The 90,777-nt window shown below is 48.3% G+C and carries 101 protein-coding genes; 62 read left to right on the plus strand and 39 right to left on the minus strand.

Going from position 1 to position 90,777, the window contains the following annotated elements:
• A partial coding sequence (locus BM334_RS11050) for an RHS repeat domain-containing protein (protein ID WP_143119034.1) occupies positions 1–856 on the plus strand: 856 nt, incomplete at its 5' end.
• 71 nt (positions 857–927) lie between these two features.
• Positions 928–1,353, plus strand: coding sequence for a hypothetical protein (locus tag BM334_RS11055; protein WP_092841713.1), 426 nt, complete (start codon positions 928–930; stop codon positions 1,351–1,353).
• Between the two features lie 44 nt (positions 1,354–1,397).
• Here the strand turns inward: BM334_RS11055 and BM334_RS11060 are convergent, their stop codons facing one another.
• Together BM334_RS11060 and BM334_RS11065 are read right to left on the minus strand one after the other, a co-directional pair.
• Positions 1,398–1,877, minus strand: a complete 480-nt coding sequence (locus BM334_RS11060; RefSeq protein WP_092841715.1) for a hypothetical protein — start codon at positions 1,875–1,877, stop codon at positions 1,398–1,400.
• Between the two features lie 28 nt (positions 1,878–1,905).
• Positions 1,906–2,835 carry a pirin family protein gene (locus BM334_RS11065; RefSeq protein WP_177215089.1) on the minus strand — a complete coding sequence of 310 codons (930 nt, stop codon included), beginning with the start codon at positions 2,833–2,835 and terminating at the stop codon, positions 1,906–1,908.
• A gap of 173 nt (positions 2,836–3,008) precedes the next feature.
• On the opposite strand from BM334_RS11065, the gene BM334_RS11070 reads away from it, so the two are divergent.
• From BM334_RS11070 to glnS, 7 genes are all read left to right on the plus strand, one after another.
• Entirely contained in the window at positions 3,009–3,191 is a 183-nt protein-coding gene (locus BM334_RS11070; protein WP_092841719.1) for a hypothetical protein, read from the plus strand.
• A complete protein-coding gene (locus BM334_RS11075) occupies positions 3,178–3,465 on the plus strand; it encodes a hypothetical protein (RefSeq protein ID WP_092841721.1) in 288 nt (95 codons plus the stop codon). The genes BM334_RS11070 and BM334_RS11075 overlap by 14 nt, the downstream gene beginning before the upstream one ends.
• A 9-nt stretch (positions 3,466–3,474) precedes the next feature.
• Entirely contained in the window at positions 3,475–3,891 is a 417-nt protein-coding gene (locus BM334_RS11080) for a hypothetical protein (protein ID WP_092841722.1), read from the plus strand.
• Positions 3,872–4,639, plus strand: a complete 768-nt coding sequence (locus BM334_RS11085; protein ID WP_092841723.1) for a 5-oxoprolinase subunit PxpA — start codon at positions 3,872–3,874, stop codon at positions 4,637–4,639. The genes BM334_RS11080 and BM334_RS11085 overlap by 20 nt, the downstream gene beginning before the upstream one ends.
• A gap of 2 nt (positions 4,640–4,641) precedes the next feature.
• Positions 4,642–5,340 carry a 5-oxoprolinase subunit PxpB gene (gene pxpB, locus BM334_RS11090; RefSeq protein ID WP_092841724.1) on the plus strand — a complete coding sequence of 233 codons (699 nt, stop codon included), beginning with the start codon at positions 4,642–4,644 and terminating at the stop codon, positions 5,338–5,340.
• Positions 5,337–6,308, plus strand: a complete 972-nt coding sequence (locus BM334_RS11095) for a 5-oxoprolinase subunit C family protein (protein ID WP_092841725.1) — start codon at positions 5,337–5,339, stop codon at positions 6,306–6,308. Before pxpB ends, BM334_RS11095 begins: the two co-directional genes overlap by 4 nt.
• An 83-nt stretch (positions 6,309–6,391) precedes the next feature.
• Entirely contained in the window at positions 6,392–8,068 is a 1,677-nt protein-coding gene (glnS, locus tag BM334_RS11100; protein WP_092841727.1) for a glutamine--tRNA ligase, read from the plus strand.
• Positions 8,069–8,169: 101 nt separating this feature from the next.
• On the opposite strand, the gene fur is transcribed toward glnS, so the two are convergent.
• The 4 genes from fur to BM334_RS11120 all read right to left on the minus strand — a co-directional run bounded on the left by fur (position 8,170) and on the right by BM334_RS11120 (position 10,285).
• Entirely contained in the window at positions 8,170–8,616 is a 447-nt protein-coding gene (gene fur / locus BM334_RS11105; RefSeq protein ID WP_092841729.1) for a ferric iron uptake transcriptional regulator, read from the minus strand.
• A gap of 25 nt (positions 8,617–8,641) precedes the next feature.
• Entirely contained in the window at positions 8,642–9,166 is a 525-nt protein-coding gene (gene fldA, locus BM334_RS11110) for a flavodoxin FldA (protein ID WP_055438767.1), read from the minus strand.
• A gap of 41 nt (positions 9,167–9,207) precedes the next feature.
• Positions 9,208–9,423 carry a DUF2788 domain-containing protein gene (locus BM334_RS11115; protein ID WP_092841731.1) on the minus strand — a complete coding sequence of 72 codons (216 nt, stop codon included), beginning with the start codon at positions 9,421–9,423 and terminating at the stop codon, positions 9,208–9,210.
• A gap of 79 nt (positions 9,424–9,502) precedes the next feature.
• Positions 9,503–10,285 carry an alpha/beta fold hydrolase gene (locus BM334_RS11120; protein ID WP_092841733.1) on the minus strand — a complete coding sequence of 261 codons (783 nt, stop codon included), beginning with the start codon at positions 10,283–10,285 and terminating at the stop codon, positions 9,503–9,505.
• Between the two features lie 76 nt (positions 10,286–10,361).
• Between BM334_RS11120 and seqA the strand changes: the two genes are divergently transcribed.
• Together seqA and pgm are read left to right on the plus strand one after the other, a co-directional pair.
• Positions 10,362–10,913 carry a replication initiation negative regulator SeqA gene (gene seqA, locus BM334_RS11125; protein WP_092841735.1) on the plus strand — a complete coding sequence of 184 codons (552 nt, stop codon included), beginning with the start codon at positions 10,362–10,364 and terminating at the stop codon, positions 10,911–10,913.
• On the plus strand, positions 10,913–12,553 hold the full coding sequence (gene pgm, locus BM334_RS11130; protein WP_092841737.1) for a phosphoglucomutase (alpha-D-glucose-1,6-bisphosphate-dependent): 1,641 nt from the start codon (positions 10,913–10,915) through the stop codon (positions 12,551–12,553). The genes seqA and pgm overlap by 1 nt, the downstream gene beginning before the upstream one ends.
• Here pgm and BM334_RS11135 read toward each other — a convergent pair.
• Entirely contained in the window at positions 12,550–13,851 is a 1,302-nt protein-coding gene (locus BM334_RS11135; RefSeq protein WP_092841739.1) for an MFS transporter, read from the minus strand. The genes pgm and BM334_RS11135 overlap by 4 nt on opposite strands.
• Positions 13,852–13,992: 141 nt before the next feature.
• Between BM334_RS11135 and BM334_RS11140 the strand changes: the two genes are divergently transcribed.
• A complete protein-coding gene (locus tag BM334_RS11140; RefSeq protein WP_157981890.1) occupies positions 13,993–15,054 on the plus strand; it encodes a DUF2066 domain-containing protein in 1,062 nt (353 codons plus the stop codon).
• Positions 15,051–15,734 carry a DnaA regulatory inactivator Hda gene (gene hda / locus BM334_RS11145; protein WP_241970988.1) on the plus strand — a complete coding sequence of 228 codons (684 nt, stop codon included), beginning with the start codon at positions 15,051–15,053 and terminating at the stop codon, positions 15,732–15,734. Before BM334_RS11140 ends, hda begins: the two co-directional genes overlap by 4 nt.
• On the opposite strand, the gene BM334_RS11150 is transcribed toward hda, so the two are convergent.
• The 3 genes from BM334_RS11150 to arsC are packed head-to-tail and all read right to left on the minus strand — an operon-like array spanning position 15,731 to position 17,073.
• Positions 15,731–16,135 carry a DUF2069 domain-containing protein gene (locus tag BM334_RS11150; RefSeq protein ID WP_092841744.1) on the minus strand — a complete coding sequence of 135 codons (405 nt, stop codon included), beginning with the start codon at positions 16,133–16,135 and terminating at the stop codon, positions 15,731–15,733. The two genes, hda and BM334_RS11150, sit on opposite strands and share 4 nt — an antisense overlap.
• On the minus strand, positions 16,132–16,719 hold the full coding sequence (locus tag BM334_RS11155) for a flavodoxin family protein (RefSeq protein WP_092841746.1): 588 nt from the start codon (positions 16,717–16,719) through the stop codon (positions 16,132–16,134). The genes BM334_RS11150 and BM334_RS11155 overlap by 4 nt, the downstream gene beginning before the upstream one ends.
• Positions 16,720–17,073: an arsenate reductase (glutaredoxin) gene (gene arsC, locus BM334_RS11160; protein ID WP_092841748.1), complete on the minus strand. Its 354-nt coding sequence runs from the start codon at positions 17,071–17,073 to the stop codon at positions 16,720–16,722.
• Positions 17,074–17,122: 49 nt separating this feature from the next.
• Here arsC and BM334_RS11165 point away from each other — a divergent pair, with 49 nt between their 5' ends.
• Positions 17,123–17,587 (plus strand): TlpA family protein disulfide reductase, encoded by a 465-nt coding sequence (locus BM334_RS11165; RefSeq protein ID WP_092841751.1) that lies wholly within the window; start codon positions 17,123–17,125, stop codon positions 17,585–17,587.
• On the opposite strand, the gene bepA is transcribed toward BM334_RS11165, so the two are convergent.
• On the minus strand, positions 17,552–19,012 hold the full coding sequence (gene bepA / locus BM334_RS11170; RefSeq protein ID WP_092841753.1) for a beta-barrel assembly-enhancing protease: 1,461 nt from the start codon (positions 19,010–19,012) through the stop codon (positions 17,552–17,554). The genes BM334_RS11165 and bepA overlap by 36 nt on opposite strands.
• Before the next feature lie 158 nt (positions 19,013–19,170).
• Here bepA and BM334_RS11175 point away from each other — a divergent pair, with 158 nt between their 5' ends.
• Positions 19,171–20,247 carry an AI-2E family transporter gene (locus BM334_RS11175; RefSeq protein WP_092841755.1) on the plus strand — a complete coding sequence of 359 codons (1,077 nt, stop codon included), beginning with the start codon at positions 19,171–19,173 and terminating at the stop codon, positions 20,245–20,247.
• Here the strand turns inward: BM334_RS11175 and bcp are convergent.
• Positions 20,244–20,714: a thioredoxin-dependent thiol peroxidase gene (gene bcp, locus BM334_RS11180; RefSeq protein WP_092841757.1), complete on the minus strand. Its 471-nt coding sequence runs from the start codon at positions 20,712–20,714 to the stop codon at positions 20,244–20,246. The two genes, BM334_RS11175 and bcp, sit on opposite strands and share 4 nt — an antisense overlap.
• Before the next feature lie 145 nt (positions 20,715–20,859).
• Here bcp and dapA point away from each other — a divergent pair, with 145 nt between their 5' ends.
• Genes dapA through purC form a run of 3 tightly spaced genes read left to right on the plus strand, consistent with a single transcriptional unit; the run spans position 20,860 to position 23,576 of the window.
• Positions 20,860–21,735: a 4-hydroxy-tetrahydrodipicolinate synthase gene (gene dapA / locus BM334_RS11185; protein ID WP_092841888.1), complete on the plus strand. Its 876-nt coding sequence runs from the start codon at positions 20,860–20,862 to the stop codon at positions 21,733–21,735.
• Positions 21,736–21,746: 11 nt separating this feature from the next.
• On the plus strand, positions 21,747–22,817 hold the full coding sequence (bamC, locus tag BM334_RS11190) for an NlpB/DapX family lipoprotein (protein ID WP_092841759.1): 1,071 nt from the start codon (positions 21,747–21,749) through the stop codon (positions 22,815–22,817).
• Between the two features lie 45 nt (positions 22,818–22,862).
• Positions 22,863–23,576: a phosphoribosylaminoimidazolesuccinocarboxamide synthase gene (gene purC / locus BM334_RS11195; protein ID WP_092841761.1), complete on the plus strand. Its 714-nt coding sequence runs from the start codon at positions 22,863–22,865 to the stop codon at positions 23,574–23,576.
• On the opposite strand, the gene BM334_RS11200 is transcribed toward purC, so the two are convergent.
• From BM334_RS11200 to BM334_RS11215, 4 genes are read right to left on the minus strand one after another with little or no spacing between them, the layout of a single operon-like run.
• Positions 23,573–23,737 (minus strand): DUF2897 family protein, encoded by a 165-nt coding sequence (locus tag BM334_RS11200; RefSeq protein WP_157981889.1) that lies wholly within the window; start codon positions 23,735–23,737, stop codon positions 23,573–23,575. The genes purC and BM334_RS11200 overlap by 4 nt on opposite strands.
• Entirely contained in the window at positions 23,737–24,453 is a 717-nt protein-coding gene (locus tag BM334_RS11205; RefSeq protein ID WP_092841766.1) for a M15 family metallopeptidase, read from the minus strand. The genes BM334_RS11200 and BM334_RS11205 overlap by 1 nt, the downstream gene beginning before the upstream one ends.
• Positions 24,447–25,571, minus strand: a complete 1,125-nt coding sequence (gene dapE / locus BM334_RS11210; protein ID WP_092841768.1) for a succinyl-diaminopimelate desuccinylase — start codon at positions 25,569–25,571, stop codon at positions 24,447–24,449. Before dapE ends, BM334_RS11205 begins: the two co-directional genes overlap by 7 nt.
• Complete coding sequence (locus BM334_RS11215) at positions 25,571–25,927, minus strand: Spx/MgsR family RNA polymerase-binding regulatory protein (protein WP_157981888.1); 357 nt, start codon at positions 25,925–25,927, stop codon at positions 25,571–25,573. The genes dapE and BM334_RS11215 overlap by 1 nt, the downstream gene beginning before the upstream one ends.
• A gap of 169 nt (positions 25,928–26,096) precedes the next feature.
• On the opposite strand from BM334_RS11215, the gene yfbV reads away from it, so the two are divergent.
• On the plus strand, positions 26,097–26,504 hold the full coding sequence (gene yfbV, locus BM334_RS11220) for a terminus macrodomain insulation protein YfbV (protein ID WP_092841774.1): 408 nt from the start codon (positions 26,097–26,099) through the stop codon (positions 26,502–26,504).
• Positions 26,505–26,526: 22 nt separating this feature from the next.
• Here yfbV and xthA read toward each other — a convergent pair whose 3' ends face one another.
• Positions 26,527–27,336, minus strand: coding sequence for an exodeoxyribonuclease III (xthA, locus tag BM334_RS11225; protein WP_092841777.1), 810 nt, complete (start codon positions 27,334–27,336; stop codon positions 26,527–26,529).
• Positions 27,337–27,497: 161 nt separating this feature from the next.
• Here xthA and BM334_RS11230 point away from each other — a divergent pair, with 161 nt between their 5' ends.
• From BM334_RS11230 to BM334_RS11250, 5 genes are read left to right on the plus strand one after another with little or no spacing between them, the layout of a single operon-like run.
• A complete protein-coding gene (locus BM334_RS11230; RefSeq protein WP_092841779.1) occupies positions 27,498–28,565 on the plus strand; it encodes an alpha/beta hydrolase in 1,068 nt (355 codons plus the stop codon).
• Between the two features lie 15 nt (positions 28,566–28,580).
• A complete protein-coding gene (hemH, locus tag BM334_RS11235; protein ID WP_092841781.1) occupies positions 28,581–29,672 on the plus strand; it encodes a ferrochelatase in 1,092 nt (363 codons plus the stop codon).
• The gene (locus BM334_RS11240; protein WP_092841783.1) at positions 29,656–29,862 is read left to right on the plus strand and encodes a hypothetical protein; all 207 of its coding nucleotides are present in this window, start codon (positions 29,656–29,658) and stop codon (positions 29,860–29,862) included. Before hemH ends, BM334_RS11240 begins: the two co-directional genes overlap by 17 nt.
• Positions 29,859–31,325, plus strand: coding sequence for a phospholipase D family protein (locus tag BM334_RS11245; protein WP_198677382.1), 1,467 nt, complete (start codon positions 29,859–29,861; stop codon positions 31,323–31,325). The genes BM334_RS11240 and BM334_RS11245 overlap by 4 nt, the downstream gene beginning before the upstream one ends.
• A gap of 20 nt (positions 31,326–31,345) precedes the next feature.
• Positions 31,346–32,701 carry an MBL fold metallo-hydrolase RNA specificity domain-containing protein gene (locus BM334_RS11250; protein ID WP_092841785.1) on the plus strand — a complete coding sequence of 452 codons (1,356 nt, stop codon included), beginning with the start codon at positions 31,346–31,348 and terminating at the stop codon, positions 32,699–32,701.
• Between the two features lie 35 nt (positions 32,702–32,736).
• Here the strand turns inward: BM334_RS11250 and BM334_RS11255 are convergent, their stop codons facing one another.
• Complete coding sequence (locus BM334_RS11255) at positions 32,737–34,098, minus strand: SLC13 family permease (protein ID WP_241970987.1); 1,362 nt, start codon at positions 34,096–34,098, stop codon at positions 32,737–32,739.
• Between the two features lie 123 nt (positions 34,099–34,221).
• Between BM334_RS11255 and BM334_RS11260 the strand changes: the two genes are divergently transcribed.
• On the plus strand, positions 34,222–36,258 hold the full coding sequence (locus BM334_RS11260) for a BCCT family transporter (protein WP_092841787.1): 2,037 nt from the start codon (positions 34,222–34,224) through the stop codon (positions 36,256–36,258).
• A gap of 36 nt (positions 36,259–36,294) precedes the next feature.
• On the opposite strand, the gene BM334_RS11265 is transcribed toward BM334_RS11260, so the two are convergent.
• The 3 genes from BM334_RS11265 to BM334_RS11275 form a co-directional block, all read right to left on the minus strand.
• On the minus strand, positions 36,295–39,459 hold the full coding sequence (locus BM334_RS11265) for a putative bifunctional diguanylate cyclase/phosphodiesterase (RefSeq protein ID WP_126801851.1): 3,165 nt from the start codon (positions 39,457–39,459) through the stop codon (positions 36,295–36,297).
• Positions 39,460–39,522: 63 nt separating this feature from the next.
• Entirely contained in the window at positions 39,523–39,969 is a 447-nt protein-coding gene (locus BM334_RS11270; protein WP_092841792.1) for a GNAT family N-acetyltransferase, read from the minus strand.
• Positions 39,969–40,553 carry a YceI family protein gene (locus BM334_RS11275; RefSeq protein ID WP_092841795.1) on the minus strand — a complete coding sequence of 195 codons (585 nt, stop codon included), beginning with the start codon at positions 40,551–40,553 and terminating at the stop codon, positions 39,969–39,971. The genes BM334_RS11270 and BM334_RS11275 overlap by 1 nt, the downstream gene beginning before the upstream one ends.
• A 139-nt stretch (positions 40,554–40,692) precedes the next feature.
• On the opposite strand from BM334_RS11275, the gene BM334_RS11280 reads away from it, so the two are divergent.
• Positions 40,693–41,556, plus strand: a complete 864-nt coding sequence (locus BM334_RS11280; RefSeq protein ID WP_092841797.1) for a mechanosensitive ion channel domain-containing protein — start codon at positions 40,693–40,695, stop codon at positions 41,554–41,556.
• A 205-nt stretch (positions 41,557–41,761) separates the two neighbouring features.
• A complete protein-coding gene (locus BM334_RS11285; RefSeq protein ID WP_092841799.1) occupies positions 41,762–42,124 on the plus strand; it encodes a hypothetical protein in 363 nt (120 codons plus the stop codon).
• Here the strand turns inward: BM334_RS11285 and BM334_RS11290 are convergent.
• Positions 42,072–44,189 carry a putative bifunctional diguanylate cyclase/phosphodiesterase gene (locus BM334_RS11290; RefSeq protein ID WP_092841801.1) on the minus strand — a complete coding sequence of 706 codons (2,118 nt, stop codon included), beginning with the start codon at positions 44,187–44,189 and terminating at the stop codon, positions 42,072–42,074. The two genes, BM334_RS11285 and BM334_RS11290, sit on opposite strands and share 53 nt — an antisense overlap.
• Before the next feature lie 202 nt (positions 44,190–44,391).
• Between BM334_RS11290 and BM334_RS11295 the strand changes: the two genes are divergently transcribed.
• The 5 genes from BM334_RS11295 (at position 44,392) to prpF (ending at position 51,128) form a co-directional block, all read left to right on the plus strand.
• Positions 44,392–45,102 (plus strand): GntR family transcriptional regulator, encoded by a 711-nt coding sequence (locus BM334_RS11295; RefSeq protein WP_241970986.1) that lies wholly within the window; start codon positions 44,392–44,394, stop codon positions 45,100–45,102.
• Positions 45,095–45,973, plus strand: coding sequence for a methylisocitrate lyase (gene prpB, locus BM334_RS11300; protein ID WP_092841803.1), 879 nt, complete (start codon positions 45,095–45,097; stop codon positions 45,971–45,973). Before BM334_RS11295 ends, prpB begins: the two co-directional genes overlap by 8 nt.
• A 167-nt stretch (positions 45,974–46,140) precedes the next feature.
• A complete protein-coding gene (gene prpC / locus BM334_RS11305) occupies positions 46,141–47,265 on the plus strand; it encodes a bifunctional 2-methylcitrate synthase/citrate synthase (protein ID WP_092841806.1) in 1,125 nt (374 codons plus the stop codon).
• Positions 47,266–47,343: 78 nt separating this feature from the next.
• Positions 47,344–49,938 carry a Fe/S-dependent 2-methylisocitrate dehydratase AcnD gene (gene acnD / locus BM334_RS11310; RefSeq protein WP_092841808.1) on the plus strand — a complete coding sequence of 865 codons (2,595 nt, stop codon included), beginning with the start codon at positions 47,344–47,346 and terminating at the stop codon, positions 49,936–49,938.
• Between the two features lie 5 nt (positions 49,939–49,943).
• A complete protein-coding gene (prpF, locus tag BM334_RS11315) occupies positions 49,944–51,128 on the plus strand; it encodes a 2-methylaconitate cis-trans isomerase PrpF (RefSeq protein ID WP_092841810.1) in 1,185 nt (394 codons plus the stop codon).
• On the opposite strand, the gene BM334_RS11320 is transcribed toward prpF, so the two are convergent.
• Together BM334_RS11320 and BM334_RS11325 are read right to left on the minus strand one after the other, a co-directional pair.
• Positions 51,125–51,427, minus strand: coding sequence for a type II toxin-antitoxin system RelE/ParE family toxin (locus BM334_RS11320; protein WP_092841811.1), 303 nt, complete (start codon positions 51,425–51,427; stop codon positions 51,125–51,127). The genes prpF and BM334_RS11320 overlap by 4 nt on opposite strands.
• Before the next feature lie 3 nt (positions 51,428–51,430).
• Positions 51,431–51,661, minus strand: coding sequence for a ribbon-helix-helix domain-containing protein (locus BM334_RS11325; protein WP_055438807.1), 231 nt, complete (start codon positions 51,659–51,661; stop codon positions 51,431–51,433).
• 196 nt (positions 51,662–51,857) lie between these two features.
• Between BM334_RS11325 and rluF the strand changes: the two genes are divergently transcribed.
• Positions 51,858–52,814, plus strand: a complete 957-nt coding sequence (gene rluF / locus BM334_RS11330; protein ID WP_092841813.1) for a 23S rRNA pseudouridine(2604) synthase RluF — start codon at positions 51,858–51,860, stop codon at positions 52,812–52,814.
• A complete protein-coding gene (locus BM334_RS11335) occupies positions 52,807–53,193 on the plus strand; it encodes a YchJ family protein (protein ID WP_092841815.1) in 387 nt (128 codons plus the stop codon). The genes rluF and BM334_RS11335 overlap by 8 nt, the downstream gene beginning before the upstream one ends.
• A gap of 37 nt (positions 53,194–53,230) precedes the next feature.
• Here the strand turns inward: BM334_RS11335 and BM334_RS11340 are convergent, their stop codons facing one another.
• The 4 genes from BM334_RS11340 to BM334_RS11355 all read right to left on the minus strand — a co-directional run bounded on the left by BM334_RS11340 (position 53,231) and on the right by BM334_RS11355 (position 56,110).
• Positions 53,231–53,605: a DUF4870 family protein gene (locus BM334_RS11340; protein ID WP_241970985.1), complete on the minus strand. Its 375-nt coding sequence runs from the start codon at positions 53,603–53,605 to the stop codon at positions 53,231–53,233.
• Positions 53,606–53,699: 94 nt separating this feature from the next.
• A complete protein-coding gene (locus BM334_RS11345) occupies positions 53,700–55,169 on the minus strand; it encodes a protein adenylyltransferase SelO (RefSeq protein ID WP_092841818.1) in 1,470 nt (489 codons plus the stop codon).
• Positions 55,170–55,877, minus strand: a complete 708-nt coding sequence (locus BM334_RS11350; protein WP_092841820.1) for a DUF4919 domain-containing protein — start codon at positions 55,875–55,877, stop codon at positions 55,170–55,172.
• 17 nt (positions 55,878–55,894) lie between these two features.
• Entirely contained in the window at positions 55,895–56,110 is a 216-nt protein-coding gene (locus tag BM334_RS11355; RefSeq protein ID WP_198677381.1) for a DUF2798 domain-containing protein, read from the minus strand.
• A gap of 134 nt (positions 56,111–56,244) precedes the next feature.
• Here BM334_RS11355 and BM334_RS11360 point away from each other — a divergent pair, with 134 nt between their 5' ends.
• The 8 genes from BM334_RS11360 (at position 56,245) to BM334_RS11395 (ending at position 63,421) form a co-directional block, all read left to right on the plus strand.
• The gene (locus tag BM334_RS11360; RefSeq protein ID WP_092841823.1) at positions 56,245–56,940 is read left to right on the plus strand and encodes an OmpW/AlkL family protein; all 696 of its coding nucleotides are present in this window, start codon (positions 56,245–56,247) and stop codon (positions 56,938–56,940) included.
• 201 nt (positions 56,941–57,141) lie between these two features.
• Positions 57,142–57,744: a thermostable hemolysin gene (locus BM334_RS11365; RefSeq protein WP_092841826.1), complete on the plus strand. Its 603-nt coding sequence runs from the start codon at positions 57,142–57,144 to the stop codon at positions 57,742–57,744.
• Positions 57,741–59,183, plus strand: a complete 1,443-nt coding sequence (locus BM334_RS11370; RefSeq protein ID WP_092841829.1) for an AMP-binding protein — start codon at positions 57,741–57,743, stop codon at positions 59,181–59,183. The genes BM334_RS11365 and BM334_RS11370 overlap by 4 nt, the downstream gene beginning before the upstream one ends.
• A gap of 44 nt (positions 59,184–59,227) precedes the next feature.
• A complete protein-coding gene (locus BM334_RS11375) occupies positions 59,228–59,917 on the plus strand; it encodes an iron-containing redox enzyme family protein (RefSeq protein WP_092841898.1) in 690 nt (229 codons plus the stop codon).
• On the plus strand, positions 59,910–60,716 hold the full coding sequence (locus BM334_RS11380) for an SDR family oxidoreductase (protein WP_092841831.1): 807 nt from the start codon (positions 59,910–59,912) through the stop codon (positions 60,714–60,716). Before BM334_RS11375 ends, BM334_RS11380 begins: the two co-directional genes overlap by 8 nt.
• A complete protein-coding gene (locus BM334_RS11385) occupies positions 60,713–61,342 on the plus strand; it encodes a tetratricopeptide repeat protein (RefSeq protein ID WP_092841833.1) in 630 nt (209 codons plus the stop codon). The genes BM334_RS11380 and BM334_RS11385 overlap by 4 nt, the downstream gene beginning before the upstream one ends.
• A 1-nt stretch (position 61,343) precedes the next feature.
• On the plus strand, positions 61,344–62,009 hold the full coding sequence (locus BM334_RS11390) for a response regulator (RefSeq protein ID WP_092841835.1): 666 nt from the start codon (positions 61,344–61,346) through the stop codon (positions 62,007–62,009).
• Positions 61,997–63,421, plus strand: coding sequence for a histidine kinase dimerization/phospho-acceptor domain-containing protein (locus tag BM334_RS11395; protein ID WP_241970984.1), 1,425 nt, complete (start codon positions 61,997–61,999; stop codon positions 63,419–63,421). Before BM334_RS11390 ends, BM334_RS11395 begins: the two co-directional genes overlap by 13 nt.
• Here the strand turns inward: BM334_RS11395 and BM334_RS11400 are convergent.
• The gene (locus BM334_RS11400) at positions 63,398–65,332 is read right to left on the minus strand and encodes an LTA synthase family protein (RefSeq protein WP_092841836.1); all 1,935 of its coding nucleotides are present in this window, start codon (positions 65,330–65,332) and stop codon (positions 63,398–63,400) included. The genes BM334_RS11395 and BM334_RS11400 overlap by 24 nt on opposite strands.
• 140 nt (positions 65,333–65,472) lie before the next feature.
• Between BM334_RS11400 and BM334_RS11405 the strand changes: the two genes are divergently transcribed.
• On the plus strand, positions 65,473–65,832 hold the full coding sequence (locus tag BM334_RS11405) for a diacylglycerol kinase (RefSeq protein ID WP_092841838.1): 360 nt from the start codon (positions 65,473–65,475) through the stop codon (positions 65,830–65,832).
• A 74-nt stretch (positions 65,833–65,906) separates the two neighbouring features.
• Here BM334_RS11405 and BM334_RS11410 read toward each other — a convergent pair whose 3' ends face one another.
• Together BM334_RS11410 and BM334_RS11415 are read right to left on the minus strand one after the other, a co-directional pair.
• Complete coding sequence (locus BM334_RS11410) at positions 65,907–66,224, minus strand: hypothetical protein (protein WP_092841839.1); 318 nt, start codon at positions 66,222–66,224, stop codon at positions 65,907–65,909.
• A 119-nt stretch (positions 66,225–66,343) separates the two neighbouring features.
• Entirely contained in the window at positions 66,344–66,595 is a 252-nt protein-coding gene (locus BM334_RS11415) for a YkoF family thiamine/hydroxymethylpyrimidine-binding protein (protein WP_092841841.1), read from the minus strand.
• A 97-nt stretch (positions 66,596–66,692) separates the two neighbouring features.
• Here BM334_RS11415 and BM334_RS11420 point away from each other — a divergent pair, with 97 nt between their 5' ends.
• Positions 66,693–67,082 carry a thiol-disulfide oxidoreductase DCC family protein gene (locus BM334_RS11420; RefSeq protein ID WP_198677380.1) on the plus strand — a complete coding sequence of 130 codons (390 nt, stop codon included), beginning with the start codon at positions 66,693–66,695 and terminating at the stop codon, positions 67,080–67,082.
• Positions 67,083–67,150: 68 nt separating this feature from the next.
• On the opposite strand, the gene trxC is transcribed toward BM334_RS11420, so the two are convergent.
• Both trxC and BM334_RS11430 read right to left on the minus strand, forming a co-directional pair.
• On the minus strand, positions 67,151–67,582 hold the full coding sequence (gene trxC, locus BM334_RS11425) for a thioredoxin TrxC (protein ID WP_092841842.1): 432 nt from the start codon (positions 67,580–67,582) through the stop codon (positions 67,151–67,153).
• A 122-nt stretch (positions 67,583–67,704) separates the two neighbouring features.
• Positions 67,705–67,914, minus strand: a complete 210-nt coding sequence (locus BM334_RS11430; RefSeq protein WP_092841844.1) for a cold-shock protein — start codon at positions 67,912–67,914, stop codon at positions 67,705–67,707.
• A 415-nt stretch (positions 67,915–68,329) separates the two neighbouring features.
• Here BM334_RS11430 and BM334_RS11435 point away from each other — a divergent pair, with 415 nt between their 5' ends.
• Positions 68,330–69,817, plus strand: coding sequence for a SulP family inorganic anion transporter (locus BM334_RS11435; RefSeq protein WP_092841846.1), 1,488 nt, complete (start codon positions 68,330–68,332; stop codon positions 69,815–69,817).
• 55 nt (positions 69,818–69,872) lie between these two features.
• Here the strand turns inward: BM334_RS11435 and arsB are convergent, their stop codons facing one another.
• Entirely contained in the window at positions 69,873–70,889 is a 1,017-nt protein-coding gene (gene arsB / locus BM334_RS11440; RefSeq protein WP_092841848.1) for an ACR3 family arsenite efflux transporter, read from the minus strand.
• A gap of 76 nt (positions 70,890–70,965) precedes the next feature.
• Here arsB and BM334_RS11445 point away from each other — a divergent pair, with 76 nt between their 5' ends.
• Entirely contained in the window at positions 70,966–71,139 is a 174-nt protein-coding gene (locus tag BM334_RS11445) for a hypothetical protein (protein WP_177215091.1), read from the plus strand.
• A gap of 30 nt (positions 71,140–71,169) precedes the next feature.
• Here BM334_RS11445 and BM334_RS11450 read toward each other — a convergent pair whose 3' ends face one another.
• Together BM334_RS11450 and BM334_RS11455 are read right to left on the minus strand one after the other, a co-directional pair.
• A complete protein-coding gene (locus BM334_RS11450) occupies positions 71,170–71,484 on the minus strand; it encodes a helix-turn-helix domain-containing transcriptional regulator (RefSeq protein ID WP_092841850.1) in 315 nt (104 codons plus the stop codon).
• 61 nt (positions 71,485–71,545) lie between these two features.
• Positions 71,546–71,884, minus strand: a complete 339-nt coding sequence (locus BM334_RS11455) for a type II toxin-antitoxin system HicB family antitoxin (protein WP_092841852.1) — start codon at positions 71,882–71,884, stop codon at positions 71,546–71,548.
• Between the two features lie 321 nt (positions 71,885–72,205).
• On the opposite strand from BM334_RS11455, the gene BM334_RS11460 reads away from it, so the two are divergent.
• The 9 genes from BM334_RS11460 to BM334_RS11505 all read left to right on the plus strand — a co-directional run bounded on the left by BM334_RS11460 (position 72,206) and on the right by BM334_RS11505 (position 82,322).
• Entirely contained in the window at positions 72,206–72,754 is a 549-nt protein-coding gene (locus BM334_RS11460) for an opioid growth factor receptor-related protein (protein WP_092841854.1), read from the plus strand.
• Positions 72,755–73,635: 881 nt separating this feature from the next.
• Positions 73,636–74,052 carry a hypothetical protein gene (locus BM334_RS11470; RefSeq protein WP_092841858.1) on the plus strand — a complete coding sequence of 139 codons (417 nt, stop codon included), beginning with the start codon at positions 73,636–73,638 and terminating at the stop codon, positions 74,050–74,052.
• Between the two features lie 33 nt (positions 74,053–74,085).
• Positions 74,086–74,535: a hypothetical protein gene (locus BM334_RS11475; RefSeq protein WP_092841860.1), complete on the plus strand. Its 450-nt coding sequence runs from the start codon at positions 74,086–74,088 to the stop codon at positions 74,533–74,535.
• 9 nt (positions 74,536–74,544) lie between these two features.
• Positions 74,545–75,048 (plus strand): alpha/beta hydrolase, encoded by a 504-nt coding sequence (locus tag BM334_RS11480; protein WP_092841862.1) that lies wholly within the window; start codon positions 74,545–74,547, stop codon positions 75,046–75,048.
• A gap of 176 nt (positions 75,049–75,224) precedes the next feature.
• A complete protein-coding gene (locus tag BM334_RS11485; protein ID WP_092841864.1) occupies positions 75,225–75,659 on the plus strand; it encodes a type II toxin-antitoxin system MqsA family antitoxin in 435 nt (144 codons plus the stop codon).
• A 57-nt stretch (positions 75,660–75,716) separates the two neighbouring features.
• A complete protein-coding gene (locus BM334_RS11490; protein WP_092841865.1) occupies positions 75,717–79,427 on the plus strand; it encodes an ATP-binding protein in 3,711 nt (1,236 codons plus the stop codon).
• Positions 79,424–80,077: a hypothetical protein gene (locus BM334_RS11495; RefSeq protein ID WP_241970983.1), complete on the plus strand. Its 654-nt coding sequence runs from the start codon at positions 79,424–79,426 to the stop codon at positions 80,075–80,077. The genes BM334_RS11490 and BM334_RS11495 overlap by 4 nt, the downstream gene beginning before the upstream one ends.
• The gene (locus tag BM334_RS11500; protein ID WP_092841867.1) at positions 80,077–81,348 is read left to right on the plus strand and encodes a hypothetical protein; all 1,272 of its coding nucleotides are present in this window, start codon (positions 80,077–80,079) and stop codon (positions 81,346–81,348) included. Before BM334_RS11495 ends, BM334_RS11500 begins: the two co-directional genes overlap by 1 nt.
• Positions 81,345–82,322 carry a DUF7281 domain-containing protein gene (locus BM334_RS11505; RefSeq protein ID WP_092841869.1) on the plus strand — a complete coding sequence of 326 codons (978 nt, stop codon included), beginning with the start codon at positions 81,345–81,347 and terminating at the stop codon, positions 82,320–82,322. The genes BM334_RS11500 and BM334_RS11505 overlap by 4 nt, the downstream gene beginning before the upstream one ends.
• A 210-nt stretch (positions 82,323–82,532) precedes the next feature.
• Here BM334_RS11505 and BM334_RS11510 read toward each other — a convergent pair whose 3' ends face one another.
• Positions 82,533–82,733 (minus strand): hexameric tyrosine-coordinated heme protein, encoded by a 201-nt coding sequence (locus tag BM334_RS11510; RefSeq protein ID WP_092841871.1) that lies wholly within the window; start codon positions 82,731–82,733, stop codon positions 82,533–82,535.
• 107 nt (positions 82,734–82,840) lie between these two features.
• Here BM334_RS11510 and tehB point away from each other — a divergent pair, with 107 nt between their 5' ends.
• The 4 genes from tehB to BM334_RS12985 all read left to right on the plus strand — a co-directional run bounded on the left by tehB (position 82,841) and on the right by BM334_RS12985 (position 85,661).
• On the plus strand, positions 82,841–83,407 hold the full coding sequence (tehB, locus tag BM334_RS11515; protein ID WP_092841873.1) for a tellurite resistance methyltransferase TehB: 567 nt from the start codon (positions 82,841–82,843) through the stop codon (positions 83,405–83,407).
• Positions 83,408–83,474: 67 nt separating this feature from the next.
• Complete coding sequence (locus BM334_RS11520; protein WP_092841874.1) at positions 83,475–84,983, plus strand: FAD-binding domain-containing protein; 1,509 nt, start codon at positions 83,475–83,477, stop codon at positions 84,981–84,983.
• A 115-nt stretch (positions 84,984–85,098) separates the two neighbouring features.
• Positions 85,099–85,389: a CopG family ribbon-helix-helix protein gene (locus tag BM334_RS11525; RefSeq protein ID WP_092841876.1), complete on the plus strand. Its 291-nt coding sequence runs from the start codon at positions 85,099–85,101 to the stop codon at positions 85,387–85,389.
• On the plus strand, positions 85,386–85,661 hold the full coding sequence (locus tag BM334_RS12985) for a type II toxin-antitoxin system RelE/ParE family toxin (protein ID WP_092841878.1): 276 nt from the start codon (positions 85,386–85,388) through the stop codon (positions 85,659–85,661). The genes BM334_RS11525 and BM334_RS12985 overlap by 4 nt, the downstream gene beginning before the upstream one ends.
• A gap of 633 nt (positions 85,662–86,294) precedes the next feature.
• On the opposite strand, the gene BM334_RS11535 is transcribed toward BM334_RS12985, so the two are convergent.
• Together BM334_RS11535 and BM334_RS11540 are read right to left on the minus strand one after the other, a co-directional pair.
• Entirely contained in the window at positions 86,295–87,005 is a 711-nt protein-coding gene (locus tag BM334_RS11535) for a hypothetical protein (protein WP_092841879.1), read from the minus strand.
• A 108-nt stretch (positions 87,006–87,113) separates the two neighbouring features.
• On the minus strand, positions 87,114–87,545 hold the full coding sequence (locus tag BM334_RS11540; protein ID WP_092841881.1) for a hypothetical protein: 432 nt from the start codon (positions 87,543–87,545) through the stop codon (positions 87,114–87,116).
• Between the two features lie 120 nt (positions 87,546–87,665).
• Between BM334_RS11540 and BM334_RS11545 the strand changes: the two genes are divergently transcribed.
• The 3 genes from BM334_RS11545 (at position 87,666) to BM334_RS11555 (ending at position 89,760) form a co-directional block, all read left to right on the plus strand.
• The gene (locus BM334_RS11545) at positions 87,666–88,049 is read left to right on the plus strand and encodes a hypothetical protein (RefSeq protein WP_126801850.1); all 384 of its coding nucleotides are present in this window, start codon (positions 87,666–87,668) and stop codon (positions 88,047–88,049) included.
• Between the two features lie 320 nt (positions 88,050–88,369).
• Positions 88,370–88,837 carry a GIY-YIG nuclease family protein gene (locus BM334_RS11550; RefSeq protein ID WP_092841884.1) on the plus strand — a complete coding sequence of 156 codons (468 nt, stop codon included), beginning with the start codon at positions 88,370–88,372 and terminating at the stop codon, positions 88,835–88,837.
• Between the two features lie 491 nt (positions 88,838–89,328).
• Positions 89,329–89,760, plus strand: a complete 432-nt coding sequence (locus BM334_RS11555) for a potassium channel family protein (protein ID WP_228759564.1) — start codon at positions 89,329–89,331, stop codon at positions 89,758–89,760.
• The last annotated feature ends 1,017 nt before the right edge of the window (positions 89,761–90,777 follow it).

A 90,777-nucleotide genomic window follows, 5' to 3' on the forward strand; every position in this document is an offset into this window, starting at 1 on the left:
CCACGAGCACATTGATGAAGCGCAGTTGATTCATATGAACGGGCGGGTGTACGATTACAATTTTGGCCGCTTTTTAAGTGTCGACCCGTTCATTCAAGCGCCGGGCAACAGCCAAAGCCTGAACCCGTATTCTTACATTATGAACAACCCGCTGGCGGGAACAGACCCGAGCGGGTATATTGCCAAGTGTATGTTATCGATACACTGTGATACTGATGAGTCGATAAATGGCGTCCGAATAATATCTAGAACCCAAGATTACGCTCAGTTATCGAGTAATGGCAACGAGCAGCAGGCGCCCGTAACAAATAATCAGAAGGAAGCTTCTGAGATTGGTTCGCAGAACGGCAGTACCAATCAAAGTCAGCTTTCTTTTGAGCAGACTAGGGAAGCGTTAGAGCTTGGCGGTCTTGAACTAACCGCTGAGCACAAAGATGGTTCGCTATCTTATTCTGCTGGAAATGACACCTATCTCACGATTTCTCCAGATGGCAGCTATCACAAGATAGTTAATAGTGAACCGAGCCTCGAATCAGTTTCGCCAGAAAGTTATATAATAGGTGGGATTGGCATCAAAGCATCAGCAAAAGGATTAATTGCTTTCAGGGCTGCATTGCAAGTTATCCGGACAAATTATATTAAAGGCCTATCAAAAATAGGAGCAGAAGCAACAGAGCTTCTTGCTAGCGGCAAGTCTGCTGAGTATGTGGTTCGATATTTAAGTGGTAAAAGAAACCAATTGAAGTTAGATATGCGTGAACAAGGACCATGGGTTGCAAAACAATGGGCTAACGCTAGGAATTACTTTAAATATGGAAATAAAGCTGGGCCTTCACCAGAGGACCTACTCGACTAATATGGTAGCTGGGACAACACCCTTTCCGCCCTTACTCGCTCCAGCAAGACAGTTAATAGGATGCTTGGCCAATGACAAAGATACTAAAAGTTTGGGGGTGCCACTGGAAAAGTGCCACTTTGGTTCCTGCCCCCTTTAAGGTCAAAACATCATGGTTCAAAAAGGTTACTTCCTTTTCGGGTTTTGCGTATAAGCATAAAGGGGAGTGGTTAGCCGTTTGGAAAGATGGTGAACAGTTGGTGCTTCAAAGCCACACAGGAAAATGGCCCATAGGGCATGGTGAATGTCATATAACTTATACTGGAGATGGTGTCAGGCGACTGGAGATTAAGCCCTCTGATGGTCAGCCACTATGTCTGGAATATAACTCAACACCAGTTATTGAAGACCCAACTCATGATGCCGTCGATGAAGAAACCGAAGACTTTTTCGTCTGGGTTTGCCGTGTCTGGAACGACCCTGCGTGGGCAAGTGCATTGCTGACACGATATTCATAGTCTAATTTCAAGCAATGCAATTGGTAAAATACTATTACATTGAACTAAATATCTGCACAATGCTGGCTCCGTAAAGTCGCAATGCTGATGGTATTAGCCGGTGCATTGGCTGGTTGATAAATAATCGAGCTTTGCGCAAGATTAATATCGCCGCGGCTATGACCATGGTGAATGACAAGCTCGCGCTCTCGCTGCCAACTTACCGTTAAACAATCACCCAATTCGGCTGTTGCTAGACGTGACCAATCTTCGAGGCTCGGCTCATAAAGCCAAACCTCGTAGCCTTGCCATTTATTGTTTTTCTCGCCCCGCTGGCATTGATAAACATGAATCTCTGCACCGCCGTCATTAGAAACAATCAGTTGCAGCGATTTGCAGTTAGCAACGGTGGGTGGAGCGGGTTCAAATACTGTTAATTTATAAATTAACACTGCAGTGAATAGTACCGCTAACGTTATACTAGCGGCTAACAGCCACAAGCCAATGCGCCGCGTGAATGCCTGTATTGATGAAATAACACCCATAATTTTTTACGCTATTGTGGTTGAGTGATTATTTAGCCGCGCGGTAATTTGCGACGCGGCCAAAGCGTTCATGGTGATTATCCCAGTCTTGCTGGGCTTGCCTTACCCGTTGCTCGGAAGCACTCACAAAATTCCACCATATTTTAACGGGCTGTTCAAAGGCCTCACCGCCAAGTAATAACACAGTACAATCGGCGCTTAACTCCGCTGTTAAACGCGTGCGGTTGGCGCCAATAGATAGCAACTCATGGGTGCGTACTTTTTTACTTAGCGCTGTCATAGTGCCGCTTACTACGTAGAGACCGTATTCAAATTCGCGTTCAAGCGCTAGTTCAATAGCAGTGGCTTGAGGGGTTTGCAGTAACAACGCAGTTGCGGGACTAAAACTCAATGCTGGGCTAGTTAAGCGCTTTTGATGACCGCCTTGTGTTGCTACATAAGTACCAACAATTAATGTCGCGGTGCAGTCTCCGAGGCTAAATTTTGGAACCTGCTGATAATGGTCAAACCGTGGTTCAGTTTGTTCGTACTCCGGTGGTAGTGCGCACCACAGTTGCAACCCGTGTAGCGGTTGATCAGGATCATGATCAGCGACTTCGGCATGACTAATGCCGCGGCCCGCGGTCATTAAATTGAGCTGGCCACTGCGTAAGGGTTGCTCATAACCCAGACTATCTTGATGCAGCAATTGCCCTGATAATAGCCACGTAATGGTTTGTAAACCTATATGCGGGTGCGGAGCAACATTGAACTGTCGGTAATTGGCTGGCGCCACTGGGCCAAAATGATCAAGAAAGCACCATGGTCCAATCATACGTATCGCCCGTTGAGGAATTATTCGATACACGGTTAAAAGTGGTGTTAACTGACGTTGTAGGGCGGTGTGAACGGTATCGTCGCGTTGTAAATGCTCTGATTCACATACTTCTAATTGATTATCTTGTGGCGCACGCGTCATGTCATTGCTCCATGTCACCCAGTTAAATCTGCTACGCTTAATGCGAAAATGTGTTTTCCAGTATGGCATTGGCCTCGACAATAGTCGAATATGTCGTGCGAGTACTTTTACCGTGTCGCAGTTTTCAGTAAGGTAGGTGAATACAGTGAGTACTCGATGACGAGGATTAGGTTATGATATTTCCATTGTTACTCGCAGTTATTGGGTTTGCTGCCATGTTAAGTGGTATATGGGAGCAAACCTTGGGCACCATTGTTATTGGTGTGATCATGCAATTGGTGGGTTGGGTGTGGTTTTACAGCGCCTGGCGTAAAGCAAAAAAACAAGGGCACATACATAAGAATGAAAACAACTAGTGCAACACGAATTGCCGCGTTGACGGTTATTGTCAGTGGTATTTTATTGTTGGTGCTTGCACCAGCAGGGGACGCGGTTTCAAGTTATCGTATTCTTGGTTTTATCCTCATGGGGGCAGGGGTTGCATGGTTGGTGTCACAACGCCGACCAGAGCCGCAAACTCAGCAACAACAACCGTATCAGCAACCGGTGTTACGTTGGTATCAGTCACCCATTTTGTGGGTGCCTATTATTGCCGTCGTTCTGGGGCTATTGTCTTGGCTTATGATGTAAGGAAAACAAATGTCACTAACGACACGTTTAGTTATTTTAGCGGGCTTAGTCGGTTTATTATTTTATAACGCCAGTGAAGAGCAGCTGTGGGCTGCTATTGTCGACTGGCAACTTGGTTGGTATCAGCTTGGGGTGCCTATTGCATGGGGCATTATTTTAGGCGCTCTGGCTAATTTATTGATTGGCAATGCGCTGGTGAAGTGGCTCGAACCCATTACTTTGGTGGCCGCGTCATTATTAACTTTAGGCCTAACCGGTGCGGCTGCGGTTTATGGCGCTCACCAGATGAGTGGGTTGACCATTGCGCCGTTGTTTATTAGTAGTATCGGCCTTGGGGCTTACTTATTTGCCTACAGTTATGCGCGCTTTGCGGGCGCACGAAAAGCTAAAAACACCAACGAGACCAATGAGCGTGATAAAACTTAATTGCGATATGGGTGAAAGCTATGCTGCTTGGACGATGGGTGACGACCAAGCGGTGATGCCGCACATTGATATGGCTAATATTGCCTGTGGCTTTCACGCCGGTGGGCCAGCCATTATGGCCTCAACCATAGCGCTAGCGAAGCGACACGGGGTGACCATTGGCGCGCACCCGGCGTATCCCGACATTCAAGGTTTTGGGCGGCGTAGCATGGCGTTTACCGCTGCAGAGTTGCAGGCTATATTGCATTACCAAATTGGCGCCATGCAGGCATTGTGTGATGCCCAAAACGTGGTGCTCAGTTACGTTAAGCCCCATGGTGCGCTTTATAACGACATGCAAAAGTCGCCGCAATTGTTCCGCACAGTGTGTCAGGCCGTTGGTCAAATGAATGAGAGCCGCCAGCAGCGCCAGCAAGCGCCATTGTTTTTGGTGACTTTGGCAACCACTCATTCTGAGCCTCATCGCCATGTGGCGGCTGAGTTTGGTGTCGACCTGTGCTTTGAGGCATTTGCTGACCGGCGCTATGAAGCCGATGGATCGTTACGTTCACGACATTACGCTGACGCCGTGCTAACGCAGCGGCAAGACATTTTGCAACAGGTGCGCGCATTCAAAGCTGGCGCCCCCATCACGGCCGCCGATGGCTGCTTATTGACACTACGCGCCGATACCTTGTGTGTGCATGGCGATAACCCAGAGTCTATTGCAACAGTGGCTGCCATTCGTCAATTACTGCTCGAGAACTAACCATGCAAGCACGGGTAGAAGTAGCGGCCATCGATGCAGTGATGGTGGCTTTTGAAGCGCGCGTTGATCTCGCCATTAATCAAGCAGTACACCAATTTGCCGCACAACTGAAGCAGGCTAACCCTAGTTGGTTACGTGACATTGTTCCGGCCTACCATAGCGCCATGGTGGTTTATGATATTCACCAAACAGACCTACCAAGCGTAACGCGTTACATTGAGCAATTACTGCGCCAACCAAGTGAACAACACCACAGCTTAGCAAGCACTCAACATCGCTTTAAGGTGTGCTATGAAGCACCGTATGCGCCCGATATGCCGCGAGTGATGGAGCACACCGGGCTTAGTGCTGCACAAATTATCGCGCTGCACAGTGCGCGTGAATATCATGTTTACACCGTGGGGTTTGCCCCTGGCTTCGCTTATTTAGGCGATGTTGACGAGCGAATTCAAACACCTCGGTTAGCTACGCCGCGCAGTAAAGTACCCGCGGGTAGTGTGGCCATAGCGAATCAACAAACCGCGATTTATCCACGCACATCACCGGGTGGGTGGAACCTTATTGGCCGGGTTGCGAATTGGAATATGAACCCGAATGAGAATTTGGGCTGGGCAATACAAGCCGGCGACAGCGTGGTGTTTGAAGTGATTAGTGCTGCTGAGTTTGCCGCGCTTGAAAAGCAGCAAAGAGCATTGTCATGAGTACTAACGCACATTTAAAAAACGCACATTTAAAAATAGTGCAGCCAGGCCTATTGGCGACGGTGCAAGACCGTGGGCGCTTTGGCTATAGTTCTCAAGGCGTAAGCCGTGGAGGGGCGGTGGATGAACGTGCGTTTTTGTGGGCCAATAAATTACTCGGCAATGCCCCCAACGCGCCGGCCATTGAGGTAACCCTAGGCGGATTTAAAGCGACGGTGCTAACGCCGGGATTTGCCGTTGTGTGCGGCGCTGCGGCTAACGTGAACCTTAACGATCAACCCCAGCCGAACTGGCAAGTTTTTGCGACAGCGGCGGGCGATGAAATTGACATTCTAGCCCCAGCCCGCGGCTTACGTTGCTATTTGGCTGTAGCCGGCGGCTTTGATGTGCCACTTACCTTAGGTTCCGCCGCTACTGTGGTGCGCGACGGTTTAGGTGGGCTGCGTGGCGACGGTACACCCTTGCAAGTAGGGGATGAACTAGCCAAAGGCTGCGCTTCAATGTACCCAGCTGTTGTTAATCGGCGACCCAAACATGAGCTGATACCCCGTATTTCGGCACATAGCGAGCTGCAATTGGGCATGGTGCCGGTGGCGCAATTTGCCCAATTTAGTGCAGACGAGCAGCAACGACTGTTCAATCAAGCCTATACCGTCACTGCGCAGCAAGACCGCATGGGCGTTCGTTTACAGGGCGAACAAGGCATGCATTGGCCGCACCCACAAATTATCTCTGAGCCATTGCCGGTGGGCGCCATACAAATTCCACCTGATGGCCAACCTATTGTCATGCTAAACGATGCACAGTCGCTTGGTGGCTACCCGAAAGTTGGGGTGCTTAGCTGGTCAGCCCGTATGGCATTAGCCCAAGCAAGCGCCGGAACCAAGGTGCGTTTTGTAGCGCTTGAACTAGGCCATGCGCAAGATGAGTTACGTGCGGCGGAATTGTTCTTCGGTTGTACCGGTTAAGCAACGTGTAGGCCTTGCGCAGGCTGCCAGAAACTGCGATCATAGCGGTCATTTTTAAGCACAGCATCGGAGTAACGGTATTCATGGCAGAGAAAACGGCCGCAGACACGCCTCGTAGTAACTTTATTCGTCAAATTATTGACCAAGATCTTGCTTCAGGTAAGCATCAAAGCGTGCACACGCGTTTCCCGCCGGAGCCGAATGGCTTTTTGCACATTGGCCACGCGAAATCGATCGTGCTTAATTTTGGTATCGCGCAAGACTACCAAGGTAGCTGTAACCTACGTTTTGACGACACCAATCCATTGAAAGAAAAAGTGGACTACGTAAACTCCATTCAAGAAGACGTGCAGTGGCTAGGTTACACGTGGGAAGGCAAGCCGCGTTATTCGTCAGACTACTTTGACCGTTTGCATGGCTATGCGGTTGAGCTGATTGAGAAAGGCTTAGCTTATTGCGACTTTTCCAGCCAAGAACAAATGCGCGAAATGCGTGGCACCTTGAAAGAGCCAGGCAGCAATAGCCCATACCGCGATACCGCTGTGGAAGAAAACCTGAAAATATTTGCCGACATGACCGCCGGTAAATATCAAGAAGGTGAGGTGTGTTTGCGCGCGAAAATAGACATGAGCTCGCCGTTTATGTGTATGCGAGACCCAGTTATTTATCGGGTACGCTTTGCGCATCACCATCAAACTGGCGACAAGTGGTGTGTGTACCCAATGTACGACTTTACGCATTGTATTTCGGATGCCATTGAAGGTATTACGCACTCATTGTGTACCCTTGAGTTTCAAGATAACCGCCGTTTGTATGACTGGGTACTTGATAACATCAGCATTGACTGCCATCCGCAGCAAATCGAGTTTTCGCGGTTAAATCTGCAATACACGGTTATGAGTAAGCGTAAGCTAAACATGCTGGTTGAAGAAGGCAAAGTCAGCGGCTGGGACGACCCACGCATGCCAACTATTGCTGGTATTCGCCGTCGTGGTTATACGCCGTCTTCTATTCGTGAGTTTTGTCATCGTATTGGTGTGACCAAAATGGACAACCAAGTTGAGATGAGCATGCTCGAGGCTTGTATTCGTGACGAGTTGAACCAGAAAGCCCCACGCGCAATGGCAGTTATTGACCCAGTGCGTTTGGTGATTGAAAATTACCCGGCGGCACACGAAGAGCAGCTTGATGCACCTAATCATCCGAATGACGACAGCATGGGTGTGCGCCAAGTGCCATTTGCACGTGAAATTTTAATTGAGCGTGAAGACTTCCGTGAAGAAGCGAACAAAAAATACAAGCGCTTGGTGCTTGGCAAAGAAGTTCGCTTGCGTAATGCCTATGTTATTAAAGCCGAGCGCGTAGAAAAAGACGCTGCGGGTGAAATAACGACCATTTATTGCTCCTATGACCCAGAAACCTTAGGCAAAGACCCAGCCGATGGTCGCAAGGTGAAAGGGGTGATTCATTGGGTTGCGGCTGAACATGCCATTGCTGCCGAGTTACGCTTGTACGATCGTTTGTTCCAGGTGCCAAACCCTGGCGCCGAAGATGACTTTTTTGCCACTTTAAACCCAGAGTCGTTGGTGGTGAAACATGGCTTTGTTGAGCCAAGCCTTGCCAATGCTCAAGCCGAACAAGCGTATCAGTTTGAACGCATTGGCTACTTCTGTGCCGACAGTCAAGACAGTCAGCCGGGGGCTTTGGTGTTTAATCAGACCGTTGGCTTGCGTGACACTTGGTCAGAAAACGATAACTAATTTGCTAAAAGCATAAAAAAGCGGCGCGATGATTGATTCATCGCGCCGCTTTTTTTTAACTGGCCTTTTTACGAGGTTTTTAACTCGCTGTGGAAAACGACTTAGTCGAGATCAGCTTGGTTATTTTCGCAGGTATCTGGTGACTTACATTCGCCATACAAATACAGGCTGTGATTGGTTAAACGAATATTGTTCGCCTCAGCAACGTCTAGCTGACGGCGCTCAATCACATCATCTTCAAACTCAAACACGTGGCCACAGGTTAAACAAACCAAGTGGTCATGGTGGTCTTTCGCGCTTAGTTCGAATACGGAACGGCCACCTTCAAAATGGTGACGACTCACAATGCCGGCATCGTCGAATTGGTTGAGCACGCGATAAACCGTCGCTAAACCAATTTCTTCATTTTTTTCGAGCAGAATTTTGTACACGTCTTCAGCGCTAATATGCTGATTCGCCGGGTTTTTCAAAATCTCAAGAATTTTGATCCGCGGTGAGGTGACTTTTAACCCTGCTTTTTTTAATTGTAATTCGTCTTTGCTGCTCATGAATCTCTTCGCTATGCGTTTTTGGTTAGCCTAATTGGTCTAAGCCCATTTCGTCGCGAATTTGTGCACACCATTGTTGTACGCGTTCTTTCGTCAGTTCAGGCTGACGATCTTCATCAATACCTAAACCGACAAAATGCGTGTCGTCGACTAGCGCGCGTGATGCTTCAAATTCGTAGCCTTCGGTTGACCAGTGACCAATAATAATGCCACCGCGTGCTTCAACGATATCACGTACGGTACCCATGGCATCTAAAAAGTACTCTGCATAATCTTCTTGGTCACCGCAACCAAAAATTGCGATTAGTTTATTATTGAAATCAATCTCTTCAAGCTCTGGGAAAAAGTCATCCCAGTCGCACTGAGCTTCGCCGTAATACCATGTCGGAATGCCAAACATGAGTAAGTCATACGACGCGATGTCTTCTTTGCTTGATTTTGCGATATCAAAGACATCAATAAGTTGTTTGCCCAACTCTTTTTGAATCATTTGCGCAACAGCTTCAGTGTTTCCAGTGTCGCTACCGAAAAATATACCTACACTTGCCATAGAATCGTACTACCCGCTTGAAAATTAAACTGCGTGAAAAATTAAAGACCCGCTTCCCAGAATGCTTGAATAATGCCTTTCGCAATAAAACCGGCACACCCTAAAAACAAAACTAACCACACAAACCAACGACCAAACTTAGGTACTTCGCCTTTGTTTAAGACATCTTGAATGGCTAACCCAATGAGTACAAATAAAAATGCAATGGCAAAATTGGTACCCAAGGATTCAATCAATTCATAATGTTCTGACAGCATAACAGTAACACCTGATCATTGGTTGTTTTGAAATTATTTGAAATCAAAAAAAGAACGCAGAGTATAGCACGCAAGCGCCCTAGGTGCGAGAATGATTCTCAACAAATGAGCGCGCCAGCCGATTGAAAACGCGTGGCTTTTCTGCGTGTAGCCAGTGCCCTGTGCCTTCAATTATCTTCATGTCTAGGTTGCTAAAGCGTTCGCGAATAGCGCTTTCATGTTCGCTTTGTAAATAATTCGAGTCGCCACCTTTGATAAACAAAATAGGCCCGTCGTAGTGGCCGGTGCGAACCGCGCCAGAAATTTCGCCATAACACTGGCTTAAAGTATCTAGATTTAAACGCCAGCTGTAACCGTTGTCGTCGCGTCGTAAATTTTTCAACAAAAACTGGCGAACGCCTTTGGTTTCGATAAATTTCGCCAATTGCTTGTCTGCGTCAGTACGCGCCTTCACTTGGCTAAGATCAAGTTGCTGCAAGGCATCGAGAATATGCCGATGCTTCGGGTCATAAGCCACAGGTGCAATGTCTGCGGCAATGACGCTTAAAGCGCGTTCAGGGTAGGTTAGCGCGAACTCCATAGCTATTTTTCCGCCCATGGAATGGCCAACAATATGAGCTTGCTCAATGCCAATGTCATCGAGTGTTGCGGCAAGGTCTTGTGCCATATCGCTGTAATTCATATGGTCACTGTGAAACGAGTCACCGTGGTTACGTGCATCAACCAAAATCACCTGATAATCTTCGCTTAAGTCGCGACCTAAGCCTTTGAGATTATCCAGATCACCAAATAAACCATGTAACAAAACCACGGGCTGACCGTGCCCTATAACTTCATAATTAAGAATCTGTGCTGTACTCATGTTGAATTCCTGTACCCGAGCGTATGCTTGGGTATAATAGCGCGTAACGAAAAGTCAAACTAGAAGTGAACGGGTAATGACCAAACGCATTGATATTGACGACGAATTGTATCGCTTTATTGCGAGCCACACACAACATATTGGCGAAAGTGCCTCGGCAATTTTACGTCGCTTGCTGAACTTGCCAGCCGCTGACAAAGCGACAGGGCAGCCGGTACTGGCCATGCCAGAGGCTGAGTCTTCTGCCGCTAAGCCTGACCAAGACGGTGCAGAGCAACAAGATCTGACTGGGCGTACCGTATTTGACGTAATGACGCGGGCTGATTTAGCCGGCCAGCGCAGCATTGTTGCGCGCTTTTTGTACATTTTGAGCATGCTTTACAAATGTCACGCCAAAAATTTCGACGCCGTGCTGCAAATTAGTGGCCGAGATCGGCAGTACTTCGCAACCAGCGAAGCTGAATTAGAAGCGACCGGAACCAGCACCAACCCAAAACAAATACCTGACGCTCCTTATTTTGTGGTGACCAATAACAACACCACACGTAAAAAATCGATGCTGACACAAGTAGCGATGGAACTTGGCTATTCTCAGGAACAAGCAGAAAAAATTAGGGACTTTTTATAATGGCATTGCATCCGCGCGCCGGCCAACCGGCACAAGCTAGCGACTTAACCAACATTGCACAACTTGTCAGTGCTTATTTTGTCAACGAAGTAGACCCTCGTAATTCCAAGCAACAAGTCAAGTTTGGTACTTCGGGCCACCGCGGTTGTGCGTTAGATAATTCGTTTAACGAAGCCCATATTCTGGCCATTAGCCAAGCGCTAGTGCGCTACCGGGAAGAGCAGGGGATTACTGGGCCATTGTTATTGGGCCGAGACACCCACGCCTTGTCTGAATCGGCATACATGACGGCGCTAGAAGTATTTATTGGCAACGGTATTGAAGTTCATATTCAAACCGACGATGGCTACACGCCAACCCCAGTGATTAGCCATGCCATTTTGCGTTACAACAAGGACCGCAGCGAAGGGCTCTGTGACGGTGTGGTGATTACCCCGTCGCACAATCCGCCAAGTGACGGCGGGTTTAAATACAACCCACCACACGGTGGGCCGGCTGACACCGATGCCACAAAAACCATTGAGAAATATGCCAATGCGTTGTTGTCATCTGAGCTGATGGGCGTTGAGGCCGTGTCTTATGCAGAAGCGCGCGCGAGCAAGCTACTTAAGCAGGTAGATTGGCGCAAAGACTATATTGAAAGCTTAAGCGACGTGATTGATATGCAAGCCATTGCCGACGCCAAGCTACGCATTGGTGTCGACGCCATGGGCGGTGCAGGTGCCAGTTATTGGGCGCACATTGCTGCGCATTACGGCCTAGATATGACAGTACTGAATGCGGACGTTGACGCCAGTTTCCGGTTTATGAGCTTAGACAAAGACGGCAAAATTCGTATGGATTGCTCATCGCCATACGCCATGGCCAGTTTGTTGCAGTTGAAACAAGACTATGACATTGCCGTCGGTAATGACCCTGACTATGACCGTCACGGCATTGTCACGCCTACCCATGGCTTAATGAATCCGAACCATTATCTGGCCGTGGCGATTGATTATTTGTGCCAACACCGTAACTGGGCGCCTGAATTAGCCATTGGTAAAACCTTGGTGTCGAGCGCCATGATTGATCGTGTGGTGGCAAAACACCAACGCACGCTGCGTGAAATGCCAGTCGGTTTTAAATGGTTTGCGCAAGAGCTGCACGCAGCGACCACGGCATTTGGTGGCGAAGAGAGTGCTGGCGCTAGTTTCTTAGACCGCCAAGGGCAGCCTTGGTCAACCGATAAAGACGGCATTATTTTGGCGTTGTTAGCGGCAGAAATTTGCGCCAAGACGGGCAAAAATCCAAGCCAATACTACGACGATTTATGTGCCGAACATGGCACTGCTTACTATCAACGTATTGATGTGGCCTCGTCGGTAGAATTAAACGCTGGCTTTGCCGGTATTCGTGCTTATAAATTACAGCTAACCGAATTGGCCGGTGATGAAGTGACTGGGGTGATGACCAAAGCTCCGGCCAACGACGCGCTTATTGGTGGTGTGAAAGTAACGACCGCCAACGGTTGGTTTGCAGCACGCCCGTCAGGGACTGAACCGGTATACAAGATTTATTGCGAAAGTTTTGTCAGCCAAGAGCATTTAACGCAGCTTGCTGAGCAAGCACAGCAACTCGTGAACAGTTGGATACAAGCCTAACGGTTTGTATCCAGAGTATTTTGTTCATCAAGCTCTTGCTGCAGTTCAAGTTCTTCTTCCATGTGCGCTTGCTCGTCAGCAAGGGTGGTTAATAGCTCATCAGAGGTTTGCGTAGGGGCCAACATGGCATAGGCGCTAGCTGATTGGTCGTCGGCTTTCTTGCGTTGGGTAACGCGAAATAGCGAATAGCCGCAGACGATGAAGGTTAATGCCATAATTAATAAGAAGAAGTAGTTTACCGCACCAAATTGCATCAGCGCCGCAACCGCCGGCGCACCAATAATTGAGCCAATACCACCCACTTTAATGATGGCCCCAGTGGCGCCAACCATTTGGTCTTTCTCAAGATAGTCGTTGGTGTGCGCCATACCCAGTGAATATAGAGGCAGGGCACAGGCACCAAACAGCCCTACGCACAAATAAATTAACCAAGCAATAGAAGCATCTAGTTGCGACAACACGAATGCCATAATACCTGCAGTACCGGCACAACCAGCCATAATAATACGTCGATCAAAGCGATCAGAAAGCAAGCCTATAGGCGCTTGAGCCAACATGCCCCCAAGAATAAATGCGGCCATGAACAAACTCACCTGGGCAACGGATAAGCCAATATAGGTGGCGTACATGGGGCCAATGCCATAGAACATGGCGTAGCACGCTTGCATGATAAACGCATTGACCATGCCAAGCGGCACCAGTTTCAACAGGCTACGAATAGGAACTTTTTTAGGTTCGTGTGTGGTCGGTTCGACAGTTACGCTAATCAGAATAGGAATAAGCGCTAGGTTGATCAGCAGTGCCACCAAGGCAAAGGCAACAAAGCCTGCGGGGTCGGTAATACCAAGAACCAGTTGGCCGGCTACTAAGCCGCCATATATTAGTACCAAATAAACCGACAGTAGGGTGCCGCGATTTTTATTATCGGCCATGGTATTGAGCCAGCTTTCAACAATGACGAATATAGCTGAAATAGCAAAGCCGGTAAGAAAGCGCATGACAAACCACACAATGGGATCTATCCAAATAGCTTGAATTAGAATTGACGCCGCAGCAAGCGCAGCAAGGCCACCAAAAGCTCGAATATAACCAACACGACGGATATCTTTCGGCGCGCGCGTGGTGCCAAACAAGAACCCGATAAAGTAGGCTGACATAATAATACCGGTGGTCAGCGTACCGAAATTTTCAATAGTAGCGCGCAAGCTTAACAAGGTACTCGTCATGCCGGTGCAAATACCGATAAGCGTAATACTGGTCAGCAATGAACTGATAGCGCGTAATTGTTGCTTGAGCATGTGAGAAGTCCTTGTGTTGCTTAGCGAAGTTTAGCACGGTGTGAAAAAATCTTAAACGCCCAGAGGTTATCCACAGCTTGTTACTTGCCCCCTAGGCAGCAGCTGTTTATGATGGGCACAAGATGTTGTGTTGAGGTAGCTATGCGAACCCTATTTTTTGCTATTTTGCTGACTGTTTTATGCTGCGCGAATACCGCCCAAGCCGCGGTGGAGCTAAAACAAATGTACCAAGCGCGTGTACCGGTGGCGAGTCAAGCTGCGGCTGATCGTGATGCGGCATTACAAGAGGCACTGCAGCGTACATTTATAAGAGTATCGGGTGACGATAGCTTGTTAGCGCACGAAGAAGTGCGATTAGCATTGCAAAATGTACGTAATTTTGTGCAGCAATATGGCTATCAACAAGGTGACGATGAACTCTTATTGTGGGTGCAATTTGACCAGCCACAAGTTGATCGCACCATTCAAAGCGCCGGTTCAGGTATTTGGAGCAATCTTCGTCCTGAACTTCTGTTTTGGTTGGTGTTGGAAGATGACCGACTGCAGCGTTCAATTATTGGTACTGGGGACATCGAGCCCTTAGTTGACCAGCTTCGTGAACAAGCGCAGATTCGTGGTTTACCGGTAAAGCTGCCGCTATTAGATTTAAACGACTCAATGAGCTTATCCGTATTGGATTTATGGGCGCGATTTGACGATCGCATTGATTTTGCGAGCAGTCGATACGATGCGGACGGTGTAGTAGTTGCCCGTATTTACCAGTCGGATAGGGCGGTGACCGACCAAGCTTGGACGCTTGATTGGACTCTAAAATTAGCGGATATGCGTTGGCGCGGTGAAGTTAGCGCCGATGAACGTGCTAATTTGGGGGCTAAACTTATTGCCGATATTTCGAAGCAATTATCGTACCGTTACCGTATTAGTGCCAATGCTGAAGCCGCTGGGCTATGGCGCGTAAACATTGTTAACTTGCCTTCAGTAACCGACGTGTTGCAAGCCGAGCAACGCCTCAACTCAGTACCTTCGGTAAATAGAGTGCAGTTAGTTAGTTATGGTGAACATCAAGCACTGTTTGAGTTGCACATACAAACGGAAGCGGAGCAGATTATGCGCGCTCTTGACATAACCAAGCAATTTGAACCCGTCAACCAGCAGCAACGTGATTCCTTTGCAACGCCAGTTTATCGTTGGAGCCAACCTTGAGTGCGATAGCTCAGCTACCCTTAGCAATACAATTGCCAGACGATGAAACCTTTGCCACATTTGAGCCGGGTGACAACATCGAATTGCTAGACGTGGTGCAACAACAACAACGTGGGTTGGTTTACCTGTGGGGGCGCCAAGGGGTAGGCAAAAGCCACCTGTTGCATGCGTTATGCGCCAACACCCAACAGCCGGTGATGTACTTGCCGCTCGGCGAGCTAAAAGACAGCATTCAGCCGCAGGTGTTACAGGGGCTCGAGCAATACAGCTTGCTGTGTTTAGATGATATTGAAGCGGTGTTAAGTGACACTCAGTGGTGTTATGAATTATTCGCGTTGTTTAATCGCGTTCGTGATCTCAATCACGGCTTATTAGTTATTACCGCTCGCAACGCCCCAGCCGCCCTTGATGTGGCTGTAGCTGACGTGCACTCACGCTTGCAGTGGGGCTTAACCTTACAAGTTAAACCACTCAATGATGACCACAAAGTAGCAGCTTTGCAGGCTCGAGCAAAAAATTTAGGCTTGAGTTTAAGTGAAGAAACCGCGCAATTTATGGTGCAGCGATTAGGGCGCGATATGCGCAGTTTGATGCGCTGTCTGACTAAGCTTGATCGCGCCTCTATTGCCGCAAAACGTCGCTTGACGATTCCCTTTGTCAAAGACGTATTAGCTATTTAGTCTTGGTCTTTTAGCTTCTTTAGGCCCAAACCCAAGGCGCGACCCTGACGTCGAGCATACCAAGTGCAGCCCACAAAAGCGCCTGTTGTAAGTACTAATTCAGCCACTGCAAACCCGCGCTCTGCCGGCGCAACATAAAGCATCGTTAAGCTATGCAGGTAATACCACATTAAAACAAAATTGGTCCAAGCATAGGTATAGGGTTTACCGCGCAGTAGTCCAGGTAGCGGAAACAACAAAGGTAAAACCCACAAGACCAACCGAAACGTGAGGCTAAACTCGCTATCACTTTGGCACCAAACCTGCCAAATAAGCATGAGCGCCAACAGACCAAGATAGCTGGCCAAAGCTAAAAAACGTATTTGACTAATTTGCTGGTCAGCGGCTTTTAATGTACTCATAACTTTCCTTGCTGTTGCAAAGGTTTTAGTGCCGTCGCGGCATAGGTTACTCGTTTACCTAAAGCGACGGCGGCTTGATATTCATGCTCACTTAGTTTGGTTTGCTGCTGGTGAGACACATGGCTTGCACCATAAGGCGAGCCGCCAGATTGCGTTTGCTGTATTGCCGGCTCGGTGTAGGGAATACCACAGAGCATCATACCGTGGTGCAGCAACGGCACGCCCATGGCCAATAAAGTTGATTCTTGACCACTGTGCATGCTACTTCCCGAGGTAAATACAGCCGCGGGCTTACCTTGTAATTGGCCTTTAAGCCAGACCGAACTTGTGCGTTCCCAAAATTGCTGCAATGCGCTGGCCATATGACCGAAGCGCACGGGACTGCCCATCACTAAACCGTCGCAGGGGCCGAGTTCATCAGGTTCCAGCGCTAAATCGCGTGCGCTAGCCGGCTCTCCTGCGGCTGCAACGGTGCGTAGCAACGCATCGCCACCGGCTTGAGTAATGCCGGTCGCTATGGCATCGGCGAGTTTTTGAGTTCCGCCGTTACGGCTGTAATACAGAACAATAATTTGCGGGCGCATTTAGTCAAGCAACTCAAGCACAGCTTCTGGGGGGCGACCGAGTCGGGCTTGATCACCAACAACCACAATAGGGCGCTCAATGAGCTTAGGTTCACTTGCCATAGCTTCTAACAACGCCGATTCATCATTAACTTCTGCTAAATTTTGTGCTTTATAAGCATCTTCTTTCGAGCGCATCAGTTCTCGCGCAGAAATAAACCCAAGTTGTTTTACCAAGGTTTTTAATTCTGGCACACTAGGTGGTGTTTTTAAGTACTCAACAACCTGCGGCTCAATGCCGTTTTGTTCGAGCAACTGCAATGTTTGGCGGCTTTTTGAGCAGCGCGGGTTATGATAAATCGTGACCTGAGCCATAGCTTAAAATCCTCGAGTTCGTAAACTGTTATAGCTTAAGGGAAAGTGTATGCGTTGTCGATTTTTGCCCGTAATTTTAGCGCTAAGTGTCGGGCTTTTAAGCGCTTGTCAGCCAGCTAGTGATTTTCAGACGGATGATCGCGGTGGCTTAGCTTGGCAGCAATTACAAGGCCAATATGTTGTGGTGAACTATTTTGCTGAGTGGTGTGCGCCATGCTTGCGCGAGTTGCCTGAACTGAATGAGTTTCATCATTTATATGGTGACAAGGTGACGTTACTCGGGGTGAGCTTTGATGGCCTTAATAATGAAGAGCTTGCTGCACTGAAGCAAAAGTACAATATTGAATTTACCCTGATTCAGAACGAACCGGCGCCTAATTTACCATTTGCGATGCCTAACGCTTTGCCGGCTACCTATATTGTGACGCCCGAGGGAGAAGTGAAGGGCCCGCTGCTAGGTGAGCAGACCCTACAAAGTTTAGCCTCGGCTACCGGAACTGATACTCTCGAGTAAAGATTTCTGCGCCATAAGTTGCTCAATACGAGCCTGCAAGCGACGTTTTTCAATCTCGATACCCGTTTGCTTGTGGGCTTTATGTAAATGCTCAATAGCCTGGTCAAAAGCGCCATATAAAGCTGCCGACTCAGCCATAACGCCATGCATGGTGCTCATATCACCACTTAATCGATACGCTTTGGCTAATAGGTCAAGTGCCAATATGTGGTCGTTTTCGCGCTGCAAATAATCACGCAACAACGAAATGGCTAGGCTATATTGTTTCGCTTCAATAGCTACATTGGCAAAATTAATCGTAATGGTTTGCTCATTGGGTTGGCGTATATAGGCTTTCTCAAGCAACGCAAGAGCTTCCTCGTAACGCTGACTTGCCAACAAAATGTCACTTTGAACATCAAGGTAGAACGTGTTGTAAGGTTGCGCAGTTATTAATGGCTTAAGTAGCTGCTCGGCTTCAGCATGGCGTTGATTATCCAACATGAATATGGCCAACCCGTAGCGAGCAGCGCGTACGCGCTCAGTCGGCAAGTTAGGGTCGCTCATTTCTTGTCGCAACGTGCTTTCGGTAAGCGTTTGGGTATAACGTGCTTGCACGCGGTACTTGGCCAGTAAGAAAGTGCTTTCGTCGCGCGGCGCAATACGCGGCAATAGCGCTGTACGTGCGCGCATTTCCGACAGCCGGCTTTCGCTATATGGGTGGGTTAACAAAAATTCCGGAGGCCGCGACATATAACGAAATTTTTCGGTTAACCGACTAAAAAAGTCAACTGCGCCTTGCGGGTCAAATCCAGCGCGTCTTAATATATCAAAACCAACTCGGTCGGCTTCTTGTTCAAATTGCCGGGTATAGTTAATTTGCATTTGCTGGCCGCCAGCAATGGTTCCGCTTAGTGCGGCCATACCAAGTTGCGGGTTAATCACTGATAATATGATCGAGCCTAATACCGCAGCCATCATGGTTGGTGAGTTATTCGACACCCGCTCCATGTTACGGACAATATGCCGCTGTGAAACGTGAGCCACTTCATGCGCAAGTACAGATGCAAACTCTGACTCGGTTCTCGCTTCAGTGATTAAGCCGGTGTGCATGCCGACATAGCCGCCAAAAAACGCGAATGCGTTGATATCTTTCTGATTAATCCAGAAAAACGTAAAAGGAAATTTAACACCTTCAGCTTCACGCACAATACGCGAACCAATATCTTGAATGTATTCGTCTAAAACTGGGTCGTGCACCATGGGCGCCATGGCCCGTAATTGGCGCATATACATGTCGCCAAAAATTTGTTCGCGCTCGATGGTCATCACCGAAGCGCCCGCAGTACCAATTTCTGGTAAGCGTTCCTGTGCCAATGAGGTTGCTGAGTAGCTTACGCCAATGGCTAAGCCGAGAGCTGAAATTGTTGAAAGTAACTGCTTCATTATTTGCGCCTGATAAACCTGCAATGTTCGAGTATAAATTTGTGAAAAGGTTCCTAATTTGCAGGCTCAATACTGTAACTTATACGTGTTCACAGCTATGATGTGGTATCTCGAGAAAGCATGCAACGCTTTTACTCAAACAATTGGAGTGGGTTTACATGTTTGATTACATGAAACAATGGTACAACCGCAAGTTTTCAGATCCTGATGCAATTACGTTATTTTTGCTGCTACTGACTAGCTTCGCTCTAATTATTTTATTTAGCGATATTTTGGCACCACTGCTAGTGGCATTGGTATTAGCCTATCTGCTTGAATGGCCAGTGCAACGATTAACGGCAACCGGCTTACCGCGCTTAAGCGCCGTGTTAGTGGTTTACACTAGCTTTATTGCAGTTATTGTCGCGCTGATGCTGTTTTTAGTACCCGTAGTTTGGCAACAATCTGTGGCTTTAATAGGCGAACTTCCGCAAATGTTTTCGCAATTTAAAGTGCTGTTAAACCGCCTACCTGAATTGTTTCCTGAATATATTACGCAAGCCAATATTAACGACTTTATTGAAACCACGACCAATCGGGCATTGCTGTTTGGTGAAACCTTGTTAAGCCAATCATTAAGCCGAATTATTGGCATTATGGCATTACTGATTTACTTGATTGTGGTGCCATTGTTGGTGTTCTTTATGCTGAAAGATAAACACCACTTACTGGACCATGTGAATAAAATCTTGCCACAAAACCGTCGTCTTATTGCTCAAGTTAGTGACGAAATGAACGTGCAGATCATGAACTATATTCGTGGCAAAGCCGTGGAAGTTGTGGTGGTTGGCGTGTTTACCTATATTTGTTTCGCGCTTTTTGACTTGCGCTATGCGGCTTTGTTGGCCGTGCTAGTCGGCTTTTCTGTGTTAATTCCGTATATCGGTGCAGCTGTGGTTACGCTACCAGTATTCTTGGTGGCGTTGTTCCAGTTTGGTTGGACCGGCATGTTTGCTTGGGTCATGATTGTTTATTTGATTATTCAAGCGTTAGACGGGAACTTGCTGGTGCCGTTGTTGTTTTCCGAGGCGGTCAGTTTGAATCCTGTTTATATAATTGCTGCGGTGTTAGTGTTTGGTGGCTTGTGGGGCTTTTGGGGCGTATTTTTCGCCATTCCGTTGGCCAGTTTAGTGAAGGCCGTTATCACGGCGCTTTCATCAAAAGCTGAGCCAACGTCAGGCGAACAACAAACTTAAGCGTCAGCTAAGTGGTCTAAAACCACTTGGTGGTGGTCTTTGGTTTTGAACTTGTCGAATACATGGGCAATAGTACCGTCTTGGTTAACCAAGAAACTAATTCGGTGTAAACCGTCGTATTCGCGGCCCATGAATTTTTTCAAGCCCCATACTCCGAAGGCTTCAGCAACCTGGTGGTCAACATCACCGAGTAAGGTAAAGTTAAGTTGATCGCGTTCGGTAAATTTAGCCAAGCGCTTTGGCTCGTCAGTACTAATGCCGACTACCTGTACTTGGTGTTGTTGTAATTGTTGCATATGGTCGCGCAGTTGTTGCGCTTGCACGGTGCAGCCGGGTGTCATGGCCTTCGGGTAGAAATAAACTAAAACGCGGCCTTGTGCGAGTAGGTCGCTGAGCGATACCGGCTCATTATTCGCATTCGGAAGGGTGAATTGAGGGGCTTTGTCACCTGCTTTTAAGGTATTCATAGTTTCTCCAACTAGCCAGTGTAAAAGATTTGCCACAGGCTTTTTATCATAAAAGAAGCGTTGCGAACACGCAAAGAGCAGCGCAGCCTTGTTATTACAAGGCGGTAAAAGTACCATTGCGGTAGCACAAATTATTGGGGGCAGTATGTTAACAGGTAGTATTGTTGCGTTAGTGACGCCGTTTACTCAACAGGGGAACGTGGACTATAACGCACTTGAAGCATTGGTGAACTGGCACTGTGAAGCGGGTACTGATGCGATTGTGGCCATGGGCACCACCGGTGAATCAGCCACGATGAGTCATGATGAGCACATTTTAGTGGTATCGGCTGTGGCTGAACTTGCTGCTGGGCGTATTGATGTCATTGCGGGTAATGGTTCAAATGCTACAGCTGAAGCTGTGCATCTAACCGAGCGCATGGCAAACCTGCCTATTCAAGGCTTTTTAAACGTTAATCCTTACTATAACAAGCCATCGCAACGCGGCTTGTTGGCACATTATAAAGCCTGTGCAGAAGCGTCAGATTTACCTCAGTTGTTGTATAACGTACCTGGGCGAACTGCGGCCGATATTTTGCCTGAACAAGTTGCTGAATTAGCGCAAATTCCCAATATTGTTGGCATAAAAGAGGCCACCGGCGATGTATCTCGAGTTGCGCAATTAAAACAGTTATGCGGCAATGACTTTATTTTATTAAGTGGTGATGATGGCACCGGATGTGAGTTTATGTTGCAAGGTGGCCATGGTGTGATTAGTGTCACTGCGAATGTTATGCCGGCGCAAATGAAAGCGATGGTGACTGCCGCAACCAATGGTGATGCCGCAACAGCGAAAGCCATTGACGCGCAGATGGCAGTTATTCATGAGGCTATGTTCGTACAGTCAAACCCGATACCAGTGAAGTGGGCGTTGTCACTTATGGGTAAACTTGAAGCGAATTATCGATTACCGATGACAGAGCCGGAACTTCTGCAACAACAACATATCGAACAAGCATTAAAACAAGCAGAATTAATTTAAGCGGAGCAATAATGAAAGCGAATTTATTTGTGTTGGCCGGTGTTGCAGCAGTGCTGGTCAGTGCCTGTGGCTTTACGCCAAAAGAGCAAGCGATGGGCGACTTTGACTATCTTGATGTAAAAAATGATGCGCAACTGAAGCCAGCGCCAGGTAAACAGCTACCGCCAAGCAGCCGCCGCTATGAAATACCGCAAGCTGCACATAATACCCCGCTTGGAGCAAACGTTGTGGTGTTAGCACCGAAACTAGTTTGGCCAGTGGCTGACGGTAGCCGCGTCGAGGAAGACGAAACTCAAACGCGCATCTATTTCGATGAGCTAGATGGCATGAACGATGTAGAAAATTATGTCTGGCAAGGTCTACTGCAAGGTGCGGCGACTCGTGGCTGGACTATTGCTGAACAGCAAGATAAGCAACGTTTAGTTATTGATTGGTTGTCAGAGTCATTTGAATATGGCGAGGACGATACCGAAGTGGTGATTCAGCGACAGTTTGAAATCAACCTCGACACTGCTGAACATGGTCGCACCACGGCATTGTTAAGCAAGGTCTTAGAACGCAATGTGAGCAGCAATGGTGTGCAAGTTGACGATGTTTATTTGACGCATCGTGACGAGGACGCAGCAGCACAAGTACTGAATACGCTGGTGAGCGAAATTGCAATTACGCAAGCCCGCGGTGTTGCGAGCGTAACTGATGATGGCGCAGTGAATATTCAAGCAGGCTTTGATGAAGACGGCTTTGCCGCCATTATTGTGAGTGCGAGCTTTAATTTTACCTGGGCTGTTATGAACGAAGTACTGACCGAACTAGGCTTTGATGTTGATGATTACAACCAACAAACAGGCCGTTATTATGCTTCGTATGATGCAGACAACAGTGGCAGTTCGCTCGCGTTTTGGCGTGACAACGATGGTGCTAAAGTCGCATTACCAAGCGGTGACTACGAAATTAAAGTAACGGGTAATCGGCAACGTACATCAATTACATTGTTCCGTGCTGGCGAAGCGATTTCACCTGAGCAGGTCAATGATATTTTTGCACCGTTTGCTGCTGAAATTCGCAACCAAAGTAGCTTATAATAGGCGCACTTTTAATCGCTAACTGTTTCGGAGATACAGCTGCTCATGGAAAAACGTACTGAATTATATCGGGGTAAAGCCAAAACTGTGTTCACCACGGATAACCCTGAGCGGTTAATTCTGGAGTTTCGTAATGATACGTCAGCATTTGACGGTGAAAAAGTTGAGCAGCTAGATCGCAAAGGCATGGTGAATAATAAATTTAATAATTTTATTATGGCCAAGCTAGAAGCCGCTGGTATTCCAACCCAGTTAGACACCGTGCTTAGCGACACTGAAACCTTGGTGAAAAAACTCGACATGATTCCAGTTGAGTGCGTAGTGCGTAATTACGCTGCAGGCTCATTGGTGCGTCGTTTAGGTGTTACCGAAGGGCAAGCTTTGAACCCACCGACGTTTGAACAGTTTCTTAAAAACGACGCGCTGCATGACCCAATGATCAATGAGTCGCTGGCGGTAAGTTTTGGTTGGGCAACAGCTGAGCAGCTGGCGCGCATGAAAGAGCTAACCTTTCAGGTGAACGACGTATTGTCTGCGTTGTTTGACGATGCTGGTATGTTGCTCGTTGATTTTAAACTCGAGTTTGGTGTTGATGGCGACGGTAACATTGTATTGGGTGATGAATTTAGCCCAGATGGTTGCCGCCTGTGGGACAAAGAAACTCGCAAAAAACTAGACAAAGATCGTTTCCGTCAAGGCTTAGGTGGTGTGGTGGAAGCATACGAAGAAGTTGCCGCACGCTTGGGCGTGCCGCTTTAGTCTTTATCCCAATCGTCTTTTTTCCAGTCGTCGTTGTCCCAGGCGTCTTGGTCATCAGAATGCCGTGGCTGTTTGTCTTTCAGCGACGGCATTTTCATATGTGCCGTATGACGTAACAGCATCAAATTCCCAATAATAATGCCTACCGCTACTAGTATCATTATCCAAACCATACATCCTCCGGTGCGATGTCGGCGCGACAAATCGTATCAACATAGCGTTGTTTAATATCGGCAAGCCGTTCTAACACATAGTCTTTGCCTTGAATGTCGTGCTGCTGAAGGCACTGCTGTAGGGTACTTTGACTAAGCGCTGAATGTGCTTCAGTAGCGAGCGCGCAGTGGCTTAAATGCCAAGGTTCGGCAGCTACGCCACCTTGATAGCGCGCGTAGGGGAAGAAAAAACCAAATTCTCGAGCATGCTGGCGAAGCCATTGGTGCATGGCATGACAGGGGCCGGAGGGCTGGTATTCGCTCGGCACGAGTTGCAATTGCTGCTTGCCGCAGGCGAAAGGCCTTGGGTCATATACGTCAAAGTCGGTGCCCCAATGGTGCCGGCTGGCTCCAGGCAGTGCCGACCAAGTTAAAATAGCATCAATTTTTTCACCCGTGGTTAGTTGCTGATGATCAAGTTGATCGCCGTGGTCGTTGTACAAAGGTGCTTCACCAATGAACTTGCGGTTCCAAATAGCCCGTTGCCGTTGAAAGTCACGAAATGCTGAGGCAATAGCTATGCTCACACCGGCTTGTGCGGCGGCCTCGCGCATGGCTTGGTAGGCTTGTGCAACGGTTTCTTGCAAGCGAATGCCATCGCGTTCACCTGCTACCTGCTGTACGTGGGAGTTACTCAGCCCACAAAGCTGTTCGGTGGTTAGCATAACAAATTCTCAAGTACCTTTTCATAAACGCGCGTTAGCGTTTCTAAATCGGCCTCACGCACGCGCTCGTTAACTTGGTGTATGGTTGCATTCACTGGGCCTAATTCAATTACCTGAGCACCGGTAGGGGCTATAAAGCGGCCATCGGAAGTTCCACCCGCTGTGGAAAGCTCGGGTAAGCGCCCGGTATGTTCAGCGATGGCCTGAACTGTGGCATCAACCAAATCGCCGGAATCGGTTAAAAACGGCTCGCCGTTTAACTTCCATTGTAGTGAATAATCTAAATCGTGCTGCTCGAGTAGGTCAGTCACGCGCTGTTTCAAGCCATCAGCTGTCGACTCAGTACTAAAGCGAAAATTGAACTGAACCTGTAATTCGCCAGGAATAACGTTTCCAGCACCTGTACCAGCATGAAGATTCGAAATTTGAAAACTCGTGGGTGGAAATGAGCTATTGCCGTCGTCCCAGCTCATTTGGGCCAGCGCCGCTAATGCCGGTGCGGCTTTATGAAATGGATTTTCCGCCAAATGCGGGTATGCAACGTGCCCCTGAATACCAAATACGGTTAAGTCACCGGTTAGGCTGCCGCGGCGGCCATTTTTAACCACATCACCAAGCTCTTTGGTGCTCGAAGGTTCGCCCACCAAACACCATTTGATTTTCTCATTACGCGCTTCTAGGGTTTCAACCACTTTGGGGGTGCCATTAATAAATGGACCTTCTTCGTCGCTGGTAATCAGAAAAGCGATACTGCCGTTGTGATGAGGGTGGTTGGCGACAAAACGTTCTGTGGCAACCACCATGGCGGCCAAACTGCCTTTCATGTCAGCGGCGCCGCGACCATAAATATAACCGTCTTTTTGGGTGGCAGAAAATGGTGGGTAGGTCCACGCGTGCTCCGCACCGGCAGGTACCACATCGGTGTGGCCAGCAAAGCAAAACACCGGCCCTTCAGTGCCGCGTCGAGCCCACAAGTTGGTGGTGTCTTCAAAAACCATGGTTTCTAAATTGAAACCTAATTTGGCTAAACGCTCGCCCAACAATTGTTGGCAACCCTCGTCATTTGGGGTTACTGAAGCTCGTTTAATTAACTCACAAGTTAAGGCTATGGTATCCATTAACCAAGCTCCAGAGCGCTGCGCCAGTCAGCTTCTTTAAAACCGGCGCAATAGTGTTTGTTAGTCGCCAATAATGGACGTTTCATCAAAGTAGGGTAGCGTTGTAGCAACGCCACAACGTCAGCGGTATCGGTAACAGTTTGTTCGGTCGCAGATAATTGACGCCAAGCAGTACTGCGCTTATTCAATACAGTATCTATACCAAGCTGTTGCAGCCAATTGTGAATTTCCTCGGCACTCACTGGGTTGGCTCGGACATCGTGAAATTTATAGGTTACTTGCTGTTGCTCTAGCCATTTGCGAGCTTTACGCACGGTGTCACAATTCGGAATTCCGTATACTACTGTATTAGTCATTCGTGTCATACTCGTGTTGTTTTTAAAATGAAATGCCATTTTGGCAAAGCTGCTGTGAATTCTCCACAATTTATGTGGATAACTCTGTTAGTTAGCTGAATTGAAGTTGGTAACCAACTGTATTTAAAGGTTATTTTGTGCTGATTGATAAACGTACAAAAAGGTACATATGAGCATTTTTAAAACATTAAAAACCGGCCAAGACTATGCACGCATCTGGCCTCGTCATGCTGTTGTTGCTGCCATGACAGAAACGCGAGTGACACCGGCCGTGGCATTTGCCGCTAAGTGGATGCCAGCGCTGGCGGTTATAAATCTTGCTGTACAATGGCAGTGGCAGGGCGAGCAGCTATTGCCGCAAGCATTAGTAACCTCATTGTTTTTGCTTTCGATGCCATTTCAAGGGTGGTTTTGGTTAGGGCGTCGAGCGAATAGTCAGTTAACACCGCGCCTGCACAAATGGTACCAAGATCTCGCACATAAATTAGGCGTGCAAGCTGAACGCAAGCCCACCTACATGCACTTAGCCAAAATACTTCGCAAAGCCTTGCATGAGCTGCCGCCAGAAGAGCATTAAGCTGGCGACAGCTCACCGCATATTACGCTGAGAACACACTCCAAATAGGCGCGTGATCAGACGGCTTTTCAATGCCGCGTAATTCATAATCAATACCGCTTTCGGTACATTGTGCGGCAAGTTTTTCAGTGGCTAGAATAAGGTCAATACGCAGCCCCCGGTTATCATCAAAACCACGTGAGCGGTAATCAAACCAGCTGAATTGATCAGTAACCTCGGGGTGCTGCTGGCGATAAGTGTCAACTAAGCCCCAATCGAGAAGGGTGTTCAGCCAGGCGCGCTCTTCTGGCAAGAAACTACATTTACCGGTGCGCAGCCAACGTTTGGCGTTATCGTCGCCAATGCCAATGTCGCAGTCTTGATGTGAAATGTTCACGTCGCCCATCACTACAACTGGTTGCTCTGGCGTCAGTTCGCTTTGCAAGTAAGCCATTAAATCAGCGTAAAATTTTTCTTTCGCTGGAAACTTAAGCGGGTGGTCACGGCTTTCACCTTGAGGAAAATAACCATTTAATACCCGTACGCGTTCGCCACTGTCGGTCACATAGTCACCCATGATCATGCGGCGTTGCGCCTCTTCGTCATCGGTAGGGAAGCCAAACATAGGGTTCTCTAACGGCTTTTTACTTAATAACGCAACGCCATAATGGCCTTTCTGGCCATGAAAAATAACATGGTAGCCCATCGCTTCCACGGCTTCTTGAGGAAACTGTTCGTCATGCACTTTGGTTTCTTGTAAACCAATCACATCGGGTTGGTGTTTGGCAATTAATGCTTCAAGCTGGTGTAAACGCGCACGAATACCATTGATATTAAAAGAGATAACTTTCATTTATAGTCTCTGTTTGTTCATTGATTCATCTTGAACGCAAAGCATATCAGATTGGTGCAATCGAGGCGACAGCGGCTGTGCCTGCAGCGCTTTTCGGATATACTCGAGTTCATAATAAATTGCAGGGCAATTGGATCAACGAAGTAAGGGATGAAAGCCGTATGACCACCGATTGGTTAACTCTAAAAGCAGGGCGTGACGCTTGGCTGCAGGTTCAAGAACAAGGCCTAAAGGCCGATGATATTGGCTTATTACTAGGCGCCTCGGGTGGTCCGAAGTGGTTTGTGTTGCAAGGGCTTGATAAGTATTTGTTCGGTGAGTTTTTCAGTCAGCGTACGCGCCCACTGGATATGTTAGGTACCTCGGCTGGGGCCTGGCGCTTTGCTAGCCTAGGTCAAGCCGACCCGATTGCTGCTAGTGACTTATTTTGTCGGCTATATCGCACCCAAACCTACAGCCCAAAACCAGATGTTCGTGAAATTACTGACGAAGCGATTAAGCTGCTGCACGAATATATTCCCGATGACGTGGTGCCGCAGATATTGCAGCAGGACAAATTTCGCCACCATTGGATAGTCACCCGTTGTCGTGGCTTAACGGCGCATAATGGTAAACGGCAAATGGCAGGTTTGCTTGGCTCTGCTGCGGCCAACGCGGTGAACCGCCGGTTGCTTGGCAAGTTTTATGACCGCGTGATATTTCATCATCCACAGTCAGATGTGCGTTTTGCACAAGGCTGGCAAGATATCCCGACGTCGCTTGCGCCATTGCGTGACGACAATTTTAAGTCTGCGCTGTTGGCAACTGGCTCGATTCCCATGGTGCTTGAAGGCGTGCGCGATATTCCTGGTGCGCCACCTGGCATGTACCGCGATGGCGGCATTACCGATTACCATTTTGATTTAGACTTCAGCCAAGTGGATGGCTTGGTGTTGTACCCGCATTTTTATCACCAAGTGGTACCGGGGTGGTTTGACAAAAGCCTTAAATGGCGACGTACCAAAGGGGCGCAATGGCCGAATGTGATCTTTATGTCGCCATCGCCCGAATTTATAGCGTCGTTACCCTATGGAAAAATTCCAGACCGTACTGATTTTGCCAAGCTTTCAGTTGAAGATCGCTTCAAGTATTGGCAACAAGCCGTTGATCAAGGTCAACGTATGGCTGATCAACTACGCGAATGGATTACCAGCGGTGAAATTAAACGTAAAATTCAATTGTGGACCTAACACGGAGTTGTTGTTATGCGCTTTACTGGTAGCCCGAAATTTACTCACCAACAAACCGACCGAATTGGGGTGTTGATTACCAACTTAGGTACCCCTGATGCGCCGACAACACCTGCGTTGCGCCGCTATTTGCGCGAGTTTTTGTCTGATCCGCGAGTGGTGGAAGTGCCTCGTGCTCTGTGGTGGTTGATTCTTAACGGCATTATTTTGAGAATTCGGCCGCGACGGTCGGCTGCGGCTTATAAAACCGTGTGGACCGAGCGCGGCTCGCCGTTGCTGTTCCACACCCACGACCAGCAACAAGCATTGCAAGCCAAGTTGGCAGAACGCTATGGCGACGATGTCGTCGTTAAGTTCGCAATGCGCTACGGTAATCCATCGCTGGCCAGCGGCTTGCAAGAATTATTTGACGCAGGTGCACGCAAAATCGTGGTGTTGCCGTTGTACCCGCAATATTCGGCTGCGACCAGTGGTTCCACTTTTGATGCCGTGAGTGCTGACTTTACCAAACGTCGCTGGTTGCCAGACTTTCGTTTTGTCAGCCATTATCACGATCACCCAGCCTACATTGCTGCGGTTGCGAGTAGTATTAAGCGCTTTTGGGAAACCCACGGCAAACCGCAAAAATTAGTGTTGTCGTATCACGGCGTTCCCCTGAAATACCTGCACAAAGGTGACCCATACCATTGTGAGTGCCACAAAACGTCGCGCTTGATCGCCGAGCAACTAGGGCTTGAAAAACACGAATATGTCACCACCTTTCAGTCACGTTTTGGTCGCGAAGAATGGCTGCAGCCTTATACCGACTCAACACTTAAAGCGCTTCCTGGGCAGGGCATTAAGAATATTCAGGTGGTGTGCCCCGGTTTTAGTGCCGACTGCTTGGAAACCATTGAAGAAATTGGCGAAGAAAACCGCGAATACTTTATGGAAGCCGGTGGAACCGACTATGCTTATATTCCAGCGCTGAATGCAGAGCCGATGCATATTGATGCGCTAGCACAGATTGTCCAAGACAACCTGCATGGATGGGTGCTAGAACATGATGAGCCGCAGCGTGCCGAACGTGCTAAGGAATTGGAGGTGAAGCATGAACAAAAAAGCTGACACAACCGCCGCCGACAAGGCGTCGCAAAATGACGACGAAAAACGGCAACAGGTGTATCAAATATCCGCCAATCGTGGTCGGGCAAAACACAAAATGCGTTACGTTGAACGCTCGTTAGAAGACACCGGTGATTGCCGCCTATGCGTTGGCGCCATTAGCCCAGAGGACGAAGACACGGAACAGTCATGACCAAAGTGCCACACGGGCGTTTTGCAGAAGCTCTTCAACCGCTGTTAGCGCAGCATCCCGAGCACAGTGGGGTGTTGCCGTTAATTAAAGCGCGCGAAGCATTTGCCGCGCGCGTGTTGCTAGCCCGCCAAGCGCAGTTTTCGCTTGATGTGCAATATTATATTTGGCGAAACGATCGCACCGGAACCTTACTCTTTGAAGCTTTACACGAAGCAGCTGACCGCGGCGTAAAAGTTCGCCTGTTGCTCGATGACCATAATACAGCGGGGCTTGATGCCACCTTAATTGGCTTGCAAAGCCACCCCAACATTGAAGTGCGTTTATATAACCCGTTGCGGTTACGTCGCCCCCGTTTTATTAATTACCTAGTGGACTTTAAGCGCGTCAACCGGCGCATGCATAACAAGGCATTTATTGCCGACGAGCAAGTGTTGATTAGTGGCGGCCGCAATATTGGCGACGAATATTTTGCCGCCCACGATGATTTGGTGTTTGCCGATTTAGATGCCTTGATGGTGGGGCCTGTAGTGGTTGAAGCGAACCAAGAATTTACCACGTATTGGAACAGCGCGCTGGCGATACCGCTGGCCAAGTTGTTTACTTTAACCAAGCCACAAAGCTTAGCGAAATTAGAGCGCCGTGCTAGCGTCATTGAGTCTGATCCGCAAGCTAAGAAGTACGTCGACGCTGTACGAAATATGCCATTTGTACAAAATTTTATGGCTCGGCAAATTGAGTTTGTTTGGGCGCGGGTAAATTTGGTCGTTGATGACCCGAGGAAAACCTTAGGGCTAGCCAATCAAAAGCAGCACTTAGCGTATCAACTACAGCAGGCTATTGGCAGCCCGCAGCAATGTGTGCGCTTGGTGTCACCTTACTTTGTGCCAACCGCTGAAGGTACGCGACAGCTATGTGCTCTTGCGAAACAAGGTGTGGCGATAACCATTCTAACCAACTCTTTAGAAGCGACCGACGTTGCGGTGGTACACGCAGGATATGCGAAGTGGCGCAAAGCGTTATTGCGCGCTGGCATTGAAATTTATGAAGTGCAAAAGGTGTCGCCACTCGCGCGCAAGCAAGAACGTAAGCTGCGTCGGCAAAGGCTAAAAGGCAAAGAACGTTTTGGTGGATCAGCTTCAAGCTTGCATGCAAAAACCTTCAGTGTGGATAAACAACGTGTATTTTTAGGCTCGTTCAACTTTGATCCGCGCTCACTGCAATTAAATACCGAATTGGGTTTCGTCATACATAGCGACGTCTTAGCCGAGCAAATTGACCAAGCGTTTATCAATACCGTACCTAATTATGCGTATCGCGTTGGTATAGACCATAATGATAACTTGTACTGGGAAGAACGATTAGGGCCACGGGTAACACAATATGCAAGTGAACCTGGGGTATCTTGGTGGCGGCGTTTAGGTATGCTTACCTTAGCCAAGCTACCTATCGATTGGTTGCTATAAGTAACCTGTAGGAGCGCGTTATGCATTTAACTTTTTTGGGTGGTTGCGAAACCGTCACTGGTTCAAAGTATCTATTGGAAACCGATACCACTCGTGTGTTAGTTGATTGCGGGTTGTTTCAAGGTTACAAATGGCTACGCCGGCGCAATTGGCAGCCTCTGCCAATGGGTATTCAAAACGTTGATGCCATTGTGCTGACTCACGCGCATTTAGACCACTCAGGCTTTATTCCAGTACTGTATAAACATGGTTTTCGCGGCCCCGTATTTACCCACCATGCCACCGCTGACCTATGTGGATTGCTATGGCCCGATAGTGGGCGAATTCAAGAGGAAGATGCCAAGTTTTATCAGCGCCATAAATTGTCACGCCACCAAAATCCTGAACCCCTTTATGATGAGGCAACCGCTGATGCTGCGTTAAAAATGCTGCAGCCGGTTGATTTTAAAACGCAATTTAGCGTGGGCGATATTACCTTTTATTTAAACCCGGTCGGCCACATTTTGGGCGCTGCCAGCGTTATTGCTGAACATAATGGCAAGCGCATTGGTTTTAGCGGCGATATTGGGCGGCCAAACGACATTCTTATGAACCCCCCTGAGCCCATGCCGGCGGTTGATGTGTTGTTGTTAGAGTCAACTTACGGTGACCGCCGACATGACCCAGAAGACCCTTGGCAGCAACTGACTGACGTGGTGAACGAAGCGGCAGCGAATGGTGGGGTGTTACTGATACCAAGCTTTGCAGTGGGGCGGGCCCAAGTGCTTGAGCACATGTTGGCAACGCTGATGGCTGAGCGAAAAATACCGCGCTTACCGATCTTTTTAGATAGCCCAATGGCCATTAAAGCGTCCGATATTTATAGTCGTCACCACCAATTTCATCGGTTGAGCGCAGCGCAGTGCCACGCCGCAGACCAAGCCGTCACTGAAACCCGCAGTGTGGAAGACTCAAAATCAATCGCCAAGCAAACCGGGCCGCATATCATTATTGCCGGCAGTGGCATGGCGACGGGCGGGCGTATTTTGCACCACTTTAAACATTGGTTAGCCGATCATCGTGCTACGGTATTGTTCTCTGGTCACCAAGCTGGCGGCACACGCGGCGCGAAAATGTCGCAAGGGGTTGAGCGCATCAAGGTACACGGGGAGTGGTTGCAAGTTAAAGCCCGTATTCGCCACCTTGACGGCTTGTCTGGCCATGCTGATTACAGTGAAATTGGTGACTGGTTAAAAAGTTCACAGCTGCCGCATGATCTACAAATTCATTTGGTACATGGCGAGCCAGACGCGCTTGAAGCTATGTCTGACTACCTCAAACAGTCGACCTCGTACGACATTAATATCGCCGATTATATGGGCGTGCTACATTTATAGGCGCCCAAGCCCCTGTGTGGACAGTGGGCGGTTGGTTACACGAGTAGCATGACCACCGCGGTGGTTAACACCGCTAAAATAATATTTAACGCCATACCCTCGCGGACCATGGTTTTAATGGTTAAACGTTCAGCGGCAAACACAATCGAGTTAGGCGGCGTCGCAACCGGTAAGCAAAAAGCGCAACTGCAGGCAATTGCCGCTGGAATCATTAGCATTTCTGGCGGCAACTCTAAGGCAAAAGCCGCGGCAGCAAGTACCGGCATCAGTAATGTCGCAGTGGCGGTGTTGGACGTTACTTCGGTTAAGAAACTCACAGCCAACGCCAAACTTAAAATAAGTAACCACAAGGGTAGGCCGGCAAGCCCCTGCAGCCCGTCACCAATAATAGTGCTTAAGCCGCTGCTTACAAAGCCGTTAGCAAGGGCAATACCACCAGCAAATAGCAACAAAATTCCCCAAGGAATAGCAACTGCGTCGCGCCATTCAAGCAACGCATTGCCGTCACGGTCTTGCCAAATAAACAACGCTAAAACACCCATAAAGGCCACTGTGGCGTCACCAACACCGCCTAGCCCTAACCACATAGCCCAACCGCCAAACGGGGCTGTGCGCGTCATCCACAACACAATCACCACGCCAAAAATGAGTAGCACGCGCTTTTCTGCGCTGCGCATGGGGCCGACAGCTTCAATGCGTAGTGAGTTGTGCGTGGTTAAATTGCGTGTTAGCCACCAAGCCATTATCGGAATCGCAACCACCACAAGCGGTATACCAATCGTCATCCAACGCATAAAACCAAAGTTGGTACCGGTAATATTTTCATAAACCGACGCAAATATAAGATTCGGAGGGGTGCCAATCAGGGTTGCAATACCGCCCACAGAAGCTGAGTAAGCTAAGCCAAGTAACAACGCGCGTTGAAAATTAATGTCTTCGCTACCGTCTGCAAGAGCCAAAGCTACAGGAAGTAACGCCAATACAGCCGCCGTGTTAGAGATCCACATCGATAAAAACGCCGTAGCCACCATAAAGGCAAACACCATGCGGCGCGCGCTTGTTTGACCTAGGCTGCGTACTACGCCCATAGCAATGCGTTTGTGTACGCCACTAATTTCAACGGCTTTGGCGAGCATAAAAGCTGCCATAAACAACAAAATAATTGGGTTCCCCAATGCTGCGGATACCTCGCCAACGTTGCTCACGTTGCCAATGGGCAACAACACAAATGGCAGTAGCGAGGTAACGGGTAGCGGCAAGGCTTCGGTTATCCACCACCATGCCACCCAAATGGTGGTGGCAAGTGTCCATGCGGCCGCTAGCGGCATGTTAAAGCCGTAAACAGCGATTAAATAGCTCATAATTGCAGCCACTGGGCCGGCAACACGATGCAGCATGAACGTTTTTCCTTTTATTGGTGAATAGCCTAAGGTAATAAATTATCAGAACTTGTCTTCATTTGAAATTTTTGCTGTAAGCGCATAGGGTTAAATAACAAATTCAACAAGGAGTAGAAGCGAATGGCAAATACCAAACCTAAATGGAACTCCGCGATACTGTTACCGGTTTTTATACCAGCTGTGGCGGTTATCGCACTGTTGGTTATAGGAACATTAAGTAACCCGGAATTAGCGGGTGAGGTTTTTAGCGACGTATTAGCATGGATAACCAAAGACTTTGGTTGGTTTTACATGCTTGCGGTTGCGATTTTTCTGGTGTTTATTGTCGGGGTTGCGATATCTAAGTGGGGCCGAATTAAGCTAGGGCCAGATCATGCGGAACCCGAATATAGTTTCCCAGCATGGTTCGCGATGTTGTTTTCAGCCGGCTATGGTATTGCTTTGCTGTTTTTTGGTGTGGCAGAGCCGGTATTGCACTACGCCAGCCCGCCAGTCGGTGCCGCTGAAACCGTTGACTCGGCCAAGCAAGCGATGCAAATAGCTTACTTTCACTGGGGCTTCCATATTTGGGCCATATACGGCTTAGTCGGTTTAGTACTGGCGTATTTTTCCTTTCGTCATGGCCTGCCGTTATCAATGCGCTCTACGCTGTACCCTATAATTGGCGAGAAAATTCATGGTCCAGCAGGGCATGCGGTAGACACCTTTGCTATTCTGGGCACCATGTTCGGTATTGCCACTACATTGGGTCTGTCGGTGATTCAAATTAATGCAGGCTTGAATTATTTATGGCCAGAAATACCTATTAGCACCACGGTACAAGTTATCGCGATTGGCGTGATTACGTTATTTGCCATTATGTCGGTGGTGGCTGGCTTAGACAAAGGCGTGAAGCGTTTGTCTTATGTGAATATGGTGTTGGTACTGCTTATTTTATTCTTTGTGTTCTTTTCGGGCCCAACAGTCCATATTCTAGAAACTTACCTACAGAATACCGGCTCGTACTTAAACAATATTGTCGAGCGTACCTTTAATTTACAAGCGTACTCACGCAGTGACTGGATAGGTAACTGGACCCTATTTATTTTCGGCTGGACCATTGCTTGGGCGCCGTTTGTAGGGCTTTTTATTGCGAAAATTAGCCGTGGCCGCACCATTCGCCAATTCGTGTTTGGCGTGATGTTTGTTCCGACTATGTTTACCTTTTTCTGGTTTAGCGTATTTGGTGACACCGCGCTAAATATGATCATGAATGAAGGCTACACCACGCTGATTACCGAAGTGCAAAATGATGAAGCTATTGCTTTATTTAAGCTTTATGAGAACTTACCTTGGACGAATCTGCTATCCGTTGCCACCGTCATTCTTATTGTGACTTTCTTTGTTACTTCATCGGACTCTGGCTCTTTGGTTATTGACTCGTTAGCCTCCGGCGGAGTCAGTGAAACCCCTGTGTGGCAACGTGTATTTTGGGCCACACTTGAAGGTGTTGTGGCCGGTGTGCTGTTATTAGCTGGTGGGCTAGGGGCATTGCAAACCGCATCAATAACTAGTGCGTTACCGTTTGCGGTAATAATTCTCATTGCTGCCTTTGGCATGTGGCGTGCTTTAGTCATTGAAGGGCATCAATATCAAAGCTTGAAAACCGCAATGCGGACGCACCGTCGAGGTGTGCATGCCGGCCCAGGCTATTGGAAAAAACGCCTTGCTGGGGTGGTTGATTTCCCTCGTCAAACCGAAGTCCGTGAGTTTGTTGAACATACAGTCATGGAGTGCTTAGCCGACGTTGCCAAAGAGCTTGGTGGCAAAGGCTGGGATGCTAAAACACAGTACGAAGCGGATAACGTTCGCGCTATATTGACGGTGCAAAAGGAAAACGAAGTCGACTTTAATTATGAAGTTCGTATGCGTGCGTATCAACGGCCACAGTTCGCCATGAGCGGTGATAAAAATGATAAGCGTGATCGTGAATATTATCGTGCTGAGGTGTTTTTACGCCAAGGCGGACAAGCCTATGACTTATATGGTTATGAACCGAACGACATTATCAATGACGTGATTAACCAATTTGAGAACTACTTGCAGTTTATGCATATTTCGCCGGCAAGCTTGCCGTGGGACTTGCAAGAGCATGATGATGACTTAAAAACGTCGTAGCACTCGTTGCTCTGCTAACGATGAAAAACCACCGGCCTAAACCAGGTCGGTGGTTTTTAAATACATAATTAAATCGGCTAAAGCCATGGGGCGCACATAGTAAAAACCTTGGGCAAAGCCACAGCCATATTGTTTCAATAACTGCACTTGCTCGCCAGTTTCAACCCCTTCAGCAACCACTTCAAGCCCCACTTGATGAGCCATATTGATAATACCTTGCGTAATGACTTGGTCGCTAGAAGACTCACTCAGTTCTTTAATGAAAGCGCGGTCTACTTTTAATTTAGATACAGGTAAAGTTTTTAAGTAACTCAAGCCTGAGAAACCGGTACCAAAATCATCAATGGCAACGCCAATGCCTAAATTTCGCAACCGCTCAAGAACCTGAATGGCATTTGATGTATTTTCCATCAAAATACTCTCGGTTAACTCCAGCTCCAGCATGTTTGTTGGGGTATTAGTGTCAACTAGAATTCGCTCAATTTGCTCAAAAAAGTTGGCTCTATGGAACTGCAATGCCGACAGGTTAACCGCCACGCGAGGCACGCCATGCTGCTGCAGAATATGAATATCGGTACAGGCTTGCTTCAATGACCAAGCTCCGGCCGGAATGATTTGCCCAGTGGCTTCAGCAAGGGGAATAAACTCAGCTGGAGATACGCTGCTTCCGTCTTCTCTTGTCCAGCGCATGAGCGCTTCGACAGAAGCTAATTTACCGGTAGTCAGATCAATGATTGGTTGGTAATAGAGCTGTAAGCTTTCGGTATCGATGGCATGCTGAAATTGGCTTCGCAAAATAATATCGCTTTGCGACATTGATTTACGCTGACTACTAAAAAATTGGTAATGATTGCGACCTTGCTGTTTAGCGCGAGCCATGGCCACATCAGCTTGCTGTATCAAGGTAACCGCTTGCTTAACCTGTGGGGTATAAAGAGTAACGCCAATACTTGCGGTGAGATAGATTTTTTGCTGGCTGCCAAGTGCACCCACCTGATAAGGTTCATCAATGAGCTGCATGGTGTGCTTAACGAATTCCTCGACCTGCGCTTGCGAGGTGAAATCGAACCGTACAAACACAAATTCATCGCCGCCAAAACGCGCCACCAAATCATTTTTCTGGCTTAAGGTTTCTAACCGAGCCGCGGCTTGACGTAATATATCATCACCCACTTCAAGGCCGAGGTTGTCATTGACCGGCTTAAAACCATCGAGATCGATAAACAGCACAGCCATAACGCCGTCGTGCGGAGCTTGCTGCTGCTTTTGAATAAGCTCATTCAGGTGTTGCTCAAGGGCGGCCCGATTGAGTAGGCCGGTTAAACCGTCATGGCCAGCCTGATAAGCTAACTGCTCCGCTTGCTCTTTCAAGTGGGTGACATCTTTTCCAATACCAAATGTGCCCAGTATTTTGCCATCAATGATTATTGGCAAATTGGTGATATCGAAGATTTTTGAGGTTTTAGTCGTATAGGTTTCAACGAGTGTTTCGTACCGTTTACTCTCACCTTTAGTAATCACTTGCTCAAAAATATTCCCGACTCTCATCAGATCTTGTTCATTCAAAAACACGCCAAAGTGCAACTGCAGTGCCTGTTCACGAGTTACTTCAACTTGCTCACAGAAAGCGTCGTTGACGTGAGAAAAACAACCATCGCAGTCTAATGAAAATACGGGATCAGGATGGTGACTGAATAAGCTCTTGTAGCGCTGCTCGTTTAAGCTAAGTTCATGCTGCTGTTGGCGTAATTTGCGCTGTGTGCTCGTCAAGCGCAAACTATGACGTCGTAGTGCGGCGTTTTGCTCAATCATAAGAACAAAAGCAAGACTAAACAAAATACCGAGCGCGACGATAGCGGTGCGCATGTTCGCAGCCGTGCTAAGTTCTTTGAAGTCGTACAGTGCGGCATGTAGCGTTAGCTCAGGGCCGTGAGACATGGCTAGGGTAGTGCTTGCCAACACTAACTCATTATTATGGCTTGGTTTATTGCTTTCAAAACTACGCTCAGCCGTTTCGTTTAGTTGCGTATAAATTTTAATGTGGTTATTGGTTAAGCGTGTGGCGGGGTTCATCATGCGGTTTAAATCGAACACCGCAAACAGAAAACGAACGTCGCTAACTTCATCGCCAATAGGGATCATCATCACCGCCAACGCGGTTGATTGTGTGTTGATATAGGGCACTTCTGGAATTAAAAAAGAAGTATCTGAATGATCTTCCATTAACCACTGCTGAACTTCTGCATCGGCCAGAATACGATGGCCTGAGGATGGTGCAGATTTGCTAAATTCGTGCCACAGCGATGAGCGGGAATCATTTAAGGCGGTAATACTTAATAAATGAGGAATGTCGCGCAGGTACGCTTGAACATCGGCATGTTTATCGAAGGGCTGGTTGTTACGAGCAGCGACCTCCCAGCGTTCGGTCATGCGCTCCATTAATTGCACATTGACCATTGCCATAGTCGCGCGGGCATTGGCGATGCGCTCAATTTCACGTTCGGCTTCGTCTTGAATATCTTTTAAACTGTGGTACCCCATGAAATACCAGAGCGAGCCAGTGAGCACAATACATAAGGTGCCAACCAACATAGCGGGCTTTGAAGGCAGTGCAGGGCGTTGGTTGGGCTGTAATGAAAGTAACTGGTAAGCAATGCCGATGATAAGAAACAGTACGCCAGCTAAACTCGTAATGTCAGGGTGTGGGCCAACCCACATAAAACCATCGGGAGTGACGTGCAGGGCTAACACGGTCGTTGAAACAAAGATTACGAGCGCCGAAGTAACACGTATCCACAGCCGTTGTACAGGGTGTTCTGGATTCAATCCCAGCATAACACTGAGTATGACACACAGAACAATAGTGGCAGATGAAAATGAGGCCTCTACGTGGTTCAGCCAGGACATAAACAAAATGTTCGCTAAGTTGGTTCCAACTAATAGGCTGTGAAGAGCGAGCAATAGAATGCCGATACAGGCTACTCGCTGCAATGCCGGACGCTTAAATAACAAACCGGCAATAGCGAAACTAATGGCAATACTCAATAGCGACGCTGTGTTTGATAACATGCGCTCAAACAAGCTTTCAGGTTCAACCACAGTATTCATTAACAACCCAAGAACACCTATGGTTAGGGTTGCGATGACTATGGTAAATAAGGCCGCCGAGACGACATAAGGATTTACTCGAAGCTTGGCCAAGATGATTGCCTTTTATTATTTATGATCTTATTTCGTCACTATATGTAACAAGCCAGTTGTTGGTCAACTAGCTTGCAACGCCATAAGTATACGATCGGCATCTGGGCCCAAAAATTTAGGCAAAAAGTCGATTTTTTTAAAGCCAAACTTTTCATATAAAGCAATCGCCGCATGGTTGTAGGGCGCAACTGTAAGCTTTATTTGCGCCGCAGACGCTGAATCTGCCAAGTCATTTAAATAATAGGCTAATAGCTGTTTACCAACGCCTTTCCCGCGGGTTTGCTCTGCAATTAACACCGACATAATCCATTGTTCATTCGCCTGCCCTGGGGCGGCTAACAAATAACCAAGCACAGAGTCGGCTTCACAGTAAACAATGAAACCTGTTGGCCACTGTGCCAGCGCTTGGTAAAAAAGAGCGGCGGGGTAGCCCTCGTGCGCGTAGGTTGCTAACTCGAGGGCCTCAATTTGCGCAATATCTTGCGCTTGAGCGAAACGAACCTCTGCCATCAGCGCGTAAACTGCACGCTGAATGTGACAGGTACGTTGTAGTCGATACGTTGCAAACCAGCAATTTCACGTAACTGGTCAATGCCCGCGACCAAACCAAAGGCTTTGGCGTCAATATTAATCGGTTGCGTGGTGGTCGCTAAAAAGCGGTCAGTTGCCAAGCGTGTTACTTGCAGTGCGCTTTGTATTGTTTCGCTCTTACCCGCAATAAATACCGTAATATCAACCATCAACGGCAGTGAATCGCCAACCGGCATGTCGGTCAACAGCTTCTCTTCTAAGTTCGCTGTCGCGCTGACTATGCTGTAATCTTCAGCATTGAACAAATGCTTGAGCATACGCTCGTTACGAATAGGAATTTGGGTATCCAAGCTGGTTACCGGAATTTCAATAGTAATCTCGCCGTCGACCCATTTACCTTGAATGTCAGTAAAACGGTGAGTTTCGTCAACATGATCATTTTTAACGGAAACAAAATTCAATACCGAGCTATTGCTGTCTAATTGCCAAGTATCGGCTACTGCGGTTTGAGAAAAAATGACCACAGAAGCGGCACTTGCTAAAAAAATATGTTTAAGAGACATACATTTACTCCTCTTGTTGGGCTATAAAAGATAGCATAAAGTGAGACTTTGCTCGAGCCTTACGCTGAAGCTGCAGCTTAAATGATTGTTTAGGTGTATCATGACGCTGCACATCACACAGGAGACAGGATTAACAACCATGTATACGGACTCACTAACAAATTTGTTCAACGAATTTCAATTTTCCGAGCAACTGTTTCGTCCGGTTATTGCGACGTTAATTCTTATTTCCGCAATTTTGCTTATTCGGGCAATTTTGGCCAAGTTTATTCGAAAAAGTGTTAAAGCTACCGACCTACGCCGCCGCTGGTTAGTGCAAACGCGGAATGTCCTATTGTTATTCATGGTGCTCGGCTTAATGCTTATTTGGGCTGAAGAGCTGCGTACTTTAGCCTTAGGTATTGTGGCAATAGCCGTGGCTTTTGTGGTGGCCACGAAAGAACTTATTATGTGTTTAACCGGCAGTTTAGTGAAGTCGGGCGGTAGTGCCTTTAGTATCGGTGACCGTATTCAAATAAAAGAATTTCGCGGCGACGTGATTGATCAAAACCTGCTGGCAACAACTATTTTAGAGGTTGGTCCAGGCAAATTTTCCCATCAACGCACCGGGCGCATGATCGCAATTCCTAACTCATTGTTTGTGTCTGAACCCGTAGTTAACGAAAGCTACACCCATGACTTTGTACTCCATGTTTTTACCGTGCCGTTTAAGCGCGAAGACGACTGGCCAGCCGCGCAACAGGCGTTGCTAGAATCGGCCAATCGTCATTGTGCTGATTATGTGGAACAAGCGAAGCGTTATATGCAGCGCATGAGTGATCACCGCGGTATTGACGTTCCCTCGGCCGAACCTCGGGTGACAATATCTGTGCCTGCCGCCGGCGAAATTCACCTAATTATTCGTTTCCCTACCAAATCTGGAATGCGTAGTTATATGGAACAATCGATACTCAACGATGTGTTTCAAAACAATACGTTTACCCGAATTACCGAGAAAAACTAACACCCTCGCACATGCCTGAATAGCGAATGTTATATTGCTTTTCATTGCAAAGATTTCTATGCTCTTCTGGTGTCAAATATAATACAAAGATGTTATCAAAAAGTTATCTATCTCCCGATAGATGCGTAGGGATACAGCACTAGGAAAGGACTCCATCTAATTCGGTTGCCTAGTTTGCGAAGAGCGTGTAGAGGTTAATGCGGTGATGATTTGTTTTCAACGTACACGAATTGCAGCAAGTGCTATAGTGGCTTGCTTGTCGACAACAGCATGCTCAGATTTCACCCCAGGGTGTGGTTCTGATAAAGCCGTCGATGAGGTGTTGCGTGTTATCAAGAATCAAGCACCAACCATGCAGCACATCAAAATTCAACAGGTACATACGTTACGAACTAATTTTGCAACGGGCGAGGTGTTGTGTAGTGCTGCCGTCATTAAAACGGATGCCAACGCCAACCAAGAACGCGTCTCGGTTGGCTATAATGTGTACTACGACACCCAGCGCCGCTTAGCCATTAGTGTATATGGAGCGCCTCATCAAACGCTGCGGACGGAGCGGGGCGACTGAATAAATAGCCTTGCAACGCATGGCAGCCTAGTTGTTTTAAATAGGCTGCTTGCTCTGGCGTTTCGACACCTTCCGCAACGGTGGTTAAGTTTAAACTTTCAGCCAGCTGAACAATGGCTTTTACAATTGAGGCCATAGAAGGCTGCGTCAACATGTCACGCACAAACGAAATATCAATTTTAAGCGTTTCAAAAGGCAACTCGGCTAAATACGAAAGCGACGAATACCCAGTACCAAAATCGTCAATGGCAAAGTGTACGCCTAACTTTGTCAGCGCTTTCATTTTTTCAGCCACTAACTCAACATCATGTAGCATTAAGCTCTCAGTGACTTCAAGTTTCAGGCGTTGTGGGTTGATACCGGCTTGTTTTATTTGTCGCGATAAATTGTCAACAAAGTCGGGTTGCTGAAACTGTCGACCACTGACGTTAATGGCAAGTGTTAAGGTTTCGGTGTTACTGCTTAGTTGCCATTGTTTAAGAATGGCGCAGGCTTGCTCAATAACCCAGCGGCCAATAGGAATAATTAAGCCAGTGTCTTCTGCCAACGGAATAAATTCCGCAGGAGAAATAAAACCACGCTGTGGGTGTTGCCAGCGCAGTAAACCTTCAGCACCTACCAACTTGCCCTGCGGGTCTACTTGGCCTTGCAAAAACAACTGCAATTGCTGTTGGTTCATTGCGTGCCGCAAATCACTTTCCAAGGCAATGCGCTTCGCTGCTTGTTCGGCAAGCTCAGAGCGAAATATTTCAATACCGCTATGGTGATGATTTAGTTTGGCTTGGGCGAGGGCCAAACTGGCTTCGCCCAATATCACATCTGGCTCGCCACCGGCCTGAAAACGCGTAATACCAATAGATACCGTACAAAGATGGGTAAAGTGCCCTAGTTGATATGGCGCCTCAAGTTGTGCCTGAATTTCCTTGATTCGCGCCAATGTTGTGTTTTGCGAAAGGCTAACATTCTGCTCGTGGGGGCAAGGCAGCACTAACACAAATTCATTACCGCCAGTGCGCGCACAAAATAAATTGAGCTTGTTTAAACGCTCGCCAACTTGGCGCAAAAGCATGTCGCCGTACGAAGCACCGTAGGTATTGTTGAGTGCTTTAAATTTATCTAAGTCGAAAACAACTAAAGCGTAAAACTGCACAGGTAACTGCTCGAGATGTTCGAGTAGTTGTTGCCGGTTGGCAAGCCCAGTGAGCGCGTCTTGAGTGGCTAAGTGATGAATGATCTGTTTTGCTTCGCGTTGTGATTTGGTTTGCAAATACAGACGTTTATCTACCTTGGTGCCGACAACTGCCACAACCGCAGCAATGACGGCGGCAAAACCAATCACATACGCTAACCAATTAGAGTGAACATGTGAGCCGTGTGCCTCAACAATGCCATAAAACCGCGCTGCGGTCATTGCCGTGTAATGCATTCCACTTATCGCTACGGCGATAACAGTTGCAGGCAGCAAACGGCTTGCGAAACGATCTATCGATGAACGCTGTTCATATCGCGCTAGGTTTCGGTAGGTTAGCATGGCAATAACGCCTAGTGTGAGTGCCACCACTATCGAGGTGAGGAACCAACCGACGTGATAGAGCAACACACCGTTAAACTGCATTGCAGCCATGCCAATATAGTGCATACCACCAATACCAACGCCAAGCACAGCGCCGGCAAATAGGCTCTTTGATAAACTCGGCACATACTGTGGGGTTAACTTAAGCTGTGTGCCTAACGCATACCAATTGGCAAGTACGGCCGGAACCACAGAAATTATAGTGAGCCCAAGCTGATGCTCAATTGCTAACGGAATTTTGAAGGCGAGCATGCCAATAAAATGCATATTCCATACCGTTAAACCAGCTATGACTGCACTCACAAGTAACCAGCCGTGGCGATATAACGGATTTCTATACGAATTGGCGCGAACTAAGGTAAGCAATGACGTATAGGCACCTAGCAATGCAATTGCGAACGATAAAACCACCAATCCAAGGTGATGTTCTCCTGCAATCAGTGGCAGTACCGACTGCCCGAGATCAAAAAACTGATGCCAATATTGGGTCATACTCGCTTTGTCCTTGGTTTTTCTAACCTATTATTGTCTGAATCGTTACGTAGTTAGCAACGCTTTAGTTCAATGTTTTAGTTGAACTTTAGTTTAATTTTGAAGTGAACTGCAAAATTGTCGACAATTAGTTTGACTTTGAGCTTGGAATTTGAAAATTATCCGCTTAAAATAGCTCAATCGTTCAGCTGAAGAGGTTTTCATGTCGACAATTATGGGTGAAACCTTTCAAAGCCTATTAGGGCGGTTGCCTGTGACATCTTCAGACCGGCTGCTACTAGAAATGCAACGCGCTATTGTTGAAGGTGAACTACCTGCTGGTAGTAAGATTAGCGAACCCGAACTGGCACGTAAATTCAACGTTAGTCGAGCACCACTGCGCGAGGCCATGGCACGTTTAGAGCGTTGTCATTTAATTGAGCGTATACCAAATGCCGGTGCACGGGTAGTTAAATTGTCGGCAGAAGGGCTACAAGCGCTATACCAAATTCGCGAAGAGCTTGAAGGGTTAGCGTGCCGACTAGCAGCCGAAAATATGGACGAGCATGAAATTGAACAATTACGCGCGTTGCTTGACCAACACTTACAGTCACAACGAGTTCGCGAAGGCGAAAGCTATTATCAAGAAGCCGGCGATCTCGATTTTCACTATCGCATTATTCTTGGCAGCAAAAACCCGTATTTGATTAACATGCTGTGCGACGAGCTGTATTTTTTAGTGCGCATGTATCGTGTTCAGCTGGGCATGAATGGCCCACGCGTGTCACGCGCATTTGACGAACACAAAGCAATTATAAATGCCATCGCCAGTCGCGATGGCGAATTGGCGGATCTATTGATGCGCCGTCACATTGCCGCCTCGCGCGGCAACATCGAATTAAAACTGCAACAAGTAGGAACGCAACATGACTAAAGTTCACAGTGCTGGCGCGAAGTTTCGCCAAGCCATTGCCAATAACAAACCGCTACAAATTGTCGGTACCATTAACGCATACACAGCTATGATGGCTGAGCGTGTAGGTCACCAAGCACTATATTTGTCAGGCGCAGGTGTGGCGAACGCATCATTTGGCTTGCCAGACTTAGGCATGACCTCATTGAACGACGTGTGCGAAGATATTCGCCGTATTACTGGCGCCACCGACGTGCCATTGTTAGTTGATGCCGACACCGGTTGGGGTGGGGCGTTTAACATTGCCCGTACGGTGAAAGAAATGACCCGCGCTGGCGCAGCAGGCTTCCACATCGAAGACCAAGTCGCTCAGAAACGTTGTGGTCACCGCCCTAACAAAGAGATTGTTTCGCAAGCAGAAATGGTCGATCGCGTAAAAGCGGCAGTAGATGCACGTATTGATGACCAGTTTTATATTATGGCGCGTACCGATGCATTCCAACAAGAAGGCTTAGAAGCCGCGATTGAGCGCGCCCAAGCTTGCGTTGAAGCTGGTGCCGATGCCATTTTTGCCGAAGCCGTACACACGTTAGAGCACTATCAAGCATTTACTAACGCCCTAAACGTACCAGTTCTTGCTAACATTACCGAATTTGGCGCCACGCCATTGTTCAGCAAAGACGAATTAGCGGAAGTTGGCATTGAATTAGTGCTGTATCCATTAAGTGCGTTCCGTGCCATGAACAAAGCAGCATTAAATGTGTATGAGAGCATTTTAACCAAGGGTCACCAAAAAGATGTGGTCGATAGCATGCAGACGCGCGCGGAGTTGTATGATTTCTTAAATTATCACGCGTTCGAAGACAAACTCGATTCACTGTTTAAAAAATAAAAACGTTGTTCGTTATTCGTACGTTCGCGCTGCTCACTGTTCGTCCGCTACGCTATTCGAAGAGTGCAGGCACGTACGAACAGCGTAGCGCACGAATTACGAACAGCGAAGCGCACGAATTACGAACAGCGAAGCGCACGAATTACGAATCAAATAAGGAGTTAAAGATGGCTGAGAAGAAATTAACAGGCGCCGGTTTGCGCGGCCAAGTAGCGGGCGAGACCGCCCTTTGTACCGTTGGTAAAAGCGGTTCTGGCTTAACCTATTACGGTTATGACATTAAAGAACTCGCTGACAAAGTCACGTTTGAAGAAGTGGCTTACTTGTTGTCACGTGGCGAATTACCCAATAAAAACCAATTAGCTGAGTACAAAGCGCGTTTGAAAAAGCAACGTGGCTTGCCACAGGCGCTCAAAGATGTGTTGGAGCGTATTCCAGCAGACGCGCACCCAATGGACGTGATGCGTACCGGTTGTTCATTTTTGGGCAACATTGAGCCAGAAGAAGACTTCAGCCAAGCGGATGACAAAATTGATCGCATGTTAGCGACTTTCCCAAGCATTTTGCTTTACTGGTACCGTTTTAGCCATGAAGGCAAGCGCATTGAAACGCAAACTGATGACGATTCAATTGGTGCGCACTTCTTACACTTATTGCACGACAAAGCGCCGTCAAAGTTACACACTGACGTGATGAACACGTCGTTAATTCTGTATGCAGAGCACGAGTTCAATGCATCAACCTTTACTGCCCGCGTGTGTGCATCAACCTTGTCAGATATTTTCTCATGTGTAACTGGTGCGATTGGCTCATTGCGTGGCCCATTGCATGGCGGCGCCAACGAAGCGGCGATGGAATTGATTGAAAACATGAAAGACGCCGATGACGCTGAGCAAACCCTAATGGGCATGCTTGAGCGCAAAGAGAAAATCATGGGCTTTGGTCACGCCATTTATCGTGAATTCGACCCACGTAATGACATCATCAAAGAGTGGTCAGAAAAGCTTTCACAAGAGTTTGGTGATACCCGTTTGTACGATGTATCAGTGCGTTGTGAAGACGTGATGTGGCGTGAGAAGAAATTGTTCCCGAACGCTGACTTTTTCCATGCGTCGGCATACCACTACATGGGCATTCCAACCAAGTTGTTTACGCCTATTTTCGTGATGTCACGGGTAACTGGCTGGACTGCACACGTGAAAGAACAGCGTGCGAATAACCGTATTATTCGCCCAAGTGCCGACTATACTGGCCCAGGCCCACGCCCTGTACCTGCTTTAGAAGACCGCTAAGCAGAGAATAAAGAGGCACTTCGGTGCCTCTTTTTGGCTGTTCTGTCGTTATCATTCATTCACTAAAGAGGCATAGCCATGAATACTGAATTTCGTAAACCGCTCCCGGGCACCACGCTGCAATATTATGATACGCGTGCCGCGGTAGAAGCGATTAAGCCAGGCGCTTATGACGGCCTGCCATACACCTCAAAAATTTTAGCGGAGCAGTTAGTGCGCCGCTGCAACCCAGAAGACTTAACCGCAAGCTTAGTGCAGTTAATTGATCGCAAACGTGATCTCGACTTTCCATGGTACCCGGCGCGCGTGGTATGCCACGACATTCTGGGCCAAACCGCATTGGTTGACTTAGCCGGTTTGCGTGACGCCATTGCTGCTAAAGGCGGTGACCCAGCGAAAGTAAACCCAGTGGTGCCCACTCAGTTGATTGTTGACCACTCATTGGCGGTAGAGCACGCTGGTTTTGACAAAGACGCGTTTGAGAAAAACCGTCAAATTGAAGACCGCCGTAACGACGACCGTTTTCACTTTATTAATTGGACCAAAACCGCGTTCAAAAACGTTGACGTCATTCCGCCGGGGAACGGCATTATGCACCAGATCAACCTAGAGAAAATGTCGCCGGTGGTGCAAGTACGTGACAACGTGGCGTTTCCTGATACCTGTGTCGGTACCGATAGCCATACGCCGATGGTTGACGCCTTAGGTGTTATTTCTGTGGGCGTAGGCGGCTTAGAAGCGGAAAGCGTGATGCTTGGTCGCGCTTCATACATGCGCCTGCCAGATATTATTGGTGTTGAGTTAACGGGTAAACTGAAACCTGGCATTACCGGCACTGACTTGGTGCTTGCCATTACCCACTTCTTGCGCAAAGAGCGCGTGGTTGGTGCTTACCTTGAGTTCTTTGGTGAAGGTGCTGATGCCTTGTCGGTAGGCGACCGTGCCACCATTTCAAACATGACGCCTGAGTATGGTGCCACCGCTGCCATGTTCTACATTGATCAGCAAACGATTGATTACTTGAAACTTACCGGCCGTGACGACAAGCAAGTGGAGCTGGTTGAGCATTATGCCAAGCACACGGGCTTGTGGGCTGACAGCATGAAAGGCGCTGAATACGAGCGTGTGTTGACCTTTGATTTGTCAAAAGTTGAACGTAACTTAGCAGGGCCTTCGAACCCGCACGCGTTATTGCCAGCAGCCGAGCTAAGCTCGCGTGGCATTGCCAAGCATATTGAACAACCGGAAGGCGGCTTAATGCCTGACGGCGCAGTGATTATTGCGGCCATTACCAGCTGTACCAACACCAGCAACCCACGCAACATGATTGCGGCAGGCTTGATTGCGCGTAACGCGAACAAATTAGGCCTAACTCGCAAGCCGTGGGTGAAGACCTCGTTAGCGCCGGGTTCAAAAACCGTCAAAATGTACTTAGAAGACGCGAACCTGTTACCTGAGCTAGAAAACTTAGGCTTCGGTGTGGTTGGCTTTGCCTGTACTACCTGTAACGGTATGAGCGGCGCGCTTGACCCGAAAATTCAGCAAGAAATTATTGAGCGCGATTTGTTCTCAACGGCAGTGCTTTCGGGCAACCGTAACTTTGACGGCCGTATTCACCCGTATGCCAAACAAGCATTCTTGGCATCACCGCCGTTAGTTGTGGCCTATGCCATTGCCGGTACCATTCGTTTTGACATCGAAAAAGACGTACTGGGCTCAGACCAAGACGGCAACCCAGTGACTTTGAAAGATATTTGGCCAAGTGACGAAGAAATTGATGCGATTGTGAAGCAGGCGGTGAAACCCGAGCAGTTCCGCACGGTGTATGACCCAATGTTTAGTTTAAACGTTGAGTATGGCGAAAAAATTGACCCGTTATATGACTGGCGTCCGCAAAGTACTTACATTCGTCGTCCGCCATACTGGGAAGGCTCATTTGCGTCGGCGAACAGTCTCAAAGGTCTGCGCCCGTTGGCGGTGTTGGGTGACAACATCACCACCGACCATTTATCACCTTCTAACGCCATTCTGCCAGACAGCGCTGCGGGTGAATATTTGGCGAAAATGGGCTTGCCCGAAGAAGACTTCAACAGTTACGCCACCCATCGTGGTGACCATTTAACGGCGCAACGTGCCACTTTTGCCAACCCAAAAATATTTAACGAAATGGTGAAAAACGACGTGGGCGAGGTTATTCAAGGCTCATTAGCTCGGGTTGAACCAGACGGTAAAACCATGCGCATGTGGGAAGCCATTGAAACCTACATGGAGCGCAAGCAGCCGTTGATTATTGTGGCTGGTGCTGACTATGGTCAGGGCTCGTCGCGTGATTGGGCGGCTAAGGGTGTGCGTTTGGCTGGTGTTGAATGTATTGTGGCCGAAGGCTTTGAGCGCATTCACCGTACCAACCTAATCGGTATGGGCGTACTGCCGCTAGAATTTGAAGCGGGTACTACGCGCAAAACCTTGAACATTGATGGTACCGAAACCTTTGATGTGGAAGGCGATGTGCAGCCAGGCGCCGAAATGACGTTAGTCATTCATCGCGCCAATGGTGACACCGTCAAAGTGCCAACCAAGTGCCGCCTAGATACCGCCGAAGAAGTATCAATTTACTCGGCCGGTGGTGTGTTGCAGCGCTTTGCACAAGACTTTTTAGCGGGTGAGGTGTAATCGCGATGGCTTTTCCTCCACAACTAAAAATTGCCGCCACCTATATGCGTGGCGGCACCTCGAAAGGGGTGTTTTTTAAACTGGATGACTTACCCGCCGCGGCACAAACGCCGGGCCCAGCACGCGATAAACTGTTGTTGCGCGTTATTGGCAGCCCAGATCCATACGCTAAACACACCGATGGTATGGGGGGCGCAACCTCAAGCACCAGTAAAACGGTGATTTTGTCGCGCAGCTCGCGCCCTGATCACGACGTGGATTATTTGTTTGGCCAAGTGTCCATTGATAAGCCATTTATTGACTGGAGCGGCAACTGCGGTAACTTAACGGCTGCGGTTGGCTCATTTGCTATTAGCAATGGCTTGGTTGACTCATCGCGTATACCCGATAACGGTACCTGCGTGGTGCGCATTTGGCAGGCCAATATTCAGAAAACCATTGTGGCGCATGTGCCTATCACTAACGGTGAAGTGCAAGAAACCGGTGACTTTGAACTTGACGGCGTGACCTTCCCAGCCGCCGAAGTGCAAGTGGAATTTATGGACCCAGCTGCTGATGACGATGGCGACGGTGGCTCCATGTTTCCAACTGGCAATGTGGTGGACGAATTTGAAGTGCCAGGCTTAGGCAAGCTGCAGGCGACCTTTATCAACGCAGGCATTCCGACTATTTTCGTCAACGCTGCGGATATTGGTTACACCGGCACGGAGTTGCAGGGCGCGATTAACGAAAACGCCGATGCCTTGCTGATGTTTGAAAACTTGCGTGCGCATGGTGCTGTGAAAATGGGTTTAATTGCTTCTGTTGACGAAGCCGCCGCGCGCCAACATACGCCAAAAATAGCCTTCGTGGCACCGCCCGCTGACTATGTGTCGTCTAGTGGCAAAGCCATTAGCGCCGGTGACATTGACGTGTTAGTGCGCGCCATGTCGATGGGCAAATTGCACCACGCCATGATGGGCACAGCCGCTGTCGCCATTGCCACGGCTGCCGCAGTGCCTGGCACTTTGGTTAACCTAGCTGCCGGTGGTGGCGACCGTAATCAGGTGGTGTTTGGTCACCCATCCGGAACCTTACGCGTAGGCGCCGAAGCCAAACAAGTAAACGGTGAGTGGACGGTCACCAAAGCCATCATGAGCCGCAGCGCGCGGGTACTCATGGAAGGTTGGGTGCGCGTACCACAAGACTAAAGCCACGTATCGAGATCTTGGCCACCCAGAATGGCCATGATCTCGACACTGAATGAGTTCTCGCCTGATTCGTTCACACGATAATAAATGCTGTCAACGCCACATACGCTGCGGCGATAGCCTTGTCTAATGTGACTTACTGCTGGAAAACTCAAAGGGTTCTGAGCGATATGTTCAAAGGCTTCAAAAAATTGATAAAAATAGACATCTGCCGCGTGTTCACCAAATGTCTGGTAACCGTAAGAATAAATTCGTTGCAGGTCGGCTTTGGCTGCATGAGATAGCTTATACGAAGCCACCGGCTATTTTCTCAGACTTTCTTTAAACTCATGTAAAATCTGTTCAGCTGACTGATCTGTAAAGCCGCTATATTCAGCCGCTTGAAGCTTTTCATTGAGCATTTCTGCACGGCGCGCGCGGCGGATTAAATCGTTTATTAATTCACTCTTACTTGCATATTCACCTGTCACCTCAACGTGCTCACGCAGCCATAGGTCATTTTGTTCAGTCAGTGTAATACTTTGTCGGGTCATGTTTGATGTCCTTAGCTGTTGGTCTGTCGTATTGGCACTATTGGTGTAATATTACACCATTAAATTAATTTAAGAATAATCTAACCCCAGAAAAAAGCCACCTCATAAAGTCGTCTTTTCGGTCATACTTAGGCGTACATTCTGATAAACTTACCCTATTAACGTAAGCAAATTGATTGAAGGTACTTTCAAACCGATGCAGCCAAATCAACCTCAGCAACGAGATGCCGTACGTCTGAACAAATTTATTAGCGAAAGCGGTATGTGCTCGCGCCGCGAGGCCGATCGCTATATTGAGCAAGGGCAAGTGACCTTAAACGGACGCAAAGCTGTAGTCGGTGACAAAGTAGGGCCAACCGACGAAGTGCGGGTAAATGGCCGCTTAGTGGCTGCGCAAAACAAAGAAAAATTCGTGTTCATTGCGTTGAATAAGCCGGTGGGGGTGGTGAGTACTACCGACTCAGCTGAGCGCAATAATATTCAGAAATTTGTCGGCCACAAAAAGCGCATTTTCCCCATTGGGCGCTTGGACAAAGATTCGCAAGGGCTGATTTTCTTAACCAGCAACGGCGACTTGGTGAACAAGATCTTACGCGCCGGCAACAGACACGAGAAAGAGTACGTGGTGACCGTACATCGGCCAATAACCCCTGATTTCATCAAGGGCATGGCCAACGGCGTACCAATACTTGGCACTATGACCAAACGTTGTAAAGTGCAGCAGCTATCGACGTTTGTGTTTCGGCTAACGCTCATTGAAGGCATGAACCGACAAATTCGCCGCATGTGCGAGCATTTTGGCTACGAAGTACGCAAGCTAGAGCGCACACGTATTATGAATGTGCGCCTAGGTGCGCTGCAGGTGGGCCAGTGGCGCAATTTAACCGAGCGTGAACTTGAAGAGATTATGGGCTCTATTGCTGATTCGACCGGATTAGCACCAGAAGGGCATAAAAGTAAGCGGCCGAAATATAAAAAGCCGGTCGAAAGCTCAGGGCTAGCAGTCAAACGCTCGCAGAGTGACAAAGGCAACTCGCCATGGGCAAAGCATTCCGAAGGAGCACGTTCACGTTCTGCTAGCAAGCCTTCTCGTGGAAAATCACCTAACAAGCCGGCAGCAAAGTCTGACAAGAAGGGCTGGCCATATGAATAAGCCGGTGAGTAAAAAGTGCCCTTGCGGTGGCGGCAAATACGCTAAATGTTGCGAGCCGTTTCACACGGGCACCAAGCTACCACGTACCCCCGAAGAGCTTATGCGCTCGCGTTATAGCGCTTATGCCCGTGGGTTAACCGAGTACGTACGCAGCAGCTGGCACCCAAGTACGTTGCCCGAAGGCTTAACCTTAGAGGACAACCCCGAGTGGTTGCAGCTACAAATCATCGCCACAGGCAGCCACGGCAACCGTGGCTATGTGCACTTCAAAGCTTACTTTCAGGTGGATGACGATATTGGCGTGATGGAAGAGCAGTCACATTTTGTGCGCGAGCAGGGCCGTTGGTATTACCTAGAAGGCGAGGTGGTCGATGCATAACTCATCGACCACATATTTGAGGTGCTTTTTGGCGTAGTTACTTGACGTACATAGCGCGGCCATCATTTAAGTAAATCAGGCCCTTTACAGCACGGTAAATCCACCACACAACGGCCGCAAGCAGTACCAAAAAGCCCACCATGACAAATGACAAAATCAAGCCGATGACTGACCACAGTAAACTGAACCAAAAGGTACGAATTTGCCAGCGGAAGTGCGATTCCAGCATAGTGCCACGCACTTCGCCGAGTTTAATGTAGTTCATGACAATACCGACAATGGCGGTAATACCGATAACTAACGATACCAACTGCAAAATATAAATAATTTGCGTGAACTGTTTGTTTTCAGCAAATCGCATAGCGGCGGCTTGGTCGGCTTGTTCTTGGCCTTGAATGATAGTGTCGGACATGTTCCTTGTTCCTTGTAGTTATGAATAGCTGTTATGAATAGTTTTGATATTACTGTCTAACTTTTCTACCACAACCTGATAAAAACACAAATTTTTAAGTGCCACAAAAAGTCGTTGTTACCTGCTCACTTGGTTTCGCTGGCTGCATAAACTCGGCAAACTCTTGGCGCTCTTCAAAAGGTTGTTGCAAGGCTTGTACGAATCGGTTGAAAGGACGCAAGTCGCCGCTATTCTGCGCCGCTTGAATGACTTCTTCAAGGCGGTGATTACGAGGAATGACCGCAGGGTTCACTTGGTTCATGGCTTGTTTTACGACGGTTAGTTTGGAGTCGTTGTGGCTAGCTAGCCAGTCTTGATACCAGTTTTTCGCACTGGTTGTGTCCTGGCTAAATAATTCAATGAAGCGGCTTGAATCTGTATCACCGAGGTAACGAAAAGCCAGGGTGAAATCCACCTGTTGTTGCTGCATCAAATGCAATAAGCGCTCTAGTAACTGCTGTGTAACTGGCTCTGAAGCTTTATGCCCATGGCCAATTTTGGTAGCCATGGCTTGTTCGTAGTAACCGTGGTAAACACTTTCAAACCCTTCAACAGCAGCGGTCGCCACTTGAATAGCTTGCTCGGTGTCGTTGTCGGTTTCGGTTAACAAGGGCAGCAAAGTTTCGGCGTAGCGGGCTAAGTTCCACATAGCAATAGGCGGCTGGTTTTGATACGCATAACGGCCGCGGCGATCAATATAACTGAATTTTTGCGCCGGATTGTAGGCTTCCATGAAGGCACAAGGGCCGTAATCAATGGTTTCACCGCTTAAAGTCATATTATCGGTGTTCATGACGCCATGAATAAAGCCAACACTCATCCACTTAGCAATAAGTTGTGCTTGTGTATCAATCACTTGATTTAATAAGTCAAGGTATGGGTTTGCGGCCTCAGCGGCACTTGGGTAATGGCGTTGAATAACATAGTCGGCGAATTGCTTGAGCAAATCATAGCGCTTCAAACCCAGCACATACTGCGCCGTTCCCACCCGTAAATGGCTGCTTGCCACTCGGGTTAAAATGGCGCCTGGCTGCGCGCTTTCACGTTGTACGACTTCGCCAGTGGCAACAGCTGCTAAGGCGCGCGTGGTGGGTATATTGAGCGCATGCATGGCTTCGCTAACAATGTATTCACGCAACACAGGGCCAATGGCTGAGCGACCATCGCCACCCCGCGAGTAGGGCGTACGGCCTGCGCCTTTGAGTTGAATGTCGAAGCGTTGCTGGTTGTTGTCTAGAACCTCAGTAAGAAGCAGTGCGCGGCCATCGCCAAGTTGCGGCACGAAGTTTGCGAACTGATGCCCTGCATAAGCAAGCGCATGGGGTTGTGCCCACTTGGGTAATTGGTTGCCCGCGTACAGCAGCAAGCCTTGCTCGGTGTTGTGCAGTTCAGCTGGAATTCCTAACGAATTCGCCAAGGCTTGGTTGAATGCAATCCATTGTGGCTCTGCCACCGGGGTTGGTGCGCACGGGCTAGCAAGTAAAGGCGATAATTTGGCGTAGGTTTGTTCTGGCTGAAATAACATTTAGTGCTGGTTACCTTGTTCGTTGTCGGCCTCGTTCTCGGCCCCGTTCTCGGCTTCGGTAAGGCCGCGCTTAAATTGCTCGGTAATATCGAAATATAGAATAACAGGGGATTCTTCAGGAATACCTTCGCCGTGCACTGTCATTGCGTCAAACATTCGGCCTTCCTGCTCTTGCAGGCCTTGTTCGGTGGCGGTTAGTCCCAAAACGCCTAAAAACATGTATAACTCTGGGGTACTTAGCGTGGTAAACGCCGACTCGGGCGATAACCCGTCTTGGTCTGCAACAATGGCATCGATAATTTGCTCAGTGAGAATACCGTGAAACTCAGCTTGTTCACTATTGCCAAGCTCGGTATTGCATGCATAAGCCGTGTAATGGCCGATTAATGAAACATAAGAGTAATCAAGCAGACGTTTCGACAGCTCAAGGCATTGCTGCCAATTTTCTGAATCAAAAGCAGCGCTTAAGCTACTTTGTAAACCCACTTCAGGGCCATCGTAAGGCTTGTAAGCCGAACTAGCCATAAAAGCTTTACGAGCGGCAATCACAACCGTTTTCATGGCCATGCCAGACTGCATGTTCTTGACGTGTTGCTGATATTCAGCCAGCGCTTGAGCTTGTTTTTCTGAGTCGCTTGAAGCCCATGAATGACTGCTAACCAGTGCTGCTGCGATGGCAATTATTACAAGATAATTTCGAAATTTCATGAGCTTATTTCCTTAAGTTAAAACTTAGCGGCAATGCGCTCGCTTAATTCGCGAATACGCTGTGCACCGAAAAACATTAACACACCAGCAATGGGCCAGGCGATATAAAATGCTGTCCACCAACGGGGCCAAAATCCGGCATCGAACCCGGTATTAATATAGGTGATTAAACAGGTCATGAGTAATGCCATATAACAACTCATCAATACTGGGAAAACGAGCTTTTTGACCACGAATATACTCCTTAAGTGGTAGTTGCGGGCGTGATTAATACCCCTGATTTTACTGTGTATTTATTTATTGATCAGGATCAACTTATTTCCCGCGTTAGCTCTTAAAATGACCGCAACTAACGAAGGAGAGTTGTATGAAAAAGTCAATAATTGCTTGTAGTTTACTCGCTTTAGGTGCAGCGATGCCAGCCTATGCAGACATTTCGGTAAACGTTGGTGCCATTGGCGTGATGCCTAATGATAGTAGTGGTTCGCTGCCGGTTATTGAGTCGGTAGCTGGCGCACCGGCTGGTAGCATGGGCGTAAGTGTTAATAGCAATACGCAGTTAGGTTTAACCATTGACTATAAAATTGACGACAATTGGACGCTAGAACTTATTGCCGCGACGCCATTTAGTCATGACATTCACGGCACCGGCGCTATTGCTGGTTTGAAAGTTGGTAGCACTAAGCATTTGCCGCCAACCTTGGTTGCGCAATACCATTTTGATGTTGGCTCTGACGCCTTTAAACCGTTCGTGGGCTTAGGTTTAAACTACACCACATTTTTTGAAGACAAAGTTGCTCCAGAATTGGCGGGTACTTTGGGTGCTTTAGGTGTAATTACTGCAACCGACACGGTTGATTTAGCGTTGTCGGACAGCTTCGGTTACGCCGTTCAAGCTGGTTTCAACTACAAATTAACCGAAAAGTGGGGCGTTCACTTCATGGTGAGCCGCATGGATATTGACACCACTGCAGACGTTCGCATCAATGGTGTGACCGCTGAGTCTGTCGACGTTGAAATTGATCCGACTGTAGCTATGTTAGGCGTGCGCTACAACTTCTAAATATGATAGAGGGGGGTGCAGACCCGGGGCGGCCCCTGGTCCGGACCTGGGTCTGCACCCCTCTCTTGTTTTACGCTGGGAACTTTTCCCGCAAACCGCGCTACACCGTCACGGCACCACTGTTAAGCTTCTCTTAAGTTTTCCCACTTAAAGTATCAGGCAACACTAACGAAACCGCACGTTAGCCACGGAGCCTGTACTATGACGTACCAACTGATTGACCTGAATCACCCGCAGCGACACGCCGTCGAGCGCTTTATTTGTGAGCGCTATTGGGTACATTTTAATGCCTGCTTAAACCACTTGCCGCCGCGCTTAATTGCGGTGTTTGAAGGTACGCAAATTGTTGCTGCATGTGGAATGCAACTGGCCGAAGAAGCCCCGCTGTTTTCTGAGTACTACCTAAACCAACCGCTAGAACAACCACGCCATAAGCTTGCAGAAGTGGGCTCAATGGCAGTACTTAGCGGTAACTACTTGCAGATTTTATTTGTGGCAATTCACCAAGCGGCCCATGATCTTCAGCGCCAATATTTACTGTTTACCGTCACTCGGTTTTTACAGCTTAAGCTCAAACGCCTTGGCATACAGGCGCAAGCGCTGGCGCCGGCGCATGAACAGGCATTACCCGAGTCGCTGCAAAACCTATGGGGTAGCTACTATCAGCAACAGCCACAAGTATTTATGGCTGCGGTACAACAACGCTGGGGGCGCAATCCGGTGGCCTGTGCACCACGCCGGGCCGCCGTTAGGCAGGTCACCATGAATCAAGTGCCGGTCAGCCAAACCAAGGTGGCCATATGAACCACATTCTGTACCAGCGGTTGCAGCGCTACGCTCAGCAACAACCCAACGCCAACGCGTTACGCGACCCACATGACTGTTTAACTTACCAACAGTTACTAGCAGCCGTAAACGAGCGCATGACAATGCTGACAAATAGTGGTTTACAGCGCGTTGCACTCCACCAAGCCAATAGCATTCAGTGGGTGGTTAACGACTTAGCGTTACTGTTCAACAACATGGTGTGTATTCCGGTGCCGCCGTTTTTTACTGCCGAGCAGCAACGAAAGCTTTTGGCCGACAGTGGCGCAGAAGTTGTTTTAACCAACCTGCAAAACGTACCGCAATGGCAAGCGTTAGCGCCCAATAGCCTTCCGGCGTTACCACAGGGCACCGTAAAAATCACCTATACATCAGGCAGTACCGGCGAGCCCAAAGGCGTGTGCTTAAGTTCCGAAAATATCATCAAAACCGTGACAGCGCTTGACGATCGGTTGGGTCAAATACGCGTGCAACGTCATTTGTGCGTCATGCCTTTGGCGGTGTTACTGGAGAACATTGCCGGCGTGTATTTAGGCTTGTGGCGAGGCTATGAAATGATTCTGGCGGATACCGATTTACAGCACGTTGTCGCAAATTTGCGCCAGTACCAACCACAAAGCGTGATTGCCACGCCGGGTTTGGTGAGTGCCATCATTCAGGCCACTGAACAAGGCGCGCTTAACGCATCCTCGTTTGGCGTCATTGCGGTGGGTGGTGCGCGCCTATTACCGAGCATTGAACAGCGTGCCGCCGAACTCGAATTACCCTTGTTTCAAGGTTACGGATTATCAGAATTTAGCTCCGTAGCGTGCTTTAACGCCCCAGGCAATAAAGCACCGGCGGGCAGCGTCGGCAAAGCGTTAAAGCATGCGCAGCTGGCGATTATCAACGGTGAAATTGTGCTGCACGGCAACACCATGTTGGGCTATGTGCATGACCGCAGCAGTTGGTACCCCGAGCGAATTTATACTGGCGACTGGGGCCACGTTGATGAGCAAGGTTACGTGTTCGTTAACGGCCGTAAAAAGAACACCATGATCACGCCGTTTGGTCGCAATGTTGATCCAGAGTGGCTAGAAGCTGAATTAACCAGCACACCTGAAATTATGCAGGCTGCGGTGTTTGGCGGCGAAGATTTGCCCATCACCGCGCTTCTTGTTGCCAATCAATCTGCCCATAGCGCTGCGCCTGCTATGAACACCAGCAGGCAGGAGCAATTGTCGCACGCCATAGCCCAGGTGAATTCGCGGCTTCCTGAATATGCCCAAATTCGTCGTTGGCATCAAATTAGCGAGCCATTTAGCGTGACAAACCAAATGCTTACCGGAACTGGGCGTAATCGTCGCGACAGCATCGCGATGCACTATGCACATCTTGTTACCCACCAGCATTCGGCCATGCCCAGAATAATGGTATGAGCAACGGCATGACCAACACCATTTGCAACCACGAGGTAAAAACCATGAACTTTTTCCAGCAGTTAGTTCACGCAACCCAAGCAGAACAGCAGTACTTGCTGTCGGCCCCGGTTATACAAAAAGCGCTGCAGGGCAATATTAGTCTGCCGCTATATCAAGCGTTTTTGCAGCAAGCGTATCACCATGTCAAACATACCACGCCGCTACTGATGCGTGCCGGTAGCCGCATTGATCATGACCATGAATGGTTACGCAAAGCGATTATTGAATACATTAACGAAGAATATGGCCACGAGCAGTGGATACTCAACGATATCGCCGCAACGGGTGCTAGCGCCGAACATGTCAAACGCTCGCAGCCACATAGCAGCACGGCAGCCATGGTGAGTTTGGTGTACGGCAACATTGACAACCTGCACGCGGCGTCGTTTTTTGGCATGGCGCATGTGCTGGAAGGCACTAGCGTGCAATTAGCGAGCCAAGCGGCGGGTCAAATTCAAAGCAGTCTGCAGTTACCGAAAAAGGCCTTCAGCTATCTCAATTCTCATGGCGCGTTAGACCTTGAGCATGTTGCGTTTTTTGAGCAGCTGATGAACCGCATAGACGACCCATCCATGCAGCAGGCCATTATCCTCACCGCCAAACAAGTGTACCGTTTGTACGGCGATATGTTCCGCGCCTTGCCTGAACTCGCGCAAGCGTTTGCATCGCAACCCGAGGTGGCCCATGCCTAAATTGAACTGGCAACAGCAGCATATTATTCTTACCGGTGCCGCAGGTGGGCTAGGGCAAAGCCTCGTCAAAGCGCTGAGCGAACGCGGTGCGAAAGTATTACTTGTGGGCCGCAACGAAGCGGCGCTGCAAGCACTCGGCAATGCGTACCAGCAGTCATATTATGTACTTGATTTAACAACGCCCGACGCGCTTGCCCAATTGCAAGCCTATGTCGAGCAGCAGCGCAGCACCCAACGGCCGGTAACCGGGGTTATTAACAACGCGGCCATTAACCATGCCGGCTTACTGTCGCAACAAAGTGCCGAGCACATTCATGCCGTTATTCAAACCAACTTAACTGTACCCATGCAGCTAACCGCCGCCTTGTTGCCCTATTTACCCCAGCAACGCGGTTGGTTACTCAATATGGGCTCGGTATTTGGTAGTTTGGGCTACCCCGGGCAAACGCTGTACTGTGCGTCAAAGTTTGGCTTGCGCGGCTTTACCGAAGCATTGCATCGCGAACTTGGGGCCCATGGGCCAAAGCTGATGTATTGCGCACCGCGGGCAATAAGCACCACCTTCAACGACGGCATTACCGCCGAACTGAATGAACGCCTGCATACCCACGCCGACAGCCCCGCAGTGGTGGCTGCCCATGTGCTACGGCAAATTGAAACCCAACAAACCAACGTTGTTATTGGCTGGCCAGAACGCCTATTTGTGTGGCTAAACGGTTGGTTACCGAGTGTGGTAGCCAGTGGCATGAAAAAACCTCAAAAACTGCTTTATCAATTGACCCAGGAGCAAAACAAATGAAACGCTTTTTAATCCCCGCAATGATGGCTGTTTTAAGTAGCCAAACGGTGGCAGCAACCACCCTTGAAGACATTCAAAAACGCTGGGCTGAGGTGAACTACACCTTGCAAGACGACGCCCAAGAAAAAGCCTTTGAAGCATTACTTGCGCAAGCGAAGCAGTGGGTGCAAGCTGAACCAAACAATGCCGAAGCCTATATCTGGCAGGGCATTGTGCAAAGTACGTATGCCGGCGCCAAAGGCGGCTTAGGCGCATTGGGGCTGGCAAAGGACGCTCGCGCAAGCTTGGAGAAAGCCTTAGCGTTGCAGCCAGATGCACTACAGGGCTCGGCCTACGCAAGCTTAGGTACCTTGTATTCTAAAGTGCCCGGCTGGCCCCTCGGTTTTGGCGACGATGATAAAGCCAAGGAATTACTCGAAAAAGCCTTAGAATTTAACCCCAATGGCATTGACCCAAACTACTTTTATGCCGATTATTTGTATGAGCAACGAAATTACCGTCGGGCGCAGCAGTTTGCAGAAAAAGCCCTTGCCGCGCCCGCACGACCAGAGCGGCCATTAGCCGACGCCGAGCGGCGCAAGGAAGTTGAAGCCTTGTATGCAAAAATTCGCAAAAAAGTGAGATAACATGCGGTTGTTATTGGTAGAAGACGACTCGATGCTAGGCCAAGCGGTAAAGCTTGGCTTAGCCGAGCGCGGTTTTAGCGTTGACTGGGTGCAAACCGGCGCTGCGGCGATTAGTGCGGTGAACCATGGTGAATACAACGCCATGGTGCTAGACCTTGGCCTGCCTGACCTTGAAGGGGCGCGGGTGTTAGTAAGCTGCCGCAAGCGAGGGGTAACCTTACCCATTCTTATTTTAACCGCACGCGACAAAAGCCAAGAAATTGTGCAGCAGCTAGATAACGGAGCCGACGACTACCTAACCAAACCTTTTGATTTAAATGAACTTGCGGCGCGTTTACGCGCCTTAGTGCGCCGCCAACATGGCTTTGCTTCCAATGTGCTGGCGGTAGGGGCGTTGCAGCTCGACACGCAAACCCGCGAGGTAACTTTGCATGGTGAACCGATTCATTTGTCACGCCGCGAATTTGAATTGCTGAAAACATTGATGCATGCGCCAGAACGCGTACACAGCCGCGACAAGCTAGAATTAGCCGTGTTTGATAACGACGCCGACATTGAAAGCAACGCACTTGAGGTTCATGTGTCGAACTTACGCAAAAAACTGGGTGGCAAAGACTGCATTGAAACCATTCGCGGCATTGGATACCGCTTAACATGTCGCGCTTAAATGCTATTTTTGTCGTGTTGTGGGAACGCATGACCCGACGCATGCGTTCTATTCGGCGGCGCATTTTAGTCACTGTTTCGGTGGTATACCTGTTGTGTTCGAGCATTTCGGCAGCGTGGATTTACTTTGAAATTAGCCACGAAGTAGACGAGCTATTTGACACCGAAATGATTCAGCAGGCGAAAACCTTAGCGGTGATGGTGGCAGAGCCTGCTCAGCAGCAATTGGTTGCAGGCCAGCAACAAGTGGTAATACCGTCGCTTGACCAGCACGATTATGAAAACAAACTTGCCTACCGCATTGAGGGCGTGAGCGAAGGTTGGCAACTATACAGCGACAATGCGCCCACGCAACAGGAGCTGCCGTTTACTGCGGGCTTTTCAATTTATCAAATGAAAGATCAGCACTGGCACGTGTTTGGCATGACCACAACCAATGGCCAAGCACGGGTCTTGCTGTTTCAAGAAGACGATTTTCGCGCTGAGTTGCGCTCAGACTTAGCCGTTGACACCATTGTACCGGTTTTATTGTTATTACCGTTTATGCTGTGGCTTGGCTGGGTGGCTATTAACCGCAGCTTTCAAAGCTTTGCGCGGCTTTCTCACGCGTTACGCAGTCGCCAACCGAATGACTACTCGGCGTTTCCGCCAGCCAATGACGGCGAAGAAGTTGAGCTGGTGAAACATTCCTTGAATTACTATTTGGCGCGCATTGAACAAACCTTTGCCCGTGAAAAACGCTTCTCGGCTGACGCCGCCCATGAGCTGCGAACGCCACTAGCGGCGCTAAAAGTGCGTTTGCAGCGTTTGCGCGATGCTGGCGCTGTGCCGCAAGCTGATGACTTGGATGAATTACTGCAAAGCACCAATCGCATCGTTAATTTAGTGGAAAGTTTGCTGGTATTGGCAAAAGTGGATAACGTGGTTGCTGTGCGTGGCAATGACAACATCGCCAAAACTTTACGCCAAGTACTGGCGGATAATTACCACCGAATTGACGCCAAAGGTTTAACCAGCGACGTGCAAATTCCGGCGAAGTTAACCTGTTCGGGCGAACATAGTTATTGGTATTTATTGTTTAGCAACCTCATTGACAACGCCATTAAATATGCGCCTGCGGGTAGTTTTTTAACAGTGAGTTTTGACGTTGATACACTCACTATTTGCAACGCTGTTGCTGCCGATCACGCCGTCGACATTGAACGGGTTAGCGAGCGGTTTTATCGCGGCCGCCAGCTCAACGTTGAAGGCGCCGGTTTGGGCTTGAGTATTGTGGAGAACTTGGCACAACAGCTTGGCGTCGATGTTTTTTATAAGAGAGGGGTGCAGACCCAGGTCCAGACCGGGGGCGGTCCCGGGTCTGCACCCCTCTCTACATTTTGCTGCGAGTTAAGGTTGCGGCACGTGGTATAAGCGCTGCTGATACAGTACCGAAGGTATTGCGGCGTGGGCGCGAATACGGGTCAGCTCAGCGTCGCTTAACGGCTCATTCAACGGGGTTAAGTGCTGCTGCGATGGCGCATAGCTATAGCGCATCGCCTTGCCGTCCACGGTCAGTACCGTAAGCTTACGGTCTTCTAACCAGCCAAAATTATCACCAAATTGCATCATTGCACGGTTTGCAGGGGCCATACCTGCGCTTAGGTCTTGGCCCAAGGTAGGTAGCTCGCCGCTAACGCCAGCCAACGACACTAAGGTGGGCAGTAAATCAATTTGGCTGGCAATGGCTTGAACCCGTTTAGGCTCAATATCAGCGCCCAAAATTAGCCCTGGAATATGAAATTTGTTCACCGGTACCAGCTCGTTACCGTAAACGCGGGTGTCATGATCGGCCACCACTAAAAAGAGAGTGTTCTGCCAATAATCACTCGCCATGGCCTTGTCAAAGAACTTGCCCAGCGCATAGTCAGCATACTTCACCGCATTGCTTAAGGTTTGCTTCGGTTGCTCGGCCAGCTCAATGGTATTGTCTGGAAACTCAAAGGGTTCATGATTTGACGAACTAAACGCCAAGGCAAAATAGGGCTGTTGCGGGTTTTGCTGCGCAGCTTGCAAACGCTCGTGCAAACGCCCAAAAACATCCTCGTCACTAACGCCCCAACTACCCACAAACTTCGGGTTTTCATAGTGACGCTGGTCAATAATGCTCGCAAACCCATTGCCCGCAAAAAATGTCGCCATGTTGTCAAAATGGGCCTCGCCGCCATATAAAAACTCAGTGGCGTAGTTTTTGCGCTGTAAAAACTCAGCAATGGTAAAAAAATCACGCTGCGAATTGGAAAGCTTCACTGTGCTGCGTGCTCTGGTGGGCGGAAAGCCTGCTACCACAGCCTCAATGCCTCGTACCGACCGTACGCCAGTGGCATATAGTTGCTCAAACCACCAACCATGCTGCTTCAAGCGCTCTAAATTTGGCGTTAACGGCAGGCCACCTAACGACTCAACAAAAGTTGCGCCTAAGCTTTCTTCTAGAATAATCACCACATTAAGCGGTTTTTCACGCTGCACCGAGGCCGGCTGAACATGCACGGTCGGGTAATTAGGTTGAGTAAATTGCTGCTGCGCCAAATGTGGCTCATTTAAAACCGTTCGAATAATTTCTTGTTCAGTTTGATTGCTGTACACCAAATTGGCTTTACTTTCGTGTTTTAAATTATAAACAGCATACAACAGTGAATAAGTTGAATTAATCAATAGCGAATTAACCAGAGGGTCGGCAGTTGTGGCAAAATATGCCGGGTTAGCAGGGCGGTGCGACACCGTAGAGCGCACGCCAACAAACACCATGAAAAGTATTAACGGCCATGCAACCCACGTCTGCCAAGGCATACGTTGATTTGGCACCTTCCTTAATTGACGTTTAGTATGTTGGCGAATGCCAATAACGGCAACACCAGTTGCACCAACCGAGGCAATCAACCAACCGCGAAAACCATTCCAAAGCGTTGCAAAAACCTCTTGTGGGTAGGCTAAATATTCAAAAAATAAACGGTTGGGGCGCGTGTCATATTGGGCAATAAACGCAGGCGTCGCAAATTCCATAAAAAGAATAAGCAAGCCGATAAGCGAGAACCATAAGATGCTGGCTTTATACCAAGTGCGCTCAGCTTTGAATAAAGCAAAAGCAGGTAAAGTCATTAAAGCAATAAGCGCAAAATAGCCAAGTACAATGAAATCGGCACGAATACCCGTTATTAAATAAACGGGCAACGATGTCACCGCTTGCACGCGATCGTTATAAAGTATGAAATACAGAATACGAAACAGCCCAAGCCCAATTAAGCTTGTGCTGTAAAATAAAAATAACGGCCTAAAAAATTTCATGAAAAAGTCCTGTATTGCCGTAGCAACCAGAGCTTATCTGTGAAACATTAAGCAAGTCTTAAGAAATGAGTGATACAAACTAATGCGTTGAATACGTGAAGTAAACCATTTGGCCAAATGGGTCGAATTTGGAACTATATATGAAAGCAAATAAAACCGGCATTGATAGAATTGTGCATGCCACCTTTAACTCCATGCGCGGCATTAAAAATGCGTGGCGCTACGAAGCCGCATTTCGACAAGAAGCGCTTATGTGCGCCATATTGGTACCTGTCGCTTTTTGGGTTGAAGCCACTATGGTGGAGCGGCTTTTATTATTGTTCACCCTGTTTATTTTGGTAATAACCGAGTTACTAAATTCCGCGGTAGAAGCGGTTGTTGACCGCGTTGGTGCCGAGTTTCATGAACTCAGCGGCCGCGCCAAAGACCTCGCATCCGCCGCCGTGTTTTTTGCACTGTGCTTAATGGGCGTGGTGTGGACGGTGATTCTGTTCTTTTGATGTAGAGAGGGGTGCAGACCCAGATCCAGACCAGGGTCCGGACCAGGGTCTGCACCCCTCTCTTAAGTTAGGTATTAGCAGTCGCGGTCAAGCTTGCGACGAATTTCGCGATCGGCTTTTTCCATACGCTCACCAATGGCTGTGAATTCCTCTTCATAGTCAATGATGTCTTCTAATTTCAAACCACGTTCGCGTGGGTCAAGCATTTTGTTGGCGGCTTTCATACCGTCACGCACTGTCTTACAGACAGAGTCTTGCGCGGCTAATTCTTCTAACTCCACCACAAAGTCGTCTAATTGGCCGAGATATTTCTCAACCGGCGATTCGCTACATGCAGACAAACCTAAGGTGACCGCGAACGCAGTGCTAGCAATTAATAATTTAGATTTCATGATGTGACATTCCTTGTTGTTTCTTTGGTGAGTAGTGCCGATCTTCAGCTGTTTATAAAACAAGCTCAATGTTTTGTACCTTACTCACCATTAAAAAACAACAAAAAATCAACCAATGTTTATTCAGGGCGTAAATCTCCGTGCAAGAATTTGCACACAAATACCACTTTGCCGTACTTCTCAAAAGACCAACGAATGCATGCTTGCAAAGCGGCCATCACCTCATCGTAATCACCAAATAGTTGGGTGCTTAGCGTATTGGTAATAACATGCACCTTGTCATAGGTGGCCAATTCATCAATAAAACCACGAATGGCGTCAATATAATTCTCTTGCAGTGGGTATTTGCTAATTTCAACGGTAAGTTTCATGTTGGTTTCCTGATTATCGTTATAACTTGGCGGTGATCATAAGCGATAGCTAACACGTAATACAGAACACAGGTTCAAACTTAACAAGGTAATTAAAGTGGCAGCGTTAATAATATTTTACGACGGTGGTTGTCCGCTTTGTGTCAAAGAAATGCGGCGACTAAAAACCAAAGACAAACAGCATAAATTGCAGTTTGAAAATATTTGGGCGAATGATTTCGCGAAGCGTTTCCCGCATATTGATATCGCCGAAGCAAATCGTATTTTGCATGGGCAAAAAGCTAGTGGCGACATGATTTACGGTTTAGACGTGACCCACGCGGCATGGTCTGCGGTGGGGCGTGGCTGGATGACAGCAGCGCTGCGCTGGCCCGTCATTAAATGGCTAGCAGACAAAGGCTACTTGTTCTTTGCCCGCAACCGCAACGGCATTTCTAAACTCATCACCGGCAACGCGCGCTGCCTGCAATGCTCACTCGATGAGTGACGAAGTGGGAGAGAGGGGTGCAGACCCTGGTCCAGAGCTGGGTCCGGACCAGGGTCTGCACCCCTTTCTTAAAGATGTTGATTCAGCCACTGCACCAGCTGCGATGGCCCCATAGCGCCGGCCTGCCGTGCCACTTCTTGGCCGTTCTTCACCGCCATAAGCGTCGGAATACTGCGTATCATAAAATGCTGGGCCAAGTGCGGTTCAGTTTCGGTACTTACCTTCACAAAGCGCGCTTTGTCAGCGTACTGCTGCGCAACTTGTTCGAAAATAGGCGCAAACTGCTGGCACGGGCCGCACCAACTGGCCCAAAAGTCCACCACCAATGGCAAGTCACTATCGCGGTGCGCCCGAAATTCGTCGGCGGTCACTTTGAACGCTTTGCCCGGGAATAGCGGCGACTTGCAAGCTCCACATTTGGCTTCACTACGAGGCTTGTCAGCCGCCACACGGTTCTTTTTATGGCACGACGGACAGGCTGCAATGAATTGATCAGACATCGTTACACCTCACATTGGGTTGATACCTATGATGTGATGCCTTTTCTCGTCAATTTCAAGGCACAAAAAAAGGAGCTCATAAGAGCTCCTTTTCAATCAAGTTTTACAGCGAAAAGCGAAGCTTATAAAGCTACGATGTTTTCAGCTTGTGGGCCTTTAGGACCTTGAGTGATCGAGAACGATACACGTTGGCCTTCGGCAAGGGTTTTGAAACCGGTGCTAGCAATTGCGCTGAAGTGAGCAAATACGTCTGCGCCACCTTGTTGCTCAATAAAGCCAAAACCTTTAGATTCGTTAAACCACTTTACGGTACCAGTTACTGTAGTAGACATAATATTTATCCTGAAATTTTAAAAGTTTGCCGCCACAGCAAAAATGCTATGAACGGAGTCATGCGGGGTAAAAAATGGAAATTTAAAGCTACAGGACGAAGATTGTTACTAACTGAATGCGACGTAGAGAGATTTAACTTGCTGTTTCTTAACCAACGCCGCCCACTGTACGCTTATTCCTGAGTAAGTCAAACTTTATTTCAAAAGGTGTCTTTTGCGTTCGATCAAACATTTCCGTATAATCCGCGGCTTCAAAACGACGGAGAAACTTGGTTTGTTTAACCTTACGCCACCCTAGCGTTCACATTTCTTATAAACGTTGCGTTTATACTCTTTAATAAACAAGAGCCATGAACGCGGCGCATTTCTGTATTTGTTATTTATTCATTGTTAACTAAAAAGCGAAATTAAAATTATGATCAAAGCCATTCAGAACCAGTGGTTTTCGAATATCCGCGGTGATTTACTGGCGGGTATTGTGGTCGCTCTTGCGCTTATTCCAGAAGCCATTGCTTTTTCAATTATTGCCGGAGTAGACCCGAAAATTGGTTTATATGCCTCGTTTTGTATTGCCGTCATCATTGCTTTTACCGGCGGACGGCCTGGCATGATCTCGGCGGCAACCGGCGCCATGGCGTTATTAATGGTTACCTTAGTGCGCGACCACGGCTTGGAATACTTGCTGGCCGCCACGCTATTAACCGGCGTGCTGCAAATTGGCGCGGGCTATTTAAAGCTCGGCTCTTTAATGCGCTTTGTGTCGCGCTCGGTAGTGACCGGTTTTGTGAACGCCTTGGCGATATTGATTTTTATGGCACAATTGCCAGAGCTAACGAACGTGACCTGGCACGTGTACGCCATGACCGCAGCTGGCTTAGGTATTATTTACTTGTTCCCGTACGTGCCTATCATTGGCAAAATGCTGCCGTCACCGCTGGTGTGCATTATTTCATTAACCGTGGTGGCGATAGTTTGGAATATAGATATTCGCACCGTTGGCCACATGGGAGATTTACCCGACACCTTGCCAATTTTCTTATGGCCAAATGTGCCATTAACCCTTGAAACACTAGCTATTATCTTCCCGTATTCTGCGGGCTTAGCTGTGGTTGGTTTGCTCGAATCACTGATGACAGCAACCATTGTTGATGACCTAACCGACACCCCAAGCGACAAAAACCGCGAGTGTAAAGGGCAGGGCATTGCCAACATCGGCGCTGGCTTAATGGGCGGTATGGCCGGATGCGCCATGATAGGCCAGTCGGTGATTAACGTGAAGTCGGGCGGGCGCACGCGCTTGTCAACCTTAACTGCCGGCGTGTTTTTGATGGTGTTGATTTTGGTGCTCGACGAATGGCTGAAGCAAATACCCATGGCCGCGCTAGTCGCCGTGATGATCATGGTCTCTATCGGTACTTTTAGTTGGGACTCTATTCGCAACCTGAAAAACCACCCGTTATCGACCAATATCGTCATGGTAACCACCGTGGTGGTGGTTGTTGCGACGCACAACTTGGCCATTGGTGTCGGGGTAGGCGTGCTGCTTGCGGCCATGTTCTTCGCCAACAAAATTGGCCACTTCATGAGTGTGTCGTCAACCGTTGACGCTTCAGGCTCAGAGCGCGTGTATACCGTGGTCGGCCAGGTGTTCTTCTCGTCAGCCGACAAATTTATCGAAGCGTTCGACTTTAAAGAAGCGTTAGACAAAGTGGTGATAGACCTCACCAAAGCCCATTTCTGGGACATTACCGCCGTGGGCGCGCTGGACAAAGTGGTGATTAAATTCCGCCGTGAAGGCGCCGAAGTTGAAGTGCGCGGCCTCAACGAAGCCAGCGCCACCATCGTCGACCGCTTTGGCGTGCACGACAAACCTGACGCTGCCGACATCCTCGGCGGACATTAGTAGAGGAGGGGGCAGACCCTGGTCCGGACCAGGGTCTGCACCCCACTCTTATACGCTATGCGAACCAGTGGCGGGTGCGATTAGCAAACCACACCAACGACAGCATAACTGGCACTTCAACAAGCACGCCAACCACGGTCGCTAGGGTAGCACCCGAGTGTAGGCCGAACAACGAAATCGCCACCGCTACCGCAAGTTCGAAGAAATTTGAGGTGCCGATTAGGCAGGCAGGCGCGGCAATGTTGTGGCGTAGTTTCATGCGCTTGGCGATAAAGTAAGTGAGCGCAAAAATGCCATAGGTTTGTATCAGCAGAGGAATAGCAATCAACACAATCACCTGTGGCTTGCTTAAAATGGTTTCTGCTTGAAACGCAAATAGCAAAACCACAGTGGCAAGTAAGCCTAGAATTGACCACGGCTTCATAGTCGCTAAAAACTGATTTAAGCGCGCGCTATCGCCTTTTCCGTCAAGCTTTTTGCGCGTCAATAAGCCCGCAAGAAGTGGCACAACCACGTACAAAACCACCGACAGCAACAAGGTGTCCCAGGGGACCGTAATATCGGTAACGCCCAGTAACAAGCCGGCAATGGGGGCAAACGCGAAAATCATAATAATGTCGTTAATGGACACTTGAACTAGCGTGTAATTCGCGTCGCCTTTGGTTAACTGGCTCCACACGAACACCATAGCGGTGCAGGGCGCAACACCCAGCAAAATCATACCGGCAATGTATTCAGGCGCGGTTTGCGGGTCCACCCAGTCCGCGAAAATTCCTTTGAAAAACAACCAGCCTAACAGCGCCATGGTAAATGGCTTGATAAGCCAATTGATGATTAAGGTGAGTACTAACCCCCTAGGCTCGCGTGCGACATTGCGAATGGAGCCAAAGTCAATTTGCACCATCATTGGGTAAATCATCAGCCAAATAAGCACAGCGATGACCAAGTTCACGTGCGCGTATTCCAAAGCCGCAACGCTGACGAAAATGCTCGGAGCTATGCTGCCAGCGGCCATGCCCACAATGATCGCAAGCCCAACCCAAACTGATAAATAGCGTTCGAAAAGTCCCATGGGTGTGTCCGTGTTGATTAAAAAGGCGTTACGCGAGAATATCGCACAAAGTTATAAGATGACTAGGTGGAATATTATGAGCGGAAAATTTTCTGAAGATGTCGTTGTCGTTGTGGAAGGGCTAGCTGATTACGAAAAGACCATAGAAAAGTTGCAGTTTGTTAAAGCGGTTGCACAAGGTTTAGCTGACGCTCGCGAGGGAAACGTACTATCCGTCGCTGAGGCGAAAAAGAGCTTAGGTCTAGACTAAATGAGATTAGCGAAAGAACGGACGTTTTAGTTAAGAGTGAATCATGTCAGTAGCGCGAATACCTTCACGTTGCTGGCAGACTTTTAGTAGCGCAAAAAAATTCCGCACAGTAGGGTTACCATTGGGGCCGAGCATTCTACGCAGACTTGGCTCTAGCAAATTAATCTCATTCGCGACATCGGCAAACGCCTGTGTGCCGTTCAAATAATCACGTAGCAAGGAATTTCCCACCGCAATGTCGCCCTCGAGATATGACTCCAGCGCCTCCATAAGCAAAACCTTCCGGTATTCAGGGCTTTTGCAAAGCTCCATCACCGTTTGTTTAAATTCGCGTGAAAGTGGCATATGCGCTCCTTGGCATTTTCAAGTAACAAATTCCTTTTTTAATATAATAACGTTTATGTTATTACGCAATTTCCTTTTTAGCCGAAAGCACCGAAACCACATATTTATTGAACGAAATTCCGGCATTAAACGCCTGAGCGGTAAGCTCTTTATGTAATGAAGGCGAACAACGTATTTGGAAGGTGCCGCTAAACGGCTTTTCTGGCTCAACGCCTAGTGCTGCGCAATCGCTAATGTAGTCGTCGACCTCTTGTGTAAAACTACGTTGTAACTCAGCGGGGGTGGCGCCTGCATACGTAATTAGGCTATTGATAAACAGCACTTTGCCAAAGAGTACGCCTTTTTTAAAGTCGACCTCAACAGTGCCTTGGTAGCCTTTGTGCTTGAGTGATTTTTGCATAGTCTCGGACTCTTAGTTAATTGGCTTTTGTTCATCTATTCTAATCTAGAATCAACCTCATGCAATTAAAAAGTAATTGCAATCTAATATGCTTGTTTGTGTACCTTGTTTACATTGCCGCTCGCGCATTAAAACAAGCGCAGCAGGGTATCGCCATGGAAGCGGCCCTGTATCAAGCCTTGTGCGACAGTTTCGGCAAGGATATGGTTAACGGAGAGCGGACAATTTAACTTGGTGATTACCGGACATTTAGCATTGTTGCTGACAGGGCTAGCTTATAAGGCTTGCACCGCAGAACAAAACAAATAAAAGGGTCTAACAATGCCTGATACTGCAAGCACAAACCAACAGCGCCTAGCGCAGCTGAAAGCCTTTTACAGTGAAGGCGCCCCGAATGATCGCGGCTACACCTTGGTCGATTTATGGACCAAACCTGACAGCTGGCTTGAGCGCAGCCACATGTTTATTCAATGGATGTTTCCGCTGACCACCGATAGCTCTGGCAACATTTATGCGCCCATTCTTGATGAGCCAACCATTCAATTCTTACGCAGTAACGCAGAAGCCCAAGACAACCTCGTGCGCAGTTTTGTGCGTTTTTGCGGCTTACTAGGCCTTCAGGTGGTTGCGACCGAACATGGCCCGCAAATTGCCATCGGCGACAATTTTGCGGAGCGCAAAACCGACTGGTTTACCTTTGACTCGCACAACAATGCGCGCATCACTCGCGTATTAACTAGCTTGCAGCTGTTTGGGCGCGATGACTTGGCACGGGTGTTGTTTGATGGATTGATTAGGTTAATGACCGATGAGCCAGCTTGTGGGATAGGGGAATATGCCGTGGAGCGTTGGCGAGCAGCTATTTGGTAATTTATGGGAAGTGATTTTTGGCTTGTTAGTGGCTTTAGAACTTAGAGTTTTGACACCTTCTATTCGACATTGGTGTACGCAAAGAACGAAGGTTGGAAATACGAATGTCGATGCACAGCGACTTTTGCTTATGAATAACTGCCTGAATGAAAGACTGCTCGAAAACAGGCCGTAAAATGCAAACTAACAGGCAAAGAAATTCTGACTGCTTTAGATGTTATGAACTTTGAATCAAGTTACGTTTAATGCTAAAGATTTAGAGCTTTTGATCGTATAAGGACCCGAACAATGTGGAAGAATGGAACAGCAACGAGCACTCAGATTGGTTATATAAACCGAAATAATCAAAAGAATCATGGCACTCGGGGAGTTCAAGGTACAGATCACAATGCTATTGCTTACAAGCTTGAATGTTTGGAGGATGGATGTGGACACATCTATGGGGCAAATGGTACCGATGTTTTTCATCGTAAATGTCCAAAGTGTCAAAGCGGCAGTAGCGGTATTGAGTATTAAGCCACGTTCTTTTTGAGCGTCGGTATTTGGCGCTAGGGACAATCTTCGCTGTTTGTGAACAGTGCCGCTAAAACGGTGAATAAATAGTCAGCAATGAGCGAGGAACGGACGTAATGCTCATTACTTAGAGGGTGAAAATAAGGATCGTCGGATTCGGTTTGCGGTCCGGTAATACGTCGAATAAACTCAGGCCTTACCACTGCGTGGCTTATTTAGTTGTAAGAAAAAAACACGCTCAAGGCGGCCAAGCACAAAATTCGCCAATCTATTCTCAACCATAAATCATTAGCGCATAATGCTGGCTATACGAACATGTTCCGAATCCTGAGGCTTGCCGCAGCAAGCCACAACTTAACGGGTAGCCAATGAACCAAAACCGCAAGGGCGCAAAACAGCTATTACAATTGCTTCAAGTCATGCCATTCATTGCGCTTGCCAGCGTGGCTGTCAGCATTTTAGCGCCAACGCTCGTCATTACCATTTACGCCTGGTTTAGCGAATCGCCCAGCGACATTTCTCAATTTGCCCAGGCAGTTGCACAGCCGGTCGCTTTTGTTTCAGTTATCGCTTTGGCGTTATTTATCAGCCGTAAATATTACCGTTCCGAAGCATCGCTTACTCAGGCGTTTATTATTGGTTTGGGCATATCGTGCGGATTGTTTTTCGCCGCTATGTGGATTGGTGAAATGGACAAATGGGCCGTGATGACAATGATCGCTGCTCCTCTAGTTACGGTTGGTTCTTGGAAGCTCGCGACACAATCCGTCACCCCCACCCAGTAAACTCTCTCATGTTGTCACTGCAAAGGAGAGTCAATGTACCAACCACCGCGTTTTCACGAAAACATCCAGCTTGGCCCTTATCGCTATGAATTTTACTTTAATGGCCAAAGCGTGAATCTAGCTTACCGAAATAACACGATAGGCACGCAACGTCGTGCTGACGCCGGCTTGGTGTTTTGGGGCGATGAAGCCAACGTGGTTTATCACGATCTTGAGCTTAATACCGAAGCTTTTGCGCTAGCGCTGCGGGTTTTGCCGGTTCTTGCGCATCGCATGGCCGAGTTGCAGCCGCTCGAGTTCAGTCTCACCGCCAATTCGCCGCGTAAAATCAAGCCGTATCAACGCTTTGCTAAGCGCTTGCACCGTTACCTTTGCCACTTGTACGATATTGAATTAACCGAACAGGGCGCACATTTTTTGCTCAACAAGAAACCCAAAGCCGAGCGCACAAATTTGTCGCTACCGCCAGTTTTAATAAGATAAGGACTTCCCATGCCAAACAAACCACTCGTGGTATTCAGTCACGGCAAAGAAACCGGCCCGCAAGGCCGTAAAATTCGCAAATTACAAGAAATTGCAGAAGCGCAGGGCGCGCAGACAATTAGCGTGGATTACACGTCAACCTATGACCCAACCGAGCGCGTGAACATACTGCTGAATACCGAGCTACCTGCGCACAATGGCTTGATTTTAGTGGGCTCGAGTATGGGCGGATATGTCAGCACCACGGCGTCGGCTCAGTTAAAGCCCCATGGCTTGTTGTTGATGGCTCCAGCGTTTGGCTTACCCGGCTACCCCAATAATTACCCAGCCCCAGTCGCCAGCCAAGTTGCGGCTGTGCACGGCTGGCATGACGATGTGGTGCCGGTAGATAACGCCATTGCATGGGCGCGCCAGCACAACGTACGTTTGGTGCTGGTTAACGACAATCATTCGCTGCATAGCGAGGTGCACACGGTTGGTCAGTTGCTTGTTGGTATGTTGCAGCAGTTGTAGGCGCAATTATCTTACGAAAGGATACGTTTGACCACGTGCATCAATATAAATAGCCTGTTAGCCCTTCTAAACTTTCTGAGGGCCACGGATGGCAATTTTTATTAAACACACATATAATTCCCCTTTAAGGGGTATATCGTTGTGTCTTTCAAGCTCGTGTAAATAAAGGAGGTTATATGTCGGAATTAACGGAAAAAACCTGTCCGTTCTGTGGCAAAGGGAAATTGCATGAAGACCAGAAAAAACAACGGTACGAGCTCCAAGGGCAGTCGATCACTATTTTACAGCCTGGTATTTATTGTGACACATGCGATGAAGCCATTTTGGAGCCTGAGCATTTAAGAGCAACGCGTCGCGAACTTCAGACTTTTCGTGCTCGTATAGAGGGAATACTTAGCCCCGATGAAATTAAAAAAATCCGTAAAAAAATCGGCTTAAACCAGCGACAGGCAGGAACGCTGTTTGGTGGTGGAAAAAATGCATTTTCTCGTTACGAGCAAGGTGAGCTGGCGCCGCCAAAGGCAGTGAGTTTATTGCTGTCGCTACTGGATAGGCACCCGCAACTGTGTGATGAGCTCTTCCAAACAGTAGCCCCACGTCAAAGCCCCTGATATTATCCTTTGCATAAGAATTCATTGCATAAGAACACGTGCCAAGAAAGGAACAAAATGGCGAAGCTACTCAAAATTATCATGATTCACGGCCATTTGCCGGGTGTGGTGGAGTTGGATCTGGACGGTCATACCAACATTTGCGGCAGCAATGCTTCGGGCAAAACCACGCTGCAGCGCATGATTCCGGTGTTTTATGGCGAGCTGCCGAATAAAGTGGTGCCGCGCACTCGTTTGAATTTCGATAAGTATTACCTGCCGCACAAAAACAGTTATGTCATTTATGAGTACGAGCGCCCGCAAAACGGTGTGGCGCAAGTGGTGCTCACCAAGCGCGCCGACGGTGTGGATTACCGTTTTGTCGATGCGCCATACCAGCCTGAGCATTACCTAATTGAGAAAAAAGACACCGTGGTGGCGCGCGAATACAACGAGTGGGCGCAAGAAATGCGCGCGCGTGGCGTGGACATGTCCGCCAAAATTTCCAACACCACCGAATACCGCAATATTATTCTGAATGACATTAAAAACGACCGTAGCAACCGCAGTGAAAGCCTGAAGCATCGGCAGTTGGCGTCGCGCTATGGCCTAGCGCATGACAAGTTTCATTTGCGCCATATGGAAAAGCTAGTGTCAGCGGTGCATGCCAAAGAAGGCAAAATGGATACGCTCAAGAGTATGTTGGCAGCTATTTTGGAAGAAGATGGCTACCAACGCCCGGCGAATACCATGACGGGCGATAAAATTCGTAGCTGGCTGCGCGAAATGAAGCAGTTTATGAAGGTTGAGAAACTGCAGCAATCTTTGGCTGATATTGAGCGAAACAGTGCCGAACGCTCGCGAAATTTGGCTATTTTGTGGCATTTAAAGGGTTTAATAGAAAGCGATTTTAGCACGCAAAAACGCAACAAAGCTGACACCGAAGAGGCCATTCAATCGCAAAAGCGGGCGATGAGCGAGGCGCAAGAAGCGTACGAGCAGCGCCGGGGTAGTTTGCGTGACAAGAAAAACGATGCCCAAGCGGATTTAGAAAAAAGCCAGCAGCAGCTTGATGATGCGCAGCGCCAGTATGACGATTACCGCACGGCTGACATTGAGCGTATTGGGCGTGAGCTTGAGCAGTTGCCAGAGCGGCGCGACGAGTTGCAGGGCTTAGAGCAGCATTACACGGTGATGATGGAAGCGCACCGCGGCGCCGAGCAAGAGCTGCAAAGTCATAAGTTGAAACTGACCCAGCAGCTAGAGCAAGCCAAAGAGAAAATTCAGGCCAAAATTAACGATAAACATCAGCAGCAAAATACCGTTCGTCAGCATGAGTTAGATGCCACCAAGGCGATGAATTTGGAGCTGCAACGCGCGCAAGAAACGGTGCGTGCGCAATATGACGAGCAGTTAGAAAAGCTGCAGAACGAGCTTGCCGCGAAGCGAGCGCAGCAAGATTTGTCGATGCTCAATAGCGAAGAAATTGAGCAGCGTAATTTGGCAGAATTACGTTTAGATAAGGCGCAAGAGCAGCTGGACAATCAACGCTCTCATACGCGCAAACAACAAGACGCCTTGAACACCGCCTTGCGCGGTCGTGAGCAGGCCGACCGAAAGGCCAAAGAAGCGCGTAGTACCGTGGTGCACGGCGAGCAGTTTATTGAGCAGTTGCGTAAGCGCTTAGAGCCTACAGCGGGTAGCTTGCGACAGTTTTTGTCGCAGAATGTCGAGAATTGGCAGCATAATTTTGGCCGTGTACTGGCCGAACCATTGCTTGAGCGTACAGACTTGGCACCGCTGGTTGTTACGGAGCAGCCGGAAGCTGAGCAACAACCCGCAAACAGCTTATTCGGCGTACAGCTTGATCTGCAGGCTATCGAGGTGCCTGAGTACGCGCTCACTGAAGAGCGGTTGCAAGAGCAGCTTGAACAGGCCGTTGAGCAGTGGGAACGCCAGAAAATTCAGCTAGAAGCTGCAGAAAAAGCCCTCGCCAAAGCGGTTGAAGAGGCCAAGCAGCAACAGCAAGCCTTTGAGCAGGCGCAGCAACAACAAAAAAGCTTTGAAAACGATGTGGCCTATGCGCGCGACCATAAGCAGCGCCTGGCCCATGAGCATGCGCAACTAGACAAAGAACGTAAAAAGGCCATTCGTGAGCGTCTTGAACAGTTGCAGCAGCAACTTACCCACGCCAAACAACAGCGCCAAGATGCACTGCAAGAGCTTGAAGCCGATCATCATGCCCGCGCGCTAGAGCAAACCGCTGAGTTTCAAGAGCAACTTCAGATTTTGCAAGACGCCATTGACGACTTAAACAGTGAGCTTTCACGTAAGCAGGCCAACACCAAAGAGCAGATAAAAGAAGCCGAACAGGCGTTTAGTGCCAAACTGGCCGAGCAGGGTGTTGATGAGAAAAAGCTGCAGCACATTAAGCAGCAAATTGGCACGCTTGAAGCGCATATTCGTGATACTGAAAGCCAGCGCGATACTTTTCAAAATTATCAGCAGTTTATCAAGGTGACTTGGGAAAAATTGCGGCCACAATGGCTGCAAACCGAGCAGCAGGCCAAGCAGCAATTGCGCGATGCCACAGCTGCCTTTGAGCGCCATGAAGCCGATTACAAAGCCAAGCGGCAAGCGGACAGCGCCCAGTTGCAGAAACTGAAAGAGCGGTTAGAAAAAGCCGAAAAGCACGTACAAAGCTTGTCGAGCTTAACCTCGCGTTTAGCTGACTTGCCGGTAGCGACGCAACAACCGCCAGCGGAAACCGTGAGCGGGCTTGAGCAGGGCGATGTGAGCGAACGCATTGCGCGGGCTAATCAGCTACTTGATGACAAGCAAAAAGCTGACAAAAAATTGGATGACGCCATTAATGCCCTTGAGGCGGAGCTGCGCAAAGACTCTGATCTTGACATGGTGCGCTTTATTGAAAAATCGTTTGCCGATTTAGGCGAAGCCCCTGACATTCAAGCGCGTGTGCACAAGCTTGGCGAATTGGTGAATGTGCTTGAAGCCAAACAGCATCAAATTTTGGCGCAAGGCCGCACCATTGGGACGGATCTTGAAAAATTCTTTACGGTTTTCAATGACATTCACAAGCGTGTAAGTGACTACAGCCGCCGCTTAACCCAGGCCGTGGGCGATGAACTGAACCTAGATGGCATTGACAAAGCAGAAGTGAAAATTAGCTCGACGATTGATGAGTTGAGCTTCTGGAAGCCGCTAAAAGAAATGACCTACCACTATCGCCAGTGGCAGGCCTCGGGCGAGCCCATTCCGCCAGATGAATACCTTGATGAGCTAAGTGACGTGGCTGATTTAATTAAAGCTAACCAAGAATACAGTATTGAGTCGTTGCTAAAATTACAGCTGAACCTGATTGAAAACGGCGAGCCGGTGGTAATTCGTAACGACCGTCAGTTAACGGACTCGTCCAGCCACGGTATGGCGTACTTAATTTTGTGCAAATTCTTGTTGGCATTTACGCGATTGCTGCGCCCCGAGCAGGCCGGCGTGACCATTCACTGGCCCATTGATGAAATTGGCACCTTGGCGTACCACAACGTTGAGAAACTGTTTGATGCCTGTAACCACAACAACATCGACATTGTGGGGGCGTTTCCGAACCCCGAGTCAGACGTGTTGCTGTTGTTTAAACACCGTTACCTCATTGAGCCTCATGCTGAGCTGCCTAACAAAGGCCAGTTGAAACGCATTAAGCCGCGGGTGTCGGAGCTGTCGCGTAAGCTGCAAGACTTGCAACGTAAACCGCAGGAGGCGGAAGCATGAGTACGACAATGAGTGCAAGTATGAGCGTGCATGGGCCGTTAGTTGAGCAATTGTTGGAGGGGCAGTTTATTTGCGCCATTACCAACGAAGAGTATTTTGCCAAATTACAGCACGACGACGTGCGTGAGGGCATTGACGCCTATTTGAAGCCGCTGAATCGACGCGTGGCCAGCAATGACGACAACAGCGTGTATTTTCTGGCGTACCGTGACATTGACGACCCAGCGCGTGAGCATTTAAAGCAACAGCTTGGGGTGATCATGAGCTCGCTATTGCCGTTGCTTGAATGGCTAACTTACGTGCAAGAGGCCATGGGCAGTGACGGTATTCTTACCGCCGGTGACACCTTGAAACTACAAGAGTTGGTGATAAAAACTGAGGACAACCCAAGCTTACGCCAGCGCTTGCAAAGTTTAGCGAGCGACAAGTTCTTCGGCTCAAGTGCTGACTCGGTTGATGCGCAGGCCAAGCAAGTGGCCAAACGCTTGGTGGAACATGGCTATTTAGTGCAGCCCCACAGCAGCCGTTTGTATTTTACCGTGACCGGGAAAATTGATTACCTGCTTGAACTCGTTCGTTTTATTAAAGACGAAGAAAATATTCCGCTGGATGATTACCAAAACAGCCAGGCGCAAACGGAGTTGCTGTAATGGCGACCTATGACGATGACAAGCAACATTTAAGTAGCCTGTTTGAGGTTGGCGCGGAGCGTTTAAAACTGATTGGCGATAACGCCAAGGTGCTCATGCAGGGCTATTTAACCGGTGGTATTGACCCAGCAGCGCTGAATGAGCGCACGTTGCGTCGGTTAATTAACGCGCGGGTGTTGTACCAACCGGATGATAGCCATGAGCTGAAGTTGCGACACCCAGTGACGCAGCTTGTCGCGGCCTTGGTTACCGATGAAAGCCGTCGTGCCATACATGCCGACATTGCGGATAAATTGGTGAGTATTCGCGGCTTTGTCGAAGGGCTGCGAGAAGCTCAGCGCATGGGCGATAGCTTACGCGTAGATAGCCAAATGCTGCGCATTGACGAAGCCGTGTACGACCTGACCGCACAATTTGAAGAAGCCATTTATAGCTTGTGGCATCGGTTAAATTCGAACTTTGGTTTTGTCAGTAATTTAAGCGACAAAATTCGCGAAAACGAACGTGCTCAGCAACAGATCAAGCGTTTAATTGACGGCATGTCATTGATTGATTTTGACGAGCTGATTGAGCTGGCCGAGGGCAATCCGACGCTGCGTAAAATATTAGTCAGCCGCCTGCAACAACAAATGAGCGCGCATCACGGTAGCTTGTTGGAAGTGCAAAAGCGCCTAGTTGAACTCATGACACGTTTCCGCGAGCAGCAAGAGCGCAGCTTGTTGGTGTTAAACATGGCCGGCTTTTTGCGTGAACACCCTGGTTTTATGGTGGGCGATTATTCGTATCGCACGCAGGTACCGGCGTTAGTGAATTGCGCGGCGCCAATTATGCCGGCCGCAGCGGTGGGGCTAGATAAGCCAGAACAGCAAAGCGACATAACGCAGTTAGTGCATACGCTTTACCGCCAGTTAGCGTTGAAACAGAAAACCGACACTTCGAGTGTATCGGCCGATGCGCTGCAGGGTTCGGTGCAAAGCACAGCGGCCCAACAAGCCGTTGAAGCCCGCCAGCAGCAGCTAAAAGAAGACGCTATGCGCTATTTTATTCATGTGTGCGAAGCGCCAGAGCCGCCTTCGGCATTGGCCTTTTTGGCTGCCGAAGAGTTGGAATGGCCGCCTGAAGTGTGGCTGTTTCAGGTGCTGGCCGAATACAATGCCTTGCCGCGCCAAGAGCAAAAATTATTTGCCATTACCCGCGACGAGCGCCGCATAAGCGTGTTTAACCATGTGCACATTATTGAAGACTTGGCGGTGAGGTTTAAGGCCGCATGACGCGCGATTTAACGCCAGTTGAGCGCAATGTGCTGCAAGGCATTCAAGCCGAGCTGCGTTTTCAATCACGCTTGTTGCGCAAGCTAAAAGCGACGGATAAACGCATTTTGGCCTGGTGCGAAGAACAGGACTTATTGGCCGCGCCATTGACCGGTGCGAGTGAATTCGCATACACGTCAACGCTTGTGAGCGCTATTGAACAGCGACTTGCGCAGCTCGGTTTAGCGCCGTTATCCGCTGATTTAAAAAGCTCGAGTTTAGCGCAAGCAGCGCAGGGCGCCGCCGAACATAAGTCGGTGCGGGCAAAACCACGCGACCACCGCGTGTTGCGCTATGTTGTTGGTGCTGGCGATGGCCACGGTTCCGGGCAGGTGGTTGATGTTGATCAGCGTGAACTCGATTTAAGCCAGTTTGCTGATTTAGTGGTGGTGGAAAACCTAGATTGTTTTTACGAATTACACCAATTTGAGTTGCCGTGCTTAGTTCACAAGCAAGCGCCAAGCTTAATTGTTTACCGCGGTGACAGCCATTACAGCAAAGGCCGCGCGGCGTTAATTAATCGCTGGAAGCGTTGCGGGAAAGAGGCTGATAGCAGGCCCTTACGTTACTTCGGCGACCTAGACCCAAAAGGCCTCCACATAGCCCAAAGCGAAGGCTTCAGCCATATTGCCGCCCCGGCTTTTGAATGGTTCTGTGAACATGTCACCGCCCAAGCTTACCCCGCCAAACAGCATGACGTTGCCCGCTTGCTGCATGCCCGCGGCGAACTCGCCCCGTACGTTCTTTTCATACAACGCCAGCATAAGGCGGTTTTGCAGCAGTGGCTGCAACATGTCCCCTTAGATTGGCTAACCATAGAAACTGCTTCAGAGGAACTTGAAAGCCTGCGAGCAACATTACGTGCAGGCGAAGAGAGTGGCGAGGTGAAACCATTAGATATCGACGCGATTAAGAATAAAGCGCGGGAGAAATAAAAGGCAAACCTAAGTATTTCCCGCGCCAAGCGTAGTCGTTAAAACTTGATCACTTCTCCATCAGCGGGAATTCTAACCTTTGAACTTATTCCTTGTTCGTTCACGAATTGCTGTAAATCAGAGCGGCTAACCGTCATCAGGTAAGCCCTTCAGCTTGGCGCCGCACCTTTACTGGACATTAACAACAAGCGAGTTTAACGCCAATAATTATTAGCCGCCGCTATGGTTTGATTGCGTGGTGGTGACGCCTTTGCGGGCAAGTTTCACCGCCAGCTCGAAACCCTCTTGCGGAGTCTCAGTTATCAGGCTTGGCAACCACGGCTGCGCTTTATCTTGCGCTTGCGCAGATACAGCAAAAGGTACAGTAAATACAAAAGCAGTAAGTAAACCAACGAGTATTAATTGACGCATAACAATTCTCCTTTTGAACATGCATTTATTATGATTGTTAACTAACAAAGTGCAAGTATAATGCCCATTATTAGCTTTTAGGCAAAATGAAATGGGGCAGTAATACAATGACAGTTGATTTGAATAGCCGCTACGGCTTAAACCCAGCGCATAGTGAAGTGGTTGAGGCGTGTGAAACCGTTGCGCCTGGTAAGGTTCTTGATATGGGCTGCTCGAATGGCCGCAATGCGTTGTACTTGAGTCAACTTGGCTTTGATGTGACGGCGGTGGATAACAATCCAAATGCCATTGCCATGTTGCAGCAGATTGTCGCTGAGGAGGGCATTGCGAACATCAACGCACAGGTTTACGACATCAACCAGGCCGCGCTTGATGATAACTTTGACTTTATTGCCTGTACTGTCACGCTGATGTTTCTCGATCCTGCTCGCATCGATGCCGTACTTGCCGACATGCAAGCTCATACCTTACCTGGCGGCTATAACTTAATTGTTTGTGCGATGAGCACTGCCGACTACCCATGCCCGATGCCGTTTTCGTTCACCTTCGATGAGGGGGAGCTACGCGATGCTTACCAAGGTTGGGAACTGGTGAAATACAACGAAGATCTCGGTACCATGCACAACGGCGCTCGCTTGAAGTTCGCAACGATGCTGGCGCGTAAACCTGTTTAGCTATTGGTGATCTTTTCTCCGTTGCCCCACGTTTTAGCACTTAGGTATTTCATTCTAAGTGCTTTTCATGAATCTCCAAGTTGTCTGGTTTAAACGCGATTTACGTACAGTTGATCACCAAGCTTTATCAGCCGCATGCGAAGCAGGGCCTGTGCTGTGCGTTTATGTGGTTGAACCGGACTACTGGCAATTACCAGATACTAGTAATCGGCAATGGCAGTTTGTGCGCGAATCGTTGATTGACTTGCAAGAGCAGCTTCAGCGCCTTGGCGGCGCCTTGTGGATAACGCAGGGAGATATGGTCGAAACGCTGACAAGATTAAAGCAGCGGTTTGGGACATTCACGCTGCATAGCCATGAAGAGCAGGGCAATGCGTGGACGTTTGAACGTGATAAGGCGGTCAAGCGTTGGTGCCACTCAGATGGCGTTACATGGCATGAATATGCTCAGTTTGGTGTAGTGCGGCCGGTAAAAAGGCGTGTAGGGAAGTTTTATGAGCACTGGTTTGCGTTTATGTCAGAGCCACAGGCTGAATTGTCTCGTGAAATCGATTTCGTCACTTTCGATGAGCCATCAATTAACCTAGCTGTAGATGTCACGCAAGATGAATATCCATGCCTAAAACGTCAAAGTGGCGGACGTACACAAGCTTTGGTAACGCTAGAAAGCTTTCTAACTCGCCGCAGCGAACGCTATCGTGGTTCAATCAGCTCACCGCTGACGGCACCAACTGCGTGCTCTCGTCTCAGCCCTTACTTGGCGTACGGCTGTATTAGCTTGAAAGAATTGGTGCAGCAAACAGATGCCACACAAGAGCGCACCGTAAACAGCTACTGGCGAAAGAGTTTGAACGATTTTGCCAAGCGGTTGTGGTGGCACTGTTATTTCACTCAGCGCTTTGAAAGCCATTGCTATATGGAAAACCGACCGTTAGTGCCGCAGATGGCGCAGCTAGAACCCGCATTTGACGCTGTAAAGTTTGAAGCGTGGAAACACGGACGCACCGGTTGGCCAATGGTTGATGCCTGTATGCGCTATTTGCATCACCACGGCTGGATTAACTTCCGTATGCGGGCCATGTTGGTATCGGCAGCAACGTATTCACTAGGTTTACCTTGGCAACCTGTCGCGAAATGGCTTGCGCAACTGTTTGTCGATTACGAACCTGGCATTCACTATCCGCAAGTGCAAATGCAAAGCGGGCAGGCGAGCAATTCTATTCTTCGAATTTATAACCCGGTGATGCAGGCGCAGCGGCTAGATCCGGACGGTGTGTTCGTGAAGCGCTGGATACCTGAATTGCAGAATGTGGAGAGCGCTTGGTTATTTGAGCCATGGCAGATGCCGAATAAACTGAAGCAACAAGCTGGTTGGCACGATGACTTTTACTATCCCGCGCCGTTAGTCGATTTCGAACAATCTCATCGCCAAATCAAAGCTGCTATTGCGGAACTTCGCAGTCGCTATAACTTACAGCCCGCCAAAGGCTTCAATGAGCGCCGCCGGCAGCCAGCCTCACGCAAAAAACGCCGCACAAAGTCGCAGTTGGATGACAGCCAATTAAGTTTGTTTTAAATCGTTTGTTCGCGAATACTCAGAAACTTGATTGTCCATGTTTGCGAAGTAAATTAGACGATTTTTTATTTTGGTGCTACATTGCACTTAACTTGTAACACATGCGGTGATTGATATGAGCGATGCAACATTTACGTTTCGAGTTAACGATGAGTTGAAAAGTGAATTTTCAAAAGCAGCGCGTTCACGCGACCGAAGCAGTGCGCAATTGTTGCGTGACTTCATGCGTGAATATGTGCAGCAACAGCAGCGATTGGCTGAACACGATAGCTGGTTTAAAGAGCAAGTAAATCAAGGGCTGGATTCTGCTAATGCTGGAAGTTTGGTGCCAGCGAATGACGTTGAGGCTAAATTTGCGGCGCGCAGAGCGTTGACTCAGCGCAACATTGAAAAGCCGCAACGATGACAGTGCAGTGGACTCCTGAAGCTATTCAGGACCGTGAGCAAATTTATGACTTTATTGAAAGTGATAACCCAGTAGCTGCGCTTCAACTGGATAGCCTAGTTTCGTCAAGCGTAGCAAATCTGTCTGAATATCCAGAAATAGGCCGTAAGGGGCGGGTACTTGGAACTAGGGAACTCGTCGTGCATGCAAACTACATCATCGTATACGATGTCCGTGATGACGCTATACGAATATTACGGATTTTACATTCAGCAATTAAATGGCCGGGATAGTTTAGTAGCAAAGGCTTTGAAACTTCAAGAAGATGGTGCGTCCGAGTAGACTCGAACTACCGACCCCTACCATGTCAAGGTAGTCTGGGGTAATTTTTATCTTTATACCTTAATGCACATTACTTTGCAACCCTTGATATATAAGGCTTCCAGCGATATCGACCCCGAACGCCAGTTAAGATCAATTAAGGTAAATTAGCATGGTCGCGGCAAACTTGGTCACATGGTTTTGGCATGAAATCATGCTATTTTGATTGCTGAAAAAGCATGATTTCATGCTATTTGGGTTTTTGGGGTTTGCATAGGTATGCAAAAATGTGGGTTAGGTGCCAGCTTTTAGTGCGTTGTTGAGTACTATAATTAGCACTAGTTGAAGACATAAAATGGAGGGTTTGGTGATGTTTAGTTGGCTGCTAAAACCGAGAGCAACATATAACTCGAACCTGTCAGAATTCGTTCGAAATGCGAAATCGCGTGAGAAGAAGCGTGTGTATGCTCGGGTAATTGATAAAGCCATTGAGGCACAGAACGAAGTTATTGAACGGCAAAAGACAACGTCATAGCTTTGTGCATGAATTTAATATAAAACGGAGGCGACAGCCTCCGTTTTTTGTTTGTATCGGATGGCGAAAATTAAGCAGCACACACTTTTAACGTAGAAGTAACGCTGCAGCTTGGCAGCGACACTCGACGTCGCAAGATATCTGCTTTAGGGCTTCCGAGCGATTCATAGTCGAGCTGTAAGCAACCGTTTAGCGAAGTAATCTGCGCTGCGGTAAACACATAAGGCGTTACCGTTTTGGCAATGTGTGCGCGGCGTTGCTCAGGCAGTGTAAATGAGACATTGGATGGATGTGGATTCAATTCACCTGATTTCACATGGGTGTAGATATCGTCGGTGAGCTCCCAAGCCTCCCATTGCTCGCAAATAATATCGGGATTTAGGCCCGCAAGTTCGTGAGAGTAGGTGGCATCCCAGTCAAAATGATAATGCTTTGTGCCGTTGAGCAATGTCTTGGTGATATCCGGCTCCATATAAAGTTTGTACCAAATATCCAAGCAGACATCGCTGTCTTGTAGTGCCTGAGGAATAAGCTGCATGCCAGGAGCAAGAGCAGCAAACGCAGACAGGTACAAACGGTAGCCATAGCCTTTTTTCTCGGCGGCAGTGGCTAGGGCTTCGATTTGAGCGTATTTGTCATCGCGTAGCTCGAACAGAAGCGCGCCTAAAATTTGCTGGTGGTTGTCGACCAACGCAATCAGTTGATGCTGCATATCAAACAGGCATTGGACATTGTCAGCATTAGCGAATGCCTTATCGAATACGGTTTTTGAGTAGTGCATAGTTGTGGCTCCTTGGTGATTAAAATAACTTATGCAGAACCACGCTAGCATGTTTCGATATTGGCGCTACTGATTGGCAGGGCCAAAAAGTAGGGCGCTGCAGGGCGGTTAATCAAATGGGCTATGTGAGTCAAATGAGCTGAATGAGTCATTATTGATACTGCTATTGAAGATGCCGTCATCACTCAATCTGTGCGTGAACATGTCGTCATGAAACCCTGACTGAACATTTACTGGATTGAAGGGCGAGAGTAGGTTGGCTGGGTCGAGTAAGTCGTGATGCATCACTGAGTGATGACTGAAACGGTGGTTTCTCCAATAAGAGTGGCAAAGGTGCGGTGTTGGCTCATCATCACAATCGTATAACCTCAGGATATCCGAGCTTAAGAGGCGTGTGGTCGTACCGTTAAGCTGGTCACCAGTTTTTTTGATAGGTACAGGAGCGAGCAGGTCCGGCGAGCGTTTTGCAGCAACGTCGCCTTTGCCAATTAGATAGCCAATAACCATGATAACAAACGCAACCGTGATCATAATCCCCATGTGATTTCTCCAATCGATACTCAGTAAATTTAGTCTTAGAAATTGATGCTATGGTTAACATGAGTAACATATTTTAAAATTGACGCTACAATCTCGCAGAAGCTAAGCGGGGGGAATAGAATGAACACTGTATCAACGGAAGAAAACACGAGTTCATTGAGCCAGTGGTTTGTTAATCTTGCTCCAGGTGATTCTTGCGCAAGAATCACCCTTCCGGCATCCAAGGTGCAGCAAGAGTTGCGAGATGGGATTGATGCTTGCGTGATTGACTCGCTACAACATTTCATTCCTTTGACTCTCATTGCTGATGCGCTCGGTTTGACTGAGCGTACAATTAAGTTAAAAGTGGCAAATCAGATAAAGTTGAACGTTTCGCAATCAGACACGTTGCTTTATCTTGTGCGAACATGGTGTAAATTACTGGCTTTTTTTGATGGCCGTCGCGACATATTGCTCATGTGGTTAAACAGTGAGGCGAGAGCGTTAGAGCAAACACAACCTTGACTTTTAATGCAAACAACCTATGGTCGTAATGTACTGCTTAGGTTGATTAATGAAATGCGGTTTGGGGAGATTTGAATAGGCGCCCATTTGGAGTGCCTATTCAATGACTAATAGTTTGGCGGGCTATTAATCGAAACGTACTTAATCCTTGCTCAGTTATTCTTACTAAACAATGACTGAAATGCAAGGGAAGACTCTCGAGTGGCTAAATTAAAAACGACTACTAAAGTCGGGGTTTAGCTGAAGGTCAGCAATGAGCGAAGAACGGACCTCCAATATTCGTGCTAACTTTTGTTTTAAAAATGCTAGGATAATTAAAAATGCATCCAGTTTTTAAAGAGTACATTGATTCACTAGAACCATCTTTCCAACGACTTCTAAATATGAAACCAGTCACGGTTGCAACGTTGCCAAAGGAAATCCCACAGTCCGGTATTTATCTGTTTTCAGAGAATGGTAAACATCTGTACGTTGGCAGAACAAATACAATAAGAAAGCGTTTGCAGAATCATTGTCGGCCAAGTTCAGGACATAATTCAGCTACATTTGCTTTTAGGCTTACGCGAGAAATTACCGGAATCACACAGGCGACATATGTTACCGATGGCTCACGTGCGAATTTAGAGTTAGATGCTACGTTTGGTCCTGAATTTATCAAACAGAAAAAGAGGGTGAGGGAGATGCATGTACGCTACGTTTCCGAACCGGAACCAATGCGACAGGCACTTTTAGAGATGTACGTTTCTGTAAGTTTAGGAACCCCTCACAATAACTTCGATAATCACTAACAAGCCAACAAAGTTAAAGATTAATAGCGTTGTTATCTAACTGCGTTTTTGAACGTTATGGCTAGGGTTATCATGCATTCCTAATTCTGGCTTGCCGGGCTCGAATGAGCGAACAGCGGACCTTCTGACTTTCAGCCTACTCCAACTAGTGACTAGCCGTTCCGTTATTCGTCAGTGTGGGTGTTGCTAGCGGTGCACGGCACATTCACGTCGGCAATATTACGCGTTTTGTTGTTGTGTTGTGTATTTAAGTCGTTTACTGTCAGTGACATAACAAAAAATGAAGGTTGGATATTGTGCGCTCGGTAGAGTGTAACTGAGCATTCTCAAATAGCCTTTGCTAACTCGGGACTTTTCAAGTCAGGAATGCCTGCTTGATCAGTAAGTTAAGAACCGAAAACCGTCAATTGGACGAGTTTCTAAATGCGCACGCACAATATACAAATGTTGGGTGCTAAAGTAGATCACAGTAATTTCTGGGTAAATTTGTAATGCAGTTGCTTCTCGCGTTTGTAATCAATAGTTTGCTTGTCGCCGTAGTGGTCATGGTGCATTACGGCATATTGCACCAGATCGTTAAAATCCTACCACGTTTTACTTTCGCTCATAGCCTACGGATAGTTTTCGGAGTCTTTGGCGCCTTGATTGCTCATGTTATAGAAATATGGATTTTTGCTTTAGGTTACTATTTTAAATCTCAAGGTTCGGGTTGGGGTAGTTTAGAAGGCAATTTTGATGGTACGTTGTTGGACTGCGTATATTTTTCGTTTACGGTTTACACAACAGTCGGCTTTGGTGATATTGAGCCTTTAGGGTATATTCGCTATCTTACAGGCATTGAGTCAATAGCAGGGTTGGTACTTATTACTTGGACAGCTTCGTTTCTCTATCTCGAAATGCAGCGTCACTGGGATCAGCGTTAGTGGTATGCACCCAACAAGGTGCTCAAGCCGAACCTTCACCTACGTTGCGCAGGCTGGTTCGCTTCGCTCATTATATCTCGCCGTGCTACACTCTCGATTCGGCCGGCTTAGCACGGCGTTGGGTGTAAAAAAACATCTTGGTTCTAAATGTGCAGAAGCCTGGCATTATTAGTCGTGGTGGTTCGAGGCGAGAACGTTTTTAATAACGGAAGTCAGAGGGCCAAAGCTATCTTTCCTGCAGGTTGGGGAACAGGGTTAACCTAAGTTAGAGCGGCGAATATCGTCGTCGTACCAGTTCACAAGCCGTGTTTATTTTCATTTGCAAAACAGTGGTGTTCCCGCAAAAAACGGTGTTCTATACTTTAGCTGTCCTTGGGGTTTCACATCGCAAGCAGCCTAAAAGCGTGCCAGTCTTTGCAAGGCTAAGTTAGTTCGCTGGAAGTGGGTAGGTTCTAACTGGCAGGCACCCAACAAGACGCTCAAGCTGAACCTTCACCTACGCTCCGCCCAGCGCATGGCTTCGCCATTGTACGCGCTGTGCTACACTCTCGGTTCGGCCGGCTTAGCACGGCGTTGGGTGTAGGTAAAACATTCTAAATTTTGTTTTCTAGTCGTCAGAGTTCAGTGAAGGCTTTGCGCGAACGATATTATTTCTGTGGTCTTTGGTATATCGTTTCCGGCGCGTTTTAAAGGAAGGTTGTCGTTGAAATTCTCGGCTTGAAGAGTTTGAAATGAGGGCGTAGGTTTTTTCAGTGTTAACCATTTTATCAAGCTTTTCTGGTGGTTCGCGTAAGTTGGGCAAGCGGCGCGTACACCCCTTCTTCAATTTGGCCATTGTAGTACATCTTCAAAGTAGGGTAGTTCAGGGCTTCTTGGTGGGGCAGTGGTTCCTAGTGCGCAAAGCACCCAACAAGGTGCTCAAGCCGAACCTTCACCTACGCTCCACACAGCGCATGGCTTCGCCATTGTACGCGCTGTGTTACACTCTCGGTTCGGTCGGCTTAGCACGACGTTATG

Origin of the sequence: Pseudidiomarina donghaiensis (assembly GCF_900116895.1) — a bacterium.
Taxonomy (GTDB): domain Bacteria; phylum Pseudomonadota; class Gammaproteobacteria; order Enterobacterales; family Alteromonadaceae; genus Pseudidiomarina; species Pseudidiomarina donghaiensis.

Coding starts and splice junctions, on each gene's coding strand:
- glnS (WP_092841727.1), top strand. CDS start 6,392: ATGGCAGAGAAAACGGCCGCAGACACGCCTCGTAGTAACTTTATTCGT.
- BM334_RS11495 (WP_241970983.1), top strand. CDS start 79,424: ATGAGTACGACAATGAGTGCAAGTATGAGCGTGCATGGGCCGTTAGTT.
- BM334_RS11095 (WP_092841725.1), top strand. CDS start 5,337: ATGAGTACTAACGCACATTTAAAAAACGCACATTTAAAAATAGTGCAG.
- arsC (WP_092841748.1), bottom strand. CDS start 17,073: ATGGCTCAGGTCACGATTTATCATAACCCGCGCTGCTCAAAAAGCCGC.
- BM334_RS11460 (WP_092841854.1), top strand. CDS start 72,206: ATGCCTGATACTGCAAGCACAAACCAACAGCGCCTAGCGCAGCTGAAA.
- prpC (WP_092841806.1), top strand. CDS start 46,141: ATGGCTGAGAAGAAATTAACAGGCGCCGGTTTGCGCGGCCAAGTAGCG.
- prpF (WP_092841810.1), top strand. CDS start 49,944: ATGGCTTTTCCTCCACAACTAAAAATTGCCGCCACCTATATGCGTGGC.
- bepA (WP_092841753.1), bottom strand. CDS start 19,012: ATGAAGCAGTTACTTTCAACAATTTCAGCTCTCGGCTTAGCCATTGGC.
- BM334_RS11400 (WP_092841836.1), bottom strand. CDS start 65,332: ATGAAATTTTTTAGGCCGTTATTTTTATTTTACAGCACAAGCTTAATT.
- arsB (WP_092841848.1), bottom strand. CDS start 70,889: ATGGGACTTTTCGAACGCTATTTATCAGTTTGGGTTGGGCTTGCGATC.
- BM334_RS11435 (WP_092841846.1), top strand. CDS start 68,330: ATGATCAAAGCCATTCAGAACCAGTGGTTTTCGAATATCCGCGGTGAT.
- BM334_RS11500 (WP_092841867.1), top strand. CDS start 80,077: ATGGCGACCTATGACGATGACAAGCAACATTTAAGTAGCCTGTTTGAG.
- BM334_RS11405 (WP_092841838.1), top strand. CDS start 65,473: ATGAAAGCAAATAAAACCGGCATTGATAGAATTGTGCATGCCACCTTT.
- BM334_RS11140 (WP_157981890.1), top strand. CDS start 13,993: ATGCGAACCCTATTTTTTGCTATTTTGCTGACTGTTTTATGCTGCGCG.
- BM334_RS11150 (WP_092841744.1), bottom strand. CDS start 16,135: ATGAGTACATTAAAAGCCGCTGACCAGCAAATTAGTCAAATACGTTTT.
- BM334_RS11535 (WP_092841879.1), bottom strand. CDS start 87,005: ATGCACTACTCAAAAACCGTATTCGATAAGGCATTCGCTAATGCTGAC.
- hemH (WP_092841781.1), top strand. CDS start 28,581: ATGCGCTTTACTGGTAGCCCGAAATTTACTCACCAACAAACCGACCGA.
- BM334_RS11490 (WP_092841865.1), top strand. CDS start 75,717: ATGGCGAAGCTACTCAAAATTATCATGATTCACGGCCATTTGCCGGGT.
- BM334_RS11345 (WP_092841818.1), bottom strand. CDS start 55,169: ATGTTATTTCAGCCAGAACAAACCTACGCCAAATTATCGCCTTTACTT.
- BM334_RS11215 (WP_157981888.1), bottom strand. CDS start 25,927: ATGACTAATACAGTAGTATACGGAATTCCGAATTGTGACACCGTGCGT.
- BM334_RS11480 (WP_092841862.1), top strand. CDS start 74,545: ATGCCAAACAAACCACTCGTGGTATTCAGTCACGGCAAAGAAACCGGC.
- BM334_RS11240 (WP_092841783.1), top strand. CDS start 29,656: ATGAACAAAAAAGCTGACACAACCGCCGCCGACAAGGCGTCGCAAAAT.
- seqA (WP_092841735.1), top strand. CDS start 10,362: ATGACCAAACGCATTGATATTGACGACGAATTGTATCGCTTTATTGCG.
- dapE (WP_092841768.1), bottom strand. CDS start 25,571: ATGGATACCATAGCCTTAACTTGTGAGTTAATTAAACGAGCTTCAGTA.
- rluF (WP_092841813.1), top strand. CDS start 51,858: ATGCAGCCAAATCAACCTCAGCAACGAGATGCCGTACGTCTGAACAAA.
- purC (WP_092841761.1), top strand. CDS start 22,863: ATGGAAAAACGTACTGAATTATATCGGGGTAAAGCCAAAACTGTGTTC.
- BM334_RS11245 (WP_198677382.1), top strand. CDS start 29,859: ATGACCAAAGTGCCACACGGGCGTTTTGCAGAAGCTCTTCAACCGCTG.
- BM334_RS11555 (WP_228759564.1), top strand. CDS start 89,329: ATGCAGTTGCTTCTCGCGTTTGTAATCAATAGTTTGCTTGTCGCCGTA.
- BM334_RS11390 (WP_092841835.1), top strand. CDS start 61,344: ATGCGGTTGTTATTGGTAGAAGACGACTCGATGCTAGGCCAAGCGGTA.
- dapA (WP_092841888.1), top strand. CDS start 20,860: ATGTTAACAGGTAGTATTGTTGCGTTAGTGACGCCGTTTACTCAACAG.
- BM334_RS11445 (WP_177215091.1), top strand. CDS start 70,966: ATGAGCGGAAAATTTTCTGAAGATGTCGTTGTCGTTGTGGAAGGGCTA.
- bamC (WP_092841759.1), top strand. CDS start 21,747: ATGAAAGCGAATTTATTTGTGTTGGCCGGTGTTGCAGCAGTGCTGGTC.
- BM334_RS11510 (WP_092841871.1), bottom strand. CDS start 82,733: ATGCGTCAATTAATACTCGTTGGTTTACTTACTGCTTTTGTATTTACT.
- BM334_RS11350 (WP_092841820.1), bottom strand. CDS start 55,877: ATGAAATTTCGAAATTATCTTGTAATAATTGCCATCGCAGCAGCACTG.
- BM334_RS11085 (WP_092841723.1), top strand. CDS start 3,872: ATGAGCGTGATAAAACTTAATTGCGATATGGGTGAAAGCTATGCTGCT.
- prpB (WP_092841803.1), top strand. CDS start 45,095: ATGACTAAAGTTCACAGTGCTGGCGCGAAGTTTCGCCAAGCCATTGCC.
- BM334_RS11375 (WP_092841898.1), top strand. CDS start 59,228: ATGAACTTTTTCCAGCAGTTAGTTCACGCAACCCAAGCAGAACAGCAG.
- trxC (WP_092841842.1), bottom strand. CDS start 67,582: ATGTCTGATCAATTCATTGCAGCCTGTCCGTCGTGCCATAAAAAGAAC.
- BM334_RS11415 (WP_092841841.1), bottom strand. CDS start 66,595: ATGAAACTTACCGTTGAAATTAGCAAATACCCACTGCAAGAGAATTAT.
- BM334_RS11260 (WP_092841787.1), top strand. CDS start 34,222: ATGGCAAATACCAAACCTAAATGGAACTCCGCGATACTGTTACCGGTT.
- BM334_RS11525 (WP_092841876.1), top strand. CDS start 85,099: ATGAGCGATGCAACATTTACGTTTCGAGTTAACGATGAGTTGAAAAGT.
- BM334_RS11080 (WP_092841722.1), top strand. CDS start 3,475: ATGTCACTAACGACACGTTTAGTTATTTTAGCGGGCTTAGTCGGTTTA.
- xthA (WP_092841777.1), bottom strand. CDS start 27,336: ATGAAAGTTATCTCTTTTAATATCAATGGTATTCGTGCGCGTTTACAC.
- fur (WP_092841729.1), bottom strand. CDS start 8,616: ATGAGCAGCAAAGACGAATTACAATTAAAAAAAGCAGGGTTAAAAGTC.
- BM334_RS11545 (WP_126801850.1), top strand. CDS start 87,666: ATGAACACTGTATCAACGGAAGAAAACACGAGTTCATTGAGCCAGTGG.
- BM334_RS11340 (WP_241970985.1), bottom strand. CDS start 53,605: ATGTCCGACACTATCATTCAAGGCCAAGAACAAGCCGACCAAGCCGCC.
- BM334_RS11395 (WP_241970984.1), top strand. CDS start 61,997: ATGTCGCGCTTAAATGCTATTTTTGTCGTGTTGTGGGAACGCATGACC.
- BM334_RS11285 (WP_092841799.1), top strand. CDS start 41,762: ATGATTTGTTTTCAACGTACACGAATTGCAGCAAGTGCTATAGTGGCT.
- BM334_RS11280 (WP_092841797.1), top strand. CDS start 40,693: ATGTATACGGACTCACTAACAAATTTGTTCAACGAATTTCAATTTTCC.
- BM334_RS11360 (WP_092841823.1), top strand. CDS start 56,245: ATGAAAAAGTCAATAATTGCTTGTAGTTTACTCGCTTTAGGTGCAGCG.
- BM334_RS11230 (WP_092841779.1), top strand. CDS start 27,498: ATGACCACCGATTGGTTAACTCTAAAAGCAGGGCGTGACGCTTGGCTG.
- BM334_RS11165 (WP_092841751.1), top strand. CDS start 17,123: ATGCGTTGTCGATTTTTGCCCGTAATTTTAGCGCTAAGTGTCGGGCTT.
- tehB (WP_092841873.1), top strand. CDS start 82,841: ATGACAGTTGATTTGAATAGCCGCTACGGCTTAAACCCAGCGCATAGT.
- BM334_RS11470 (WP_092841858.1), top strand. CDS start 73,636: ATGAACCAAAACCGCAAGGGCGCAAAACAGCTATTACAATTGCTTCAA.
- BM334_RS11505 (WP_092841869.1), top strand. CDS start 81,345: ATGACGCGCGATTTAACGCCAGTTGAGCGCAATGTGCTGCAAGGCATT.
- BM334_RS11275 (WP_092841795.1), bottom strand. CDS start 40,553: ATGTCTCTTAAACATATTTTTTTAGCAAGTGCCGCTTCTGTGGTCATT.
- BM334_RS11200 (WP_157981889.1), bottom strand. CDS start 23,737: ATGATACTAGTAGCGGTAGGCATTATTATTGGGAATTTGATGCTGTTA.
- BM334_RS11365 (WP_092841826.1), top strand. CDS start 57,142: ATGACGTACCAACTGATTGACCTGAATCACCCGCAGCGACACGCCGTC.
- BM334_RS11060 (WP_092841715.1), bottom strand. CDS start 1,877: ATGGGTGTTATTTCATCAATACAGGCATTCACGCGGCGCATTGGCTTG.
- BM334_RS11380 (WP_092841831.1), top strand. CDS start 59,910: ATGCCTAAATTGAACTGGCAACAGCAGCATATTATTCTTACCGGTGCC.
- BM334_RS11370 (WP_092841829.1), top strand. CDS start 57,741: ATGAACCACATTCTGTACCAGCGGTTGCAGCGCTACGCTCAGCAACAA.
- BM334_RS11250 (WP_092841785.1), top strand. CDS start 31,346: ATGCATTTAACTTTTTTGGGTGGTTGCGAAACCGTCACTGGTTCAAAG.
- fldA (WP_055438767.1), bottom strand. CDS start 9,166: ATGGCAAGTGTAGGTATATTTTTCGGTAGCGACACTGGAAACACTGAA.
- BM334_RS11120 (WP_092841733.1), bottom strand. CDS start 10,285: ATGAGTACAGCACAGATTCTTAATTATGAAGTTATAGGGCACGGTCAG.
- pgm (WP_092841737.1), top strand. CDS start 10,913: ATGGCATTGCATCCGCGCGCCGGCCAACCGGCACAAGCTAGCGACTTA.
- BM334_RS11175 (WP_092841755.1), top strand. CDS start 19,171: ATGTTTGATTACATGAAACAATGGTACAACCGCAAGTTTTCAGATCCT.
- bcp (WP_092841757.1), bottom strand. CDS start 20,714: ATGAATACCTTAAAAGCAGGTGACAAAGCCCCTCAATTCACCCTTCCG.
- BM334_RS11135 (WP_092841739.1), bottom strand. CDS start 13,851: ATGCTCAAGCAACAATTACGCGCTATCAGTTCATTGCTGACCAGTATT.
- BM334_RS11255 (WP_241970987.1), bottom strand. CDS start 34,098: ATGCTGCATCGTGTTGCCGGCCCAGTGGCTGCAATTATGAGCTATTTA.
- BM334_RS11385 (WP_092841833.1), top strand. CDS start 60,713: ATGAAACGCTTTTTAATCCCCGCAATGATGGCTGTTTTAAGTAGCCAA.
- BM334_RS11065 (WP_177215089.1), bottom strand. CDS start 2,835: ATGACGCGTGCGCCACAAGATAATCAATTAGAAGTATGTGAATCAGAG.
- BM334_RS11430 (WP_092841844.1), bottom strand. CDS start 67,914: ATGTCTACTACAGTAACTGGTACCGTAAAGTGGTTTAACGAATCTAAA.
- BM334_RS11155 (WP_092841746.1), bottom strand. CDS start 16,719: ATGCGCCCGCAAATTATTGTTCTGTATTACAGCCGTAACGGCGGAACT.
- BM334_RS11115 (WP_092841731.1), bottom strand. CDS start 9,423: ATGCTGTCAGAACATTATGAATTGATTGAATCCTTGGGTACCAATTTT.
- BM334_RS11070 (WP_092841719.1), top strand. CDS start 3,009: ATGATATTTCCATTGTTACTCGCAGTTATTGGGTTTGCTGCCATGTTA.
- BM334_RS11455 (WP_092841852.1), bottom strand. CDS start 71,884: ATGCAAAAATCACTCAAGCACAAAGGCTACCAAGGCACTGTTGAGGTC.
- BM334_RS11540 (WP_092841881.1), bottom strand. CDS start 87,545: ATGGGGATTATGATCACGGTTGCGTTTGTTATCATGGTTATTGGCTAT.
- BM334_RS11335 (WP_092841815.1), top strand. CDS start 52,807: ATGAATAAGCCGGTGAGTAAAAAGTGCCCTTGCGGTGGCGGCAAATAC.
- acnD (WP_092841808.1), top strand. CDS start 47,344: ATGAATACTGAATTTCGTAAACCGCTCCCGGGCACCACGCTGCAATAT.
- BM334_RS11205 (WP_092841766.1), bottom strand. CDS start 24,453: ATGCTAACCACCGAACAGCTTTGTGGGCTGAGTAACTCCCACGTACAG.
- BM334_RS11485 (WP_092841864.1), top strand. CDS start 75,225: ATGTCGGAATTAACGGAAAAAACCTGTCCGTTCTGTGGCAAAGGGAAA.
- BM334_RS11270 (WP_092841792.1), bottom strand. CDS start 39,969: ATGGCAGAGGTTCGTTTCGCTCAAGCGCAAGATATTGCGCAAATTGAG.
- BM334_RS11295 (WP_241970986.1), top strand. CDS start 44,392: ATGTCGACAATTATGGGTGAAACCTTTCAAAGCCTATTAGGGCGGTTG.
- yfbV (WP_092841774.1), top strand. CDS start 26,097: ATGAGCATTTTTAAAACATTAAAAACCGGCCAAGACTATGCACGCATC.
- BM334_RS11410 (WP_092841839.1), bottom strand. CDS start 66,224: ATGAAATCTAAATTATTAATTGCTAGCACTGCGTTCGCGGTCACCTTA.
- BM334_RS12985 (WP_092841878.1), top strand. CDS start 85,386: ATGACAGTGCAGTGGACTCCTGAAGCTATTCAGGACCGTGAGCAAATT.
- BM334_RS11290 (WP_092841801.1), bottom strand. CDS start 44,189: ATGACCCAATATTGGCATCAGTTTTTTGATCTCGGGCAGTCGGTACTG.
- pxpB (WP_092841724.1), top strand. CDS start 4,642: ATGCAAGCACGGGTAGAAGTAGCGGCCATCGATGCAGTGATGGTGGCT.
- BM334_RS11075 (WP_092841721.1), top strand. CDS start 3,178: ATGAAAACAACTAGTGCAACACGAATTGCCGCGTTGACGGTTATTGTC.
- BM334_RS11325 (WP_055438807.1), bottom strand. CDS start 51,661: ATGACCCGACAAAGTATTACACTGACTGAACAAAATGACCTATGGCTG.
- BM334_RS11475 (WP_092841860.1), top strand. CDS start 74,086: ATGTACCAACCACCGCGTTTTCACGAAAACATCCAGCTTGGCCCTTAT.
- BM334_RS11550 (WP_092841884.1), top strand. CDS start 88,370: ATGCATCCAGTTTTTAAAGAGTACATTGATTCACTAGAACCATCTTTC.
- BM334_RS11055 (WP_092841713.1), top strand. CDS start 928: ATGACAAAGATACTAAAAGTTTGGGGGTGCCACTGGAAAAGTGCCACT.
- BM334_RS11520 (WP_092841874.1), top strand. CDS start 83,475: ATGAATCTCCAAGTTGTCTGGTTTAAACGCGATTTACGTACAGTTGAT.
- BM334_RS11450 (WP_092841850.1), bottom strand. CDS start 71,484: ATGCCACTTTCACGCGAATTTAAACAAACGGTGATGGAGCTTTGCAAA.